Raw genomic sequence first — 88,127 nt, forward strand, 5'->3', positions numbered from 1 at the left:
CCAGACTGAACAGCCGCTGCCATAGGCTGGCCTTGCGCACGCCGTTCCCCGATCACTTGGTTGCTGACCTTCGACAAGCCAGAAACTAAGCCGGACAACGGCGTGCGCCTTCATGCCACGCTCAACCACCCACACATCGGTACGAAGAGCCACTTAAGAGCCATGAAGGTGCCCCTCATGGCATTCGGCAGCCCTGCCGGAGTTGTCTAGACCACCCGTTCGTAGGTAGTCAGCGCTTTCCCCCGGTCCCTATCGTGGACGGACACGCCGCGTTCGCCCTCAACGACGATGGGAGCCGGTATGTCCGGTCGTAGAACCCGCTTCTTCGGAACCCTCCTGGCGGCGGTGCTGGCCGTCCCGCTGCTCGTGCCGGCCCCCGCGCAGGGGGCGGTGTCGGCCGGCACGTGCGCGGTGAAATCGCGGCCCGCGGGCAAGGTCCTCCAGGGGTACTGGGAAAACTGGGACGGCGCCGCGAACGGCGTCCACCCCGGCATGGGCTGGGTGCCCATCACCGACAGCCGCATGGCACAGCACGGCTACAACGTCATCAACGCCGCCTTCCCGGTGATCCGGTCCGACGGGACCGTGTTGTGGGAGAACGGGATGGACGCCGGCGTCAAGGTGTCGACGCCCACCGAGATGTGCGCGGCGAAGGCCGCGGGCGCCACGCTCCTGATGTCGATCGGCGGCGCGGCGGCCGGCATAGACCTGTCTTCGTCGGCGGTGGCCGACAAGTTCGTCGCGACGATCGTGCCGATCCTCAAGGCGTACAACTTCGACGGGATCGACATCGACATCGAGACCGGCCTGACCGGCAGCGGCAACATCAAGACGCTCTCGGCGTCGCAGTCGAACCTGATCCGGATCATCGACGGCGTCCTCGCGCAGATGCCGTCGAACTTCGGGCTGACGATGGCGCCGGAAACCGCGTACGTCACCGGCGGCAGCATCACGTACGGCTCGATCTGGGGCGCGTACCTGCCGATCGTCAAGAAGTACGCGGACAACGGCCGGCTGTGGTGGCTGAACATGCAGTACTACAACGGGTCCATGTACGGCTGCTCCGGCGATTCGTACCAGGCCGGGACCGTGCAGGGCTTCACCGTGCAGACGCAGTGCCTGAACCAGGGGCTCGTCATCCAGGGCACGACGATCCGGGTGCCGTACGACAAGCAGGTCCCGGGTCTGCCGGCCCAGCCCGGCGCGGGTGGTGGATACCTGTCGCCGAGCCTGGTTTCCCAGGCGTGGCGGTCGGTTCCGGGGATCAAGGGCCTGATGGACTGGTCGATCAACTGGGACGGCTCGAAGGGCTGGACCTTCGGCGACAACGTCAAGTCGTTGCAGGGCCGCTGAGACGTCGTGAGCGGTAGGGCGGTTTCCGAGCCGCCCCTACCACTCACGAGTCGCCAGCTCGGAACGGACGACTTCCAGGAGCCGCCCCAGCCAGTTGGCGCCGCTCGAGCTCCAGTACTTCGAAGCCCAGTCGTCGTAGAGCAGGCGGGCGTCACCCGTGCCCAGCAACGTCGCCGCCATCGCCGGGTGGCGCTCGAACTTCTCCCGCAGCAGCGCGGCCATCACCCCCAGCCGGGCCGCCGGCCAGCCCGGCCGCCGGGGCGCCTCTTCGCCGAGGGTCCGGGCGTCGAGGCCACGGGAGGCGGCGGCGATCCGATCGTGCCGGCCGGCGTCGGCGGCGGACAGCGCCCAGTAGGCGTGCATGACGCTCGCGTACTCCCGCCCGCCGTGTGTCACCGCCGCCGGGTAGTCGGTCTGCAGGACCTCGAGACCCGCCGGATCGGGCCAGCCGCTCGGGTAAACGGTGCCGCCCACGACCAGCGGGACGGTCGTCTCCGGTCCGTCCGCCACCCGCCGCGCCTGCTCCCTGGCGACACCGGCCTCGCTCCGGCGGAAGTAGTCGAGCGCCCGCTCCCGGACCTCCGGGGTCACCGTGAGCGTCGCGCCTTCGCTCCGGGCCGGGATCGTCTCGCCCACCTCGGCGAGCAGGATCCGCACCGGGACGTCGTTCTGGTCCATGTCGCCGAGCATGAAGATCCGCCGGTGTTCGGGCACCGCGTGGTACCGCTGGCGGACGATCTCCAGGTTGGCCGGGCTCGGCTCGGCGGCATACGCGGCCAGTGCGTCCCGGCAGCGCCCGGAGGAATCCGGGCGGTCGTTGAGCCGATCCACCTCGTCGGAGAGGTCCGCGATGAGGAGTTCGGGTGTCAACCAGGACTCCAGCCGCGCGGTGCCGGCGGCGGTGCCGTTCACGATGACCCTCGCGTCCTCGGGTGGGGTCAGGGTCAGGGTGCCGTCGGCGAATGCGGTGCGGAGGCCGTCGAAGTCGGTCGTCTCCCACGGCCACTCGACGACGCCGTCGGCGTAGACGGCGAGAGTGGTCAGGCTGCAGCTGTCGTGTTCGTTGACGAAGATCAGGCGTTGCCGCCCCTGGACGACGTCGTCCTCGACGGGGCGCCAGGTCGGAGTGGTGTCCGGCATGCGGCAAGCCTAGGAGTCGCCGGCCGGGATGGGGTCGTCGTACTCGCCCGACGGGCCGGCGTACGCACGGCCGTTCGGGAACGGCCACGGGTTCGGGACGCAGCCGTGCAGCCCGAGCGTCTGCTGCTCCATCACCGGCGCCGGCCGGCCCGGGCCCGGGCACAGCTCGTGGCCGTGGCCGAGCCGGTGCCCGGTCTCGTGGGTGACCATGTACTGGCGGTAGACGTCCAGCGGGGCGCCGTAGTTCGGGACGGCGTTGGCCCAGCGGGCGACGTTGAGCACGACGTTGCTGCCGTTGCGGCAGGACGTGTAGCCGTCCGGGGAGCCGCCGCACAGCTTGTCGCGGCTGGCCGGGGTGGCCAGGTAAATGGTGAAGTCGGCGTCGTCTTCGGGCCCGACCTGCTGCAGCCGCCACTCGCCACCGCCGGTCCAGCCACGCGGGTCGCCGAGGATGCCGCGGATGGCCTTGGCGAACGCGGCCGGCCCGACGCCGTCGATGTCGGTCTCGAGCGCGATCCGGTAGCGCATGAGCTTGCCCTGCGTGCCCGCCACCTCGTCGCTGCCCGGGGTGAACATCCACTGGCCGGAGCCGGTCCGCGGGAAGGTGACGGCGACCTCGGCGTTCTGCTGCACCGGCTGCTGCGGTTGTTCGGCGGGCGGCGGCGGCAGCGCGGTGGCATCCCCGATGGCGGTGACGATCGGGCCGGCCGCGGGCGCGGCGACGGGCTGCTGCTCACAGGCGGTGAGAGCACCGACGACCGCCAGCGCGAGCACGGCGACGGCCGCCGCCCGTCTCGCGGTTTTGGACATGATCCCTCCCGGATTCACCCTCACCGGGAGATACGGCCGGCAACGCGGAAAAGTTGCGGTGACGTCCGGCGCCGGAGCGTCACCGCAGCTCAGCACACCCTAGTGTGACGACGACCACTCAGGACAGGAACTTGCGCAGGACTTCGGTCACCTGGCGGATCTCCGCCGTCCGGACGTTCTCCTGCTTGGTGTGGGCCAAGGTCGGGTTGCCCGGGCCGAAGTTCACCGCCGGCATCCCCAGCGCCGCGAAGCGGGCCACGTCCGTCCATCCCAGCTTCGCCGCCGCGCGGCCGCCCGCCGCGGCCACCAGTTCCGCCGCCGCCGGGGCCGACAGCCCCGGCAGCGCACCCGGCGAAAGGTCCACAACGGACAGTTCGTAGCCGTCGAACACCTCGCGCACGTGACGCTCCGCCGCCGCCGGGTCGCGGTCCGGGGCGAAGCGGTGGTTCACCGTCAGCACCGCCGAATCCGGGACCACGTTGCCCGCCACGCCGCCGCCGATCGACGTCGCCTGCAGGCCTTCGCGGTACGTCAGCCCGTCGATGTCCACGACCCGCGGCGTGTACTCCGCCAGCCGCCGCAGGGGCTCGGCCAGCGCGTGGATCGCGTTCTCCCCCATCCACGCCCGCGCGGTGTGCGCGCGCTTGCCCGCGAGCCGCAGCTCGACGCGCATCGTGCCCTGGCAGCCCGCCTCGATCACGCCGTTCGACGGCTCGCCGACGATCGCCAGGTCGCCGGCCAGCCACTCCGGCAGCTCGCGCTCGATCCGGCCGAGGCCGTTCTTGACCGCTTCGATCTCTTCGTTGTCGTAGAAGACAAAGGTGACGTCGTGCTTCGGCTCCGGCAGCGTCGCCGCGAGGTGCAGGAACACCGCGTCGCCGCCCTTCATGTCGACCGTGCCGAGGCCGTGCAGGATCTCGTCGTCGCCGGTGCCTTCGCGCCGCGAAGGCAGATTGCCGTTTTCCGGCACGGTGTCCAGGTGCCCGGCGAGCACGACCCGCGACGCGCGGCCGAGGTTCGTGCGCGCGAGGACCGCGTCGCCGTTGCGGGTCACTTCGAGGTGCTGCGCCTGCTTCTCGAGCGCTTCCTGCACGAGCGTCGCCAGCTCGGCCTCGCTGCCCGAGACGCTGAAGACGTCCACGAGCGCGGCGGTCAGGTCGACGGGGTCGGCGTGCAGGTCGAGGCTCATGCCCGGCACGCTACCGTGAGGGTGTGCGTAGGTTCCCGGTCGCCGTGGGCGGCGCGTTGCTGGTCCTGGTCCTGTCCGGCTGCGGAAACGAAGCCGGCCCGACCCCCAAGCAGGGCGGCGAACCCGGCCCGGACGCGCTCCCGACGAAGCTGGACGCGCTGACCGCGGACCAGTGCTTCGCGAGCCCGCGCACCCAGCTGCCGAAGGGCTGTGAGAAGTACGTCACGGAGGTCGCCAACGTCCCGGGCACGGCCCGCAAGCGCGCGGACGACCGCGACCCGCAACTGGTCGCCGAAGCCGACAAGCTGGACACGGCAGTCAAGGCGTTCCGCAGCGCCGGGTGCACGACCGTGCCCGACGCGGGCGGCCCCTGCACGCAGGCGCTGGTCGACGTCGCCGCTGCTCTGTCCGGTCTGAAGAAGCAGGTCGACGCCCGGCCCACGACTGGTTGATCCGCGTCACTCGACTACCGTGTGGGCCGTGAGCGAGCAGAGCCCGAACCCCGAAACGACCGGCGCCAGCGGCGTCGGGCTGGCCACCGTCGCGACCGACGGGACGGTCCTCGACACCTGGTACCCGCAGCCGAAGTTGACCGACGGCGGCACCGCGGGCACGGAACGGCTGAGCAAGGAAGAGGCCACCGAGGTGCTCGGCGAGGCCGCCGCGGCGCTGCTCGGCCCGGACACCGACCGCGGGGTCGAGGTCGTCGCCGTCCGGACCACGATCGGCAAGCTCGCCGACGCCCCGGCCGACACGCACGACATGTACCTGCGGCTGCACCTGCTCTCGCACCGGCTGGTCCGCCCGCACGGCCAGAACATCGACGGCATCTTCGGCCTGCTGGCGAACGTCGTGTGGACCAACCACGGCCCGTGCCCGGTCGAAGGCTTCGAGACGACGCGGCTGCGGCTGCGCTCGCGTGGCGCGGTGACCGTCTACAGCGTCGACAAGTTCCCGCGGATGGTCGACTACGTCGTGCCGGCCGGCGTCCGGATCGGCGACGCGGACCGCGTCCGGCTCGGCGCGCACCTGGCGTCCGGCACGACCGTGATGCACGAGGGCTTCGTGAACTTCAACGCCGGCACGCTCGGCGCGTCGATGGTCGAGGGCCGGATCTCGGCCGGCGTGGTGGTCGGCGACGGCTCGGACGTCGGCGGCGGCGCGTCGATCATGGGCACGCTCTCGGGCGGTGGCAAGGAGACGATCTCGCTGGGCGAGCGCTGCCTGATCGGCGCGAACGGCGGCGTCGGGATCTCCCTGGGCGACGACACGGTCGTCGAGGCCGGGCTGTACGTGACGGCGGGGACGAAGGTCGTCGTCGACGGCAAGGTCGTCAAGGCCCGCGAGCTCAACAACGTCTCGGGCGTGGTCTTCCGCCGCAATTCGGGCACCGGCGCGGTCGAGGTCGTGCCGCGCACGGGGTCCGGCGTCGAGCTGAACTCGATCCTGCACGCGAACGACTGAGCGGCGGAATTCACTTAGTATTCATGGGGTGACCACCGATTCGTTGCCTCGTACCCCGGCCGAGCTGGGCCTGCCGGAGCTTCCGGTCGAGGCGGGCCCGGCGGATCCGGCGGTTCACCACGTGCGGGCCAAGCTCGACCGGGAAATCCGCGCGCTGCTCGCGTACGAACCGGGTACGCGCTCGGGCGCCGACCCCGAGGACCTGCACCAGATGCGCGTGGCCCTGCGGCGGATGCGCAGCGTGCTCAAGCTGTCCGGGCGGCTGGTCGGGGACGGCGCCGAGCCGGTGCGCGCGGAGCTGGGCTGGCTCGGGCAGTCGCTCGGCGAGGTGCGGGACCACGACGTCCTGATCGGGCACGTGCGCGAGGTCATCGCCGACTTCGAGGTCCGCGACCAGCCCGCCGGGCGCCGGCTGGTGTCCCTGTTCGTCACCGAGCGCGCCGCGGCGAAACGGCGGCTGACCCGGGCGCTGTCGAGCGCGCGCTACTCGACGTTGCTGCAGGAGGTCAGCCTGCTGACCCGGGGCACGCCGGCCTCGACGGCGGCGGAAGAGCGGCACGACCTGGTCGCCGGGCTGGCGAAGCCGCACCGCAAGCTCTCGAAGGCCGTCCGCGCGCTGCCCGCCGACCCGCCGGACGACGACCTGCACGCCCTGCGCATCCACGGCAAGAAGCTGCGCTACGCCGCCGAGCTGGCCCAGACGTCGGCGAAGAAGAAGCGGGCCAAGCGGATCAAGAAGCTGATCAAGGCGACGCGGGACTTCCAGACGGTGCTCGGCGACCACCAGGACGCGGTGATCGCGGCCGAGCGGATGCGCACGGTGCTGGAGACGGCGGACGGCGAGGTCGGCTTCGTCGCCGGCCGGATCGCCGAGCGCGAGCTGGCCCGCCGCGCCGAGGCCCGGGCGACCTGGCGCGCCTCCTGGGCCGCGGTCGACGACGCCGCGAAGGCCCTGCACGCCTGACCGGGTGCGCCTGCCGAAAGGTCTTGAATGAGTCATTCAGGACCTCCGAAGACCTGAATGACTCATTCAAGACGTGCGGAGCCGGGCATTTCGGCCGCCCTGGACCCGGTGCCGAGAGCCGTAGGCTCGGCTGATGGCGACGGCACTGACCCTGGGCATCGGCGGCGTGGTCCTGCTCTTCCTGGTCATCCTCACGGTCGGCGTCCTGCTGGGCCGCCGGGTGCGGCGCGGGCGGAAGCTCGGGCGCTACCCGTACCGCGCCAAGCCGAACGGCACCTACGACAACTCCACGCACGGCGGGATGTCGTGATCAGTCGATCGTCCAGACGTACCCGTCCGGCCGGATGAGCACCCGCCGGCCGCCCTCGGCCTCGTACGCCGCGTACGCGTGGCCACCCTCGTCGACCAGGTCGGTGCCCGTCGCGACGCTGCCGGCCGGCAGGATCCGGTACCCCTCCGAAGGCCCGTCGCCGAAGACCAGCTCCGTCGCGTGCGGGCCGCGGAACAGCTCGAACAGCCGCACGCGCTTGCCGTTCGCGTCGACCAGCGGCGCGTCCGGGGCGCGGTCACCGGGCCGCAGCGCGCCGGTGCCGGCCGGGGACAGCGGGCCGCCGCGGTAGCTGATGTCCAGCTGCTGGGTGTCCTCGCCGCGCTTGTGCGCGTCCTCGTCGCCGTCGACGTACTTCTGCATCAGCTCCGTCGAAATCCCCAGCACCCGCGCCGCGTTCGCGCGGCGCTCGGCCTCGTAGCTGTCGATCAGCTCGGGTGAGCCGTCGGCGAGCTTCCAGCCCAGGTTGTAGCCGTCTCCGACGCCGGTGTTCAGGCCCTGGCCGCCGGTCGGCGGGTGGACGTGCGCCGCGTCGCCGGCCAGGAAGACCCGGCCGTCGCGGAAGCGCGCCGCGAGCCGGACGTTCGGCCGCCACACCGTCGACCAGGCCAGGTCGGACAGCTTGACGGTGCCGCCGCTCAACGCGTCGAGCCGGGCCTGGACCGCGGGCAGGGCCGTCTCGACGTCCAGCTCGCCGTCACCGAGCGGCGCGCCGAACTGGAACCACGGCGTGCCCGGCAGCGGGCTGAACATCATGCCGCTCATCGGGTCCTCCGGCGCCGCGAACCAGTGCCCGTACGCGCGGTCCAGCCCCTCGGCGTGGACGTCGCCGAGCAGCATCCGGATCGACTCGTCGGTGCTGCCCTCGAACGCGATCCCCAGCGTCTTGCGGACGAAGCTCTTGCCGCCGTCGGCCCCGACCAGGTACTCGGCGCGGACGGTCTCGCCCGTGCTCAGCGTGGCCGTGACACCGTCGGCGTCCTGCTCGAAGCCGGCCAGCGCGGTGTTCAGCTCGACGCGCACGCCGAACTCGGCCAGCCGGTCGCGCAGGATGCCCTCGGTCTGCGACTGGCCGAGGAACCAGCCGGTCGGGTACGGCTTCGCCGGCGTCGGCTCGACCGGGTCGAACATCATCCGCTCGCCGACGACCTCGCCGCCGAGGTGGATCTTCATCGGCACCGGCGCGGCCCCCGCCGCGAGCACCGCGTCGAGGACGCCGAGGTCCTCGAAGACCTCCAGCGTGCGCGGCTGGAGCCCGTCGCCGCGCGAGCCCACGAAGTACGTCTCGGCCTTGTCGATGATCCGCACGGCGACGTCGCGCCGCGCCAGCTCGATGGCCAGCGTCAGCCCGGTCGGCCCCGCCCCCGCGATCAGCACCCGAGTGTCCATCTCGTCCTCCCAGTGAATTGAAATTCAGTGAATCTGGATTCAGAATGGCACTGCTAGCGTCCGGCGTCAAGGAGGTGGCGGTGAACCGCAAGGAGAAGGCAGCCGAGACCGAGACCGCGCTGAAGGCGGCGGCCCGGCGCGTGTTCGCGCGGAAGGGCTACCTGAACACGAAGATCACGGACATCACCGCCGAGGCGGGCCGCGCCGCGGGGTCGTTCTACAACCACTTCGCGGGCAAGGAGGAGCTGCTCGAGTCACTCCTCGCCGACATCGCGGCCTCAGGCGACGAAAGCGCGCTGACCGAGGGGCACCTGTCGGACTTCAGCGACCCGGCGGCGGTGCGCTGGCACGTGGCCCAGTACTGGGACTTCTACAAGGAGCACGCGTCGACGATGCAGGCGCTGCGCCAGGCGTCGATGGTCAACGACGCGTTCGCCCGCACGCTGGCAAGCTTCGGCGCGACCCAGGCATCGGACCTCAACGGCCACCTGGCACACGTCACGGCGGCCGGGATGCGGCTGCCGGCGAGCACGGAGCTGTCGATCGCGATGATGTACCAGCTGGTCGACAGCTTCGCGCAGATGTGGCTGCTCGACCCGGCCCCGGCCGGGTGGGCACCGCCGACCGACGAAGAGGCGATCGAGGCACTCACCCGGTTCGTCTACCGCGGGTTCACGGGCCGGGACTACTAGGCGGCGCGCTCATCGCCGCCGCCAGGAACGTGATCGCCCAGCGCCGGGCCGGTTCGCCCGCCGCCGGGGACCGGCAGTCCGGCGACGTCTCGTTGTAGCCGTCGACGCGGTCCACCGCCGCCACGGCGAGGATCCCCCGGATCCGGAACCACAGCTCCCCCGCGGAAAGGCCGGGCAGCGCCTGCCCGAAGGCCGCCAGGTAGCGATCGCGGATCGTCGCCTCGGCCGAGCCGGTCCAGGCACGCATCTCCTCGGCCGGGTCGCCGAAGATCCGCATGATCAGCCGGGACGTCCGGGCGCCGCCCTCGTCGCCCGCCAGCATCGCGTCGAACAACGGTCCCGCGAAGGCCTCGACCAGTTCGGCGACCGGCGGGTCCGGGGTCCGGGCCAGCAGCCGGTCGAGCCCGGCGGCCTGGGCGACGTTGATGGGTTCGACCACCCGGCGCACGACCGCGGCCAAGAGCTCCGCCTTCGAACCGAAGTGGTACCCGATCGCGGCCAGGTTCGCTCCGGCGAGATCGGTGATCGCGCGGACCGAGGCGCCGCGGAAACCGTGCTCGGCGAAGAGGCGTTCGGCCGCGTCGAGGAGCTGGGAGCGGGTGTCGGGTGGCGCCACGTGTGGCTACTATACGGACGTATGAATCAAACGAACGTATGAATGAATGAGGTCGTCATGAAGCTGCTCGTTTACGGCGCCGGGGTCACCGGCAGCGTGGCCGCCGCCCGCATGCACGAGGCCGGGCACGACGTCTCGCTCCTCGCCCGGGGAGAACGCCTGGCCGCCCTGCGCCGGCACGGCGTGCTGCTCGCCGAGGAGGACAGCCCGGACGTCAAGCGGGTCGGGGTGCCGGTGGTCGAGCACCCGGCCGGCGGGTACGACCTGATCGCCGTCTTCGTCCGCGCCCATCAGGTCGACGCGGTGCTGGAGTCACTCGCCGACGTCGAAGGCGACGTGCTGTTCCTGCTCAACTGGGCCGCCGGCGCGGAGCCGCTGGGCGCGGTGCTCGGTCACGAGCGGGTACTGCTCGGCTTTCCCTCGGACGGCGGCACGATGGACGGCGATGTGGTCCGCCACCGCGCGGCCGGCCCGCTGACCCGCCTGGTCCCGATACCGATCGGCGAACCCGACGGCCGGCTCACCCCGCGCGTGGACCGGATCGTGCGGACGTTCCGCCGCGCCGGGATCAACGCCAAGGCCCAGCCGCGGATGGACGCCTGGCTCAAGACGCACGCCGCGTTCGAAGTGCCGCTCGGACAGGCGGTGGAGGCGGCCGGCGGTCCGGTGGCGCTGGCCGGCGATCCGGCCGCGGTCCGCGGCATGCTCCGCCTCATGCGGCGGAACCTGGGCGCCCTGCCGATGCCGCTGGTCCCGCGCGGGTTCGTCGCGTTGCGGGCCCTGCCGGAAGGACTGCTCGTGGCCGTGCTGCGGCGCTTCTTGCGGAGCTCGACGGCCGTGCACAGCGGGCTCAGCAGCACCGCGCCCGCGGCGACGGCCGAGCTCGATCGGCTGGCCGAACAGCTCCGTGCGTTGACCGCGACCGCCGGGCCTCAGGCGGGGTCCGGCCAGGCGTCGACGACTTCGACGTGACGCAGCCCCGAAGACGCGCTGATGTGCCGAAACCAGGCGGCACACTCGGGCACCGTGTCGATCGACCGGGCCGCTTCCTCAGCCTCGGCGCGACTGCGCCACAGGACGACGTCCAGCCAGCGGCCGTCGTCCTCGCGGGTCAGGTACGCGGCGAGGCAGCCGGGGAACCGCCGGCGCATCGCCTCGACCATCGCCGGGCGCTCGGCCACCAGCCGGTCCACCGCGGCGTCTTCGACCCGGAACCGGGCCAGCTCGATCGTCGTCACAACCGCAACCTAGCCGGGAGCACCGACAGTTTCGGTCTTAAGCGGTGAGGCGCTCCACGGCGGAGTCGACGCGCTCGTCCGTCGCGGTCAGCGCGACGCGGACGTGCTTGCCGCCCTTGGGGCCGTAGAACGTTCCCGGGGCCACCAGGATCCCGCGGTCGGCCAGCCACTCGACCGTCGCCGAAGAGGACTCGTCCCTGGTCGCCCACAGGTACAGCCCGGCCTCGGAGTGGTCGATCCGGAAACCGTTGTCCTGCAACGCCTTCCGCAGCGCCAGCCGGCGCCGGGCGTACCGCTCGCGCTGGGCGGCGAGGGCCTCGTCGTCGGTCAGGGCGGCGACCATCGCCTCCTGGACCGGGCGCGGCACGATCATGCCCGCGTGCTTGCGGATCTCCAGCAGCTGCGCGATCAGCTTCGGGTCGCCGGTCAGGAACCCGGCGCGATAGCTGGCCAGGTTCGCGGACTTGGACAGCGAATGCACCGCGATCAGGCCGTCCATCCGGCCGTCGCATACGTCCGGATGCAGCACCGACAGCGGCGAGGTCTCCCAGCCCAGAGCCAGGTAGCACTCGTCGGACACCACGACGACGTCGCGCTCGCGGGCCCACTCGACGACCTTGCGCAGGTGCTCCACCGGGAGCACCTTGCCGGTCGGGTTGGACGGCGAGTTCAGCCAGATCATCGCGGGCTTCTGCGGGCCGAGCGCGGTCAGGCCGTCGGAGCGCAGGATCGACGCGCCCGCCAGCAGCACCCCGACCTCGTACGTCGGGTAGGCCAGCTCCGGGATGACCACGACGTCGCCGGGACCGAAGCCGAGCAGCCGCGGCAGCCAGGCCACGGCCTCCTTCGACCCGATCGTCGGGAGCACCGCGTCCGCCTCGATGCCGGTGATGCCGTGCCGACGGCCCAACGCGGCGATGGCCGCCGCGCGCAGGGCCGGGATGCCGTGCGTCGTCGGGTAGCCCGGGATGTCCGACACGGACGCGAGCGCGTCGCGGATGCCGGCCGGGACCGGGTCGACCGGCGTGCCGATGGAGAGGTCGACCACCCCGCCGGGGTGCGCGCTCGCCTTGGCCTTGACCTCGGCGAGCGAATCCCAGGGGAAGTCGGGCAGCGCGACCCGGCTCATTCGCCCTGCGGGGGCAGCGCCTTGATGAACGCCGGGTCGTGCGCGGTCTTGCCCACCTTGGACGCGCCGCCGGGCGAGCCCAGCTCGTCGAAGAAGTCGACGTTGGCCTTGGTGTAGTCCGACCAGTTGTCGGGGACGTCGTCCTCGTAGTAGATCGCCTCGACCGGGCAGACCGGCTCGCAGGCGCCGCAGTCGACGCACTCGTCGGGGTGGATGTACAGCATCCGCTCGCCCTCGTAGATGCAGTCCACGGGGCACTCGTCGATACACGCCTTGTCGAGCACGTCGACGCAGGGCTCGGCGATCACGTAGGTCACTGCGCACTCCTGCTTTTCTCTGCAAACAGCCAGTCGTGGCCGACACTACGCGGTTCGGCCACCCGTTCGGTTGGTGAGGCAAGCCTTAGCCATACCCCGGGTATGGCGCGTGCTCACCTCTCCCGGCGGCGCGAGGGCGGGGTGGCCCGGGCGTCGCCGGTGATGACGAAGCGCGGCTTGGGCGCCTCGTCCGCGTCATTTTCGGGCTTCTTCTCCCCCACGGCGCGGTTGAACCCCTCGGAGATCTCGTCGACGAGCTTCTCGTTGTGCCGCTCGTCCTTGCGCTGGATGCCCACGGCCCACCTCCTCGGAAAATCCGCTCCGCGTCGTTCGCGGCCTTGGGGACAATCTAGCCGTGAACGCACCCGAGACGCTCGAAATCGCCTGCAGCAGAGCATGGCCGCCACTGCTCGAAGAACCCTTGGGGAACTGGCGGCTGCGCTGGGCGGACGGGTTCACCGGCCGCGCGAACAGCGCACTCGCCGTCGGCGACCCCGGCCGGCCCGTCCCCGAGGCGCTGCGCGCGGTGTGTGACTTCGCCCACGATCGGGGGATTCAGCCGATGGTGCAGGTGATCCGCGACAGCCCGAACGAGCACGCGATCGTCGCCGAGGGCTGGTCCCAGGCGACCCGGCACCACCGCGGTCACGAGGTCGTCGTGCTCACCGCCCCGCTCACCGGCACATCCGCGCTCGACGGCGTCGAAGTGCACGACGAGCCGACGCCCGCCTGGTGGGAGCTCACGCTCGGCCCCGGCGAGGACACCGAGGCCGCCCGGAGCGTCCTGACCGGCGGGAAGGTCGGCTACGGCGTCGCGACGCTCGACGGCGCCACCGCCGGCGTCGTGCGCGGGGCCCTGGTCGACGGCTGGCTGCACGTCGGCCGCCTCGAGGTCGACCCCGCCTTCCGGCGCCGCGGGCTCGCGTCGGCGCTGATGGGCGCCCTGCACGCGTGGGGTGCGGAACACGGAGCGGACCAGGCGGTGTTGCAGGTGGCGGAGGGGAACTCGGGCGCGCTCGCGCTCTACGCGGGGCTCGGCTACGCCCCGCACCACAGATACCGGTACTGGGTGCCCGCACCCGGCTCGTGCGAGGATTCGACGTCGTGAAGATCGTGGTAGTGGTCGGCGGAGTGGGCGGGGCCCGCTTCCTGCTGGGTGTCAAGGCGGCTTTGGGCATGCCCGCCGAAGGAAGTTCCAGCTCGGAGCACGAGGTGACGGCGCTGGTCAACACCGGCGACGACGTCTGGATGCACGGGCTGCGGATCTGTCCCGACCTGGACACCTGCATGTACACGCTGGGCGGCGGGATCGACAAGGACCGCGGCTGGGGGCACTCGGGCGAGACCTGGGTCGTCAAGGAGGAGCTGGCCGCCTACGGCGCCGAGCCGAGCTGGTTCGGCCTCGGCGACAAGGACATCGCCACCCACCTGATCCGGTCGCGGATGCTGCGCGCGGGCTACCCGCTCTCGGCGGTGACCGAGGCCCTGTGCGACCGCTGGCAGCCCGGCGTCCGGCTGCTGCCGATGTCGGACGACCGCGTCGAGACGCACGTCGTCATCGACGACCCGGAGCAGGACGGCCAGCAGAAGGCCGTGCACTTCCAGGAGTGGTGGGTGCGCTACCGCGCCGAGCCGAAGGCGCACTCGATCGTCGCCGTCGGCGCCGACGAGGCCAAGCCCGCGCCCGGCGTGCTCGACGCGCTCAAGAACGCGGACGCCGTGCTGTTCGCGCCGTCGAACCCGGTCGTGTCGGTGGGCACCGTGCTGGGCGTGCCCGGGGTCCGGGACGCGCTGCGCAAGACGTCAGCGGGTGTCGTCGGGGTGTCGCCGATCATCGGCGGCAAGGCGCTGCGCGGGATGGCCGACGCGTGCCTGACCGCGATCGGCGTCGAGACGTCGGCGGAAGCGGTGGGCCGGCACTACGGCTCGCGCAAGGCCGACGGCGTCCTCGACGGCTGGCTGATCGCGGAAGGCGAGACGGCGGACGTGCCGGGTGTGACCGTCCGCGACGTCCCGCTGCTGATGTCCGATGTGGACGCGACCGCGGCGATGGCCCGCGCCGCCCTCGAACTGGCCGGAGCCCCTGTTGACTGACCACGCCTCCCCCAAGCTCGAAATCCTGCCCGTCAGCGGGCTGCCGGAGTTCCGCCCCGGCGACGACCTGACCGGCGCGATCGTCAAGGCCGCGCCCTGGCTGCGCTCCGGTGACGTCCTCGTCGTGACCAGCAAGATCGTCTCGAAGGCCGAAGGCAGGCTCGTCAAGGTGCCCGCCGACCCCGAGGTCCGCGACGCCGAGCGCCGGAAGCTCGTCGAGCGCGAAGCCATCCGGGTGGTCGCGCGGATCGCGCGCACGGTGATCACCCAGAACCACCTGGGGATCGTGCAGGCGGCGTCGGGCATCGACGCGTCGAACGTCGAGGGCGACGAGGTCGCGCTGCTGCCGGCCGACCCGGACGCGTCGGCCCTGGCCCTGCGCAACGGGTTGCGCGAGCGGATCGGCGTCGAGGTCGCGGTGGTCGTCACGGACACGATGGGCCGCGCGTGGCGGGTCGGGCAGACCGACGCCGCGATCGGCTCGTCCGGGCTGCGCGTGCTGCACGCCTACCGCGGCGAGGTCGACGGGCAGGGCAACGAGCTGGCCGTCACCGAGGTCGCGGTCGCCGACGAGCTCGCCGCGGCCGCCGACCTGGTCAAGGGCAAGCTCGGCGGCACGCCGGTCGCGGTCGTGCGCGGCCTGGACATCTTCGACGACGGCTCGACGGCGCGGAACCTGGTCCGCCCGCTCGAGGAGGACCTCTTCCGGCTGGGCACGAACGAGGCCATCGAGCAGGGGCGGCGGGCTGCGGTGCCGGCCCGGCGTTCGGTGCGGCAGTTCGCCGACGAGCCGGTGGACCCCGCCGCGATGCGCCGCGCGGTGGCCTCCGCACTGACCGCGCCCGCACCGCACCACACGCACCCGGTGCGGTTCGTGTGGCTGCGCGACGGCGGGAAGCGCAAGCAGCTGCTCGACGCGATGCGCGAATCGTGGCAAGCCGACCTGAACGGCGACGAATTCACGCCGGAGCAGGTCGCGAAACGGCTCAACCGCGGCGACATCCTTTACCGGGCCCCGGAAATCGTCATCCCGTTCCTCGTGCCGGACGGCGCGCACACCTACCGCGACGCCCGCCGCAACGACTGCGAGAAGACGATGTTCACCGTCGCCGGCGGCGCCGCGGTGCAGGGCCTGCTGGTCGCGCTGGCGGCCGAAGGGCTCGGTTCGTGCTGGATCGGGTCGACGATCTTCGCCGCGGACATCGTCCGGGACGTCCTCGGCCTCGGCGAGCGCTGGCAGCCGCTCGGCTCGGTCGCGATCGGCGTCCCCGCGTCGGACCCGGGCCCGCGCGGGCCGATCACCCCCGGGGAAGGACTGCTGGAGCTGTGAGCCTGCACGAAGACGCTGTCACGACGCTGGATTCGTGGCGGCCCGCCCTCGCTTCCCAGGAGTCGCTGCGGCAGGCGTTCCTCGGGTTCCTCGCGGCACGCGAGGATTCCTGCCGCCGCTCGTGCGAGGCCGGGCACCTCACGGCGTCGGCGGTGGTCCTGGACCACACCGGAACGCGGGTGCTGCTCACGCTGCACCCGCGGGTCGGCCGCTGGCTGCAGCTCGGCGGGCACTGCGAACCTTCCGACGTCTCGCTGGCCGGGGCCGCCCTGCGGGAGGCCACCGAGGAGTCCGGCATGGCCGGGCTGCGGATCTCCGCCGAGCCGGTGCACCTGGACGTCCACCCGATCACGTGCTCCCTCGGCGTGCCGACGCGGCACTTCGACGTCCGGTACGCGGTGCACGCCCCGGCGGGGGCTTCGCCGGTGCGCAGCGACGAGTCCGACGACCTGCGGTGGTGGCCGGCCGACGCGCTCCCGGCGGGGTCGGAAGATCTCGCCGATCTGGTGAAAGCGGCCGTTCCTGTCGGTGCCGGGCACTAGCCTGGGGCCCGGAGGGAGGACCACATGGCTACGCAGTTCCTCGAGCGGGTGCACTACCACTCAGGCAGCGGTGGGGACAGCGGGGTGTTCGGCTACATCGTCGTCGGCCTGCTGATCCTGGCGATCATCGTGTTCGTGATCGTGGTGGCGGTCCGGGTGTCGAAGATGCGCCGCGAAGAGGCGATGAAGAACGGCGGGCAGTTCCCGCCCGCGGCGAACTTCCCGCCGCAGCAAGGGTTCGCGCCGCCGCCGGGATCCGCGGGGTTCCCCGCGCCGCAGCAGCCGTATCCGCCGCGGCAGGGTTTCGCGCCGCAGCAGCAGGGGTTCCCGCCTTCGCAGCCGGTTCCGCAGCAGCCCGGGTACCCGCCGTCACAGCCGATGCCCCAGCAGCAGTACGCGCCGCAGGGGCCGTACGGGCAGCGGCCGCCGGGCCCGGGAGCGGGTCCGCAGAGCTGGTGATCATCCCCTTCGACAGCGGTTCGCCCGTCCCGCCGTTCGAGCAGGTCCGGTCCGGGCTCGCGACGCGGATCAACGACCGTTCGCTGGCGGTCGGCACGAAGCTGCCCACGGTCCGGCAGCTCGCGGCCGACCTGGGGATCGCCCCGAACACGGTGGCCCGCGCGTACCGCGAGCTGGAGGAAGCCGGGCTGATCGAAACGCGCGGCCGGGCGGGCAGCTTCGTCGCGGCTTCGGGCGACCAGAGCCGCCGCCGCGCCCAGCAGGCCGCGGCCGAATACGCTGCGCTCACCCGCAAGCTGGGCCTGGCCGACGCGGAAGCGCTCGCGATCGCCCGCGCCGCACTCGACGAAGGGAAGAGCTGATCACCGAATGAGCGTGCTGTTGCTCCTGATCATCCTGGTGCCGATCGCTCTGGTCGCGACGGTGGTGGTCGTCCTGATCACCGTGAACAACAAGCCGAAGCCGCCGCCGTACCCGCCGCAGCAGGGGTACCCGGGTTACCCGCCGCCTTATCCGCCCCAGCCGGGCTATCCGAGCCAGCAGCCGCCGGGATACCCGCCGCAGCAGGGATATCCGGGCCAGCAGCCGTACCCGCCCCACCCGGGTCAGCAGCCGCCCTACCCGCCGCAGCAGTAGCCGGGTGCCATGAAGGGCACCCTCATGGACGTAAAAGCCATGAGGGTGCCCTTCATGGCATTCCGGGTCGTCACATCGCGCGGTAGTCGCGCAGCTCGATCCGCGGCCCGAACCGTGGCCGCCGGTGCCCGGCCGCCTCCAGGTACCGCACCGCCCGCTGCCGCTGTGGGGCGTACGGCGCCAGCACCTCCGCCATCCCCGCGTCGTCGAGTTTCAAGCCCAGCACGGCGTTCCCGACCATCGACGGGATGTTGTAGTCGCCGAAGCTGACCGCGTCCGGGTCGCCCCACGCGCGCTGGGCGACCTCCGCCGCCGTCCACACGCCGATCCCCGGCACGTGCCGCAGCAGGTGACGCCCCGCCAGGCCGCCCAGCTCCACCGCCCGCTCCAGGTGACCGGCGACGCGCGCGGCGTTGAGCAACGCCGTGCGGCGCTTGATGTCGACGCCCGCGCGGTGCCAGTGCCAGTCCGGCAGCGACCGCAGCGCCACCGGCGTCGGCGGCACGCGCAGCCGTTCCGGCCCCGGGCCGGGCGCCGGCTCACCGAATCGGCGGCACAGCTCGGCCCACGACCGGATCGCCTCCTTGCCGGTCACCTTCTGCTCCAGCACCGCGAGCACCAGCCAGTCCCACACCACGCCGGTCGCGCCGAGCCGCAGCCCCGGGTTCTCCCGCCGGGCGCGCGCGACGACGTCGTGGTGCGCGACGAACTCGGAGTCGTCGTCGTTCGCGCCGAGCAGCGCGGGGACGCCGGTGAGCAGCCGGTCCGCACCGTCACCCCAGGCCGCGGCCTCGATCCGGCCGTCGGTCAGCTTGCGCAGGGCCAGCGTGCCCGGGCCGTCCGGCGTGTTCGACGCGAGCCACGTGATGCCGCGCTCGTCGGTGAGGATGTTGAGCGATCCGCGCCCGCGCTTCAGCGGACCCAGGACGCCGCCCAGGTCGACCTCGAACGCGGGACGCCAGTACATCGCTAGGCGTCGCTCGAGAAGCGGACGGAACCGTCCGGCAGCACGACGTCCGGCCAGATCCGCGCGCCGTCGAGCAGCTCGCAGCCGGCGCCGACGGACGCGCCGTCGCCCAGCACGACCCCGCGCAGGACGGCACCGGCGCCGACGCGCGCGCCGTGCCCGAGCACCGAGCGCTCGACGATCGCGCCTTCGGACACCGCGGCGCCGTCGAACAGCACCGAGCCGTCGATCTTCGCGCCGGAGCCGACCACGGCCGCGACGCCGATGGTCGAACCACCGGACAGCTGGGCGTCTTCCGCCACGGAAGCGCCGTCGAGCACCAGGAAGTCGCCGGACCGGCCGGGCAGCGCCGACGTCGGCGCCACGCCCCGCACCAGGTCGGCCGACCCGCGCACGAACGCCTCCGGCGTGCCGACGTCCAGCCAGTAGGACGCGTCGACGAAGCCCTGGATGTGCGCGCCCTGCTCCAGCAGCTGCGGGAACGTCTCGCGTTCGACCGACACCCGGCGGCCGGTCGGGATGGACTCGATCACCGGACGGCGGAAGACGTAGCAGCCGGCGTTGATCTGGTCGGTCGGCGGGTTCGGCGTCTTCTCGAGGAACGCCTGGACGCGACCGGTCTCGTCGGTCGGCACCGAGCCGAACCGGCTCGGGTCGGGCACGCGCTGCAGGTGCAGCGTGACGTCGGCCTCGGACTCGCGGTGCACCCGCAGCTGCTCGCCGAGGTCCGAGCCGGAGATGATGTCGCCGTTGAAGACGATCACGTGGTCGGCCCGCAGCTTGTCGTAGACGTTGCGGATGGCGCCCGCCGTGTCGAGCGGCTCCTCCTCGACGACGTACTCGAGGTCCAGACCGATCGACTTGCCGTCGCCGAAGTACTCCTCGAACACCTCCGCCCGGTAGCTCGTGCCCAGCACGACGTGCCGGATCCCGGCCTCGCGGATGCGCGAGAACAGGTGGCTGAGGTAGGGCGTCCCGGCTGTCGGGAGCATCGGCTTCGGTGCCGAAAGGGTCAGTGGCCGCAGGCGCGTGCCCTTGCCCCCGACCAGCACGACGGCGTCGATCTCGACCTCGGACGTCACGGAAATCTCCTCTTGTATCACGCACCGCTGAGCGACAAGCCGCGGGAAACCCTGACGGAGGTCGCCCGGAGGGCCTACCCTAGACAGGAAACAGGCGGGCCTTTCCCCAGAGGGCCCCGGGTCAGTCGGGAGGCCGAGGGGATGGACCCCCGCGATCGGGCGGACGCCCTGCTCGCACGAGCCCAGGCGCGCGGTGTGTTCGTGGTGACGCCGGACAGCGCCATCTCGCCGATGGACGCCTCGAACACGCAGCAGATACCGCGGGCGCAGATCGACGGCCTCGACAGAAGCCAGGACCCGGACACGACCACGCAGCTCCCGGCGTCGCTGATCGAGGAGAACGACCACCCGCTCGCGGGCGCGTCGCCCACCCGGCGGCTGGAGGCTTCCGGCGGCTCGCGGCGTCCGCAGGCGACCACCCCGCTGAGCACGCCGCCGTCGCCGACGACACCGATGAAGACCCCGGTGACGACGCCGCTGGCCCGCCGGCCCCAGGCCGAGCCGATCACGAGCCCGCTGAAGGAGCCGGACCCGGAGGACACCGGCCTGGTGCCGACGGTGACGCAGAACAACGGCAGGTCCGACCTTTCGCGCCGGCTCGACGGGATCTAGCGGGTCTCCAGCTTCAGCCGGAGCTTGAGACCGAGCTTGGCCGCGGCCAGGACCGGCTTCCAGGCGAGGCCCTGGTGGCGGTCGGCGAGGTAGCGGTAAGCGCTGTCGTGGTGGGCCTTGAGCATCTTCTCCGACGCCTGCGACGTCGAGTGCCCGCCCTCGTGGGTGACGCTCGCGGACGGCGCGTAGACGTTCAGCCAGCCGGCCTTCGCCAGCCGGTCCCCGAGGTCGACGTCCTCGAAGTACATGAAGTAGCGCGTGTCGAAGCCGCCGACGGAGTCGAACGCCTCCCGGCGGATCAGCTGGCACGAGCCGGACAGCCAGCCCGACGTGCGCTCGACCGGCGTGCCGGTCTCCTGGCGGTACTGCTTCGTCCAGGGGTTGCCCGGCCAGACCTTCGCGAAGGCGGCATGCCCGATGCCGCGCCCGAAGGAGGGCAGCAGCCGCGCCGAGGGGTAGACGGTGCCGTCGAGATCGTGGATGAGCGGCCCGAAGGCACCCCCGCGCGGCCACCGGCTCGCGACGTCGAGGAGCGCGTCGAGCGAACCGGGCTCCCATTCGAGGTCCGGGTTGACGACGACGACCCAGCCGTAGCGGTCGTCCAGCTCGGCGACCCCGCGGTTGGCGGCGGTCCCGTAGCCGACGTTCTCCCCGATGCTGAGCAGCTGCACGTTCTTCCGGTTGGCGGTGGCCCGTTCGAGGGCACCCTCGACGGAAGCGTTGTCCGCGACGACCACCTTGACCTCGCGCTCGGTGGCCTTCTCGAGGGTGTCGAGGAACCGCCCGATGGTGTCCTCGGAGAAGTAGGTCACGGTCACGACGCCGACTTCGTCGCCATAGCGGGAGTGCTCAGTCACCCGGCCATTGTCCACCGGTCACCCAACGCGACCCCGCCACCCCGCGCCGGGTGACGGAAGGGTCGACACGCGTGATCAGGAAGCCGACACGCGTGATTGGGGAGTCGACACACCGCAGGCAGCCGAGTCCCGCCGTGTCGACCCCTCAATCACGCGAGTCGACCCTTCAATCACGCGTGTCGGCTCTCGGATCACGTTCAGCGGGTGCGGAGGTGGCGGGACCAGGCCTTCGCGTAGGCCTCCCGGTGCCGCTCCGCGGTAGTCGCCCACGAAAACTCCTTCGCGCGCTGCTGAGCCGCCGTCGCCAGCTCGGACCGGCGGCCCGGGTCCGCCAGCAGCTCCGCGAGACCCGCCGCCACGTCGCCCGCGCCGACGCCGCAGTAAGCCACCGCGTCGCCACCGACCTCGGGCAGCGACAGCCGCCGTGTCGTCAACACACAGGCCCCGCACGCCATCGCTTCCAGCACCGGCAGCCCGAAACCCTCGCCCAGCGACGGGTAAGCCACCAGCGAAGCCCCGCCGAGAAAGCCGGCCAGGGTACTGAAGGGCAGATATCCTGCCCGGATCACGCGCAGCCGGTGCGGGACCGCGTCCAGCGCCCGCTCCACCTGCGTGTCCCACCCCGGCTGCCCGGCCAGCACCAACGCCGGCGCGTCCCGCTGCCCCGACACCGCCCGGGCGAACCCGCGGATCAGCGCCGGCACGTTCTTGCGCGGCTCCAGCGCCCCGAGGAACGCCACGTACGGCGTGCGGCCCAGACCGACCGCCGATCGGGCGGCCGCCACCTCGGACGGTGACGGTGGGTGAAAACGCTCGGTGTCGACGCCGTGGTGAATGACTTCCAGTGAAGCGTGCCGCACCGGGCCGACGCGGGTCAGCTCCGCCGCCGTCGCCGCCGAGGGGACCACGCACAGCGTCGCGCGCCGGAGGGCCGTCGCCGTCCACGCGCGGAAGAAACGAGCCTTCACCGACGAATGCAGCACGGCGTCGGTGAAGAACGTCGCGTCGTGCAGCGTGACGACCGATGCCGCCGACGTGGCCAGCGGCATCGTGTAGTGCGGCGAGTGGACGACGTCCGCGCCGAGGCGGCGCACCAACCGGGGCAGGGTCGCCTGCTCCCAGGTCAGCCGCGCCGTGCGGGTGGTCGTCGACGGCGAAGCGGAGACGACGCGGGAGCGCGGCGCCAGCCGATCGTAAAGCTGCAGGTCCCGGGGCTGGCAGACGACGGTGATCCGCGCCCCGTCCGCGTCGAGCGCGGCGACGAGCGAGTCCACGTACCGCCCGACCCCGCCGCGGTCCGCGGGAACCGCGGTCGCGTCGATCAGGACCCGGGGATCATCGCTCACCCCTGCAGGGTACGGCGGCAACCCTGCGTCATGGTGGGGAACTGGCAAACCGGTCAGCCCGGCGGCCGCCGGTGGATCGCCCAGACGGCTTCCGCCGCGCGACGCCAGGTGAACGCCTTCGCCCGCTCCCGACCCGAACGAGTGAGCTCGGCCGCCACGGAGGGTGAACTCAGCACCTCCCGCAGCGCGGCCGCCAACGCCGCCGAGTCGCCGCGCGGCACCGTGATCCCCGCGCCGCCCGCCACCTCGGCCAGGGCCGGAGCGTCCGTGTGCACCACCGGGATCCCCGCCGCCATCGCCTCCAGCAGGCCCAGCCCGAACCCCTCGGCCAGGCTCGGCACGGCCAGCACGCTCGCGTGCCGCAACGCCGTCGCGAGCTCGGCGTCCGACACCTTCCCCAGCACCCGCAGCCGATCCGCCGGCAGCCCGCGCTCGGCCGCCAGCGCGACCGGGTCGACGCCGCCCCAGCCCGGCTGCCCGGCGAGCACCAGCACCACGCCGTCGAGCGCCGCGACCGCGTCGACCAGCACGTCGATCCCCTTGCGCGGCTCGATCGTGCCCACCGCCAGGACATACCGCGCAGGCAGGTCCAGCTCGGCCGACCCCGATGGCACCCGCACCCCGTGCGGCACCACGCGCACCGGGACGTCGACGTCGATCAGCACCGCCAGCTCGTCGGCGACCGCCCGCGTCGGCACGACCAGCCCGGACGCGCGCCGCGCCGCCCGCGCGATCATCGACCGGTGCCAGCTGACCCCGCGCGCGGTGAGCGTCTCGGGGTGGGTCCACGGCACCGTGTCGTGCACGGTCACGCTCAACGTCCGCCCGGCCGGCGCGCGCGGCGGTGCGAACGGCGTCGGCGCGTGCACCGCGTCGCCGCCCGGCCACCAGGGGATCCCCAGCTGCCAGCCGCCGATCAGCGCCCGCGGCGGGATCCGCAGCACCCGCGGGCCTTCGACGCCCTCGAGCCGCGCCGCGGCCACGTCCGCGTGCCGCGCGACCACGCTGGACACCGTCCAGCCCGGCGGCGCGCTCTTCGCGAGCGCGGGCAGCAGCTCGGCCGTGTAGCGCCCGGTGCCGCCGGGCACGGGCGCGAGGAGCTGCTCGGCGAGCACGACCAGTTCGGGCACGCGGCTATTGTGCGGGACGTGACCGCGAATCCCGCCACCACGGTGGTCGTCGTGACCTGGCGGGGTGCCGGGCACGTGACCGCCTGCCTCGACGCGCTCGCCGCGCAGACGCGTCCACATCGGACGCTCGTGGTGGACAACGCCTCCGACGACGGCACCGCCGCCCTGCTCGCGGCCCATCCTTCGCGTCCGCAAGTAATTCGCCTTCCCCACAACGCGGGCTACGCGGGCGCGCTCGCCGTCGCGGTGAAGCGCGTCGGCTCCCCGATGATGGCCTGGCTGAACGACGACGCCGAGCCGGCGCCGGACTGGCTCGCGACGCTGGAAGACACCCTGGAAAAGGCGCCACTGGCCGCCGCGGCGACGGCACGGCTCGTGCGGCCCGACGGCACCACGCAGTCCGCCGGCGTCCGGCTGACCGCCGACGGCCACGGCGCCGACCTCACCGAACCCGCCGGCGAGGTGTTCGCCTTCTGCGGCGGCGCCGCACTGCTGCGCACCGACGCGCTCAAGAGCGTGCACGGCGTCCCGGCCGGGTTCTTCTGCTACTACGAGGACACCGACACGGCGTGGCGGCTGCGGCTGGCCGGCTGGGACGTCGTCGCGGTGCCCGACGCCCGCGTCCGGCACGCCCACGGCGTCAGCAGCGACCTGGGTTCGCCGCTGTTCCACCGCTGGAACGAGCGCAACCGGCTGCTCATGCTGCTGCGCTGCGCACCCCGCGGGGTCGCGGTGAACCAGCTGCTCCGGTTCGCCGTGTTGACAGCGGTGCTGCCGCTGCGACCCGGGCGGCCCCCGGCGCCGAACTTCCGGTTCGGCCTGCGCTGCCGCGTCCTGGCCGAGGTCGTGGCGAAGCTGCCCGCGACGCTCGTGGCCCGCCGCGGGATCGGCCGTCGAGCGGCACTCGGCCGAGGCGCGGTCTGGGAGGCTTGGGCAGGCCTTTAAGCTGGCGCTCATTCCGACGAAGGAGCAGCTTTGGCGCAGGGGGAACCGCAACCGCTCGTCTCGGTGATCGTGGTGAACTACCACGGGGCCGACGACACGATCACCTGCCTGCGCGCGCTCGCCGAGCACGACTACCCCGAGCTCGAGCTGATCTGCGTCGACAACTCCGCCGGCGACGACGAAGCCGCGCGCATCCGCGAAGCCGTCCCCCAGGCCCGCGTGATCGACGCCGGCCGCAACACCGGGTTCGCCGGCGGCTGCAACCTCGGCGCGAAGCACGCGAAGGGCACCGTCCTCGGCTTCCTCAACAACGACGCCCGCCCGGCACCCGGCTGGGTCTCCGCCGCGGTCGCCGAACTGCGCGCGCAACCCCGCGTCGCCGCCGTCGCCAGCAAGGTCCTCGACTGGGACGGCACCGGCACCGACTTCGTCGACGGCGGCCTGACCTGGTTCGGCATGGGCTACAAGCGCCACGCCGGCTCGCCCCTGGCCGACGTCCCGGCCGCCGAGCACGAGGTCGCGAAGGACGTCCTGTTCGGCACCGGCTCCGCGATGTTCGTCCGCACGGCCGTGTTCGCCGAGCTCGACGGCTTCGACGAGCGGTTCTTCATGTTCTACGAGGACGTCGACCTCGGCTGGCGCCTCAACCTGCGCGGCTGGCGCGTCCGGTACGTGCCCGAGTCGCTCACCTACCACCGCCACCACGGCACGATGGCCGCGGTCGACGCGCCGGAAACCGGCCGCGAGACCTTCCTCCTGGAGCGCAACGCCCTGGCCGCGCTCTACAAGAACCTCTCCGACGAGACCCTGGCCCGGGCTCTCCCGGCGGCCCTCGCGCTCGCCGTGCGCCGGGCCACCGCCCGCGGTGAGCTGGACGCGACCCAGCTCGACCTCGAAAAGGGCGTCGGGCCGATCGAGTCCGGCGACGTCGCGATCCCGCGCACCACGCTCGCCGGGATCCTCGCCATCGACCAGTTCGTCGAGCAGCTCCCGTCGCTGGCGGAGTCCCGCGCGATCGAGCAGGCCGCCCGCGTCCGCACCGACGCCGACCTGCTTCCCTTGCTGCGCAAGGCGTTGGAGCCCGCGTACCCGCTGCCGCGCTACCTCGCCGCGCACGACATCCTCGTCGAGGCGTTCGGCATCGAGAAGGCATTCGGACAGCGCCGGAAGATCCTCGTGATCACCGGCGACGCGCTCACCGAGCGGATGGCCGGCCCGGCGATCCGCGCCTGGAACATCGCGCTGGCGCTGGCCGCCGAGCACGACGTCCACCTGGTCACCACCAACCCCCTCGCGACGCCGCCGCCCGCGCCGTTCCACGTCAGCGCCGGCAAGCACCGCGAGCTCGAGGCGCCGATCGCCTGGGCCGACGTCATCGTCCTGCAGGGGCACGTGCTCGAACTAGCGCCGTCGCTGAAGAAGGAGCACAGCGGCAAGATCGTCGTCGCCGACCTCTACGACCCGATGCACCTCGAACTGCTGGAGCAGGGCAAGGGCGTCGCCGACGACAAGCGCGCGGCCGACCTCGCCGGCGTCACCCGGGTCCTGGACGCCCAGATCGAGCGCGGCGACTTCTTCCTCTGCGCGTCCGAGCGGCAGCGGCACCTGTGGCTCGGCCACCTGGCCGCGCTGGGCCGGCTTTCCCCGCGGCTCTACGACGCCGACCCGACGACGCAGTCGCTGCTCGCGGTCGTCCCCTTCGGACTGTCGACGCAGGCGCCGGTCCGCACCGGGCCGGGGCTGCGCTCGACGCTCGGCCTCGGCGGCACCGACCACGTCGTGCTCTGGGCCGGCGGGGTGTACAGCTGGTTCGACCCGCTGACACTGGTCCGCGCGATCGACACGCTGCGCCGTCGCCGCGGCGACGTCCGGCTGGTGTTCCTCGGCATGAAGCACCCGAACCCCGAGGTCGCCGAGATGGACATCGGCACGCGGACGATGCGGCTGGCGGACTCGCTGGGGCTGACGGACAAGCACGTCTACTTCAACGAGCAGTGGGTGCCCTACCACGAGCGCCAGAACTGGCTGCTCGACGCGAACTGCGGCGTCACCACCCACTACGAGCACGTCGAGACGACGTTCGCGTTCCGCACCCGGGTGCTCGACTACCTCTGGGCCGGCCTGCCGATCGTGACGACCGACGGCGACTCGTTCGCCGACCTGGTGCGGGCGGAACGGCTGGGCGTCGTCGTCCCGGCCGAGGACGCCGACGCGCTGGCCGCGGCGCTCGAAAAGTGCTTGTACGACGAGGAGTTCGCCGCGGGCTGCGTCGAGCGGATCGCCGTCGTCGCGCAGCGCTACACCTGGCCGGAGGCGCTGAAGCCGCTGGTGGAGTTCTGCCGCGACCCGCGCCCGGCGGCCGACCGGCTGCCCGGGTCCGCGGACCTGGTGACGACGCCGGCGGTGCGCGGCCGCGAGATGGTGCGCCGCGACGTCGACCTGGTCCGCGAGTACCTCGCCGCGGGCGGGGCGGGCGAGCTGGCGCGGCGTGTCGGCGGCCGGGTGCTCAAGGTCGCGAAGCAACGGCTCCGTCGTGGCTAGGTCCCTCAGCGTCCTCCTCGACGGCACTCCGCTGCTCGGCTCGCGCACCGGGATCGGCCGGTACACGTCCGCGCTGATCGAAGAGCTGGTGTCGATCCCCGAGGTGGACACGCGCGCGGTGGCGTTCACGCTGCGCGGCTGGCGGCGGCTGCGGCACGTGCTCCCCTACGGCGCGCGAGCCCGCGGGATGCCGGTGGCGGCGCGGCTGCTGCGAGCGGCGTGGATGCGGTCGGACTTCCCGCCGGTGGAGGTGTTCGCCGGGCCGACGGACGTCGTGCACGGCACGAACTTCGTGCTGCCGGGCCGGTTCCGCGCGGCGGGCGTGGTGACGATCCACGATCTGGCCTTTTTGGACAATCCCGCGGAGCTGGCCCCGAGCGACCGCGGCCTGCCGGAGCTGGTCCGCCGCGGTGCCCGCCGCGCGAACGTGATCTGCACCCCGACGGCGGCGGTGGCCGACTCGGTGGCGGAGCGCCTGGACGTCTCCCGCGACAAGATCGTGGTGACGCCGCTGGGCGTCAACCCGGCGTGGTTCACGGCACGCCCGCCCGACGACGAGCGGCGCGCGCGGCTGGGTTTGCCGGCCCGGTACCTGCTGTTCGCCGGAGCGGCGGGGCCCCGCAAGGGCCTGGACTGGCTGACCCGCACCCACGACGCGGCGCCGGACCTGCCGGACCTGGTCTTCGCCGGGCCGGGCCCGTTCCCCCGCGGTGCGCGGACTTCGCAGACCGGCTATCTGTCCGATGTGGACCTGCGCACGGTGGTGGCGGGCGCGTCGGCGCTGGTGCTGCCCTCGCGTGACGAGGGGTTCGGCCTGCCGGTGCTGGAGGCGATGGCCTCGGACGTCCCGGTGGTGTGCACGGACATCCCGGCCCTGCGCGAGGTGGCGGGCGACTGCGCGAGCCTGGTCCCGTACGGCGACGTGGACGGTTTGGCGGAGGCGCTCCGCACGGCGGTGACGGACCCGCACGCGGTGGCGACGTCGGCAGCGCGCCGCACGCACGCGGCGGGCTTCACGTGGCGCACGTGCGCCGAGCTGACGGTCGGCGCCTACCGGCTGGCCTCAGGCCGCCACTGACCGGGCCGCCCGCGGATCCGGCCCGGGCACCGGCCGAGCCGGATCACCGTTCACCAGCAGCAGGGTGGCGACGAACGTCGCCAGCACGACCGCGACCACGATCTTCGTCAAGGTGCTCAACCGCATCGTCACCAGCATCGCGACTCCGTTCTCCGGGACCTGCGAGAACCACGTTCCGCTCCCGGCCCGTGCCCGGTCCAAGCCGACCCGGCGCAACGGACCGGTCTCGGGTCACCCGATCCGGTAACGAAGGCCGGGTGCCCCGAGACGTAGTCCCCGGAGCGGGTGCCCCAGCTCCGGTTGCGCCGACCGGGTGACCGCCGAGGAGGAGACGTGCCGGACACCGCCACCGACGATCTCGGGCCCGTCCTGAGGGACCTTGCCTACGGCAGGCTGGCCCAGACCCGGGCGAAGCTCGCCAACAGCCCGGAAACCCGCGAGTTCCTGGAGCTCGGGCTGCAGCTCCTGCGCGACGACCTGATCGGGCACACCGGACCCGACTTCGAGACCGGGATCCGGTCGAAGCTCTTCGAATCGGTCTCGCGCGAGCGAATCCTGCAGCGCGCCGAAGAGGCGGACCGGGACCGGCCGAACCCGAAGGTGCTCACCGTCAACATGTTCCGGTACCGCTGGGAACGGAAGGACCGCTACACCGAAGATCTCATCTCGTACCTGTTCCGGCCGGCGCCCCAGGGCCGCCACTTCGCCGAGATGGCCGCCACCACCCACCGGCTGATCCCGCGGGCCAGCTTCGCCGAGCTGGTGCGCACGCTCGCCGACGCCGAAGTGCGGACGGTGCTGGAGGATCCACTGGTCAGCTTGCAGAGCACCGTGCAGAGCGCGATGCCCAACCACCCGCGCGTCCGTGAGTTCTGCCAGGCACACCTGGACCACTTGATGCCGCGCTGGGCGGATCTGTACGTGCGGATCACCGACGCCTACGGTCTCCGGTTGAAGGCCGGGTTCACCTGGCTGGACGTCGCGCTCATGTTCAACGCCGTCGTCGAAGGCGAGCTGACGTGGTCGCGCGTGGCCGCCCGGTCGGTCCTGTCCGGCGGCGGCACCGTGGTTTCCACCGCGATCCTGGCCATCCTGAGCAGTGTCCTGGACGACGCGCGGGACTTCGCGGACTGCTACGCCGTCGCGAAGTAGGCGTCCAGCGCCTCTTCCCACGACCGCATCGGGGTCAGCCAGGCTTCCTGCCACGAAGCCGGTGACAGCACCGAGTACCCCGGTCGCGTCGCCGCCTGCGGGTACTCCGCCGACGTGCACGGCCGGACCCGCGAAGGATCCGCGCCCAGACGCTTGAAGATCGCCTGGGCGAAGCCGCACCAGCTCACCGAACCCGCGTTCGTGCAGTGCAGGATCCGCCGCTCCGGCCCATCACCGGCGGCAACCCGGGAAGCCAGCTCCAGCAGCCCCGAAGCCAGATCGGCCGTCCACGTAGGACCGCCGATCTGATCGTCCACAACGGACAACTCCGGACGGGAAGACTCCAGCCGCACCATGGTCTTCACGAAGTTCGACCCCGTGCGCCCGTACAGCCACCCGGTCCGCACCACCCACGACGATGCCCCCGACCCGAGCACCGCGTCCTCGCCGGCCGCCTTCGTCCGGCCGTACGCCGAACGCGGCCCCAGCTCGTCCGAAGGCTCATAAGGCGAAGAAGCCTCGCCGGAAAAGACGTAGTCCGTCGACACGTGGATCAGCGGCACCCGCCGGGAAGCGCACGCCGCCGCCAGGACCCGGGGGCCGTCCGCGTTGATCGCGAACGCGCGGTCCTCGTCCTGCTCCGCCGCGTCGACCGCCGTGTAGGCCGCCGCGTTGATCACGACCGGGGCCGAGCCCGTTTCGCGCGCCCGGTCGGCCAATGCGCCGACCGCCGCCAGCACCTGGCCGGCCTGGGTCACGTCCAGTTCGGCCGAGCCCGGGGCGACGACGTCGACGTCGGGGGAAGCCGACGCGGCCAGGTCGCGGCCGAGCTGTCCGGAACCGCCGGGCACGAGCACCGTCAGCCGCACGAGCACATCCTCTACTTCTTGAGCGCGGCCCGCTCCGCCAGGGGCTCCCACCACGCGCGATTGTCCGTGTACCAGGCCACCGTCGCGGCCAGACCGTCCTCGAAGGACACGCGCGGAGCGTACCCCAGCTCCGAACCGATCTTCGTGATGTCCACCGAGTACCGGCGGTCGTGACCCTTGCGGTCCTCCACCGGCTCGACGCTGTCCCAGCCCGCACCCACGGCGGACAGCAGCTTCTCCGTCAGCGACCGGTTCGTCAGCTCGGTACCGCCGCCGATGTTGTAGATCTCGCCGGGCCTGCCACCGTCGGCGACGAGCTGGATGCCGTGGCAGTGGTCGTCCACGTGCAGCCAGTCGCGGACGTTGAGGCCGTCACCGTAGAGCGGCACCTTCCGCCCGTCGAGGAGGTTGGTGACGAACAGCGGGATGACCTTTTCCGGGAACTGGTACGGACCGTAGTTGTTGGAGCACCGCGTGACGCACACCGGCAGCCCGTGGGTCCGGAAGAAGGACCGCGCCACCAGATCGGAGGACGCCTTGGACGCCGAATAGGGCGAGTTCGGCTCCAGCACGTGGTCTTCGGTCCAGGAGCCGGTCTCGATCGAGCCGTACACCTCGTCCGTGGACACGTGGACGAACTTCGAGACACCCGCTTCCAGGGCCGCCTGCAGCAGGTTCTGCGTGCCGAGCACGTTCGTCAGGACGAAGTCGGCGGAGCCGAGGATCGAGCGGTCCACATGCGACTCGGCGGCGAAGTGCACGACCAGGTCGATCCCGCGCATGACGTCGGCGACCTTCCGCGCGTCGCAGATGTCGCCGCGGACGAACCGAAGCCGCGGATCGGCGGCGACCGGGGCCAGGTTGGCCTCGTTGCCGGCGTAGGTGAGCTTGTCCAGCACCACCACTTCGGCGTCACGCAGCGCCGGGTAGGCGCCACTCAGCGTCTGCCGGACGTAGTGCGACCCGATGAAGCCGGCACCACCGGTGACCAGGACCCGCATCTTCCCGCCTTTCCCTCGGCCCCCGTCCGGGGCAATCGGCCCCCAGCCTACGGAGGTCCAACAACACCCTCAGTAGAGTCATGGTCGGAGGCACAGGGGTGCCCTGGGGGAAGCACGGGGTTTCACAGGGGAGGAAGCGCGTGACCGAATGGCCTGCGCCGCCCATCCCGGCGCGCCGGAGCTACGGCATCGCGGTCTTCGCACGGCGTGGCGGCAAGGTCGTCGTGTCGTTGCTGTCCGTCGCGATCCTGGCCCTGACCTGGTACGGCTGGCACTTCATCGGTGACCCGAACAGCGGCCTGACCACCACGAACGTCTTCGCCGACACCGAAGCGCACGCGAAGCCGCTCGACGGCGCCATCGACATCCTCCTGGTCGGCCAGGACAGCCGCACCGACGCACAGGGCAACCCGCTGCCCCGCGAGGTGCTGGACATGCTGCACGCCGGCGTCTCCGACGGCGAGCTGAACACCGACACGATGATCCTCGTGCACATCCCCCAGAACGGGAAGCACGCGATCGCGATCTCGTTCCCCCGCGACTCCTGGGTGGAGCTGGCCGGCGGCTACGGCAAGCACAAGCTCAACAGCGCCTTTGTCTACGCGTACACGGACACTTACAAAACGTTGCAGCGCCAGGGCATGACCGACCTCAAGCAGGCCGACGCGCAGGCGAAGGTCGCCGGGCGGAAGAACCTGATCGCCACGATCGAGAAGTTCATCGGCAAGCCGGGCATGATCGACCGCTACGCCGAGGTCAACCTGGCGAGCTTCTACGAGATCACCAAGTCGATCGGCGGCGTCGAGGTCTGTCTCAACGGGCCGGTCAAGGAAACCAAGTCCGGCGTGGACCTGCCGGGCGGGCGCCAGACGATCGAGGGCGTGCAGGCGCTCGCGTTCGTCCGGCAGCGCTACGGGCTGCCCAACTACGACCTCGACCGGATCGCGCGCCAGCAGGCGTTCCTGTCCGGGCTGGCCCGCAAGGTGATCTCGACCGACGTGCTGACCAGCCCGGGGAAGATCGCCGACCTCGTGTCCGCGGTGAAGAAGTCCGTGGTGGTGTCGCAGGGCTGGGACCTGACCGAGTTCGCCGAGCAGATGCGCGGGCTGACCGGCGGCAACATCGAGTTCCACACCATCCCCACCCTGGGCAACGCGGTGATCGGCGGCGCCGACGTGCTGCGCGTCGACCAGGCCGCCGTCCAGGCCGAGGTGGCGCGGATGACCTCGGACGGCGACACCCCGGCGACCCAGGCGCCGGCCCAGCTGCCGGGCGCGAAGGCCGTGACGGTCGAGCTGTTCGACGGCTCGGGCGCGGCGGCGCTGGCCGGCCAGACGCACACGATGCTGGCAAGCAAGGGCTTCACGGTCGCCGCCGACCAGAAGCTGAGCACCCGCAACACCACCGTCGTCCGGTACAACCCGGCCGACAGCGCCGCGCTCGACCTGGTCAAGCAGGCGCTGGGCACCAGCGTCCAGGCCGAGCCGGACCGGGACGTCACCGCCGGGCACGTGCGCGTGCTGCTGGGCAAGGACTTCCGCAGCTCGGCCGCAGGTTCGGGTGGCGCGCCGAGCTCGACCCCGAAGGCGCCGTCGACCCCGGTGTCTTCCACCCCCGCCGCGCCGCCGATCACCGCGGGCGACGTTCCCTGCGTCAACTAGACTGAGTACGCAGGGTGGTCGGGGGAGGTAAACCAGGATGGAAGACGAGCAGGAACAGCCGGAACCGGCCACCGAGCCGGTGACGGAGCGCGACGATCCCGAGTGGAAGCCGTCGCCGTTCCCGCGTGAGATCGCACCCGCTCCGGTGGCCGCGAGGCCGTCGCGGGTGCGGCGGGCCGGGCGGGTCACCCGCCGGGTCGCGCTCGGGCTCGTCTCGGTGCTCGCGCTCGGCGCCAGCGGCTACGCCTACGTCACGAAGGACCAGCTGCAGCGCACCGTCCCGACGACCGACGCGCTCACCCCGCGCGCCGGCGAGCCCGCGCCGCCGCCCGCTGACGACGGCGCGGACGACATCCTGCTCGTCGGCAGCGACGCGCGGACGGACGCGCAGGGCAACCAGCTTCCGCTGCGGGTGCTGAAGGAGCTGCGGACCGAGGCCAACAGCGGCGCGGTGAACACCGACACGGTGATCCTGCTGCGGGTGCCGAAGGACGGTTCGAAGCCGTCGGCGGTGTCGGTGCCGCGGGACACGTGGACCGACATCCCGGGCCGCGGCAAGGCGAAGATCAACTCGGCGTACGGCATCGCGAAGGCGCACTTCGCGCAGGAGCTGCGCGCCCAGGGCGAGCGCGACCAGGCGAAGATCGAACGCGACTCCGACACCGAGGGCCGTCGGGTGCTGGTGCAGGCGGTGCAGGACCTCACGCAGGTCCGGATCGACCACTACGCCGAGATCAACCTGCTGGGCTTCTACCTGCTCACCGAGGCGCTCGGCGGCGTGAAGGTGTGCCTGAACCACTCGACCGAGGACAAGGACTCGGGCGCGAACTTCCGCCGCGGCGAGCAGACGGTGTCCGGTGGCGAAGCGCTGTCGTTCGTCCGGCAGCGCAAGAACCTGCCGCGCGGCGACCTCGACCGGATCGTGCGGCAGCAGGCGTTCCTCTCGTCGGCGCTGCGCCAGGTGCTGTCGGCGGGCACCCTGACCAGCCCGGGCACGCTGAACAACCTGATGGACGCGGTGCACCGGTCGCTGACCCTGGACCCGGGGCTCGACCTGCTGCAGTTCGCGCAGCAGGCGAAGGGCATCGCGTCCGGCGACCTGACGTTCGCGACGATCCCGGTGATCACGGCGAACGGCCGGAGTCCGGACGGCCAGAGCATCGTGGAGATCGACCCGAAGGCGGTCCGCGAGTTCGTGGCGGGCCTGGCCGGGCGCTCCGCCGCTCAGGTCCCGGCCGAGGCCCCCGGTGGCGGCGGCTCGGGCAGCGGCGCCGCCCCCGTCGCGGCGCCGCTGCTCGAGGCCTCCGACGGAGTCCCCTGCGTCAACTGAAGTCGGCGCGGTGGTCCTCCGCCCACTGCCGGAACGTGCGCGGCGCGTTTCCGGTCACCGCACGCACCACGTCCGTGACCACGGACGGCTCCCGCGTCGTCCGCTCCATCGCCCGGAGGATCTCCGGCGGGACCTCGGGCGGCCAGCCCAGCGCGGTCATCCGCTCGGCGGCCTGCTCCGGCGTCAGCTCCTCGACCCGCAGCGGCCGGCCGAGGACGTCCGCGAGCACCTCGGCCTGCTCGCGGAAGCTGATCGGTGACGGCCCGCTCAGCTGCAGCGCCTGCCCGGCGTGCGAACCGGACGCCAGGATCTTCGCCGCGACGTCACCGATGTCCCGCTCGTGGATCGCGCCGACGCGCGAGTCCGGGTACGGCGTGCGGACGACACCCTCCGCGACGTCCGTGCGCCAGCCGAGGGCGTTCGTCGAGAACGAGCCCGGGTTGAGCAGGGTCTCCGCGAACGGCGCCGCGATCAGCGCCTCCTCCACGGCCCGGTGCAGCCGCGCGACGCGGCTCTGCGCGGATCGCGGCTCGAGCGTCGCCCCGGACGACAGCAGCACGACGTGCCGCACGCCGGCCGCTTCGGCCGCCTTCACGAAACCTTCGATCCCCGACGGCCGCGTGTACAGGAACACCGCGTCGACGCCGTCGAGCGCGCGGTCCAGTGTGGACGGATCTTCCAGGTCGGCGGCGACCTTCGCGGTCGGGACGTCGAGCGTGGCGACCTCGCGGCTCGACGCGCGGACGTCCTGACCTGCGGCGACGAGCGCGTCGAGGACCGCGCGGCCGACGTGCCCGCGGGCCCCGGTGACGAGAACGGACATGGCTGTCCCCCAGCTTCCGAGATGTATTTGCTTGCAAAGCAAACGCACTGAGCCGGAAGTCGTGGTGTCAACCGGCGAAGCGCGTGGTCCGCGCTTTAGCCTGTCCGCATGAGCCTGACCGACGAGCTGCTGCGCCCGCTGCTGGCCTCGCCCGCGAAACCGTTGATCACCCATTACGACGACCAGCTGGGCAGCCGCGTCGAGCTGTCCGTGGCGACGACCGCCAACTGGGCGGCCAAAACGGCCAACTGGCTGACCGAAGAGTTCGACGTCGAGCCGGGCGACGCGGTGGCCGTGCAGCTCCCGGCGCACTGGCAGACCGTGGGCGTGCTGCTCGGCGCGTGGTGGTGCGGGGCGCGCGTCGTGACCGAAGGCACCGGCGCACGGGTGGCGTTCGTCGGGCCGGACGACCCGGAGCCGACCGGCGCGACCGCGACCGCCGTCGTGACGCTGGACCCGATGGGACGCGGGCTGTCCGAGCCGCCGGGCGGCGGCGCGTTCGACTACCTGAGCGAGTCCCGGCTGGCGGGCGACCAGTACAGCCCGCTCTTCGCGATCCCCGGCGACACGCCCGCCCTGTTCGAGTCCACTGTGGACGAGGTGCTGGCGGAAGCCCGCGCCCGCGCGGCGAAACTCGGCCTCGGCGCGGACGACCGCGTGCTGTCCACCCGGGACTGGAGCGGTTCGGAGGGCATCCTCGACGGCCTGCTCGTCCCCCTGGCCGCGGGCGCCCACCTGGTCCACGTGAGCAACGCGGACCCGGCCAAGCTTTCCGCCCGCCGCGACGCGGAACGCACCACGGCCGACCTCCCCGCGTAAAGCCATGAAGGGCACCCTCATGGGCTTAAGAGCCATGAGGGTGCCCTTCATGACATCGGGCGTCAGGCGTTCTGCAGCTCGCCGGCCTCGGCGTCGCGGCGGGCTCGCTTGCGGCCCCACAGCAGGTGATCGAGCGAAAGCCGGCCGCCGTTGAAGCCGAGGGCGAGCCCGGCGAGCGCGAGCACCAGGACCAGCTCGTAGCCGCCCTGGCCGGTCAGTCCGTTGTCGATGTGCACCGAGAGCAGCGCACCCACGGAGATCACGACGTACCCGATGCCGACCAGCGGCATCAGGAACCCGACGATGAACGCGATCGAACCGAGGATTTCGACGGTCATCGCGAAGACCGCGGCGATCGTGGGCATCGGGATGCCCGTCATCGAGAAGAACTTCGCGGTGCCGTCGATGCCGTTGTTCCACTTCTGGAGCCCGTGCGCGAGGAAGACGACCGCGACGCCGATCCTCCCCAGCAGCAGGGCCACGTCCTTGAATCGTCCGAACATCCGGTTTCAGCTCCCCGGTGGGTGAATTTTCAACTGACCCGGCCCAAGTTAGGGCCCCGGGACCCCCGATCGAAGCTCCGGAGGGTGATCGACAGGGAACCGACAGGGACGGAAATTCGGTTTCGCGCGCCCCGGCCGCGGGGCTATCTTCGCCCTGACCTGCGTCCACGACCGTGAGGAGACCCCGATGCGCCGACAGTCCGTCCTACCCGGCCTGTCACCCGCATCACAAAGGACCTCCCACGACCGTGAAAACCCTGAACATCGGCATCCTGGCGCACGTCGACGCCGGTAAGACCAGCCTGACCGAGCGCCTGCTCTTCGAGGCGGGCGCCATCACGCACCTCGGCAGCGTCGACCGCGGCGACACCCAGACCGACTCCCTCGAGCTCGAACGCCGTCGCGGCATCACCATCCGCTCCGCCGTGGTCTCGTTCATGACCGGCGACACCCGGATCACCCTGATCGACACCCCGGGCCACTCCGACTTCATCGCGGAGGTCGAGCGTGCGCTGCGCGTGCTCGACGGGGCCGTCCTAGTGGTGTCGGCCGTCGAAGGCGTCCAAGCCCAGACCCGCGTGCTGATGCGCACCCTGCGCCGGCTCGGCATCCCGGCCCTGATCTTCGTCAACAAGATCGACCGGATGGGCGCGCGCGACCTCCTCGACGACATCCGCGCGAAGCTGGCTCCGCGCGCGATCGCGCTGAGCGCCTCGCCCGACGAGCTGGCCGAGTTCCTGGCCGACGGCGACGACGCGTTCCTGGAGTCCTATGTGGATGACCGCGTCGACGAGGCTGACTGCCGTACCGAGCTGGCCCGGCAGGTCGCACGCGGCACGCTGCACCCGGTGCTGTCCGGGTCCGCGATCACCGGCGCCGGCGTCGCGGACCTCGTCGCGGCGATGGCCGAGCTGCTCCCGGCCGCCGAGCGCACCGGCGACGGCCCCCTGCACGCGACGGTGTTCAAGATCGACCGCGGCCGCGCCGGGGAGAAGATCGCCTACGCCCGGCTGCACTCCGGGTCGCTGGCCGTGCGGCAGCGGATTTCCTTCTACCGCGGCGAAACCGAGCTCACCGGCCGGGTCTCCGCGCTCGAAGTCGCCGGCGACGAGGTGGCGCTCGCCGGCGACGTCGCCCGGGTGCGCGGGCTGCGGGAGGTCCGGATCGGCGACCGGCTCGGCTCACCGGGCACCGCTCGCGACGGCGTGTTCGCGCCGCCGAGCCTCGAGACCGTGGTGCGGCCGGTCCACCCCGAGCAGGCCGCGGCGTTGTTCACGGCACTGACCCGGCTGTCCGAAGAGGACCCGCTGATCGACGTCCGCCGCCACGGGCACGACATTTCGGTGCGGCTCTACGGCGAAGTGCAGAAGGAAGTGCTGCGCTCGATGCTGGCCGACGGCGCCGGCATCGACGTCACGTTCGAGCGGACGCGCACCCTGTACGTCGAGAAGCCGGTCGGCCGCGGGGAAGCCGTCGAGGGGCTGGATCCGGAGCAGCGGCTGTACTTCTTCGCGACGGTCGGGCTGCGGGTGGAGCCCGGCCCCGGCGTCACGTTCGGGCTTTCGGTCGAGCTGGGTTCGCTGCCGCTCGCGTTCCACAAGGCCATCGACGAGACCGTCCACACCACGCTCGAGCAGGGGCTGTACGGCTGGGAGGTGCTGGACGTCGCGGTCACGCTGACGCACACGGCGTTCTTCAGCCCGCTCAGCGCCGCCGGCGACTTCCGCAAGATGACGCCGCTGGTGCTGATGGCGGCGCTGAAGCAGGCCGGCACGCGGGTGCACGAGCCCGTGCACCGCTTCGAGCTGGAGATCCCGGCGAACGCCGTCAGCGCGGTGCTGCTCAAGCTCGCGGACCTGCGCGCGGTGCCCGGCGAGCCGGTCATCGGGCCGTCGTCGTGCACGCTGCACGGCACGATCCCCGCCGAGCACGTCCACGCGTTCGAGCAGGCTCTCCCCGCGCTCAGCCAGGGCGAAGGCGTCTTCCTCAGTGAGTTCGACGACTACCGGCCCTACCCCGGGCCGCCGCCGGTGCGGCCGCGGACCGGCGGGAACCCGTTGGACCGCAAGGAATACCTCGCGCAGGTGGCCCGGCGCTAGCGCTTGTGTGCCCAGGCCGCGCCGAAGCAGTAGGCGCCGAACGCGGCGAGGCCGAGGGCCACGACGCTCAGCAGAACGGTGCCGAAGGGCTGGGCGGCGAGCGTCTTCAGCGCGGCGTCCAGCCCGCCGGCCTGCTTCGGGTCGGCGTTGAACCCCGCGATGGCGAGAAGGATCGCGACGATCGTGAAGACGACACCCTTGGCGAGGTACCCGGCGGTGCCGAGCCAGCCGACCCAGCGCTTGGTCTTCCCCGGCAGGTCGCTCATGTCGAGGTCTTCGAGGAACTTCTTCTTCACGCCCTTGACCCCGGCGGCGATCGCGACCCCGAGCACGGCCGCGGCGGCGATGACCACCAGCGCCGGCCCGAACGGCAGCTCGAGCAGCTTGGCGGTGAACTCCTGCTGGGTCTGGTTGCTCGACCCGCCGCCCCCGCTGCCGATGGCGATCTTGAAGGCGGAGAAGCCGAGCGCGATCACGACGACCCCGCGCGCGGCGGCGCCGATCCGCTTGCGCGTCCGCTTCCCGCCGCTGACCCAGGTGTAGCCCGTGGCGGCCATCAGGAACTGCCAGAGCCCGAACAGGACCAGGCCGAGGGCGAGCACCCACAGCAGGACCTGCCCGAACGCCGTCGAGCCGATCTCCTGCAGCGCGCCCTTCTGGTCGGCCTGCTCACCGCCGCTGCCGAAGGCGACCTGCAGCGCCAGGTAGGCGAGGACGAGGTGGACCAGGCCGTAGCAGGCCATCCCGACCCGCCCGAGGAGCTGGGCGGTGTCGGTCTTTTCGCCGCGTTGAGCCGTGGCCGCTGTCCGATTCATGCCCGGTGGGTACCCAGTGCGGCCCGCCGCCGGTTGGGCCATGCGGCGCAATCGCCCACCGTGATGGGACGATTCCGGCATGGATGCGCGGCTGGTCGGCTACTGGTCGGAGGCGGAGGTGCACCCCGGCTCGACCGAGTACACCGAACTGGGCTTCCGGGCCGACGGTTCGGGCTGGCAGTACTGGTCGAGCTGGAGCACGGCGTTCTGCGTCCACCGCTTCGCGTGGCACGCCCCGGAGCCGGGCCGGCTCACCCTGCGGCTGCGGATGGCGATCGACGGCAGGTGGTCCCTCGACGGCCCGGACATCGCGCACCGGATCGAACGCCGTCAGCACGTCGACGAGGCCGTCGACCTGGGGTGGGAGCTCGGGCCGGACCGACAGCTGACGCTGGACCAGCCACTGATCGACGTCCTGGGCGGCACGCAGTTCCTGCCGGTCGAGGACGGCGGCACCGACCCGACGCTGGCCTAAGCGGGCCGACGCCGGATCGCGTCGAGCCCGGTCCAGCCGCCGTTGACGGCGAGCAGCGTCAGCACCCGTTCCGCCTGCTCGGCGAACCGCGCGAGGTCCTCGTGGAGCAGCGCCGCGCGTTCGCCGTCGAGCTGGTCGAAGTCGTCCCACCAGAGGCTGATCGCCGCGCCCGCCGTGACGACGAGGCCCTGCACCAGCCGCCGGAACCCGGGCGACGGCGTCTCCGCCGTCTCGCGGTAGGCCGTCTCGATGTCGTCACACGCGGCCAGGAGGTCCCGCAGCTGGGCGGCGGCCCCGGCGGGCGTGCCGTCCCAGGCGGCCGTCGGCCAGGCGCGGTCGGACAGTTCGAGCCACAGCCGCCAGCCGGCGACCAGCTCGGCTTCGTCGTGGGGCGTCCAGGACGCCGGAACCGGCCAGTACATGCTTCGAGAGTGACACCGCCGGAGCGGAAATCCGCCCCGGCGGTGGGTTATGTCTCATGTGGCGAAACTCAGCTGATCACGGGCGGCACCGGCACGCAGGGCGGCGTCTTGGCGTGGGCCGGGTCGAGCGCGTTGAGCACCAGCCCCTGCGCGACGGGGTCGTAGGTGATGCCGAGGTGGTCGGTGAAGTCGAGCCCGCAGACGTTCTGCAGCAGGATGTTCTTGACGTTCGGCTTCGGCGCGAGGAAGGCGCTGGTGTACGGCGTCACGACGTCGTCGTAGCGGGTCTGGATGACGGTGTACTGGATGCCGTCGACGGTTTCGCCGCCGGCGTTGAGATCGGTGAGGAAGGCCGAGCCGACGGCCTGTTCGTTGCACGACTGGCAGACGGTCCCGAGCGCGGCCGGCACACCGGGGATCATTTCGAGGGTGCTGAGCAGGCCGAAGAGATCGGTCCCGTGATTGGACGGCGACAGCCCGACGAGCCGCGAGATCTTGTCCGCGCCGCCGAGATACTTGATCCAGTACCGGATGTTCATCCCGCCCTGCGAGTGCCCGACGACGTCGAGCTTCCGGGCACCGGTGGCCTGGAGGATCTTGTCCCCGAAGGCGGCAAGCGCTTTCGAGGTGTCGGCGATGGGCCCGACGGTCTGCAGGAAGCTCCCGGGCGCCCCGCCGAAGTTCCCGGCGAAGACGCAGTAGCCGGCGTTGGCGAGCTTCTGGGAGAGGTTGGCCCAGTTTTCGTAGGCGTTGGCGGTGGTCCCGTTGGAGAGCAGCACGGGGTTCGGGTGTTTGTCGGAGGGTTTGCAGTTCCAGTCGTTCGCCCCAGGCGGCGCGATGGTGGGGGCGCCGAGCGAGTAGAGCGCGGCTGTGAGGATGTTGGGCTGCACGGGCCCGGTGGGTTCCTTCTCGGCCGCTTGCCCGGTACCGGCCCCCAGTGCCAGCACCGCCACCATGGCAACAGCCGCCGTGAGCCACCTGCGCGTCATTGCGCCCATCCGTTTCACCTCTCTGTGAACCGACGGTGATCCGCATCACCACTGAGTTAACGCGCGGGTAACTTGTCCGGACACTCCCCCTGGTGAGTGATTTTCTTTCGGCCCTTGACCTGCTACGAGTGACACGCCCCAGCCCAAGTGCCACTTACAAAGATGACAAAAAAGCCCCGGCACCGAAGGTGCCAGGGGCTTCACACACGCAAGGGTCAGCGGAAAGCAGGCCGACGAGTACCCAGACCTCCCCGCACCCCGATCCGAAGCCAAAACACGGCCGGCGGCACCGGGTCAAGGCATCTTTCCCGCCTTGACGCGGTACCGCCGGCCGTAGTCACAATCAGGGCTTCGGGGTGCCGGACTAGCCCTTCAGCAGCGCCCGAGCCATCACAACCTTCTGAATCTGGTTCGTACCCTCATAAATCTGGGTGATCTTGGCATCCCGCATCATCCGCTCCACGGGGAAGTCCCGGGTATACCCAGCACCACCGAACAGCTGCACAGCGTCCGTAGTCACCTCCATGGCGATATCCGACGCGTAAGTCTTCGCCGCCGAAGCCATGAACCCGGCCCGCTTGTCCCCCCGCTCCGAAGCCGCCGCAGAGGCGTACACCAGATGACGAGCCGCTTCGATCTTCGTCCCCATGTCGGCCAGCATGAACTGAACACCCTGGAACTCAGCGATCGACTTGCCGAACTGCCGACGGTCCTTCACGTACGCGATCGCCGCATCGAGCGCACCCTGAGCGATGCCCAACGCCTGCGCCCCGATCGTCGGCCGGGTGTGGTCGAGCGTCCGCAGCGCCGTCTTCAGACCGGTACCGGGCTCGCCGATGATCCGGTCCTCAGGAATCGTGCAGTTCTCGAAGTAGATCTCGCGCGTCGGGGAGCCCTTGATGCCGAGCTTCTTCTCCTTCGGGCCCACCGAGAAGCCCGGGTCGTCCTTGTGCACGACGAACGCCGAGATGCCGTTGGCCTTCTTCTCCGCGTCCGGGTCGGTCACGACCATCACGGTGTACCAGGTCGATTCACCCGCGTTCGTGATCCAGCACTTCGTGCCGTTGAGCACCCAGTGGTCACCGTCGAGCCGGGCGCGCGCCCGCATCGACGCCGTGTCCGAGCCCGCTTCGCGCTCCGAAAGCGCGTACGAAGCCGAGGCCTCACCCGACGCGATCGAGGGCAGCACGAGCTTCTTCACGCTCTCCGAGCCGGACAGGATGATCGGCTGCGTGCCGAGCTTGTTCACCGCCGGGATTAGGGACGCCGACGCGTCGACCCGCGCGACCTCTTCGATCACGATGCAGGCGCCCACGGCGTCCGCGCCCTGGCCGTCGTACTCCTCGCCGATGTGGACGGCGTTGAACCCGGACTTGACCAGCGCGTTGTACGCCTCGATCGGGTAGCGCTCGTTCTCGTCGACCTCGGCCGCGTACGGCGCGATCTCCTTCTCGGCCAGAGCCCGGACCGCGGCCCGCAGCTCCTCGTGCTCCTCGGCAAGCTGGTACAGGCCGTCGGTCACTCCGGTCACCTTCTCTACGACGTCGGGAGGGTTCCGTCGATGTTAGCGCTCGTTCACTGCACGCGTCCGCCCTCGTCCTTGTGTCGTTGACCGCAGAACTCGTACCGTCGAGTGATGCCGCTCACCGCGCCGACGACGCCGCCCGGTTTGCCCGCCTCCCTCGACTACCCCGAAGCCCCGGTCGGTTCCCTCATCGCCGCGGGCGCCGCCCGCTGGGGTGACCGGACCGCCTTCGCCCACGACGGCCACAGCCTCACCTTCGCCGAGACCTACCGCGCGGCCTGCCGCTTCGCCCACGCGCTGCGGGCGCAGGGCATCGGCCGCGGTGACGTCGTGGCGCTGCACCTGCCGAACTGCCTGGCCTTCCCGGTCGCCTACTACGGCACGCTGCTGGCCGGGGCGACGTTCAGCCCGGCCAACCCGCTGCTCCCGCCGGACGACCTCGCCTTCCAGCTCGCCGACTGCGAGGCCGCGGCGGTCGTGACGTTCGGGCCGGTCGCCGGGGTGCTCGCGAGCGTCGCCGACCGGATCCCGGCGCGGCTCACCGTCGTCGTCGGCCCCACCGGCGACCTGCCCGAGGGCGCCGTCGAGTTCGAGGCGTTCCAGGCCGGGCAGCCGGACGAGCGGCCCGGCGTCGACATCGCGATCCACGACGACCTCGCGCACCTCGCCTACACCGGCGGCACCACCGGCCGGTCGAAGGGCGTGCGGCTGACGCACCGCAACGTCGTGGTCAACACGCTGCAGCACTCGTGCTGGGGCAGCGGCTCGGTGCCGGCGCTCGACGCCCACGGCGACGTCACGATCGACCAGGTCGGCAGCGAGGACGAGTGGCCGACGCGCCTGGGCACCGGCATCGCGATCAACCTGACGCCGTGGTTCCACGCGATGGGCATCATCGGCGGGATGAACGCGGCGGTGATCGCCGGCACGACGATCGTGCTGCACTCGCGCTTCGACCCGCCGGCCTACGTCGCCGACGCCGAACGGCTGCGCATCACCGGCATCGGCGGCGCGCCCGCGCTGTTCGCCGCCCTGCTCGCGACGCCGTCGTTCCACACCGCGGACCTCTCGTCGGTGCGCGCGATCGGCTCAGGGGCCGCGCCGATGAACCACGCGATGATCAACGCGCTGCGCGAGCGGTTCCCGGGCGTGGTGGTCAGCGAGGGCTACGGCCTCACCGAAGCGACCATGGGCGCGATCATTTCCCCGACGTACCGCTCGGGCACGCGCAAGGTCGGCTCGGTCGGTGTGCCGATCTTCGACACCGAGGTCAAGGTCGTCCCGGCCGAGGGCGGCGAAGACCCGCTCCCCGCGGGCGAGAAGGGCGAGGTCTGCCTGCGCGGGCCGCAGATCATGCTGGGCTACCGCAACCGCCCGGAGGAGACGGCGGCCGCACTGGTCGACGGCTGGCTCCACACCGGCGACGTCGGCATCCTCGACGCCGACGGCTACCTCTCCATCGTGGACCGCAAGAAGGACATGCTGCTGTACAAGGGGTACAACGTCTTCCCGCGCGAGCTGGAGGAGCTGCTGATCACGATGCCCGGCGTCGCGGCGGCGGCCGTGGTGGGCCGACCCGACACCGAGGTCGGCGAGCTGCCGGTGGCGTTCGTGGTACCCCGCGGCGCGCTGGACGCCGACGAGCTGATGGCCGCGGTCAACGAGAAGGTGCTGCCCTACAAGCGGTTGCGGGAGATCCACGTGGTCGAGCAGATCCCGGTGTCGGCCGCCGGGAAGGTGCTCAAGCGGGAGCTACGGCAACAGCTGATCGGCGAGCTGCCCGGCTAGCCGGTCGCCGGACAGGAGCGTGCCGGCCTGCTTGACGTGCTTGAGCAGCGGCGAGACCTCCATGCTCTGCAGCCCGGGCAGCGAGCCGATCCGGTCCGAGGTGAACTCGAACAGCTCGTCGAGGTCCCGGCAGTGCGCGACGGCGTGGACGTTGTACGGCCCGGAAACCGCCGCGGCGAAGGCGATTTCGGGCTTCTGCGCGAGCGTGCGCCCGACGTCCTTGACCGCCGACGGGTGCACGCGCAACCAGAGATTCGCCCGGGCGTGGTAGCCGAGCGCCGCGGCCGCGATCTCGACGTCGATGTGGACGACGCGCAGCCGGATCAGCGTCTCCAGGCGGCGTGCGGCACGGCCGGGCGTGAGGTCCGCCGCCGCAGCGAGGTCGACCAGGGCGGCCCGGCCGTCCTCGGCCAGGACGTCAAGCAGCTTTTCGTCCTCGGCGGTCAGCTGCACGGGCTCGCGGGCCACGACCGGGGCTTCGGTGAACGGCGACTCGCCGGTCCCGAGCAGCGCTTCCTGCTCGGGGGTCAGCGTGCCCCGCAGCGCGGCCCAGTAGTGCCCGCGGCCGCCGACGAACTGGCGGAGCATCGCGGCCGCGTGGATGTCGAGGACGGCCGCGGTCCGCGGCAGCTGCTGGCCGAGCAGGTCGTCCCGCTGTTCCCGCGTCCGCGACCGCACCGCGAACCCGATCTCGGAACCCCCGGAGCAGAGCCCCACCCAGCTGACGTCGTCGCGCTTCGCGAGGGCGTCGGCGATCGCCGCGACGCTGCCGGGACGGCACCGCAGCCGCACCAGCCACTTGCTCTGGCCCAGCGCCCCCGGGTCAACGATGCCCGCGACGCGGAGGACGCCCTCGGCCCGCAGCCGCCGGTAGCGCCGGCCGACCGCGTTCTCGGTGACGCCGAGCGCGGCCGCGATCGAGGCGAACGAGGCTCGCGGGGCGATCTGGAGCGCGCGAATGAGACGCACATCTTCGGACTGCACACCGACGGATTCGGCCATCAGGGCTCCTCTCGTCGAGGCAATCCTACAAATCCGCCGCCGGGACGGGCGCGGCCGGCGGCCGGGCGGACAGACTCGGAAGCGCAACCGACCGAAGGGAACAGCCATGGAGACCGCCCTCATCATCGGAGCGTCGCGCGGCCTCGGGCACGCGATCGCCGCCGAGCTCTCCGCCCGCGGGTGGCACGTGATCGGCACGGTCCGCGACCCGGCCGCCCGGACACCCCTGCACGACCTCGCGGACGCGTCGGACGGGCGCGTCGAGGTCGAGCACCTCGACATCACCGAGCCCGACCAGCTGCCGCCCCTGCGTGAACGGCTCGCCGGCCGCCGGCTCGACCTGCTCTTCGTCAACGCGGGCACCACGAACAACCCGGCAACTCCGATCGGCGAAGTGCCGACCGCCGACTTCGTCGACGTCATGGTCACCAACGCGCTCAGCCCGATGCGCGTCATCGAAGCGCTCCAGGACCTCGTGCCCGCGGACGGGCTCATCGGCGCGATGTCCTCTGGCCAGGGCAGCATCACGAACAACACAGCCGGCTCGCGCGAGGTCTACCGCGGCAGCAAGGCGGCCCTGAACATGTTGATGCGCAGCTTCGCCGCCCGGCAGGCCGAGACCGGGCGCGCCCTGGTCCTCGTGGCCCCCGGCTGGATCCGCACGGCCCTGGGCGGGCCGGACGCGCCGTTCACATTGGAGGAAACCGTCCCGAAGGTGGTCGACGTCCTGCTCGCGAAGCGGGACCGGCCCGGCCTCGAGTTCCTGGACCGCGAGGGCAAGACCGTGCCGTGGTGACCCGCTAGTGGCCGGTCTTCGCGCGCAGGGCCGCGTCCTTGTCCAGGACCAGCTTCTCCAGGTCCTGCTGGAACTTCGCCATCTTCGAGCGCAGGCCCTCGTCCGACGCCGCCAGGATGCGGACCGCCAGCAGGCCCGCGTTGCGCGCGCCGCCCACCGACACCGTCGCCACCGGGACACCCGCCGGCATCTGCACGATCGACAGCAGCGAGTCCAGGCCGTCCAGGTACTTCAGCGGGACCGGAACGCCGATCACCGGCAGCACCGTCGCCGAGGCGACCATGCCCGGCAGGTGGGCCGCGCCGCCCGCGCCCGCGATGATCACGCGGACGCCGCGGGCCACCGCCGACGTCGCGTAGTCCAGCATGCGCTGCGGGGTGCGGTGCGCCGAGTAGACGCCGACCTCGTACTCGACGCCGAACTCGTCCAGCGCCGCACCGGCCGCCTCCAGGGTCGGCCAGTCCGAGTCGCTGCCCATGATCACGCCCACCTGCGGCGCCATACCTGATCTCCTAGTGGATTTCGTAGCCGTCGAGCCAGACGGCGTGGGACAGCCAGTGCGCCGACAGCAGCGCGCGGTTGCGCAGGTCGTCCATGCGGTCGCCGGTGAAGTTGACGTGCCCGAGCTTGCGCCCCGGCCGCTCCTGCTTGCCGTAGAGGTGCACCCGCGCCTCGGGGTACCGCGCGAACAGGTGGTGCAGCCGCTCGTCGGGCCCCATCTCGGGCAGCTCCGGCGCGCCCAGGACGTTGGCCATCACGCACGCCGGCGCGACCAGGTCCGTCCGGCCCAGCGGGTAGTCGAGCACCGCCCGCAGGTGCTGCTCGAACTGCGACGTGCGCGCGCCGTCCATGGTCCAGTGCCCGGAGTTGTGCGGGCGCATGGCCAGCTCGTTCACCAGCAGCCCGGTGTCGGTCTCGAACAGCTCGACCGCGAGCAGCCCGGTGACGTCCAGCGTCGACGCGACCCGCAGCGCCAGGTCCTGCGCCTCGTGCACGCGCTCCGGCGCGAGCCCCGGCGCCGGGGCCAGCACCTCGGTGTTGATCCCGCCGGTCTGCACCGTCTCGACCACGGGGTAGGCCGCACCCTGGCCGAAGGGCGAGCGGGCGACGAGCGCGGCCAGCTCCCGCCGCATCGCCACCTTCTCCTCGACCAGCAGCGGAGTGCCCGCTTCCAGCAGCTCCGGCACGGTCTCGCGGGCATGCCGCGCGGTGTCCAGCATCCAGACGCCGCGGCCGTCGTACCCGCCGCTCGACGCCTTGAGCACGACCGGCCAGCCGTGCTCGCCGCCGAACTTGACCACGTCGTCCACAGTGGACACCTCGGCGAAGGCCGGGCCCGGCACGCCGAGGCCCGCCATCATCTCGCGCATCACCAGCTTGTTCTGCGCGAAACCGAGCGCCGACGGCGCCGGCCGGATGAGGTAGCCCTCCATCGCCAGCGTCAGCAGGTGCTCGCCCGGCACGTGCTCGTGGTCGAACGTGACCACGTCGACCGACGCCGCGAACTTCCGCAGCGCGTCGAGGTCGGTGTGGTGCCCCAGCACGACGTCGCCCGCGACGAGCCCCGCGGCTTCGTTCTCCCCCGCGGCGAGCACGCGCAGGGACTGGCCGAGGGAGATCGCCGCCTGGTGGGTCATCCGGGCCAGCTGGCCGCCGCCCACCATGCCCACAATGGGCAGACCGGTGTGTTTGTCCATAGCGCGGCCCAGCCTACTGCGCCGACTTTTGACAAATCCGACCGGCAGTCACGGCGGAAGGTGCAGTTGAGCGGTCCGGATCCGGACCGTTCCGCCTGCTTTCGGCCGGATTTGTCAAACTGTGACGACCTGCGGTGACCGCCGGACCAGACGTAGCTCACGCGCCGCGAGCCCGAGGATCCCGGCCGCCGCCGCGAGCACGTAGACGTTGCCGAGGACCGACCAGCCCAGGCCCCAGCCGAACTCCGTGTCGCCGCCGTTGGGCACGAGCATCACGATCTGCGAGACGAACAGCAGCGCGACCGCCGCCGCGGCCCACCACCGCGCCTTGACCACCAGCAGCGTGAGCAAGGGCACGCACCAGACCCAGTGGTGTGACCACGAGACCGGCGACAGCAGCAGCCCGTAGAACGCCGTCACGAGCAGGGCGGCGACTGTCTCATTGCGCCGGTGCAGCCGCACGACCAGCCACACCGCCGGCACGGCGAGCACCGCCGCCACCCCGGCCGCCACCGCCAGCGACCAGGGCGCGAGGTGGGTGGCCCGGTTGACCAGCCCGTTGAGCGACTGGTTGAAGATCCAGTGCACCGACCCGACCCGGCTCGGGTCGGTCGCCGAATCCCGCCAGAACCGCGCCGCGTCGACCGGGATGACCGCGAACATCACCGCTTCGAGCGCCACGAACGTGCCCAGAGCCCGCAGCCCGTCCTTCCACTTCCCCGTGAAGAACAGGTGCGGCACGAAGATCAGCGGGGTCAGCTTGATCGCCGCCGCCACGCCGATCAGCACGCCCGCCCAGCGCGACCCTCGCGCGGACAGCACCAGGACGTCCAGCACCACGAACGCCATCAATATCAAGTTGATCTGGCCCAGGAAAAGCGTCTTCCACACCGGTTCCAGCGCCAGCGCGATGGCCGTTCCCGCCGGCAGCGCCCACCAGCTTCTTCCCAGAAGCGATGGGCCCCCCGGCGACGACGAAACCACCGTGATCACGACCATAAGGGCGACCACCGACAAAAACGCGATCACGCCCCAGACCAGGCCCGACGGCACCAGCGCGAGCGGCAGGAACAGCGGCGCGGCGGCCGGCGTGTAAGTGAACGGCAGCCGCACCCAGTCGGGCAGCGCGACCAGCACGTCCCGCGTGTAGAGCGGGTCGCCGTGCAGCAGCGTCAGCGCCCCGGCGCGGTACACGGCGCTGTCCGCGCCCAGGTGCCACCCGGCCAGCCAGACGACGAAACCGAAACCGAGAACGAGAAGCGCGATCCCCCCGGCGAAGAACCAGCCGGTGCGCGCCTCAGACGCCGGTCGCGACGTCGACATGCTCGTCCGGCGCGGCCTTCTTCCTGGCCCGCCGCTGCAGGCCCCAGCGCAGGATCAGCGCCGCGGCCAGCACGAACGGCATCAGGATGTAGGCGTCCCCCAGGATGTTCTGCCACACCTTCCAGTGCAGCTCGACGTTGCGGCCGTTCGGCAGGATCAGCAGCACGCAGCTGACGAACACGAACGCCACCAGGCCGGTCCCGACCCAGCGCTTCCACGCCGTCTTCGGGGTGGTCTTCGGCAGCCGCGACACCAGCAGCACGATCAGCGGGATCACCCACACCCAGTGGTGCGTCCACGAGATCGGCGAGATCAGCAGCGTCCAGAACGCGGTGACCAGCACCGCGGCCAGCGCCTGGCCCTTGCGGTGGAACCGCATGAGCAGCCACAGCGCCGGGATCGCGAGCAGGAGCCCGATGCCCATCGCCGCCTTCGACGCCCACGGCGCGAGGTCGGTGGCCCGGTTCATCAGCGCGTTCAGCGACTGGTTGCCCGCCCAGTGCACCGGCCCGATCCGGCCGGTGTCCGGCAGCGTGACGGTCCAGTACTTGGCCGCGTCGTGCGCGTTGATCAGGAACATCAGGCCCTGGAGGACGATGAACGTCGCGAGCCCGCGCAGCGCGTCCTTGCGGCGGCCGGTGATGAACAGGTGCCCGAGGAAGACCAGCGGCGTCAGCTTGATCGCCGCCGCGACGCCGACCAGCACACCGCCCCAGCGGCTCCCCCGCGCGCCGATGACCAGCATGTCCAGCAGGATCATGGCCATCAGGACCAGGTTGATCTGGCCGAGGAAGATCGTCCGCCACACCGGCTCGAGGCCGAGGAAGACCAGGAAGAACACGATGGTCGAGCGGGCGGGCGAGGCCCACCAGCGCGGGCCGTCGGCGGACGGGCGGGGCAGGGCGCCGATCGCGATCCGGATCGACAGCGCCATCGCCGCCAGCGAGATCGCGGTGATCAGGCCCCAGGAAATCTGCGTCGGGAACGCCGCGAGCGGCACGAAGATCAGCGCGGCCGTCGGCGGGTAGGTGAACGGCAGCAGCGCCCACCACGGCTCGGGGGCCAGCGTGTTCGAGTCGTAGAGGGAGTCGCCGTGCAGCAGCGTGAGCGCGCCGGCCCGGTAGACCGCGCTGTCGACGCCGAGCACCCAGTCGTGCTGCCAGCCCCAGATGCCGTACCCGATCGCGACCAGCGGAATGACCGCGAGAATCAGGATCGACCGCGGGCGGACGGACAGGCGGGCGAGTGACTTCCGCAGGGCCAGGCGGTGCTGCGATCTGGCCGCGACTGCGCCGTCGACGTCGGTGGTTACAGTCCGGGTCACCTCACCAGGAAATCATGACCCGTCCGATCCGGGTCAGAAGGGTCCGTGCGGAACCGGACTTTTCACGCGTTTCACACCCGGGCGAGGTGGGCCAGCAGGTCGCAAGCCATTTCGTGGGTGGCCGGCAGGCGCACGGCCGACACCCTCGGCCGGCCGGCGTCCGCGAGCTGCGAATCGACGGAAAGCCGCTCGTGCAACGCCCTTCGCAACGCGACACCGTGGGAAGCGACGCGCTCGTCCTTCGGAACCAGCGCGGCGACGACGGACGTCCCGAGCGTGGCGACGCTCTGCCCGCTGTCGAACACCGCCCGCAGCGCGTCCGCGACCAGGATCATCCCGGTCAGCCGCGGGAACCCGGTGACCGTGCTGAGGTCGAGCGAGACGACCAGCAGCACGTGGTCCTCGGCGGCCGGCCGCTCGCGCGCGGCGGCGGCCCGGTAGACCTCGTAGAGCCGGGTGCGCAGGTAGGCGGCCGACGGCAGGCCGGTCAGCGGGTCGGTGACCTCGGTGTGCACGAGCTGGTCGGTGGCGACGTCGGCCCAGGCCAGCGCGGTGGTCCGGAGCAGCCGCGCCGGCGTGGCGTCGACGTCCGGCGAGACGAACCCGTCGCCGCCGTGGTCGAGCACCGCGTGCAGCGCGGCCAGGTCGGCGAGGGTTTCCGCGAGTCCCGCGCCGGCCGCCGCCCGCGCCCGGGCCAGCCCCGCCAGCGCGGTTTCGGCGGCTTCGGCGCCGCCTTTGGCCATCACGGCCGCGCAGACGGCGTCGACCTCGGGCAGCGCCCAGTCGCTCGGGAACCGCCAGCCGGCGGCCAGGCTGGCCGTGCGCCAGCGGGCACGCAGCGTGCGCAGGGCCCGGTCGGCGAACGGGGCGTCACCGGGACCGGAGCGCGTAGCCGGAACGTCCACTGGCGGCCTGCCCCTTTCGTCCGGTCCGTGTCGATCTTGCTCGGTGCTTCACGGTGAGGACGTGCCCCACCGGACCTCGTGACGCGTACTCGCGAGTTTTGTCAGGAAGCTTTTCCACGACGCGACCCGGGGATGGGTGATTTCGCTCCGCCGACGGAGTCAACACCCCCACCACGACGTGACGGCCTCGGGTGGGTCAGTCACACTTGTCTCGCGTCGCGGACCCGCCTGTAATGGCAGGTCCTGGCCTTAACCGACCGAGGAGTGCCGTGTCCACCGTTCCCGCCGATCTCAGCGGAAAGAGTGACGCCGAGCTGATCGCCGAGGTCCGCTCCGGGAAGATCGAGTCGTACGGGCCGCTTTACGAGCGCCACACCGGCGCGGCGCACAACCTCGCTCGTCAGCTGGCCCGTTCGAGCTCGGAAGCCGACGACCTGGTGTCCGAGGCGTTCGCCAAGGTGCTGGACACGCTGCGTGGCGGCAAGGGGCCGGACACAGCCTTCCGGGCGTACCTGCTGACCGCGCTGCGTCACACCGCGTACGACCGCACGCGCAAGGAACGCCGGGTCGACCTCAACGAGGACATGACCGACGTGTCGGCCGAGGCGCTGACCGTGCCGTTCTCCGACACCGCCGTCGCCGGGCTCGAGCGGACGATGGCCGCCAAGGCGTTCGCGCGGCTGCCCGAACGCTGGCAGGCGGTGCTCTGGCACACCGAGATCGAGCAGCAGAGCCCGGCCGAGGTCGCGCCGCTGCTGGGGCTGACCGCGAACGGCGTCTCCGCGCTCGCCTACCGCGCCCGCGAGGGGCTGCGCCAGGCGTACCTGCAGGTCCACCTGCAGGAGAACGCCGAGGAACGCTGCCGCGCCTGCGCCGAGCGGCTCGGCGCGTGGACCCGCGACGGGCTGTCCAAGCGTGAACGCTCCCAGGTCGAGAACCACCTCGACGAGTGCGAGAACTGCCGGGCGCTGGCCGCGGAGCTCGCCGACGTCAACGGCGGGCTGCGCGCGATCATCGCCCCGATCGTCCTCGGTGGCGCGGCGCTCGGCTACCTCGCCACGATCGGCGCGGCCAAGGCGAGCGCGGCCACCGCCGCGGCTGCCGGCGCGGCCGCAGCCGGTGCGGCAGCGGCCGGGGGCAAGGCGGGTGCGGCCGCGGGCGCCGCCGCCGCGGGACCCCGTCAGTTCGCCGGGGTCGCCGCCTCGGGCACAGCGGTCGTCGCGGCCGTCGTCATCGCGCTCACCGCCGGCGGCGGGGCGCAGGAGATCCCGGTCGCGGCCCAGGTGCCGCCGCCGGTGGTCCAGCCGGTCAACCCGCCGGCACCGAAGCCCGCGCCACCGGCCCCGCCCGCCCCGGCGCAGCCGCCGGCACCTCCCGCACCTCCCGCACCTCCCGCCGCGCCGCCCGTCGAGCCGGCGCCCCCGGCTGTCGAGCCGCCCGCTCCCGCACCGCCGGCGCCGCCCGCACCGGCACCGCCGTCGGTGTCCGCGACCACGCCGCCGGGCGGGCTGGAGCTGAGTCCCGGCACCGCGATGAACCTGCCGCTCACCGTCCGCAACGACGGCGGCAGCCCGTCCGAACCGGTGGCCGCCGCGCTGAAGCTGCCGCCCGGCGTGCGCGCGGTCGACGCCGGCGGTGGCGGCGCGCCGATGGCCTTCGCACAGGACGGCGCCCCGATCTCGGTGAACTGCCCGGGTGGCGAGGGCACGGTCGTCTGCAAGACCGGCGCGGGCCTGCAGCCCGGCCAGAGCGCGACGTTGAACTTCCGGCTCCAGGCCGACGAGGACGCCCAGGGCGGCACGGTCACCGGATCCGTCACCGCCGGCGTGCAGATCAACGTCGCGGTGAGCGTCAAGGTCACCGTGAAGCAGCCGCCGGAAGCGGTGGTGCTGGAGGCGCAGGGCGACGGGCTCTCGGCGTTCCCGTGGACCCGCAACCCGCTGGTCTACGTGCGGGTCCGCAACACCGGCGAGACGACGAAGCCGGTCACGGTCACCTTCGACCACCCGCTGTGGCAGTGGTGGAGCCTGCGCGGCTTCCCGTGCACGCCGTCCGGCGAGGGCGCGACCTGCACGACGAAGAGCGCGCTGGCGCCCGGCCAGCACGTCAACCTGTGGGTGCGGCTGAAGGGCCGTCCCGACGACGGGCGCGTCACGATCAACGCCAAGCTCGGCAAGGCCTCGGCGGCGCCGGTGACCGTGGACTTCGGCTGCTACCACCACTGGTGCGGCAAGGACCCACTCCCGACCACGACACCGTCGACCACGCCGTCCAAGCCGACGCCGACAACGCCCACGAAACCGACGTCCACCCCGCCGGCGACAACCACGAAGACCGAGCCGACGACCGAGCCCCCGACGTCGGCGACCACGACGAGCGCACCGCCGCAGCCGGGCACGAAGCCGGGCGACCAGCGGCCGACCGTCACCCCCGAGAGGGGATTCGGCTGGCTGACCGGGTAGCGTCCGCGCAGTGCGCGAGCTGCTGAAAAAGCATCGCGAGCTCCTCCGCTTCGCCGTCGTCGGCGGGATCAGCTTCGTGATCACGATGTCCGTCAACTACGGCCTGAAGTTCACCGTGCTGCGGACCCATCCGGTGACGGCGCTGATCGTCGGCGTCCTGGTCGCGACGATCTTTTCCTACGTCGCCAACCGCGAGTGGTCGTTCCGCACCCGCGGCGGCCGGGAGCGGTCGCACGAAGCCGCGTTGTTCTTCCTGATCAGCGGCATCGCGCTGGGCCTGAACGCGCTGCCGCAGTGGTTCTCGCGGTACGTGCTGGACATGCAGGCGCCCCGGCTGTCGCCGTTCGGCGTCGAGGTGGCCGACTTCGTCAGCGGCATCATCATCGGGACCCTGCTCGGCACGGTGTTCCGCTGGTGGGCGTTCAAGAAGTGGGTGTTCCCCGAAGAGGACGCCCGCGTCGTCCAGGTCGCGGATGATCCGGACATTCAGGACCGCAAGGCCGCCTGAACCACAGGTCAACGCGGTGTGCTCCTAGACTGCGTGGTGTGACCGTTGTGGAAACCGTGCTCAAGCGCACGCCGGAACCACTGCGTTCGGTGCTGATCAAGCACCGGGAGCTGCTGAAGTTCGCGATCGTGGGCGGCACGACGTTCCTGGTCGACAACGGCGTCTGGTACTTCCTGAAGCTGTCGGTCCTGGAGTCGAAACCGACCACGGCGAAGGCGATCGCGATCATCGTCGCGACGATCGTGTCGTACATCCTGAACCGCGAGTGGTCGTTCCGCACCCGCGGCGGCCGGGAACGTCACCACGAGGCCGCGCTGTTCTTCGTGATCAGCGGCGTCGCGGTCGTGGTGAACCTGATCCCGCTGTACGTGTCGAGGTATGTGCTGGACCTGGAGGTCCCCCACGTGACGCGGCTGGTGCAGGAGGTCGCGGACTTCGCGAGCGGGTCGATCATCGGCATGCTGCTGGCGATGTTCTTCCGCTTTTGGGGTTTCAAGAAGTGGGTCTTCCCGGACGAGCTCGGCGAGCGGCGCCGCGACAACGGCGACGTGACCCGCCTGCACTGAGCCCTTCCCAGCCGATCACGCAAGCTGGTCGGCGGATCTCGCGTGCTCCGGGCCGCGACTCGCGTGCTGGAAGACGTAACTGGCGTGATCGAAGCCGGAACTCGCGAGTCACGGCCCTGATCACGCGAGTCACGTGCCCCATCACGCCAGTTCTGCCCTGGATCCCAAACTACTTGCCTTCTGACATGTAGTTGTCTACAGTCATCCTCGTCAGTGTTCCTTCGTGAGGACGCCGTCCGGGTTCGGCCGGGCGAGCGGGACGATTCGAGGTGGTTTCCGAGCGCGAAGAGGTCGCACCCGTTCGCGGGTGACGATGGAGCCTTTTCCCGACTCGACGGGACGCGTGCCCCAAGCCGCGTCCGCATCTCTCGTCCCTTCTGACGAAACAAGGACCCCTCTTGAGCACCACCGCGCTGAAACGCGCCCAAAATCCCGCCCTCGCGGGCCTGTTCCTGTCCGTCTTCCTCGCGATGCTCGACGCCCAGGTCGTCGCCACCGCGCTCCCCCGGATCGCCGCCGAGTTCGGCGGGGCCGGGTCCTACGCCTGGGTCACCACCGCCTACCTGCTCGCCGGCAGCGTCACCGCTCCCCTCTACGGCAAGCTCGGCGACGTCTTCGGCCGCAAACGCGTGCTCCTCGGCGCGCTCGCCCTGTTCCTGCTCGGCTCGCTCGCCTGCGGACTCGCGCCGTCGGCCACCGTGCTCATCGTGGGCCGGGTTCTGCAGGGCGCCGGCTCCGGTGGCCTCTTCGTCTCCGTCGGCGCTTCGCTCGGCGAGATGTTCACGCCTCGCGAAGGCGCCAAGTACTTCGGGTGGTTCTCGATCTGCTTCGCCGTCGCATCGCTCGCCGGCCCGGTCGTCGGCGGGGTGCTCACCGGGTTCGCCGGGTGGCGATCGATCTTCCTGGTCAACCTGCCGCTCGGACTCGTCGCCGTCGCTCTCCTCAGGACCCTCGATCTGCCGCGACGACGTCGTGAAGCGCCCTTCGACTTCGCGGGCGTCGTCCTACTCGGCGGGGCGATCACCGGGTTCACCCTGCTCACGCCGTGGTCGATCGGCCTCGGTGCGGTGGCCGCCGTCGCGTTCGTCTTCATCGAGCGAAAAGCCGAAGCACCCGTGCTGCCACTACGTCTCTTCAGAGACCGCACCTTCACCGTGTCCGTCGTGCTCAGCGTGCTCGCCGGCTTCGCGTTCCTCGGCTCGATCAACTACATCGCCGTCCTCTTGCAGGCCGACGCCGGCCCGGCGGAAGGCGGGCTGCGGCTGGTGCCGATGACGCTCGCCGTCTCGCTGTCCTCCGTCGTCGCGAGCAAGATCATCGCCCGCACCGGCGCCTACTGCTGGGCACCGCGCCTCAGCATGGCGCTCGGCCTGCTCGCCGTCCTCGGCCTGACCACGCTGGACGCGCTGCCCCTCGTCCTGGCCTGCCTGGTCGTCTTCGGCCTCGCCGCCGGGCTGAACCTGCAAGTCCTCGCCCTGGCGACGCAGAACACCGCACCACCGGCGGACCGCGGCGCCGTCGCCGCCGGCATCAACCTCGCCCGCGCGCTCGGCTCGAGCCTCGGCCCGGTCGCGCTCGGCTTCGCCTACAACGCCGGCACCCACGGCGTCTTCCTCGCCCTGCTGCCAGTCCTCGCGCTCGCCCTCGTCACGGCGTTCGCGCTCCCGCACGTCCCGCTCAAAACAGGAGAATCCCGATGATCTTCGTCCTCGGCGCCACCGGCAAGGTCGGCCGCGCCCTCGTCCCGGCCCTGCTCGACGCCGGCGCCGCCGTCCGCGCCCTGACCCGCGACCCGGCCAAGGCCCGCATCGATCCGCGGGCCGAAGTCGTCCAAGCGGACCTCGACACCGCGGACCTGCCCGCGCTCCTCGACGGCGCGGACCGCGTTTTCGTACTGACGCAGGGCCACAGCGCCGGCCGCGAACAAGCGGTCGCGCAAGCCGCCGCCCGGGCCGGTGCCACCCACCTCGTCAAGCTGTCCACCACCGGTGTCCACTTCGGACAGATGGACCCGATCACCCGCGCCCACGCCGAAGCCGAGCAGGCGGTCCGCGAAGCCGGGCCGGCGTGGACGATCCTGCGGCCCGGCGCGTTCATGGACAACCGGTTCGCCTGGCGCGAAAGCATTCGCGACGAAAACACCGTGTACGTCCCCGAAGGCGATCCGGCGTCCGCGCTGATCCACGTCCGGGACATCGCCGCGGTCGCGACGCTCGCCCTCACGACGTCCGGCCACGAAGGCGCGACCTACGAACTCACCGGCGGCGAAGCCCTCACGACCGAACAACAGGTCGCGACGCTCGCCGACGCCCTCGGCCGACCGGTGAAGTACGTCGAAGAGCCCCTGAGCGCCGCACGCGAACGCATGATGCGGAAGTACGGCTGGCCCGCCGAAGCCGTCGACGGTTTCTTCGCGCTGAAGCGGGAGTCCGCCGAGCGCGAACACGTCGTGTTCGACACCGTCGAGCGCGTGCTCGGCCGGCCGCCGCTGACGTTCGCCGATTGGGCACGTGAGAATGCGGCCGCGTTCCCCTACCATTACCGGGGGTGACGGGGGAGGTGACCGGATGGGCAAGAGCCTGCGCGTCCTCGTCGTGGACGACCACCCGCTGTTCCGGTTCGGCGTGTGCACGCTGCTGGCCGCCGAACCCGGGATCGAAATCGTCGGCGAAGCCGCCAGTGGTGGCGCCGCGATCGACGCCGCCGGCGCGTTGCTCCCCGACGTCGTGGTCATGGACCTGCACCTGCCCGACCTGTCCGGGATCCAGGCGACCCGGCACATCGCGGCCGTGAGCCCGGACACCGGCGTGCTGATGCTGACGATGGCCGACGAAAGCGAGTCGGTCTTCGCGGCGATGCGCGCCGGTGCCCGCGGCTACCTGCTCAAGGACGCCCAGCCGGACGAGATCATCCGCGCGGTGCAGGCGGTCGCGCGGCGCGAGGCCATCTTCGGCCCCGACATCGCGAACCGCGTGCTCGGCTTCTTCAACCAGCCGCCACCCACGAGCGAACCGGTGTTCCCGGAGCTGACCGCGCGTGAGCGCGAGGTCCTGTCCCTGATCGCGGCCGGGCACAGCAACGGCGTCATCGCGAACACCCTGTGCCTGAGCCCCAAAACCGTGCGTAACCACATTTCGAACGTCTTCGCCAAGCTGCACGTCGCCGATCGCGCCGAAGCGATCGTCCGAGCCCGGGACGCGGGCCTCGGCCGGTCCTGACGGGCAGCCTGCCCGGGCAACATCGGGACGCCGGTCCCATGCGCCCGGGACACCACAACGGGCATTCTGGTCAGGGTGAGGGGTGGAACTCTCGCACCGTTCGAGGGGAATGGGTGACGATGTTCGAATCCGACAGGACGCCGGTGGTGGTCCGCGCCACCGATCCGATCCTGCACAACGGCGTCTGCATGGCGCTGCGTTCGCGGGACGAGGTCCGCGTGGTGGACGGCGAGGCGGGTGACCCGGCGACGGTCGCGTTGCTGGTCGCCGACCGGCTCGACGAGACCATGACGCAGCTGCTGTCCGCGCTGCACCACCAGGGCTTCACCCGCATCGTGCTGATCGCGGGGGAAGTCGACGACAACGAGATCCTCAACGCCGTCGAGCACGGGGTCTGCGCGGTCGCCCGCCGCGCCGACGCCGGGCCGGAGGTGCTCGTCCGGCTGATCAAGGCGGCCGCGGCCGGGGAGGGCGCGCTGCCGCCCGACCTGCTCGGCCGGCTGCTGCACCGGGTTTCCCGGCTGCAGCGCCAGGTGCTCGAACCGCGCGGCCTGCAGCTGGGCGGGATGAGCAACCGGGAAACGGAAGTGCTCCGGCTCGTCGCGGCGGGGTATTCGACGCAGGAAATCGCCGATCAGCTGTGTTATTCGCAGCGGACGGTGAAGAGCATCCTGCACGACGTGACCAACCGGTTCCAGCTGCGCAACCGTTCGCATGCGGTGGCCTACGCACTGCGTGAAGGGCTGATCTGATCGACCGGGTGGGAGGGCGCGCCCTCCCACCCGGTCACCGCCGAAAGCGCTTCCCCGGCACGGATTGCCGTAGCCGCAACGGATCCGACGGCTAACGCGGGACGCGCTCAGCAGGCCAACGCACTTCGGGGACATCGCTCGGCCGCGGCACCTTCAGGAAGAGGCTGAACACCGCCGGCCGCCGGTTCGACAGCTCCAGGCGGCCGCCGTCGGCCTCCACGAGCGCCCGAGCCAACGCCAGCCCGACTCCCGTCGAGCCGCCGCCGGAGAACCCGCGCTCGAAGATGTGCGGGGCCAGCTCGTCCGGCACACCCGAGCCCGTGTCGCTGACCTCGATCACCACCGTGCCCTCGGCGTCGCCGCGGCGCGCGACCACCGTGACCGTGCCCGAGCCGTGGCGCAGGGCGTTGTCCAGCAGCACCCCGACCACCTCGCGCAGCCGCCCCGGTGTCGCGCGCGCCATCAGGCCGTCGGCCACGCGCATCCGCAGGTTGCGCCCCTCGGAGCGGAGCAGTTCACGCCATTCCTGCGCCATCTGCGGCAGCTGCGTCGGCAGGTCGACCGGTTCCGCGCCGACCTCGCGGGCCGCGCGCGCCGCCGCCAGCAGCTCGTCGAGGGCCTCCGCGAGCCGGTCGGCCTGTTCCTGGGCCGCCTTCGACTCGTCGGCCACCTCTTCGTCCGGGTGCACGGTGAGCGGTTCCAGCCGCAGCTGCAACGCCGTCAGCCGGCTGCGCAACTGGTGCGAGACGTCGCCGACGAGCTGGCGTTCCCGCTGCACGAGCTGCGCGAGCGCGGTGCCGGACGCGTCGAGCGCCTCGGCGACCATGTCGAGCTCGCCGACGCCGTAGCGGCTCGGGTCGGGCCGGAAGTCGCCGCCGCCGAGGCGGGACGCGCGTTCGGCGACGTGCCGCAGGGGCTTCGCCAGCCGTCGCGCCGTCACCAGCGCCACCACCGCACCCGTGCCGATCGACAGCAGCACCAGCAGCACGACGACCAGCGTCACGGTCGTCTGCCGTTCGTGCATCGGGCCGGCCGGGACGGCGATCGCGACCTTGCCGTCGCGGGCGAGGTCGGCCGTCTCCGTCACGGTGTCGGGGCCCGGGTCGTTGCCGTAGCGCTTTTCCTGCTGCTCGGGGACCTGCACGGTGAGCAGCCCGTTCGCCGGGACGGCCGCGCGCACCTGGTCGAGGTCGATCTCCTGCCCGTTCGCGATCTCGGTGTCGAGGATCGCCGCCGCCGCGCGGGCGTTCTCGGCGAGCGTCTCGCGGTAGCTCGACTCGATCTGCCAGCTCGCCACGATGCCCAGCGGGATGCCGAGAACCGCCGCGGTGACGGCGACGGCCAGCAGGATGGCCAGCAGGATGCGACGGCGCACGGCTTATTCGGCGTTGAACCGGAAGCCGACGCCGCGGACGGTCGCGATCCGCCGCTCGCCGTCGTGGGTCTTGCTGGTGCGGCCGGCGGCCTCGTCGGCGGCGATGGCGAGCTTCCGCCGCAGCCACGACATGTGCATGTCGAGCGTCTTGGACGTCTTCGACTCGAGGTCGTTCCAGACCTCGGCGAGGATCTCGTCGCGGCTGACGACCTGCCCGGCGCGGCTCATCAGCACGCGCAGCAGCTCGAACTCCTTGTTCGCCAGCTGCACCTCGTGCAGGTCGACGGTGACCAGCCGCGCGCCCAGGTCCATCCGCACGCCGCCGGCCTCGAGCACCTCGGGCACCCGGCGGCGCAGCAGCGCGCGGATCCGGGCGAGGAGCTCGGCGAGCCGGAACGGTTTGGCGACGTAGTCATCGGCGCCCGCGTCGAGGCCGACGACGAAGTCGACCTCGTCGGTGCGCGCGGTGAGCATCAGGACGGGCAGCTCGGTGCCGTTGGCCCGGAGACGCCGGCAGACCTCGAGACCGTCCATGCCGGGCAGCCCGAGATCCAGCACGAGCAGGTCGACTTTCTGGGCGGCGGTGGCGTCGAGCACCGAAGGGCCGTCGGTGACGACGTGGATCTCGTATCCCTCACGTTCGAGGGCGCGGGAGAGCGGTTCGGCGATGGCCGGATCGTCTTCGGCAAGTAGGACCATGCTCACCTGGCCAACTCTACGGCGAGAAGGCGTGAAACCATCGTGACCGTGCCTGGCTACGGAGATGATCTGGCCCTCGCCACCCGGCTGGCTGATGCCGCCGACGCGATCACGACGGCGCGGTTCCGCGCCCTGGACCTGAGGATCGAGCGCAAGCCCGACCGCACCCCGGTGACGGACGCGGACACCGCGGTCGAGGACGCGATCCGGGCGCTTCTCGCGGCCGAACGCCCGGACGACGCGGTGCTCGGCGAGGAGCGCGGCGGATCCGCGGCGACCGGCCGGGCGTGGGTGCTCGACCCGATCGACGGCACCAAGAACTTCCTCCGGGGTGTACCCGTCTGGGCGACCCTGATCGCGCTCGTCGAGGACGGCGACCCGGTGGTCGGCATGATCAGCGCGCCCCTGCTGGGCCGCCGCTGGTGGGCGGCCACGGGCTCGGGCGCCTTCTCCAGCGATTCGGCCGGCACGCGGCAGCTGTCGGTTTCCGGGGTTTCGTCCCTTTCGGACGCTTATCTGTCCACTACGGACGTGAACTCGTGGCGCGAGCACCACTCGCGCGAAAAGTACCTGGACCTGGTCGACGCGTGCTGGGAGTCCCGCGCGTTCGGCGACTTCTGGCACCACGTGCTGGTGGCGGAGGGCGCACTGGACGTGGCGGCGGAGTGCATCGTGAACCCGTGGGACGTCGCGGCGGCGCAGGTGATCGTCACCGAGGCGGGCGGCCGGTTCAGCGACCTGGACGGCGCCGGGCGGTACGACAACGGCAGCGCGCTGTCGACGAACGGCCTTCTGCACGACGAAGCGCTGGCGATCCTCAAGCGTTGACGGGATAGGCCGCCTGGCGGGCACTTCTTGACCGGTCTGAACCACCGGTGGTTCACTCCCAGTGCTCGCCGGGTCACCCTGTCTTCTGACAACGTTGTCAGCTCCCGGGTGCCCCGCTCACCCCGGGAGGAAGAGCATGCGCAGAGTCGTCACCGCGGCTTTGGTCATTCCCCTGGTCACAGCCGTGGCCAGCCCCAGTCCCGCACTCGCCGAGCCCGACCACGCGAGGGACCTCGCCGCCTACGTCAACCCGTTCGTCGGCGCGAAGGCCGGCGACACCCCCGAGACCAACACCTACGCCGGCGACACCTTCCCCGGCGCCGACGTCCCCTTCGGCATGGTGCAGTGGAGCCCAGACACCCCGCTGCAGCCCAAACCGCCCGCCGGGCAGGGCCGGTACTACGCCCGCGACCGCGACGGCGGCTACGCCTGGGAGGAGAACAAGCTCCGCGGCTTCAGCCTCACCCACTTCAACGGCGCCGGCTGCGGTGGCGCGGCCGGCGACGTCCCGTTCCTGCCGTTCGCCGGGCAGATCTCCACGTCCCCCGCGGTCGACGCGACGAAGTACTTCCCTGCCTTCAGCCACGCGAACGAATCCGCGTCCCCCGGCTACTACAAGGTGACGACGGACTCCGGCATCACCACCGAGCTGACCGCGACCCAGCGTTCGGGCATGGGCCGGTTCACCTTCCCGAAGAACTCCCCCGCCACGCTGCTCGTCGACGTGGCGCAGTCCGCGATGGGCAGTGACGACGCCGCCGTGACGGTCGACCCGGCCAAACGGACCGTCGAAGGCTGGGTCTCCAGCGGCCACTTCTGCCGCGGCCCCAACACGTACAAGGTCTACTTCTCGGCGTCGTTCGACCAGCCGTTCACGACGTCCGGGACCTGGCAGAACGCCACCGTGACGCCCGGCGGCACCACCGCCCGCGGCGGCGACCTCAGCAAGGCGACGTGGGACAAGCAGGTCGTCACGGCCGACGGCGGCTCCGGTGCCTACCTGACCTTCGACCCCGCCAAGCCGGTCCAGGTGCGCGTCGGCCTGTCCTATGTGGACGCGACCGGCGCGAGGCTCAACGCCGCGGCCGAACAGCGCGGCGCTTCCTTCGACACCCTCAAGAACGACGCTCGCCGGACCTGGAACGACCGGCTGCGGCAGATCACCGTGGAAGGCGGCACGGACGCGGCGACCAGGACGTTCTACACCGCGCTCTACCACACGCTCCTGCAGCCGAACGTCTTCTCCGATGTGGACGGTCGTTACGCGGGCTTCGACAAGGCGATCCACCGCACGAAACCCGGCCACGCGCAGTACGCCAACTTCTCCGGCTGGGACACCTACCGCGACGAGGTCCAGCTGCTGTCGATGCTCGCCCCGCACGAGGCCGCCGACATGGCGCAGTCGATGCTCAACCAGGCGAACCAGGCCGGCGGGGTCTGGGACCGCTGGTCGCAGAACAACGACTTCATGGGCGTGATGGGCGGCGACCCCTACCACTCGATCATCGCCAGCACGTACGCCTTCGGCGCCACGGACTTCGACGCGTCCCAGGCGCTGAAGTCGATGGTCAACGGCGCCACCCGCGTCCAGCAGGCGGGCGAACGCGCGCTCGAACGGCCGGGCCTGTCCGACTACCAGACGCTGGGCTACCACCCCAACAACGTCTCGGACATGCTCGAGGACACGACCGCCGACTTCGGCATCGCCCAGCTGGCGCAACGCCTCGGCGATCCGAAGACGTACCAGCAGTTCATGACCCGCGCGCAGTACTGGGAGAACGTCTACAACCCGGCCACCGGCTACCTGCAGACCCGGATGCGCGACGGCCAGTTCCTCTCGCCGTTCGACCCCGCGAAGTACGAGGAAATGCGCTACCAGGAAGGGAACGCGGCGCAGTACACGTGGATGGTGCCGTACAACGTGCGCGGCCTCTTCGACGCGATGGGCGGTGACGACGCCGTGAAGAAGCGTCTCGACTTCTTCTTCACGAAGCTGAACAGCGACGCCAGTTCGCCGTACGCGTTCATGTCGAACGAGCCGTCGTTCGAGGTGCCGTGGGAGTACGCGTACGCGGGCGCGCCGTCGAAGACGCAGGACATCGTGCGCCGCTCGGCGGAGCTGCTGTTCAAGCCCACCGAAGACGGCCTGCCCGGCAACGACGACCTCGGCGCGACGTCGGCGTGGTACGTCTTCGCCGCGCTCGGCATGTACCCGGAGGCGCCCGGCCGCGCCGAAATGGTGCTGGCCAGCCCGATGTTCCCGAAGATCACGCTGACGCGGGCGACCGGCCAGCGGATCACGATCACCGCGCCCGGCGCGTCCAGTTCGGTGAAGTACGTGAACAGCCTGAAGGTGAACGGCCAGGCGAGCACGAAGCCGTGGCTGCCGGAGTCGTTCGCGGTGAACGGCGGCCGGCTCGACTTCACGCTCGGCGCTTCGCCGACGTCGTGGGGCTCCGGTGCTTCGGACGCGCCGCCGTCCTTCCGCGACGGCGAGGTTCCGGTGCGCGGCCGGATCGGCCCGGGCCGCGTCGTCGTCGCCCCCGGCGGCTCGACGACAGCGACGGTGACGGCCGAAGGCATCACCGGCCAGGGCAAGGTGACCTGGCAGGCGAAGCCGCCTGCGGGGATCACCGTGACGCCGTCGAGCGGCACGCTCACGGTGGGCGCGCACGGGACGTCTTCCCAGCAGGTTCGCGTCACAGCGGCCGCCGGGTCGCCCGACGCGTTCACGAGCGTGCCGGTGGAGTTCGGCGGGCAGCTGCCCGCGTACCTGCCGGTCACGGTCGGGAAGCCGGGGACGCTGCACGCGGCGGACACGAACGTCGGCGTCACGGACGACCGGCTCGTCCAGTACGGCGACTTCGGCGAGACCGACCTCTACCCCGGCCAGTTCGCCTACTCCGCGCAGGGCCTCGCCACGAGCGGGATCACGCCGGGCGCGAAGGTGCGCGAGTTCACCTGGCCGTCGAGCCCGGCGGGGTCGCCGGACAACGTGATCGCCTCAGGGCAAACGCTTGCGGTGGACGCCCCGGCGGGCGCGACGAAGCTGTCGTTCCTCGGCTCGGCGACCGGCGGCGACGCGCAGGGCACCGTCACGGTCACCTACACCGACGGCTCGACGCAGCAGGGTTCGCTGGGCCTGTCGGAGTGGCTGCTGCAAGGCGGTGAGGAGACACCGCAGTTCGGGAACACGGTCGTCGCGTCGGTGCCGTACGTGAACTCGGCGTTCCCGAGGTACATGTTCCGGTTGCAGCGGCCGTACACGTCGTACCTGTTCGCGACGGCCCCGATCGCCCTGGACCCGGCGAAGCAGGTTCGCAGCATCACCCTGCCGACGTCGACCGGCGCAGGAGCAGCACACGTCTTCACGTACGCAGTGAGCTGACCGGCCAAGTGCCGTTAAGGCCACCTTACGGGCGTCTGACGCCCGTAAGGTGGCCTTAACGGCACGTCAGGAACCGGGCAGCAGGCCGACGGCGCCGCGGGCGACCTGCGCCCAGGCCAGCCGGCCGAAGAGGTAGTGGCACGCGACCTGCTCGCTGGTGAACCGCGCCCAGTCGTAGCGGTTGCCCTGCTCCCGCCAGAAGACCTCCCACGCCTCGTCCTCGCCCTGCATCAGGCACCAGGCGTTGTCGACCTCGGCGCCGAGCGAGACGACCTCCGGCGGCACGCCCAGCACGCCGAGCCAGCGCTGGATCGACTGGGTGTTCATCAGTCCTCTTCCCCCTTGGCCTCGGCGAGGTAGCCGAGGGTCACGAGCTCGTCGGCCGCCAGCAGCGCACGGTACCGGGTGCCGCCGCCGACCTGGCCGAACCAGTTCGCCGTCTCCGAACGCCACATCGGCACCGCGCGCACCACGACGTACCGGCGGTACTCGGCGTCCAGCATCCCGGGCGGCAGCGAGCGTTCCGTGAACGGCGTCCCGTCGGCGAAGAACACCCGCCCGTACGCCGGCCCGAAGCGGTCGAGCACGGTGTTCATCGGGACCATCACCGGGTCGCCGTGATCGACGCACCCCTCCGGGTAGTGGTCGCCCGGCGGCCACGCGTACTCGGGCCCCAGCTCGCTGTGCCCGAGGACGAACCGGCGGATCCACACGGCCTGCGTCGCCCGCGCGTACGGGACGTAGCCGTCGGTCAGGTGCCGGGGCACCGGCCGCGGCGGCGCGGTCGGCGACCGGCGGAACCCGGCGGTGACGTTGGTGAGCGCCTGGTCGTCGAAGATCAGCCGGGCGTCCGGGTGGTCGTTCGGGCCGAAGCCGTCCGGGTCCTCGGGCAGCGGCAGCTGCAGCGCCGGCCGGTCCATGGCCACCGGCAGGTGCCCGATCGGGAACATGTGCACCAGGAACAGCGCGACAACGCTTTCCCGCTCGGTGCGGGGCGACCCGAGCGCCGGCAAGGGCGCGGGCGAGCCGGGGTTCGGTGGCGGGCCCGCCACCGGGGGCGGCGGCCCGGCCGGCGCGGGCGGCACCGGCGCGGGCGGAGCCGGGGGCAGCGGGAACGGCGGCAGCAGCGGCGACACCGCGTGCGGCCACGCCGCGGGCGTGCCCGAAGGTGGGGTCGGCGCCTCTTCGAAAGCGCCGGAATCCGTCAGGCCGTACCCGGGCAGCCGGATCGGCCCGGTGTCGAGGTCGGCCTCGACCGGTTCGGAGCCCGCCTCGGAAGGCTCGGTCACACCCATCCTCCGGCTCGGTCGGTGCCCGCGGGCACACTGTTCGACGCGGCCGCGGCCGGTCCCCCTTGATACCGCACGCTCCATGTGCGGGTGCGGGCGAGGTCAGCTCAGCGCGGCCACCACGCGGGACGGGCTCGGGCGGCCGAGCTGTCCCGCCATCCACGCGCTGGCCGCCACCAGCGTGTCCAGGTCGACGCCGGTGGCCACCCCGAGGCCGTCCAGCATCCACACCAGGTCCTCGGTGGCCAGGTTCCCCGTGGCCGACTCGGCGTACGGGCAGCCGCCGAGCCCGCCCGCCGAGGAGTCCACTGTCGACACTCCACATCGGAGCGCCGCCAGGGTGTTGGCCAGAGCCTGACCATAGGTGTCGTGGAAGTGCACGGCCAAAGTACCGACATCGCCGAACAGCCCGACCAGGTTCTCGACCTGGCCCGCGGTCGCGACGCCGATGGTGTCGCCGAGCGAAAGCTGCGAGCACCCCATGTCCAGCAGGCGGCGCCCGGCGGCGACGACCTGCTTCGCCGGCACGGCACCTTCCCACGGGTCGCCGAAGCACATCGAGAGGTAGCCACGCACGTCCAGGCCGGCTTCCCGCGCCCGCGTCACGACCGGCTCGAACATCGCGAACTGCTCGTCCAGCGACGAGTTGAGGTTCTTCCGCGCGAACGTCTCGGTCGCGCTGGCGAAGATCGCGATGTGCTCGACGCCCGCGTCGAGGGCCCGGTTCAGGCCCTTCTCGTTCGGCACCAGCACCGGGTAACGGACGCCTTCGCGGCGTTCGAGCCCGGCCAGCAGCTGCTCGGCGTCGGCCAGCTGTGGCACCCACTTGGGGTGCACGAAGCTCGTCGCCTCGAGCGTCGTCAGTCCGGCGCCCGCCAGCCGGTCGAGGAACTCCAGCTTGACCTCGACCGGGACGATCGTCTTCTCGTTCTGCAGCCCGTCCCGCGGGCCGACCTCCCAGATCGTGATCCGCTCCGGCAGCTCACCCGCCGAGGGGACCCGCTCCGGCAGGCCCAGTTCACGCGTGCCCATCAGCGGCGCCGGTCGCCGCCGCGGGGCGGGTGCCCGCCCTGGGGCGGCAGCGGCTCGGTCTGCTGCGGCTGCTGGGGGCCGCCCGCGCGGTAGTCGTCGTACGGGTTGTCGTTGACCTCGCGGTAGATCACCGTGTGCACCTTCTCGACGTGCGGGATGTCCTCGAACCGCAGCGGCTCGGCCGACGCCGACTCGATGATCAGCGTGCCGCAGCCGAAGACCCGGTCCAGCAGGTCGTGCTCGAACTGGACGCTGTTGATCCGGCCCATCGGGATGTCGATGCCGGTGCGCTTCAGGACGCCTTCGCGGGCGATGAGGCGGTCGGTGGTCACGATGAAGTGGGTGGTGCGCCAGCGCACGAGCGGCGCGAGGAACAACCACACGATCAGCACGAGGGCGACGACGGCGATGGCGATCAGCCCGACCGTGTTCCACGGCGAGCCGGCGTCCTTCGCGAGGATCGCCAGCCAGATGCCGGCGCCCAGGGTGACCAGGAACGCGAGCGTCGGGAAGATCAGCATCTTGAAATGCGGGTGACTGTGCACCACGACGTGCTCTTGCTCGCTGAGCAAATCGTCCGGATAAGCCACGGCGGACGCTCCCAAGGTCGGTGCGGCGATGTCGCTTCACCGTACCGGCGAGACGCCCGGCCGGTGAGTGCAACGCCCCGAAGAATCAGGCCGGGCGGACGTGGACCACGTCACCCGCGAACACGGTGTGCCGCTGGCCGCCGGTCATGTCGACCTGGAGCTGCCCGGCGGCGTCGATGTCGGCGGCGCGCCCGACGAGCGAAGTGCCGTCCGGCAGCTGCACCTCGACGTCCTGGCCGAGGGTCGCGCAGTGGGCGCGGTAGTCGCCCAGCAGACCGGCTTCGGTGAGGTCACCGCCCGCGAGCCGCCAGCGTTTCTCCAGGTCGTCGAGCTCGGTGAGCAGCGCGATCGCGACGTCGGTGCGGTCGGTGTTCGTGGCGCCCAGCTCGGCGAGCGACGTCGCGGGCAGGCCGCCCGGGCCCGGCTGGACGTCGCCGAGCGGCAGGACGTTGAGGCCGATGCCGAGCACGAGCGACGGCGGGTCCCCGGCGACGGCCTCGGCGAGGATCCCGGCGCACTTCGCGCCGCCCACGAGGACGTCGTTGGGCCACTTGAGCGTGGCGTCGACCCCGACGCCGGCCGCGGCCGCCCGGACGGCGAGCCCGGCGACGACGGAGAGTGAGCCCAGCGCCGTGAACGGGACGCCCGGCCGCAGCGCCACGCTGAGGTACAGCCCGGCGCCCTTCGGCGAACTCCACTGGCGCGCGCGCCTGCCGACCCCCGCGGTCTGCTCCTCGGCCAGCAGGACCGTCCGGTCCGCGGCACCTTCGTCGACGGCTTTCCGCAGGTCGGCGTTGGTGGAGCCGGTGCGCTCGACGACGTCGATCTTCGCGTACCGGTCCTTGAGCGCCGCGGTCAGCCGGGCTGCGTCGATCTCAGGCATGTGTCCACCATATGAGAGTCCCCCTAACGTGCAAGCTACTCAGTCGTTCACTAAGAGGTGCGCTCTTCTAAGTTGGACCCCGTGACGACGAAGCCGACCTCCTGGGCTCGCGGCGCGGCCCTGCGCGGCCTCGTCGCGCTGCCGCTCGTCGCGGGTCTGGTCGCCGCGGGCTGGCTGCTGGCCGACCGGTCGCCCGAACCCGCTCCCGCCGCTCCCCTGCCGGTGGCGCGTGACGCGGTGTCGGGTCCCTCAGTCCTCGAGGTCAGCGCACCCGTGAAGGCACAGGAACCGGGTCAGGGCGCGTCCGGACAGGGCGGCAAGAGCCCGCTGCAGCAGTGGGCCGACCAGCTGGCGGGGCCCCTCGACATCCCGGCGGCCGCGCTGATCGGCTACGCGAACGGCGAGCTGACCCTGCGGAGCGAAGACCCGTCGTGCCACCTCTCGTGGGTCACGCTGGCGGGCGTCGGCTCGGCGGCGTCGAACCACGGCCGCGGCGGCGAGAACCTGCTGGGGCTGACTGCGGCTCAGACCAAGAAGTACGGCACCGAGGCCCCGGTCGCGGCCGGACGGGCACTGTGCGCGGGCGGCACGGACCTCGGCGCCGGTCCGGGCTGGTGGAAGGCCATCGCGGCGTACCACCCGGGCAGTGACACGGAGCTGTTCCGGCAGCGCATCCTCGGCATGGCCCAGCTGTACGCGACGCTTTCCCTGGACCCGGCATCGGCCGACTCGGCGCGGGTCCGCGCGACCCGGTTCGCCCTGGGCCAGCTCGGCCTCCCGTACGTCTGGGGCGGCAACGGCCCCGACGCGGGCGCGGCGGGCTTCGACTGCTCGGGCCTGACGAAGGCGTCCTACGACAGCGCGGGCGTGTCCCTGCCGCGCACGGCGGACAGCCAGTTCCGGGCGCTCCCGCCGGTGCCGGCTTCGCAGGAGCCCCGCCTGGGCGACCTGGTGTTCTACGGCAGCCCGGCGACGCGCATCCACCACGTGGGGCTGTACCTGGGCAACGGCCTGATGATCAACGCGCCGACCGAGGGCCAGGCGATCCAGATCCACACGTACCACTCGAAGGGCGACGACTACGCGGGCGCGGGACGCCCGGCCTGAGCCCGCTGCCGGTGGGCGTTGATCCGCTCGTGGTTGGCCATCGCCCACTCGGCGAGCGCCATCACCAGCGGCACCAGGCTCCGGCCCAGCTCGGTCACCTCGTACTCGACCCGGGGCGGCACCTCGGCGTACGCGGTGCGCGTCACCAGACCGTCCTCGACCAAGCGGGTGAGCGTCAGCGTCAACATCCGCTGCGAGATCCCGGCGGCCCGCTCCAGCTCACCGAACCGCAGCGGCCCTGAACGCAGGGTGCCGATCACCAGCAGGCTCCACTTGTCGCCGATCCGGTCCAGCACCTCGCGGACCGCACCGCCCTCCCGGATCCGCGGCGGCCCCTCCCCGTCGCGTGTGACCTTCGTCATGGCCGGGCGCTCCTTCCTGGACACATACATCGTTGTGCCTTTTGTGGCTGCCCTCGTGCGCACCGACCATCAGGCGTGGACATCGCACTGTGGATCGCTCAGGGAATGCTCGCCATCGTCTACCTCGCCGCGGGCGGGCTCAAGGTCGTGCGGCGACGCGAGCAGCTGATCGCGTCGGGCAACTTGGACTGGATGAAGGACGCATCGGACGCCGGTGTGAAGGCGGTCGGCCTGGTGGAGATCCTCGGCGCGCTCGGCGTGGTTCTGCCGTGGCTGACCGGGATCGCGCCGGTCCTCACCCCGATCGCCGCGATCGGCCTGGTCGTGGTGCAGGTCGCCGCGTTCCGGGTGCACCTGGTCCGCGGCGAACGCCGGCCGTTGCCCGCCAACGTGCTCCTGGCGCTGCTCGCCGCCTTCGTCGCGGCCGGCCGGTTCCTCGGCTGACGGTCAGGCGCCCGTCAGCTCACCCATCGCGCGGCTCAGCAGCGCGGCTTCCTCGTCCGGCAGCGACTGTCCCAACCGCACCATCTGCACGGCGGTCAGCAACGCCGTCCGGTCGTCCGAGGTCCCGAGATCACCGAGGTACGGCGGCAACAGGACCCCGAGCGCCCGGAAGTCCTTGCGTTCGCACAACTTGCCGAGCAGCTCGGTCAGCGCGGCGCTGCCGCCGTCGGTCGTCCGCAACGCGGCGGCGACCGTGAACCGCATCCCGTCGCGGTACGGCCCGGCCGGAACGTCCGGGAGGCGCGTGGCCGCCTGGCGGTAGTGCTCCTGCGCGCGGTCGGCGTCACCGAGCTCCTCGTGCGCGCGAGCCAGGTTCAGGTGCAGCGACGGGTAGAACCCGCGGACCCGCTCGTCGCCGACGCGATCGGCCCGCTCCAGGCACTCCTGGTTCCAGCGCAGCACGTCCTCGGGAGTCGTCTGGTGCCGCGCGAGGTAATGCGCCGCGACGCAGGCGCCGTAGTCGTCGGTGGCCGCGTCCCACGCCTGCCGGAACAGCGCGTGCGCGTCCTCGTTGCGGCCCGCCGCTTCGGCTTGCATGCCCTCCGCGCACAGGCGCACGACCGCGTCGTCGAGATCCATGGCGCTCAGGCTAGCGTTTTTGTCGGTGGTCGCCGCTAGCTTCGGAAACATGTACGAAGTCGACTTCGCCGAGTTCCCGTCCACGTCGGCCACCGCGTCCGGCGAGTTCTTCGCGCGTGCCTTCGGCTGGGACGTGACGCCGTACGGGCCCACGTACACCGACGTCCGCGCGCCCGGTCTCACCTTCGGCTTCCAGGCCGATACGGCCGAGCAACCCCGCGCGCCCCTGGTCACGATCCGCACGGACGACCTGGCGGCGGCCCGAACCGCCGTGGTCGCGGCCGGTGGGGAGGTGACCAAGGAACCGTTCGCCTTCCCCGGCGGCCGGCGCTTCCACTTCCGCGAACCCGGCGGCAGCGAGCTGGCGGTGTGGTGCCCGGAATAGCCGTCAGGACACGGCGGCGGCACCGTAGTACGTCGCGGGGTCGGCGGTTTCCAGCGGCAAGCCGAGCGCGAACCGCGTCACGAGGTCCGGGTTGGCGACGAAGTGCCTGGAGTACGACACCGCGTCGGCGATCCCGGCCCGGATCACGGCGTCCCCGGAGTCGCGGTCGAAGCCGTTGTTCACGATGAGCGAGCCGCCGAACAGCTGTCGATACCGCGCGAAGCCGGCGAAGTCCGGTCCCGCGTCCGAACCACGGAGGTGCAGGTACGCGACGTCGAGTCCGGCGACCAGCTCGTCGTAATCGGCGCGCAGGGATTCGTCCACAGTGAACAGTCCGCCCGTCCACCACGGCGAAAGCCTTACCCCCACAGCGATCCCGGAGGCACTCACGGCATCGACGACTTCCAGCAGCAGCTTGCGCCGGCAGCGTCCGTACGCGTCGGTGCGGCGGTTCGACCGCGGGTGCAGGAACTGCGCGAGCAGGTACACGCCGTTGGCCGCCACCTCGACGCCGTCGAAGCCCGCTCGCCGCGCGTTCTCCGCCGCCGCACCGTAGTCCGAGACGACGGCCCGGATCTCGGCCACGCTCATCTCGCGCGGAGTCACCGTCGGCCGCCGTCCCGAAGCGGTGTGCACGGACTCTTCGGGATTCACCGCCGACGGCCCGGCCGGACGCGCGCCGAGGAAGTCCGGGTGCGACACCGCCCCGGTGTGCCACAGCTGCACCACGATTCGCCCGCCGAGCGCGTGCACGACGTCCGTGACTTGACGCCAGCCGGCGACCTGGTCCTCGGCGTACACGCCGGGAACGTCCAGGAACCCGACGGCCCGTTCACTCACCCAAGTGCCTTCAGTGACGATCAGCCCGGCGCCGGCGCGCTCCGCGTAGTAGGCGGCCTGCGGTTCACCGGGAACGCCGCCGGGAACGTGCGCGCGGGTCGTCGGCGCGAGCACCACGCGGTTGGGCAGGCGCCATCCGCCCAGGTCGGCAGGGGTCAGCAAGCTCATCGGTCACCTCTGGTCGCAGCGATTCGTCGGGAGTGCGACGGTGGGTGCGGGCGAAAGGTGACCGATGGACGAGCTGGCCCGGGAGTTCGAGGCCGAACGCGGCAGGCTGCGCGGGCTGGCCTTCCGGATGCTCGGCTCGGCGGCCGAGGCGGACGACGCCGTCCAGGAAGCTTGGCTGCGGCTCAACCGCGTGGACTCCGTCGACAACCTCGCGGCCTGGCTGACGACGGTCGTCTCCCGCGTCTGCCTCGACGTCCTGCGCTCGCGGAAGGCCCGGCGCGAGGACCCGTTCGACGTCGTGCCGGAGCCCACGGCCGATGCCGACCCGGCCGGTGAGGTCGAACTGGCCGATTCGGTGGGCCGCGCGCTGCTCGTGGTGCTGGACGCGCTGGGCCCGGCCGAGCGGATCGCGTTCGTGCTGCACGACCTGTTCGCCGTGCCGTTCGACCGGATCGCCCCGGTGCTCGACCGCACGCCGGTGGCGGCGAAGAAGCTCGCGAGCCGCGCGCGGCACCGGGTTCGCGGCACGTCTCCGCTGCCTCCGGCCGACCTGGCGCGGCACCGCCGGGTGGTCGACGCGTTCCTGGCGGCAGCCCGCGGCGGCGACCTCGACGAGCTTCTGGACGTCCTCGCCCCGGACGTCGTCCGTCACGCCGACGCGGCCGCGCTGCCGGTGGGAGCGGCCCTCGAGGCACGCGGGGCCCGTGCCGTGGCCGAGGAGACGCAGGTGTTCGGGAAACGGGCTCACTTCGCCGAAGCGGCCCTGGTGGACGGCGCGGTCGGCGTCGTCGTGGCCCCGCGTGGCCGGCTGCTGCTCGCCCTCGCGGTGATGGTCGAGGGCGAGCGAGTGGCGGCGTACGAGGTGATCGCCGACCCCGCCCGGCTCGCCGCGCTGCACGTCACGCTCCTCAGCGCTTGATCCGGTACGAGAGGTGCGTGACGCCGGTCCCTTCGACGACCTCGGGGCCGGTCAGGGTGGTCGTCGCGTCGAGGCCCTCGAAGAACCGGACGCCGGAGCCGAGCAGCACCGGGATGAGGTCGACCTGAACGCCGTCGAGCAGGCCGAGGTTGAGGCACTGCTGCGCGATCTTGGTGCTGGCGACGACGACGTTCTTGTCGCCGGCGACCTTCTTGGCCTGCTCGACGGCGCTTTCGACGCCGTCGGTGACGAAGGTGAACGGCGCGTCCGGGTGCGGCCAGTCCGCCGGCGCCTCGTGGGTGACGACGAAGACCGGCACCCCCATCGGGTGCGTGCCGCCCCAGCCCTGGGTGATGTCGAACAGGTGGCGGCCGGCGATCAGCGCACCGACGTTGTCCATGGCGTCGCGCAGCATCTTCGCGCTGGCCTCGGAGGTCTTGAAGGTCGCCCAGTCGACGGCGGTGGGCACCTCGACGTCGCCGTTGCCGAACCACCCGAACAGGTGGTCGATGCGGTCCTGCGGGTCGGCGACGAAGCCGTCGAGGGACATGGACATGTTGGCGATGACGTCGGCCATTTCTAGCTCCTCTGTGCTGGTCGGAGGCGGTTTGCCTCGCTGAGGAGAAGTCTTCCGCGATCGCCCGGCCGGAAGATCTGCCACCTGGCCGACATCCGGCGGCGGGTGGCCGATGCCTTGACAGCCGCGTCGATCTTCGCGACCATGAACAGACGTTCATGAACGCGTGTTCACAACAGAGGAGATGGGGATGACCGGGATCGTCAACACCGCACAGGCCGAGGCGTGGAACGGCTACGAAGGGGAGCATTGGGCGTCGCACGCCGACCGCTACGACGCCGTGAACAACGGGTTCAACGACTACGTGCTCGACCAGGTCGGCAGCGGCGACCGGGTGCTCGACATCGGCTGCGGCAACGGCCGGCTGACGCGGCTCGCGGCGGCGCGGGCCCGGTCCGCGACCGGGGTCGACCTGTCCGGGCCGATGCTCGCGACCGCGCGGGCGCGGGCGGCGGAGGTGCCGAACGTGACCTTCGAGCAGGGTGACGTCCAGGTGCACCCGTTCGCCGAAGGCGGGTTCGACTTGGCGATCAGCCGGTTCGGGGTGATGTTCTTCGCCGACCCGGTGGTGGCGTTCGCCAACGTCCGGCTGGCCCTGAGCCCCGGCGGGCGGCTCGCCTTCCTCTGCATGGCGGCCCTCTCCGGCACCGACCTGGGCCGGGTGTTCGGGGCGATGGCCGAGTACCTGCCCCAGCCCACGGGCCCGGACGGCAGCGGCCCGACGTCGTTCGCGGACCCGGACCGCACGACGGCGGTCTTGACCGGAGCCGGCTTCGAGGACGTGGTGTGCACCCGCGTCGAGGCCGACCAGGTCTGGGGCCGTGACGTCCCCGACGCGACGCGGTTCATCTCCGACTGGGGTCCGGTGCGCCACCACCTGGGGATGGTCGACGCCGAGACCGCGGCCAAGGCGACCGAAGCCCTGACGGCGGCGCTCGAGCCGTTCGCGGGCCCGGACGCGGTCCGCCTGCGCGGGGCGGCGTGGCTGGTCACGGGAAGGAGGTCCTAGGGCGCGGGTTCTACGATGGCGGTGATGTCACCGAGGAAAGCCGCGGCTCAGCGGGACGGCCAGTCCCTGCACGACCTGCTGGTCGAAACCGCCCAGAAGATGATCGCCACGCACGGGACGACCGGGATGACCGTGCGCGAGATCGCGCGCATGGCGGGCGTCGCCGACGGCGTGCTCTACAACCACTTCTCCGACAAGGAGGAGCTGGTGGCCAGGGCCCTCCTGGAGCACGTGCGCACGACGGAAGCGGAGCTGGGCGACCTGCCGGTGGCCGGCGAAGGGACCTTGGAGGGGAACCTCCGCCGCCACCTGGAGTTCGGCCTCGCCCTGCACGAGGTGATCGTCCCGGCGTTCAGCGGCCTGCTCGGGCAGCCGAGGGTCCTGGAGCGCTTCGCGGAGATCAGCGAGCGATCCGGCTACTGGCGCGACCGTCTCCTGACGTACCTGAGGGAGGAGCGCACTCTCGGCAGGCTGCGCCCGGAGTCCGAAGTGGACGCAACGGCGGCCATGCTGGTCGGCTACTGCCACGCCTCGGTACTGGCAGCGGTCTTCCCGCACACGAGCCAGCTCGACCCGCCCACGCTGGACTCGGTGGTACGAGCGGCCCTCGACGGCATCGCGCCGTAGGTCCGCACCGCCTTCGCTCAACGCCCACCGGGTCTCACTCCAGAGCCACTCCCGGCGCCGGACCGCACCACCGCCACCCAGCCGCGCCACCGCGCCCACCCCCAGCCGCGCCAACCGCCCTCCCACCACCAGCTCTCGCAGCGCCCGCACGCCACGCACTCTCGGTCCCGGCCCACAGCGTCACTTACCCCGAGCCACTTACCCCGACTCGCAACCCACACCCCTCCGCCTACCTCGCCTAAACCATCGGGTTCCCGCTGACTGTCGACTCCGGAATCTCCTGCACCACACGATCCGCCCGTCGCGCACCCGCATGACGTCCGCGATCGCGCTCCCCCGCGATCCGGGCGTCAGGCGCAGGAGGCTGTGCGTGCACACGAGATCGTCCTCGGCGTCCGCCGGGCGCTTCTCGGTGAAGGCCGTCCGAAGGAAACCGACGACCACTTCCTTGTTCCGCTGGATGTCCGTCATCACTGTCCGTCCTTTGTGGAACTCTCGACACCAAGCCCACCATTCGCACGACAGAAAGGGAAAGACCGATGGACTCTGCCGCGATACCCTCGCGGTATGGACGACGTCGAGGTCCGTGAGCTGCGGTACTTCCGCGCGGTCGCCGAAGAGCTGAACTTCTCCCGCGCCGCCGAGCGGCTCGGGATGGCGCAGCCACCGCTGTCACGCGCGATCCGGTTGCTGGAGCGGCGGCTGGGCGTCCGGCTGTTCGAACGCACCAGCCGGCACGTCGAGCTGACGCCGGCCGGGAACGTCCTGTTCACGGAGTCGGCGAAGGCACTGGACGCGGTCACGGCCGCGGTCCGGCGCACCCGCCGGGCGGCGCACGAGCCGCCGGCACTCGTCGTCACCGTGAAACCCAGTGTCGCCACCGAACTGCTGCGGCGGATCGCCGGCGGGCACCCGGACCCGGTCGAGATCCGGGTCGGCGGGTTCGGCGAGCAGGGGGCCCTGCTGCGTGACGGTCAGGCCGACGTGGCCCTGCTCGGCTGCTCGGGCGACCACGGCGACCTGGACGTCGAGGTGCTCTTCACCGAGCCTCGGGTCGCCGCGCTCCCGGTGCGGCACGAGCTGGCGCACCGGACCTCGCTGACCTGCGCGGACTTCACCGGGCGGGCGACGCCGTCCTGGCCGGACGCGTCGGTCGCCGATCGGGCCTACTGGTCGGGCCGGGACGTGACCGGCGGCCCGGTCACGCCGGGGCCGGTGGTGCACGACATCGCGCAGCTGCTGGAGACGGTCGCGCTCGGGCAGGCAATCGCGCTGCTGCCGGCGTCGTTCGCGGAGGGGCACCCGCGGGCCGACGTCGTGTACCGGCCCGTCGCCGACGCGACGCCGTACTCGCTCGCGCTCGCCTGGCCGGCGGGCGCGCGGGACCCGCGGATCGCGCGGTTCGTGCGGACCGCCGTCGAGGTCAGCGAAGCACTACCTCGACCGGGAGCCGTCCCGGCGGGGTGACCGAGCGGACCACCGGCGGCACCCGCACGTCCTCGGCCTCGAACAGCACCCGCAGCTGCTCGAGGTCGGCGCCGGCCATCGCTTCGGCCAGCTCGTCGGCGCGGGCGACGGTGTCCGGAGCGAGCACCGCAGTGTCGTCGAGGTCGCCCCAGAGGTCCCACAGGATCATCTCGTGCTTGTTGAGCGCGGCGAGGTCGAGCACGAGGTTGTGCCGCGCGTACGGCAGGCCGCGCAGGAACGGGACATCCAGATCCGGCGAGACCACGAGCCGGCTCGGGTCGAGGTCGCCCGAGCGGGCCGCGGTCCAGGCGTCCGCGCCGACCAGGAACCGGTCGCGGGGCACGTCGAGGACGTCGACCTCGGGGAAGCCGTCCGGTAGCTGGGGTTCGACCAGGCGCCAGCCGTCGGGCGACCACACCTCCGCGACCACGTGGTCGAGGTACCAGCCCGGCACCAGGTAGCTCGCGAAGCCGACCCGGGCGCGCGCCGGGATGCCGTGGTGGCGGGCCATCGAGACGAACAGCACCGTGAAGTCGCGGCAGCAGCCGACGATCCGGTGCACCGGCGAACGCGGGGAGCCGGGCGGCGCCGGGTCGAGTTCGCGCAGGCGCGCGAACATGTCCGACGCGTACCGCAGGTCGATCTCTTCACCGCGCGAAGCCGGGAAGCCGTGCCGGGTGATGTCGCCCTGGGCCCAGTAGTGGAACACCAGCTCGGACGCCGCCCGGCGCAACGCCGCGAGGTCGCGCGGAACGCCGTCGAGCCAGGACGACTGCGCGCCCGGGTCGGTGAAGCGGCTCTGGCCGAGGTACCAGTCCATGGGCCCAGCCTACGAAAATTCAGCCCGCCTGCGCGGTCAGTTCGCCGCGGAACGTCGTGCGGTACGCGCTCGGTGACACCCCGAGTGCGGCCTGGAAGTGCTGGCGCAGCGAGGCCGCCGTGCCGAAGCCGGCCTCCGTCGCGACGCGGTCGACCGGCAGGTCCGACTCCTCCAGCAGCTGGCGGGCGCGCTCGATCCGTTGCTGCGTCAGCCATTGCAGGGCCGAGATGCCGACCTCGTCGCGGAAGCGGCGGGTGAACGTCCGGGTGCTCATCGCCTCGCGGGCGGCGAGTTCGCGCAGCGTCAGCGGGCGGTGCAGGTTCTCCAGCGCCCACGCGCGCGCCGCCTTCGTCGACGACGTGCGCGGCTCGGGCACCGGCCGCCGGACGAACTGGGCCTGGCCGCCTTCGCGGTGCGGGGAGACCACTGTGCCGCGGGCGACTTCGTTGGCGACGGCCGCGCCGTGGTCGCGGCGGATCATGTGCAGCACCAGGTCGATCCCGGACGCGACGCCCGCGGACGTCAGGACGTTGCCGTCGTCGGTGTAGAGCACGCACGGGTCGACCTCGACCTCGGGGAACCGGTGCTGCAGTTCGTCGGCGGAGCGCCAGTGGGTCGTCGCGCGGCGGCCGTCGAGGAGGCCGGCCGCGGCGAGGACGAACGCGCCCGTGCAGATCGACGCGATGCGCGCGTCCCCCGGGATCCGGTCCAGCGCCGCCGCGAGGGGCGGGGTCAGCACGCGCGCCATGGGCTCGTACTCGGCCAGCGACGCCGGGACGATCACGGTGTCGGCCTCCGCCAGCACCTCGGGACCGCGGTCGATCGGGATCGTGAAGTCGGCGTCGGTGCGGACCGGGCCGGGTTCGAGGGTGCAGGTCACGACCTCGTACAGCGGCTCGCCCGACGCCGAGCGCGCCTGCCCGAAGAGCCGGTGGACGATGCCCAGCTCCATCACGAGCATGCCGTGCCTGACCAGCACGGCGACGTGGTGACGGTCCGGGTGCACAAAGGCGGCCATGGCTCGATTCTTGCACATGTTGGCTATCAGGCCACTCGATCGAGCCGCCGGCCCGCGTGACCATCGAGGTCATGAACGTTTTGTGGGTTTTCGCGCATCCCGAGCCGCGCTCGCTGAGCGGGGCCCTCCGTGACGACGGGCTCCGGACGCTGCACGAGCTCGGTCACGACGTCCGGGAGTCGGACCTGTACGCGATGAAGTGGAACCCGGTCGTCGACGCGGCCGACTTCGGCACCGAGGCCGGCGACGAGCGCCTGGTCGTCGGGGCGACGTCGGCCCGGGCGCACGCGCGGGGCGAGCTGAGCCCGGACATCGTGGCCGAGCAGGAGAAGCTCGACTGGGCGGACGCGGTCGTCGTGCAGTTCCCGTTGTGGTGGTACGGAATGCCGGCGATCCTCAAGGGCTGGTTCGACCGCGTGTTCGTGAAGGGCTTCGGCTACGGCATCCGGGCGGAGGACGGCCGCACGCTGCGCTACGGCGAGGGCAGGCTCGCGGGCAAGCGCGCGATGGTGGTGCTCACCGCGGGCGCCCGCGAGCCGGCCATGGGCCCGCGCGGGGTGAACGGCGAGCTGAACGAGGTCCTGTGGCCGGTGCACCACGGAACGCTGTTCTACGCGGGAATGTCGGTCCTGCAGCCGCTCCCGATCTACGGCGCCGACAGGCTCTCGGAAGAGCAGTTCGCCGAGGCCTGCGAGCGGCTGCGAGAGCGCCTGCGGACGCTGGAGACAGCGGAGCCGATCCCGTTCCGCACGCAGAACGGCGGCGACTACGACGAAGACCTGGTCCTCCGCCCCGACCGCGCCCCCGGCGCGACAGGCCTGGCCATCCACCTCACCTGAAAGCCATGAAGGGCACCCTCATGGCGCTTATGACCATGAGGGTGCCCCTCATGGTCTGCGCGGCGGTGGAGGCAACGCGCAAGCCGGCCGCTCAGCTCACGCCGGCAACGTCAGCCCACAGGAGGCCGGCGCCGAGGCACTGGGCCGCTCAGCTCACGCCGGCAACGTGAGCCGCTGGCCCAAGCCGCCGTCCACCGGGAGGTCCGCTCCCGTTGTGAACGTCGCCTCGAACGCCAAGAACAACACCGCCGCCGCGACCTCTTCGACCCTTGCGTGCCGCTTCAGCGGCGTCACCTCGTCGCCCGTTGCCTTGAACGCCGCCATTACCGAGGCCGGCACGCCCGTCACCCCCATCGTCGGGGTGTCCGTGTAGCCCGGGCTGACCACGTTCACCCGGATCCCGCGCGGCGCCAGCTCGGCCGCGTACGTCAGCGCGAACGACCGGACCGCCGCCTTCGCCGCCGAATACGGCCCCATCCCCGCGATGCCCGCCCCGGCCGCCACCGACGTCGTGAACACGAACGACCCGCCCGGCCGCACCAGCCCGGCCAGCCGCTGGGCCGTGAAGTACGCGCCCTTCGCGTTGACGTCGAACGTCCGGTCGTAGATCTCCGGGGTCGCCTCCGAATACGGCGTCAAAGTCGCGAAACCGACGTTGATGAACACCAGGTCCAATGAGCCGAGAGTGTCCGCGGCGACGGAAGCCAGCGAGTCGATGTCGGCCAGCGACGAAGCGTCCGACGACAGCAGGTGCGCCGGCAGGTCCAGACCCGACACGTCACGGCCGGTCGCGAGCACCTCCGCGCCGCCGTCCAGCAGCGCGCGCACCACCGCCAGGCCCATGCCGTGCGTGCCGCCCGTGACGACGGCCTTCTTCCCCGAATACTTCACCGGATCTCCTCGATGACACTCGCGATCGCGTGCGCACCGTGGCCCGCCGCCACCGCGCGGTCGAACAACTCCCGCACCGCCGCCGGCACCGAAAATCCGATCCCCTGCGCGCGGCTCGTCTCCACCAGCAGGCCGAGCCCGGCCGCGTTGATGTCCAAAGCGGACACGTCGGTCGCGTAGTCACCACTGGCCACCTGCGCCCCGATGCCCGGCAGGAACCCGCCGACCGCCGAGAGCCACGACAACGCCATCGGCGTGAACGTCGCAGGCTCGACGCCCTCGGTCCCCACCAACGCCAGCGCGTGCAGGTACCCCGCCATCGTCGACCACATGATGCCCAGCAGCGCCAGGTCGTACAGCGCCGCCAGACCCGCGTCCTCGCCGAGGAAAACCGGCTCCCCCAGCACCGTCAACACCTCGCGCTGCGCCGAAAACACCGGCGCCGAACCGCTGTACAGGATCCGCGACTGCGCGGTCCCGATGCCCTGCGGCACCGCCATGATCACGCCGTCCACGTAGTCGACACCCGCGGACGACGCCCACGCGGCCGCGTCACGAGCCTGCGCGGGCGTCCCGGAAGTGAGGTTGACCAGCACCTTCGGCGAAGCGGCTTCCAGCACCGCTTGCTGACTGTCGTATGTGGACAGACAACTGATCACGACGTCCGCTGTGGCCGCTTCCGCCGGCGTGGCCGCGAGCCGCGCGCCGCGGTCGAGCAGCGGGCCCGCCTTGAGCGGCGACCGGTTCCACACCACGACGTCGTGGCCCGCCCCCAGAAGCGCGCCGGCGAGGGCCGCACCCATCCGCCCCAGGCCGAGCACGCTCACCTGTTTCTTGCTTTCTCCCATGCCGATCATGCTGCGGGCGCGCTTTACTATGGACAAGTACCGACTAATAAGTCAGGTACCCACCAAAAGGTAAGGATCCTGCATGCTGGCGAGAACCTACCGCTGCGGGCTCGACGCCGCGATCGACGTCGTCGGCGGCCGCTGGAAGGCCCTGATCCTCTGGGCGCTGCACGCCGAACCGCTGCGGTTCGGGGAGCTGAAGCGGAAAGTGAACGGGATCAGCGAGAAGATGCTTATCCAGGCGCTGCGGGAACTGGAGGCGGACGAGGTCGTGCACCGCGAGGTGTTCCACGAGATCCCGCCGAAGGTCGAATACTCGCTGACCGGCCTGGGTCAGCGGCTGAACACCGCGTTGCTGCCGCTGGGCGACTGGGGCGAGGAGAACATGGCCGGCATCGCGAAGCGCCGCGGCGTCACACCCGCGCCGCCGCATACTCCTTGAGCGTGATCGCGTTGCCCGCCTTGAGCGGCAGCTCCTCGATCACCTTGCGCCACGGCAGGTACGGCAGCAGCTTGTAGTTCAGGTTGCGCAGCCGGATCCACCCGCGGGTCGGCGGCACGAACCACTTCCCGTTGCCCTGGGCCAGTTTCTGGCAGGCATCGACGAAGCCACGCATCTCGGATTCGTACGCCCCGAACGCCTTGACGTGGTCGTCAGCCGCCGCGAGTTCGCCCGCCAGCACGTACGCGCCGACGATCGCGAGGCTCGTCCCCATGCCCGAGAGCGGCGCGGCGCAGTACGCGGCGTCGCCGACCAGCGCGACGCGGCCGCGTGAATACGAGTCGAGCACGATCTGGCTCGCCGAGTCGAAGTAGAAGTCCGGCGCCTCCCGCATCGCCTCGAGCAGCGCCGGCGTCTCCCAGCCGGCACCGCCGAACGTCTCCTCGACGATCCGCCGCTGCTGCTCGACGTCGCGGTGGTCGTAGTCGATCGGCGGCGAGCCGAACCAGAACAGCGCCTTCGCCTCCGCGTTGTCCCGCGCGCTGTAGACGCCGATGGTGCGGTTCGGCTCGTTGTAGAACCGGCCGACGTGGTCGAGGCCGAGATGGTTCGGCACGGTGAAGATCGAGACGTAGTAACCGAGGTCGCGGCGGTACCGGGACTCGTCGCCGAAGACCAGCGAGCGCACGTTCGAGTGCAGCCCGTCGGCGCCGATGACCAGGTCGAACTCGCGCGGCTCGCCGTGTTCGAAGGTGACCTTGACGCCGTCGCCGCGTTCGAGGACGCCGGTGATCGAGTCGCCGAAGACGTACTCGACGTCGTCCTTCGTGGCGTCATAGAGGATCCGCGACAGGTCGCCGCGCAGGATTTCCAGCTCACCACTCTGGATGGACGCGGGCGTGACGACCAGCGGCCGGTCCTCACCGTCCACATAGGTCACTCCGCCCATCCGGGTCGCGGCTGCTTCGACCTGCGCCAGCAGGCCCATCCGCTCGAGGACCCGCAGGGAGGCGCCGCGGAAGTCGACCGCGTAGCCGCCGTCGCGCAGCTGAGGGGCGCGTTCGACGACCGTCGGCGTGAAGCCGTGGCGGTGGAGCCAGAACGCGAGGGCGGGGCCGGCGACGCTGGCGCCGGAGATGAGGACTCGTCGGTTCGTCATGCCGAGAACCATAACCGCGATTTGGGCGATCGCACAAGGCGTTCGCCTAAGGCGTCCGTGCTAGGCTCTGGACATGGGCAACAAGGACGCACTGCTGGCCGGCGCGAAGCGCTGCTTGAACGAGAAGGGCTACGCCCACACGACCGTCCGGGACCTGGCCTCGGCGGCGAACGTGAGCATGGCCGCCATCGGCTACCACTTCGGCTCACGGGAAGCCCTGCTCAACACCGCGCTGATCGAGGCGAACGAGGAGTGGGGCGAGACACTGGCCAAGGTGCTGCAGGTCGAGACGCCGGCGGGCGCGTCACCGGCCGAGCGGTTCGAGCTGATCTGGCGCCGGGTCATCGAGTCGTTCGACGAGCACCGCCGGATGTGGGCGGTGAGCATGGAGGCCTACTCGCAGCCGGACCTCGACCCCGAAGTGCGCGCGCAGCTGGCGAACGCCCTGGAGCTGGCCCGGTTCGGGCTGGCGAACCTCTTCCAAGGCCTCGATGACGGCAGCGACGAGGCCCGGGCCGTCGGCACGGTGCACCAGGCCCTGCTCTCGGGCGTGATGCTGCAGTGGCTGATCGACCCGGACCACGCGCCGTCGGGCGCCGACCTCGTGCGCGGCCTGCGCCTGATCGCGACGGACGTCCTCGCCTAAGCGGTCACCAGGTCCGCGCCGGTGAAGAACGTCGAAGCCGCGGACATCGCGTCGGCGTCCAGGAGCACGTCGCCGGGGCGGCTGCCGTTCCCCAGGAGCACGCCGCCCCAGTTCATGCTCAGGTACTCCGCGCACAGCTCGAGCGTGCCGATCAGCGGCTGGGCCTCGCGCGCCGTCTCGCTCAGGACGCTCACACCCCACAGTGACTTGCCGCGCATCTTCGGCTTGAACTCGACCGGCAGCCGCATCCAGCCCGACCAGTAGTCGAGGTAGAGCTTCACGCTTGCCGCGACCGAGTACCAGTACACCGGCGACACCACGACGATGTCCGTCGCTTCGAACGTCGCGTCCATCAGCAGCTGCTCGTTCTCGCCCGGCGCCGGGTGCTCACCGGCGCCGTGGCGGCGGTCTTCGAACGGCGGCAGCGGCAGCTCGGGCAACCGGAGCCACCGCTGTTCGGCGTCGCGAGGCAGCTCCCTCGCCGCCCGCCGGGCCAGCATTTCCGTGTTCCCGCCGGCCCGCGCCGCGCCGACCAGGAAGAGGAAGTTCCGCGTCATCTCAGGTCCCCTCAGTTACTTGCATGTACATATAAAGACTGTCCCTGGACTATGCTGATGTCAAGAGGAAGGCGGGAACATGACCGTCGACGAACAGTCCTGGGGACGCATGCTCGTGCTGCACGCCCGCATCGAGCAGGACCTGGGGAAGGCACTGCAACGGAGGCACGGGCTCGGCCTGTCCGAGTACCGCGCGCTCGGCAAGCTGGTCGCGGGCCCGCGCGGCGGCCTGCGGATGCAGGAGCTCGCCGAGGCGATCGGGCTCAACCAGAGCTCGGTCAGCCGGATGTGTGCGCGTCTCGAAGACGCCGGCCTGACGATCCGCGACCTGTGCGAGGACGACCGCCGCGGCGTCTACTCGGTGATCACCGACGCCGGCCGCAAGCGCTACGCCGAGACCGAGCCGACGTACTGCTCCGTGCTGCGGACCTCGCTCGACAAGGCCGCGGGCGACCCGGAGCTGGCCGGCGCGGTCGTCGCCGTCCGCGGCGCTTGACCCGTATATGCCTCGGTGGTTATATACAAGCATGCCCGCGAAGCTGCTGACCGCCGATGACCGCCCTGCCCTGCGGCTGGAACGCCGCCTGAAACACGCGCCCGAGAAGGTCTGGCGCGCCATCACGGACCCGGGCGAGCTGGAGCACTGGTTCCCGGCGAAGGTGGACGTCGAGCTGCGTGACGGCGGCGCGATCCGGTTCACCTTCCCCGGCGACGACAAGGCGACGACCGGGAAGGTCGTCACCGTCGACCCGCCGCGCGAGTTCACCTTCGTCTGGAACGACGACACCCTGCGCTGGCTGATCACCCCCGACGGCGACGGCAGCCTCCTGGAGTTCACGCACACGTTCGGCCGCGGCGACCCGGCGATCGCGAGGCTCGCCGCGGGGCGCACCGCGAGTGGCTGGGACGTCTGCCTCGACGCCCTCGACGCACGCCTGTCCGGCCGGAACTTCGAGCAGCCGAAGGACTGGCACGCCCGCATGGCGTCCTATGTGGAGGAGTTCGGCCTCGGCTTCGGCGAGGTCCTTCCCGATGGCACGATCCGCTTCCGCCGCGACCTCGTCTGGAAGCCGGTGGACGAGGTCCGCGCGCTGCTCCCGGACGAGCCGGGCTGGCACGTGCTCCAGGACCCGCTCGAAGGCACCCGCGTCGAGTTCACCGAGCCCGCGCCCGACGACGTCGTCGCCGAGCTGGCCAGGCGCCACGAGCAGCTCGACAAGCTGTTCGCCGCCACGCACGGCGTCGACCTGCCGGACTGGACGCACGAGCGCGTCGAGGCCGCGAAGAAGCATTACGCGGAGCGTCCGACTCAGGGTTGACGCGCGGCGCGGGCGTCCGCATTACGTTCGGTGCATGCGAATTCGCGTGGTACTGGACGCGCTCGCGGTCCTGGTGCTGGCGATCGGGGCCGGCGGGAACCTCGCCGCCGGGGCGTGGTCGCTGCCGCTGTGGCTCCCCGCCTGGCTCGGCTGGACGATCATGCTGACGAGCGTCACCCCGATCGTGCTGCGGCGCTGGTGGCCGCGGCCCGCCTACATCCTGGCCCTCGTGCTGACGGCCGCGGCCGTGCCGATCGGCGGGCCGGTGCTGGCGGTCGCCGTCGTGGCGGCCGGGTGCGCGCTCTACACGTTCGTCGTGCACCGGGGCAGCCGGGCGTCGCGGGTCGGGTTCGCGGCCGGGCTGCTCGGGATCGGCCTGCTCGGGATCGTGCTGCCGAACCCGAGCACCGCCACCACCGTCAACTTCGGGGCGTCGGCGCTCATCGTCGGGTTCGCGCTCGGCATCGCCGTCCACGGCCGCCGCGAGTACGCCGCGGCCGAGCGGGAAAACCACGCGCGGGAAGCGGTTTCCGCGGAACGGCTGCGGATCGCGCGCGAGATGCACGACGTCGTCGCGCACAGCATGAGCCTGATCGCGGTGAAGGCGGCGGTCGGCAACCACGTCGCTCTGGAGCAGCCCGCGGAGGCGAGGGAAGCGTTGCGCGTCATCGAAGACACCAGCCGCGAGACGCTGGCCGAGCTGCGCCGGATGCTGGGCGTGCTGCGCGACGGCACCGGCGTCCCAGCGCTGGCCCCCGCCCCGACGCTTGCCGACCTGCGCGCGCTCGCCGAACGCGCGGAGCAGGCGGGCCCGTCGGTGGATCTGGCGGTCGACGGTCTCGACGAGCTGCCGGGCGGCGTCGGCCAGTCGGTGTACCGGATCGTGCAGGAGGCGCTGACCAACGTGGTCAAGCACGCGAGCGCGACGACGTGCCGCATCCGCGTCACGGGCGGCGAGGGGGAAGTGAGCATCGAGGTCCGCGACGACGGCCGCGGCGGCTCGGCAACCCCGGGCCACGGCTTGATCGGCATGCGCGAGCGCGTGGCGGTCTACGGCGGCGACTTCTCGGCGGGCGCTTGCGATCCTGGCTTCCGCGTGTTCGCGCGCCTGCCCTACGAGACGGCGGTGGTCCGATGACCCGCGTCCTGATCGCCGACGACCAGGCGCTGCTGCGCGGCAGTTTCCGGGTGCTGGTGGACAGTGCCCCGGGCCTGGAGGTGGTCGGCGAAGCCTCGGACGGTGTCGAGGCGGTGGCGGTGGCGCGGCGCGAGAAGCCGGACGTCGTGCTGATGGACGTCCGGATGCCGTCGATGGACGGCATCGAGGCGACGCGCCTGATCTGCGCTTCGTCGGAGGTCCGGGTGCTGATGTTGACGACGTTCGACCTGGACGAGTACGTGTACGCGGCTTTGCGCGCGGGCGCGAGCGGGTTTCTCCTGAAGGACACGCGACCGGCGGACCTGCTGGCGGCGATCGAGATCGTGGCTTCGGGGGATGCGTTGTTGGCGCCATCGGTGACGCGTCGGCTGGTGTCGGAGTTCGCGCGGCTGCCGACTGGCCCGGTGAAGCAACTGGAAGGTGTGACGGCGCGCGAGCAGGAGGTGCTGGCGCTGATCGCGCGGGGGTTGTCGAACGACGAGATAGCCGCGCGGCTGCATTTGGGGATCGCGACGGTGAAGACCCATATCGGGAGGCTGCTGCACAAGCTGGCGGCCCGTGATCGAGCACAGTTGGTGATCGCGGCTTACGAGTCCGGCCTGGTGCGCCCTACCGCCGGTCGTGAGTGAGAAACAGGGTTAGAACCCTGTGCCATGTTTCAGGACATCGTGAACAGGTATGTCTCACGACATCGTGGACAGTTTCGGGTTGATGAGACGTTGGTAGCGT

Annotated in this window: 95 protein-coding genes; 49 read left to right on the forward strand and 46 right to left on the reverse strand. The window is 71.6% G+C overall.

Annotated elements, in window-relative coordinates:
* Nucleotides 1-300 precede the first annotated feature (300 nt).
* Nucleotides 301-1,353, forward strand: a complete 1,053-nt coding sequence (locus QQ657_RS44485) for a chitinase (protein WP_284748425.1) — start codon at nucleotides 301-303, stop codon at nucleotides 1,351-1,353.
* Nucleotides 1,354-1,389: 36 nt separating this feature from the next.
* Here QQ657_RS44485 and QQ657_RS44490 read toward each other — a convergent pair whose 3' ends face one another.
* The 3 genes from QQ657_RS44490 to dapE form a co-directional block, all read right to left on the reverse strand.
* On the reverse strand, nucleotides 1,390-2,493 hold the full coding sequence (locus QQ657_RS44490) for an NADAR family protein (RefSeq protein WP_284748426.1): 1,104 nt from the start codon (nucleotides 2,491-2,493) through the stop codon (nucleotides 1,390-1,392).
* Nucleotides 2,494-2,502: 9 nt separating this feature from the next.
* Nucleotides 2,503-3,303, reverse strand: coding sequence for a DUF3152 domain-containing protein (locus QQ657_RS44495; protein ID WP_284748427.1), 801 nt, complete (start codon nucleotides 3,301-3,303; stop codon nucleotides 2,503-2,505).
* A gap of 118 nt (nucleotides 3,304-3,421) precedes the next feature.
* Nucleotides 3,422-4,492: a succinyl-diaminopimelate desuccinylase gene (gene dapE / locus QQ657_RS44500; RefSeq protein ID WP_284748428.1), complete on the reverse strand. Its 1,071-nt coding sequence runs from the start codon at nucleotides 4,490-4,492 to the stop codon at nucleotides 3,422-3,424.
* A gap of 44 nt (nucleotides 4,493-4,536) precedes the next feature.
* On the opposite strand from dapE, the gene QQ657_RS44505 reads away from it, so the two are divergent.
* From QQ657_RS44505 to QQ657_RS44520, 4 genes are all read left to right on the forward strand, one after another.
* Nucleotides 4,537-4,944: a hypothetical protein gene (locus tag QQ657_RS44505; protein WP_284748515.1), complete on the forward strand. Its 408-nt coding sequence runs from the start codon at nucleotides 4,537-4,539 to the stop codon at nucleotides 4,942-4,944.
* A gap of 28 nt (nucleotides 4,945-4,972) precedes the next feature.
* Nucleotides 4,973-5,956 carry a 2,3,4,5-tetrahydropyridine-2,6-dicarboxylate N-succinyltransferase gene (gene dapD, locus QQ657_RS44510; RefSeq protein WP_284748429.1) on the forward strand — a complete coding sequence of 328 codons (984 nt, stop codon included), beginning with the start codon at nucleotides 4,973-4,975 and terminating at the stop codon, nucleotides 5,954-5,956.
* A 28-nt stretch (nucleotides 5,957-5,984) separates the two neighbouring features.
* A complete protein-coding gene (locus QQ657_RS44515) occupies nucleotides 5,985-6,920 on the forward strand; it encodes a CHAD domain-containing protein (RefSeq protein WP_284748430.1) in 936 nt (311 codons plus the stop codon).
* A gap of 133 nt (nucleotides 6,921-7,053) precedes the next feature.
* Nucleotides 7,054-7,230 (forward strand): hypothetical protein, encoded by a 177-nt coding sequence (locus QQ657_RS44520; protein ID WP_284748431.1) that lies wholly within the window; start codon nucleotides 7,054-7,056, stop codon nucleotides 7,228-7,230.
* On the opposite strand, the gene QQ657_RS44525 is transcribed toward QQ657_RS44520, so the two are convergent.
* Nucleotides 7,231-8,637, reverse strand: a complete 1,407-nt coding sequence (locus QQ657_RS44525) for an FAD-dependent monooxygenase (RefSeq protein ID WP_284748432.1) — start codon at nucleotides 8,635-8,637, stop codon at nucleotides 7,231-7,233. It abuts the gene before it with no gap.
* A gap of 44 nt (nucleotides 8,638-8,681) precedes the next feature.
* Here QQ657_RS44525 and QQ657_RS44530 point away from each other — a divergent pair, with 44 nt between their 5' ends.
* Nucleotides 8,682-9,329 (forward strand): TetR/AcrR family transcriptional regulator, encoded by a 648-nt coding sequence (locus QQ657_RS44530; protein WP_284748433.1) that lies wholly within the window; start codon nucleotides 8,682-8,684, stop codon nucleotides 9,327-9,329.
* Here QQ657_RS44530 and QQ657_RS44535 read toward each other — a convergent pair.
* On the reverse strand, nucleotides 9,310-9,945 hold the full coding sequence (locus QQ657_RS44535; RefSeq protein WP_284748434.1) for a TetR/AcrR family transcriptional regulator: 636 nt from the start codon (nucleotides 9,943-9,945) through the stop codon (nucleotides 9,310-9,312). The two genes, QQ657_RS44530 and QQ657_RS44535, sit on opposite strands and share 20 nt — an antisense overlap.
* A gap of 57 nt (nucleotides 9,946-10,002) precedes the next feature.
* Between QQ657_RS44535 and QQ657_RS44540 the strand changes: the two genes are divergently transcribed.
* Entirely contained in the window at nucleotides 10,003-10,917 is a 915-nt protein-coding gene (locus QQ657_RS44540; RefSeq protein ID WP_284748435.1) for a ketopantoate reductase family protein, read from the forward strand.
* Here the strand turns inward: QQ657_RS44540 and QQ657_RS44545 are convergent.
* The 4 genes from QQ657_RS44545 to QQ657_RS44560 all read right to left on the reverse strand — a co-directional run bounded on the left by QQ657_RS44545 (nucleotide 10,878) and on the right by QQ657_RS44560 (nucleotide 12,925).
* Nucleotides 10,878-11,183, reverse strand: a complete 306-nt coding sequence (locus QQ657_RS44545) for an antibiotic biosynthesis monooxygenase (RefSeq protein WP_284748436.1) — start codon at nucleotides 11,181-11,183, stop codon at nucleotides 10,878-10,880. The genes QQ657_RS44540 and QQ657_RS44545 overlap by 40 nt on opposite strands.
* Nucleotides 11,184-11,220: 37 nt before the next feature.
* The gene (dapC, locus tag QQ657_RS44550; RefSeq protein ID WP_284748437.1) at nucleotides 11,221-12,312 is read right to left on the reverse strand and encodes a succinyldiaminopimelate transaminase; all 1,092 of its coding nucleotides are present in this window, start codon (nucleotides 12,310-12,312) and stop codon (nucleotides 11,221-11,223) included.
* The gene (gene fdxA / locus QQ657_RS44555) at nucleotides 12,309-12,629 is read right to left on the reverse strand and encodes a ferredoxin (RefSeq protein ID WP_003083029.1); all 321 of its coding nucleotides are present in this window, start codon (nucleotides 12,627-12,629) and stop codon (nucleotides 12,309-12,311) included. The genes dapC and fdxA overlap by 4 nt, the downstream gene beginning before the upstream one ends.
* Nucleotides 12,630-12,742: 113 nt before the next feature.
* Nucleotides 12,743-12,925, reverse strand: a complete 183-nt coding sequence (locus QQ657_RS44560; protein WP_284748438.1) for a hypothetical protein — start codon at nucleotides 12,923-12,925, stop codon at nucleotides 12,743-12,745.
* Between the two features lie 59 nt (nucleotides 12,926-12,984).
* Here QQ657_RS44560 and QQ657_RS44565 point away from each other — a divergent pair, with 59 nt between their 5' ends.
* From QQ657_RS44565 to QQ657_RS44595, 7 genes are read left to right on the forward strand one after another with little or no spacing between them, the layout of a single operon-like run.
* A complete protein-coding gene (locus tag QQ657_RS44565; protein WP_284748439.1) occupies nucleotides 12,985-13,737 on the forward strand; it encodes a GNAT family N-acetyltransferase in 753 nt (250 codons plus the stop codon).
* Nucleotides 13,734-14,723 carry a 2-phospho-L-lactate transferase gene (gene cofD, locus QQ657_RS44570; RefSeq protein ID WP_284748440.1) on the forward strand — a complete coding sequence of 330 codons (990 nt, stop codon included), beginning with the start codon at nucleotides 13,734-13,736 and terminating at the stop codon, nucleotides 14,721-14,723. Before QQ657_RS44565 ends, cofD begins: the two co-directional genes overlap by 4 nt.
* Entirely contained in the window at nucleotides 14,659-16,053 is a 1,395-nt protein-coding gene (locus QQ657_RS44575) for a coenzyme F420-0:L-glutamate ligase (RefSeq protein WP_284748441.1), read from the forward strand. The genes cofD and QQ657_RS44575 overlap by 65 nt, the downstream gene beginning before the upstream one ends.
* Nucleotides 16,050-16,595, forward strand: coding sequence for an NUDIX hydrolase (locus QQ657_RS44580; RefSeq protein WP_284748442.1), 546 nt, complete (start codon nucleotides 16,050-16,052; stop codon nucleotides 16,593-16,595). The genes QQ657_RS44575 and QQ657_RS44580 overlap by 4 nt, the downstream gene beginning before the upstream one ends.
* Before the next feature lie 24 nt (nucleotides 16,596-16,619).
* Entirely contained in the window at nucleotides 16,620-17,054 is a 435-nt protein-coding gene (locus tag QQ657_RS44585) for a hypothetical protein (protein ID WP_284748443.1), read from the forward strand.
* A complete protein-coding gene (locus tag QQ657_RS44590; protein ID WP_284748444.1) occupies nucleotides 17,051-17,416 on the forward strand; it encodes a GntR family transcriptional regulator in 366 nt (121 codons plus the stop codon). The genes QQ657_RS44585 and QQ657_RS44590 overlap by 4 nt, the downstream gene beginning before the upstream one ends.
* A 7-nt stretch (nucleotides 17,417-17,423) precedes the next feature.
* Nucleotides 17,424-17,690 (forward strand): hypothetical protein, encoded by a 267-nt coding sequence (locus QQ657_RS44595; protein WP_284748445.1) that lies wholly within the window; start codon nucleotides 17,424-17,426, stop codon nucleotides 17,688-17,690.
* A gap of 70 nt (nucleotides 17,691-17,760) precedes the next feature.
* Here QQ657_RS44595 and QQ657_RS44600 read toward each other — a convergent pair whose 3' ends face one another.
* Together QQ657_RS44600 and manB are read right to left on the reverse strand one after the other, a co-directional pair.
* Entirely contained in the window at nucleotides 17,761-18,657 is an 897-nt protein-coding gene (locus tag QQ657_RS44600) for a DNA-3-methyladenine glycosylase family protein (protein WP_284748446.1), read from the reverse strand.
* Nucleotides 18,658-18,659: 2 nt separating this feature from the next.
* Nucleotides 18,660-19,739, reverse strand: coding sequence for a mannose-1-phosphate guanylyltransferase (gene manB, locus QQ657_RS44605; protein WP_284748447.1), 1,080 nt, complete (start codon nucleotides 19,737-19,739; stop codon nucleotides 18,660-18,662).
* A 141-nt stretch (nucleotides 19,740-19,880) separates the two neighbouring features.
* Between manB and QQ657_RS44610 the strand changes: the two genes are divergently transcribed.
* On the forward strand, nucleotides 19,881-20,351 hold the full coding sequence (locus QQ657_RS44610; RefSeq protein ID WP_284748448.1) for a hypothetical protein: 471 nt from the start codon (nucleotides 19,881-19,883) through the stop codon (nucleotides 20,349-20,351).
* Here QQ657_RS44610 and QQ657_RS44615 read toward each other — a convergent pair.
* From QQ657_RS44615 to QQ657_RS44625, 3 genes are all read right to left on the reverse strand, one after another.
* Complete coding sequence (locus tag QQ657_RS44615; protein ID WP_284748449.1) at nucleotides 20,348-21,208, reverse strand: glycosyltransferase family 2 protein; 861 nt, start codon at nucleotides 21,206-21,208, stop codon at nucleotides 20,348-20,350. The two genes, QQ657_RS44610 and QQ657_RS44615, sit on opposite strands and share 4 nt — an antisense overlap.
* A 197-nt stretch (nucleotides 21,209-21,405) precedes the next feature.
* A complete protein-coding gene (locus QQ657_RS44620) occupies nucleotides 21,406-22,554 on the reverse strand; it encodes a glycosyltransferase family 4 protein (RefSeq protein ID WP_284748450.1) in 1,149 nt (382 codons plus the stop codon).
* A 53-nt stretch (nucleotides 22,555-22,607) separates the two neighbouring features.
* A complete protein-coding gene (locus QQ657_RS44625; RefSeq protein ID WP_284748451.1) occupies nucleotides 22,608-23,684 on the reverse strand; it encodes a glycosyltransferase family 4 protein in 1,077 nt (358 codons plus the stop codon).
* A gap of 9 nt (nucleotides 23,685-23,693) precedes the next feature.
* Here QQ657_RS44625 and QQ657_RS44630 point away from each other — a divergent pair, with 9 nt between their 5' ends.
* The 3 genes from QQ657_RS44630 to QQ657_RS44640 are packed head-to-tail and all read left to right on the forward strand — an operon-like array spanning nucleotide 23,694 to nucleotide 28,248.
* Nucleotides 23,694-24,629 carry a glycosyltransferase family 2 protein gene (locus tag QQ657_RS44630; RefSeq protein ID WP_284748452.1) on the forward strand — a complete coding sequence of 312 codons (936 nt, stop codon included), beginning with the start codon at nucleotides 23,694-23,696 and terminating at the stop codon, nucleotides 24,627-24,629.
* Between the two features lie 30 nt (nucleotides 24,630-24,659).
* The gene (locus QQ657_RS44635) at nucleotides 24,660-27,170 is read left to right on the forward strand and encodes a glycosyltransferase (RefSeq protein ID WP_284748453.1); all 2,511 of its coding nucleotides are present in this window, start codon (nucleotides 24,660-24,662) and stop codon (nucleotides 27,168-27,170) included.
* Nucleotides 27,163-28,248, forward strand: coding sequence for a glycosyltransferase family 4 protein (locus tag QQ657_RS44640; RefSeq protein ID WP_284748454.1), 1,086 nt, complete (start codon nucleotides 27,163-27,165; stop codon nucleotides 28,246-28,248). The genes QQ657_RS44635 and QQ657_RS44640 overlap by 8 nt, the downstream gene beginning before the upstream one ends.
* Here QQ657_RS44640 and QQ657_RS44645 read toward each other — a convergent pair.
* On the reverse strand, nucleotides 28,234-28,386 hold the full coding sequence (locus QQ657_RS44645) for a hypothetical protein (RefSeq protein ID WP_284748455.1): 153 nt from the start codon (nucleotides 28,384-28,386) through the stop codon (nucleotides 28,234-28,236). The two genes, QQ657_RS44640 and QQ657_RS44645, sit on opposite strands and share 15 nt — an antisense overlap.
* Before the next feature lie 195 nt (nucleotides 28,387-28,581).
* Here QQ657_RS44645 and QQ657_RS44650 point away from each other — a divergent pair, with 195 nt between their 5' ends.
* Nucleotides 28,582-29,400: a hypothetical protein gene (locus QQ657_RS44650; RefSeq protein WP_284748456.1), complete on the forward strand. Its 819-nt coding sequence runs from the start codon at nucleotides 28,582-28,584 to the stop codon at nucleotides 29,398-29,400.
* Here QQ657_RS44650 and rfbD read toward each other — a convergent pair.
* Both rfbD and rfbB read right to left on the reverse strand, forming a co-directional pair.
* Nucleotides 29,382-30,275 (reverse strand): dTDP-4-dehydrorhamnose reductase, encoded by an 894-nt coding sequence (gene rfbD, locus QQ657_RS44655; protein WP_284748457.1) that lies wholly within the window; start codon nucleotides 30,273-30,275, stop codon nucleotides 29,382-29,384. The genes QQ657_RS44650 and rfbD overlap by 19 nt on opposite strands.
* A gap of 5 nt (nucleotides 30,276-30,280) precedes the next feature.
* Nucleotides 30,281-31,270: a dTDP-glucose 4,6-dehydratase gene (gene rfbB / locus QQ657_RS44660; RefSeq protein ID WP_284748458.1), complete on the reverse strand. Its 990-nt coding sequence runs from the start codon at nucleotides 31,268-31,270 to the stop codon at nucleotides 30,281-30,283.
* Between the two features lie 140 nt (nucleotides 31,271-31,410).
* Between rfbB and QQ657_RS44665 the strand changes: the two genes are divergently transcribed.
* Entirely contained in the window at nucleotides 31,411-32,931 is a 1,521-nt protein-coding gene (locus QQ657_RS44665) for an LCP family protein (protein ID WP_284748459.1), read from the forward strand.
* Between the two features lie 37 nt (nucleotides 32,932-32,968).
* Nucleotides 32,969-34,261 carry an LCP family protein gene (locus QQ657_RS44670; RefSeq protein ID WP_284748460.1) on the forward strand — a complete coding sequence of 431 codons (1,293 nt, stop codon included), beginning with the start codon at nucleotides 32,969-32,971 and terminating at the stop codon, nucleotides 34,259-34,261.
* Here QQ657_RS44670 and QQ657_RS44675 read toward each other — a convergent pair.
* Nucleotides 34,254-35,084 carry an NAD(P)H-binding protein gene (locus QQ657_RS44675; protein WP_284748461.1) on the reverse strand — a complete coding sequence of 277 codons (831 nt, stop codon included), beginning with the start codon at nucleotides 35,082-35,084 and terminating at the stop codon, nucleotides 34,254-34,256. The two genes, QQ657_RS44670 and QQ657_RS44675, sit on opposite strands and share 8 nt — an antisense overlap.
* 108 nt (nucleotides 35,085-35,192) lie before the next feature.
* Between QQ657_RS44675 and QQ657_RS44680 the strand changes: the two genes are divergently transcribed.
* A complete protein-coding gene (locus tag QQ657_RS44680; protein ID WP_284748462.1) occupies nucleotides 35,193-35,903 on the forward strand; it encodes a TIGR03089 family protein in 711 nt (236 codons plus the stop codon).
* 62 nt (nucleotides 35,904-35,965) lie between these two features.
* Here QQ657_RS44680 and QQ657_RS44685 read toward each other — a convergent pair whose 3' ends face one another.
* Entirely contained in the window at nucleotides 35,966-36,406 is a 441-nt protein-coding gene (locus QQ657_RS44685; protein ID WP_284748463.1) for a DoxX family protein, read from the reverse strand.
* 248 nt (nucleotides 36,407-36,654) lie between these two features.
* On the opposite strand from QQ657_RS44685, the gene QQ657_RS44690 reads away from it, so the two are divergent.
* Nucleotides 36,655-38,505 carry an elongation factor G gene (locus tag QQ657_RS44690; RefSeq protein WP_284748464.1) on the forward strand — a complete coding sequence of 617 codons (1,851 nt, stop codon included), beginning with the start codon at nucleotides 36,655-36,657 and terminating at the stop codon, nucleotides 38,503-38,505.
* Here the strand turns inward: QQ657_RS44690 and QQ657_RS44695 are convergent.
* The gene (locus QQ657_RS44695; RefSeq protein ID WP_284748465.1) at nucleotides 38,502-39,320 is read right to left on the reverse strand and encodes a DUF1206 domain-containing protein; all 819 of its coding nucleotides are present in this window, start codon (nucleotides 39,318-39,320) and stop codon (nucleotides 38,502-38,504) included. The genes QQ657_RS44690 and QQ657_RS44695 overlap by 4 nt on opposite strands.
* Before the next feature lie 79 nt (nucleotides 39,321-39,399).
* Between QQ657_RS44695 and QQ657_RS44700 the strand changes: the two genes are divergently transcribed.
* A complete protein-coding gene (locus QQ657_RS44700; RefSeq protein WP_284748466.1) occupies nucleotides 39,400-39,795 on the forward strand; it encodes a hypothetical protein in 396 nt (131 codons plus the stop codon).
* On the opposite strand, the gene QQ657_RS44705 is transcribed toward QQ657_RS44700, so the two are convergent.
* The 3 genes from QQ657_RS44705 to QQ657_RS44715 all read right to left on the reverse strand — a co-directional run bounded on the left by QQ657_RS44705 (nucleotide 39,792) and on the right by QQ657_RS44715 (nucleotide 42,728).
* Nucleotides 39,792-40,217, reverse strand: coding sequence for a hypothetical protein (locus QQ657_RS44705; RefSeq protein ID WP_284748467.1), 426 nt, complete (start codon nucleotides 40,215-40,217; stop codon nucleotides 39,792-39,794). The genes QQ657_RS44700 and QQ657_RS44705 overlap by 4 nt on opposite strands.
* Nucleotides 40,218-40,285: 68 nt before the next feature.
* Nucleotides 40,286-41,215, reverse strand: a complete 930-nt coding sequence (locus tag QQ657_RS44710) for an esterase/lipase family protein (RefSeq protein WP_350310755.1) — start codon at nucleotides 41,213-41,215, stop codon at nucleotides 40,286-40,288.
* Between the two features lie 355 nt (nucleotides 41,216-41,570).
* Nucleotides 41,571-42,728: an acyl-CoA dehydrogenase family protein gene (locus QQ657_RS44715; RefSeq protein WP_284748469.1), complete on the reverse strand. Its 1,158-nt coding sequence runs from the start codon at nucleotides 42,726-42,728 to the stop codon at nucleotides 41,571-41,573.
* Between the two features lie 114 nt (nucleotides 42,729-42,842).
* Here QQ657_RS44715 and QQ657_RS44720 point away from each other — a divergent pair, with 114 nt between their 5' ends.
* Nucleotides 42,843-44,519 (forward strand): class I adenylate-forming enzyme family protein, encoded by a 1,677-nt coding sequence (locus tag QQ657_RS44720; RefSeq protein WP_284748470.1) that lies wholly within the window; start codon nucleotides 42,843-42,845, stop codon nucleotides 44,517-44,519.
* Here QQ657_RS44720 and QQ657_RS44725 read toward each other — a convergent pair.
* Nucleotides 44,484-45,521 carry an Lrp/AsnC family transcriptional regulator gene (locus QQ657_RS44725; RefSeq protein WP_284748471.1) on the reverse strand — a complete coding sequence of 346 codons (1,038 nt, stop codon included), beginning with the start codon at nucleotides 45,519-45,521 and terminating at the stop codon, nucleotides 44,484-44,486. The two genes, QQ657_RS44720 and QQ657_RS44725, sit on opposite strands and share 36 nt — an antisense overlap.
* Nucleotides 45,522-45,627: 106 nt before the next feature.
* Here QQ657_RS44725 and QQ657_RS44730 point away from each other — a divergent pair, with 106 nt between their 5' ends.
* On the forward strand, nucleotides 45,628-46,317 hold the full coding sequence (locus QQ657_RS44730) for an SDR family oxidoreductase (RefSeq protein WP_284748472.1): 690 nt from the start codon (nucleotides 45,628-45,630) through the stop codon (nucleotides 46,315-46,317).
* A 4-nt stretch (nucleotides 46,318-46,321) separates the two neighbouring features.
* Here the strand turns inward: QQ657_RS44730 and purE are convergent, their stop codons facing one another.
* From purE to QQ657_RS44755, 5 genes are all read right to left on the reverse strand, one after another.
* Nucleotides 46,322-46,819 carry a 5-(carboxyamino)imidazole ribonucleotide mutase gene (gene purE / locus QQ657_RS44735; RefSeq protein WP_284748473.1) on the reverse strand — a complete coding sequence of 166 codons (498 nt, stop codon included), beginning with the start codon at nucleotides 46,817-46,819 and terminating at the stop codon, nucleotides 46,322-46,324.
* 10 nt (nucleotides 46,820-46,829) lie between these two features.
* On the reverse strand, nucleotides 46,830-48,014 hold the full coding sequence (locus QQ657_RS44740; RefSeq protein WP_284748474.1) for a 5-(carboxyamino)imidazole ribonucleotide synthase: 1,185 nt from the start codon (nucleotides 48,012-48,014) through the stop codon (nucleotides 46,830-46,832).
* Between the two features lie 114 nt (nucleotides 48,015-48,128).
* A complete protein-coding gene (locus QQ657_RS44745; protein ID WP_284748475.1) occupies nucleotides 48,129-49,337 on the reverse strand; it encodes a glycosyltransferase 87 family protein in 1,209 nt (402 codons plus the stop codon).
* Nucleotides 49,312-50,661: a glycosyltransferase 87 family protein gene (locus tag QQ657_RS44750; protein ID WP_284748476.1), complete on the reverse strand. Its 1,350-nt coding sequence runs from the start codon at nucleotides 50,659-50,661 to the stop codon at nucleotides 49,312-49,314. Before QQ657_RS44750 ends, QQ657_RS44745 begins: the two co-directional genes overlap by 26 nt.
* 71 nt (nucleotides 50,662-50,732) lie before the next feature.
* On the reverse strand, nucleotides 50,733-51,566 hold the full coding sequence (locus QQ657_RS44755; RefSeq protein ID WP_284748477.1) for a GGDEF domain-containing protein: 834 nt from the start codon (nucleotides 51,564-51,566) through the stop codon (nucleotides 50,733-50,735).
* A gap of 269 nt (nucleotides 51,567-51,835) precedes the next feature.
* Between QQ657_RS44755 and QQ657_RS44760 the strand changes: the two genes are divergently transcribed.
* From QQ657_RS44760 to QQ657_RS44790, 7 genes are all read left to right on the forward strand, one after another.
* A complete protein-coding gene (locus tag QQ657_RS44760; protein WP_284748478.1) occupies nucleotides 51,836-54,028 on the forward strand; it encodes a sigma-70 family RNA polymerase sigma factor in 2,193 nt (730 codons plus the stop codon).
* 10 nt (nucleotides 54,029-54,038) lie between these two features.
* Nucleotides 54,039-54,536 (forward strand): GtrA family protein, encoded by a 498-nt coding sequence (locus tag QQ657_RS44765; RefSeq protein WP_284748479.1) that lies wholly within the window; start codon nucleotides 54,039-54,041, stop codon nucleotides 54,534-54,536.
* 38 nt (nucleotides 54,537-54,574) lie between these two features.
* The gene (locus tag QQ657_RS44770; RefSeq protein WP_284748480.1) at nucleotides 54,575-55,102 is read left to right on the forward strand and encodes a GtrA family protein; all 528 of its coding nucleotides are present in this window, start codon (nucleotides 54,575-54,577) and stop codon (nucleotides 55,100-55,102) included.
* 398 nt (nucleotides 55,103-55,500) lie between these two features.
* Complete coding sequence (locus QQ657_RS44775; protein WP_284748481.1) at nucleotides 55,501-56,802, forward strand: MFS transporter; 1,302 nt, start codon at nucleotides 55,501-55,503, stop codon at nucleotides 56,800-56,802.
* Entirely contained in the window at nucleotides 56,799-57,653 is an 855-nt protein-coding gene (locus QQ657_RS44780; RefSeq protein WP_284748482.1) for an NAD(P)H-binding protein, read from the forward strand. Before QQ657_RS44775 ends, QQ657_RS44780 begins: the two co-directional genes overlap by 4 nt.
* 16 nt (nucleotides 57,654-57,669) lie before the next feature.
* Nucleotides 57,670-58,320, forward strand: coding sequence for a response regulator (locus tag QQ657_RS44785; RefSeq protein WP_284748483.1), 651 nt, complete (start codon nucleotides 57,670-57,672; stop codon nucleotides 58,318-58,320).
* A 119-nt stretch (nucleotides 58,321-58,439) separates the two neighbouring features.
* Nucleotides 58,440-59,072: a response regulator transcription factor gene (locus QQ657_RS44790; RefSeq protein WP_284748516.1), complete on the forward strand. Its 633-nt coding sequence runs from the start codon at nucleotides 58,440-58,442 to the stop codon at nucleotides 59,070-59,072.
* 91 nt (nucleotides 59,073-59,163) lie between these two features.
* Here the strand turns inward: QQ657_RS44790 and QQ657_RS44795 are convergent, their stop codons facing one another.
* Nucleotides 59,164-60,447 (reverse strand): ATP-binding protein, encoded by a 1,284-nt coding sequence (locus QQ657_RS44795; protein ID WP_284748484.1) that lies wholly within the window; start codon nucleotides 60,445-60,447, stop codon nucleotides 59,164-59,166.
* A 3-nt stretch (nucleotides 60,448-60,450) separates the two neighbouring features.
* A complete protein-coding gene (locus QQ657_RS44800) occupies nucleotides 60,451-61,146 on the reverse strand; it encodes a response regulator transcription factor (RefSeq protein WP_284748517.1) in 696 nt (231 codons plus the stop codon).
* 42 nt (nucleotides 61,147-61,188) lie between these two features.
* Between QQ657_RS44800 and hisN the strand changes: the two genes are divergently transcribed.
* Together hisN and QQ657_RS44810 are read left to right on the forward strand one after the other, a co-directional pair.
* A complete protein-coding gene (gene hisN, locus QQ657_RS44805; RefSeq protein WP_284748485.1) occupies nucleotides 61,189-61,974 on the forward strand; it encodes a histidinol-phosphatase in 786 nt (261 codons plus the stop codon).
* Nucleotides 61,975-62,110: 136 nt separating this feature from the next.
* Nucleotides 62,111-65,362, forward strand: coding sequence for a GH92 family glycosyl hydrolase (locus QQ657_RS44810; protein ID WP_284748486.1), 3,252 nt, complete (start codon nucleotides 62,111-62,113; stop codon nucleotides 65,360-65,362).
* Nucleotides 65,363-65,428: 66 nt separating this feature from the next.
* Here the strand turns inward: QQ657_RS44810 and QQ657_RS44815 are convergent, their stop codons facing one another.
* The 5 genes from QQ657_RS44815 to QQ657_RS44835 all read right to left on the reverse strand — a co-directional run bounded on the left by QQ657_RS44815 (nucleotide 65,429) and on the right by QQ657_RS44835 (nucleotide 69,156).
* Nucleotides 65,429-65,689, reverse strand: a complete 261-nt coding sequence (locus QQ657_RS44815) for a hypothetical protein (protein WP_003105220.1) — start codon at nucleotides 65,687-65,689, stop codon at nucleotides 65,429-65,431.
* A complete protein-coding gene (locus QQ657_RS44820) occupies nucleotides 65,689-66,651 on the reverse strand; it encodes a TNT domain-containing protein (protein ID WP_284748487.1) in 963 nt (320 codons plus the stop codon). The genes QQ657_RS44815 and QQ657_RS44820 overlap by 1 nt, the downstream gene beginning before the upstream one ends.
* Nucleotides 66,652-66,753: 102 nt before the next feature.
* On the reverse strand, nucleotides 66,754-67,683 hold the full coding sequence (locus tag QQ657_RS44825; protein ID WP_284748488.1) for a hydroxymethylglutaryl-CoA lyase: 930 nt from the start codon (nucleotides 67,681-67,683) through the stop codon (nucleotides 66,754-66,756).
* Nucleotides 67,683-68,273, reverse strand: a complete 591-nt coding sequence (locus QQ657_RS44830) for a PH domain-containing protein (RefSeq protein ID WP_284748489.1) — start codon at nucleotides 68,271-68,273, stop codon at nucleotides 67,683-67,685. Before QQ657_RS44830 ends, QQ657_RS44825 begins: the two co-directional genes overlap by 1 nt.
* Nucleotides 68,274-68,358: 85 nt before the next feature.
* Entirely contained in the window at nucleotides 68,359-69,156 is a 798-nt protein-coding gene (locus tag QQ657_RS44835) for a biotin--[acetyl-CoA-carboxylase] ligase (RefSeq protein WP_284748490.1), read from the reverse strand.
* Nucleotides 69,157-69,237: 81 nt separating this feature from the next.
* Between QQ657_RS44835 and QQ657_RS44840 the strand changes: the two genes are divergently transcribed.
* Nucleotides 69,238-70,263, forward strand: coding sequence for a C40 family peptidase (locus QQ657_RS44840; RefSeq protein WP_284748491.1), 1,026 nt, complete (start codon nucleotides 69,238-69,240; stop codon nucleotides 70,261-70,263).
* Here QQ657_RS44840 and QQ657_RS44845 read toward each other — a convergent pair.
* Entirely contained in the window at nucleotides 70,236-70,625 is a 390-nt protein-coding gene (locus tag QQ657_RS44845) for a winged helix-turn-helix transcriptional regulator (protein ID WP_284748492.1), read from the reverse strand. The two genes, QQ657_RS44840 and QQ657_RS44845, sit on opposite strands and share 28 nt — an antisense overlap.
* A gap of 75 nt (nucleotides 70,626-70,700) precedes the next feature.
* On the opposite strand from QQ657_RS44845, the gene QQ657_RS44850 reads away from it, so the two are divergent.
* Nucleotides 70,701-71,069, forward strand: a complete 369-nt coding sequence (locus tag QQ657_RS44850) for a DoxX family protein (protein ID WP_284748493.1) — start codon at nucleotides 70,701-70,703, stop codon at nucleotides 71,067-71,069.
* Between the two features lie 3 nt (nucleotides 71,070-71,072).
* Here the strand turns inward: QQ657_RS44850 and QQ657_RS44855 are convergent, their stop codons facing one another.
* Entirely contained in the window at nucleotides 71,073-71,708 is a 636-nt protein-coding gene (locus QQ657_RS44855; protein WP_284748494.1) for a hypothetical protein, read from the reverse strand.
* A gap of 49 nt (nucleotides 71,709-71,757) precedes the next feature.
* Between QQ657_RS44855 and QQ657_RS44860 the strand changes: the two genes are divergently transcribed.
* A complete protein-coding gene (locus QQ657_RS44860; RefSeq protein ID WP_284748495.1) occupies nucleotides 71,758-72,093 on the forward strand; it encodes a VOC family protein in 336 nt (111 codons plus the stop codon).
* Nucleotides 72,094-72,096: 3 nt separating this feature from the next.
* On the opposite strand, the gene QQ657_RS44865 is transcribed toward QQ657_RS44860, so the two are convergent.
* On the reverse strand, nucleotides 72,097-73,101 hold the full coding sequence (locus tag QQ657_RS44865) for an alkene reductase (RefSeq protein ID WP_284748496.1): 1,005 nt from the start codon (nucleotides 73,099-73,101) through the stop codon (nucleotides 72,097-72,099).
* 64 nt (nucleotides 73,102-73,165) lie between these two features.
* On the opposite strand from QQ657_RS44865, the gene QQ657_RS44870 reads away from it, so the two are divergent.
* The gene (locus QQ657_RS44870; protein WP_284748497.1) at nucleotides 73,166-74,020 is read left to right on the forward strand and encodes a sigma-70 family RNA polymerase sigma factor; all 855 of its coding nucleotides are present in this window, start codon (nucleotides 73,166-73,168) and stop codon (nucleotides 74,018-74,020) included.
* Here the strand turns inward: QQ657_RS44870 and QQ657_RS44875 are convergent.
* On the reverse strand, nucleotides 74,010-74,597 hold the full coding sequence (locus tag QQ657_RS44875; RefSeq protein ID WP_284748498.1) for a dihydrofolate reductase family protein: 588 nt from the start codon (nucleotides 74,595-74,597) through the stop codon (nucleotides 74,010-74,012). The two genes, QQ657_RS44870 and QQ657_RS44875, sit on opposite strands and share 11 nt — an antisense overlap.
* Nucleotides 74,598-74,787: 190 nt before the next feature.
* Between QQ657_RS44875 and QQ657_RS44880 the strand changes: the two genes are divergently transcribed.
* The 3 genes from QQ657_RS44880 to QQ657_RS44890 all read left to right on the forward strand — a co-directional run bounded on the left by QQ657_RS44880 (nucleotide 74,788) and on the right by QQ657_RS44890 (nucleotide 77,700).
* Nucleotides 74,788-75,606 (forward strand): class I SAM-dependent methyltransferase, encoded by an 819-nt coding sequence (locus tag QQ657_RS44880; RefSeq protein WP_284748499.1) that lies wholly within the window; start codon nucleotides 74,788-74,790, stop codon nucleotides 75,604-75,606.
* 15 nt (nucleotides 75,607-75,621) lie between these two features.
* Complete coding sequence (locus QQ657_RS44885) at nucleotides 75,622-76,233, forward strand: TetR/AcrR family transcriptional regulator (protein ID WP_350310756.1); 612 nt, start codon at nucleotides 75,622-75,624, stop codon at nucleotides 76,231-76,233.
* A 567-nt stretch (nucleotides 76,234-76,800) separates the two neighbouring features.
* A complete protein-coding gene (locus QQ657_RS44890; protein ID WP_284748501.1) occupies nucleotides 76,801-77,700 on the forward strand; it encodes a LysR family transcriptional regulator in 900 nt (299 codons plus the stop codon).
* On the opposite strand, the gene QQ657_RS44895 is transcribed toward QQ657_RS44890, so the two are convergent.
* Both QQ657_RS44895 and QQ657_RS44900 read right to left on the reverse strand, forming a co-directional pair.
* Nucleotides 77,657-78,520: a transglutaminase-like domain-containing protein gene (locus QQ657_RS44895; RefSeq protein ID WP_284748502.1), complete on the reverse strand. Its 864-nt coding sequence runs from the start codon at nucleotides 78,518-78,520 to the stop codon at nucleotides 77,657-77,659. The two genes, QQ657_RS44890 and QQ657_RS44895, sit on opposite strands and share 44 nt — an antisense overlap.
* A 19-nt stretch (nucleotides 78,521-78,539) precedes the next feature.
* The gene (locus tag QQ657_RS44900; RefSeq protein ID WP_284748503.1) at nucleotides 78,540-79,538 is read right to left on the reverse strand and encodes a GlxA family transcriptional regulator; all 999 of its coding nucleotides are present in this window, start codon (nucleotides 79,536-79,538) and stop codon (nucleotides 78,540-78,542) included.
* Between the two features lie 71 nt (nucleotides 79,539-79,609).
* Here QQ657_RS44900 and QQ657_RS44905 point away from each other — a divergent pair, with 71 nt between their 5' ends.
* A complete protein-coding gene (locus QQ657_RS44905) occupies nucleotides 79,610-80,377 on the forward strand; it encodes an NAD(P)H-dependent oxidoreductase (protein ID WP_284748504.1) in 768 nt (255 codons plus the stop codon).
* 153 nt (nucleotides 80,378-80,530) lie between these two features.
* On the opposite strand, the gene QQ657_RS44910 is transcribed toward QQ657_RS44905, so the two are convergent.
* Nucleotides 80,531-81,268, reverse strand: coding sequence for an SDR family NAD(P)-dependent oxidoreductase (locus QQ657_RS44910; RefSeq protein WP_284748505.1), 738 nt, complete (start codon nucleotides 81,266-81,268; stop codon nucleotides 80,531-80,533).
* Nucleotides 81,265-82,116, reverse strand: a complete 852-nt coding sequence (locus QQ657_RS44915) for an imine reductase family protein (protein WP_284748506.1) — start codon at nucleotides 82,114-82,116, stop codon at nucleotides 81,265-81,267. The genes QQ657_RS44910 and QQ657_RS44915 overlap by 4 nt, the downstream gene beginning before the upstream one ends.
* Nucleotides 82,117-82,198: 82 nt before the next feature.
* Here QQ657_RS44915 and QQ657_RS44920 point away from each other — a divergent pair, with 82 nt between their 5' ends.
* The gene (locus tag QQ657_RS44920; protein ID WP_284748507.1) at nucleotides 82,199-82,558 is read left to right on the forward strand and encodes a winged helix-turn-helix transcriptional regulator; all 360 of its coding nucleotides are present in this window, start codon (nucleotides 82,199-82,201) and stop codon (nucleotides 82,556-82,558) included.
* Here QQ657_RS44920 and QQ657_RS44925 read toward each other — a convergent pair.
* On the reverse strand, nucleotides 82,530-83,717 hold the full coding sequence (locus QQ657_RS44925) for an FAD-dependent monooxygenase (RefSeq protein ID WP_284748508.1): 1,188 nt from the start codon (nucleotides 83,715-83,717) through the stop codon (nucleotides 82,530-82,532). The two genes, QQ657_RS44920 and QQ657_RS44925, sit on opposite strands and share 29 nt — an antisense overlap.
* A 73-nt stretch (nucleotides 83,718-83,790) precedes the next feature.
* Here QQ657_RS44925 and QQ657_RS44930 point away from each other — a divergent pair, with 73 nt between their 5' ends.
* Nucleotides 83,791-84,363 carry a TetR/AcrR family transcriptional regulator gene (locus QQ657_RS44930; RefSeq protein WP_284748509.1) on the forward strand — a complete coding sequence of 191 codons (573 nt, stop codon included), beginning with the start codon at nucleotides 83,791-83,793 and terminating at the stop codon, nucleotides 84,361-84,363.
* On the opposite strand, the gene QQ657_RS44935 is transcribed toward QQ657_RS44930, so the two are convergent.
* The gene (locus QQ657_RS44935) at nucleotides 84,360-84,920 is read right to left on the reverse strand and encodes a flavodoxin family protein (protein ID WP_284748510.1); all 561 of its coding nucleotides are present in this window, start codon (nucleotides 84,918-84,920) and stop codon (nucleotides 84,360-84,362) included. The genes QQ657_RS44930 and QQ657_RS44935 overlap by 4 nt on opposite strands.
* Nucleotides 84,921-84,999: 79 nt before the next feature.
* Here QQ657_RS44935 and QQ657_RS44940 point away from each other — a divergent pair, with 79 nt between their 5' ends.
* Genes QQ657_RS44940 through QQ657_RS44955 form a run of 4 tightly spaced genes read left to right on the forward strand, consistent with a single transcriptional unit; the run spans nucleotide 85,000 to nucleotide 88,027 of the window.
* Nucleotides 85,000-85,416, forward strand: a complete 417-nt coding sequence (locus QQ657_RS44940; protein WP_284748511.1) for a MarR family winged helix-turn-helix transcriptional regulator — start codon at nucleotides 85,000-85,002, stop codon at nucleotides 85,414-85,416.
* Nucleotides 85,417-85,447: 31 nt separating this feature from the next.
* Nucleotides 85,448-86,239, forward strand: a complete 792-nt coding sequence (locus tag QQ657_RS44945; protein ID WP_284748512.1) for an SRPBCC family protein — start codon at nucleotides 85,448-85,450, stop codon at nucleotides 86,237-86,239.
* 34 nt (nucleotides 86,240-86,273) lie between these two features.
* The gene (locus tag QQ657_RS44950) at nucleotides 86,274-87,377 is read left to right on the forward strand and encodes a sensor histidine kinase (protein ID WP_284748513.1); all 1,104 of its coding nucleotides are present in this window, start codon (nucleotides 86,274-86,276) and stop codon (nucleotides 87,375-87,377) included.
* Nucleotides 87,374-88,027: a response regulator gene (locus QQ657_RS44955; RefSeq protein ID WP_284748514.1), complete on the forward strand. Its 654-nt coding sequence runs from the start codon at nucleotides 87,374-87,376 to the stop codon at nucleotides 88,025-88,027. Before QQ657_RS44950 ends, QQ657_RS44955 begins: the two co-directional genes overlap by 4 nt.
* Nucleotides 88,028-88,127: the final 100 nt, after the last annotated feature.

Origin of the sequence: Amycolatopsis ponsaeliensis (assembly GCF_030182635.1) — a bacterium.
Lineage (GTDB): Bacteria > Actinomycetota > Actinomycetes > Mycobacteriales > Pseudonocardiaceae > Amycolatopsis > Amycolatopsis ponsaeliensis.

What these genes read in the sequence shown, in the direction of transcription:
- QQ657_RS44845 (WP_284748492.1), bottom strand. Translation starts at nt 70,625, where the DNA reads ATGACGAAGGTCACACGCGACGGGGAGGGGCCGCCGCGGATCCGGGAG.
- QQ657_RS44890 (WP_284748501.1), top strand. Translation starts at nt 76,801, where the DNA reads ATGGACGACGTCGAGGTCCGTGAGCTGCGGTACTTCCGCGCGGTCGCC.
- QQ657_RS44695 (WP_284748465.1), bottom strand. Translation starts at nt 39,320, where the DNA reads ATGAATCGGACAGCGGCCACGGCTCAACGCGGCGAAAAGACCGACACC.
- QQ657_RS44930 (WP_284748509.1), top strand. Translation starts at nt 83,791, where the DNA reads ATGGGCAACAAGGACGCACTGCTGGCCGGCGCGAAGCGCTGCTTGAAC.
- QQ657_RS44745 (WP_284748475.1), bottom strand. Translation starts at nt 49,337, where the DNA reads ATGTCGACGTCGCGACCGGCGTCTGAGGCGCGCACCGGCTGGTTCTTC.
- QQ657_RS44925 (WP_284748508.1), bottom strand. Translation starts at nt 83,717, where the DNA reads ATGACGAACCGACGAGTCCTCATCTCCGGCGCCAGCGTCGCCGGCCCC.
- rfbB (WP_284748458.1), bottom strand. Translation starts at nt 31,270, where the DNA reads ATGCGGGTCCTGGTCACCGGTGGTGCCGGCTTCATCGGGTCGCACTAC.
- QQ657_RS44825 (WP_284748488.1), bottom strand. Translation starts at nt 67,683, where the DNA reads ATGGGCACGCGTGAACTGGGCCTGCCGGAGCGGGTCCCCTCGGCGGGT.
- QQ657_RS44685 (WP_284748463.1), bottom strand. Translation starts at nt 36,406, where the DNA reads ATGTTCGGACGATTCAAGGACGTGGCCCTGCTGCTGGGGAGGATCGGC.
- dapE (WP_284748428.1), bottom strand. Translation starts at nt 4,492, where the DNA reads ATGAGCCTCGACCTGCACGCCGACCCCGTCGACCTGACCGCCGCGCTC.
- QQ657_RS44575 (WP_284748441.1), top strand. Translation starts at nt 14,659, where the DNA reads ATGTGGACGCGACCGCGGCGATGGCCCGCGCCGCCCTCGAACTGGCCG.
- QQ657_RS44585 (WP_284748443.1), top strand. Translation starts at nt 16,620, where the DNA reads ATGGCTACGCAGTTCCTCGAGCGGGTGCACTACCACTCAGGCAGCGGT.
- dapC (WP_284748437.1), bottom strand. Translation starts at nt 12,312, where the DNA reads ATGAGCCGGGTCGCGCTGCCCGACTTCCCCTGGGATTCGCTCGCCGAG.
- QQ657_RS44885 (WP_350310756.1), top strand. Translation starts at nt 75,622, where the DNA reads ATGGCGGTGATGTCACCGAGGAAAGCCGCGGCTCAGCGGGACGGCCAG.
- QQ657_RS44705 (WP_284748467.1), bottom strand. Translation starts at nt 40,217, where the DNA reads ATGTACTGGCCGGTTCCGGCGTCCTGGACGCCCCACGACGAAGCCGAG.
- QQ657_RS44855 (WP_284748494.1), bottom strand. Translation starts at nt 71,708, where the DNA reads ATGGATCTCGACGACGCGGTCGTGCGCCTGTGCGCGGAGGGCATGCAA.
- QQ657_RS44495 (WP_284748427.1), bottom strand. Translation starts at nt 3,303, where the DNA reads ATGTCCAAAACCGCGAGACGGGCGGCGGCCGTCGCCGTGCTCGCGCTG.
- QQ657_RS44895 (WP_284748502.1), bottom strand. Translation starts at nt 78,520, where the DNA reads ATGGACTGGTACCTCGGCCAGAGCCGCTTCACCGACCCGGGCGCGCAG.
- QQ657_RS44600 (WP_284748446.1), bottom strand. Translation starts at nt 18,657, where the DNA reads ATGTACTGGCGTCCCGCGTTCGAGGTCGACCTGGGCGGCGTCCTGGGT.
- QQ657_RS44720 (WP_284748470.1), top strand. Translation starts at nt 42,843, where the DNA reads ATGCCGCTCACCGCGCCGACGACGCCGCCCGGTTTGCCCGCCTCCCTC.
- QQ657_RS44700 (WP_284748466.1), top strand. Translation starts at nt 39,400, where the DNA reads ATGGATGCGCGGCTGGTCGGCTACTGGTCGGAGGCGGAGGTGCACCCC.
- QQ657_RS44680 (WP_284748462.1), top strand. Translation starts at nt 35,193, where the DNA reads ATGAGCCTGACCGACGAGCTGCTGCGCCCGCTGCTGGCCTCGCCCGCG.
- QQ657_RS44880 (WP_284748499.1), top strand. Translation starts at nt 74,788, where the DNA reads ATGACCGGGATCGTCAACACCGCACAGGCCGAGGCGTGGAACGGCTAC.
- QQ657_RS44645 (WP_284748455.1), bottom strand. Translation starts at nt 28,386, where the DNA reads ATGCTGGTGACGATGCGGTTGAGCACCTTGACGAAGATCGTGGTCGCG.
- QQ657_RS44865 (WP_284748496.1), bottom strand. Translation starts at nt 73,101, where the DNA reads ATGAGCTTGCTGACCCCTGCCGACCTGGGCGGATGGCGCCTGCCCAAC.
- QQ657_RS44875 (WP_284748498.1), bottom strand. Translation starts at nt 74,597, where the DNA reads ATGGCCGACGTCATCGCCAACATGTCCATGTCCCTCGACGGCTTCGTC.
- QQ657_RS44540 (WP_284748435.1), top strand. Translation starts at nt 10,003, where the DNA reads ATGAAGCTGCTCGTTTACGGCGCCGGGGTCACCGGCAGCGTGGCCGCC.
- QQ657_RS44810 (WP_284748486.1), top strand. Translation starts at nt 62,111, where the DNA reads ATGCGCAGAGTCGTCACCGCGGCTTTGGTCATTCCCCTGGTCACAGCC.
- QQ657_RS44800 (WP_284748517.1), bottom strand. Translation starts at nt 61,146, where the DNA reads ATGGTCCTACTTGCCGAAGACGATCCGGCCATCGCCGAACCGCTCTCC.
- QQ657_RS44870 (WP_284748497.1), top strand. Translation starts at nt 73,166, where the DNA reads ATGGACGAGCTGGCCCGGGAGTTCGAGGCCGAACGCGGCAGGCTGCGC.
- QQ657_RS44935 (WP_284748510.1), bottom strand. Translation starts at nt 84,920, where the DNA reads ATGACGCGGAACTTCCTCTTCCTGGTCGGCGCGGCGCGGGCCGGCGGG.
- QQ657_RS44675 (WP_284748461.1), bottom strand. Translation starts at nt 35,084, where the DNA reads ATGTCCGTTCTCGTCACCGGGGCCCGCGGGCACGTCGGCCGCGCGGTC.
- QQ657_RS44725 (WP_284748471.1), bottom strand. Translation starts at nt 45,521, where the DNA reads ATGGCCGAATCCGTCGGTGTGCAGTCCGAAGATGTGCGTCTCATTCGC.
- QQ657_RS44610 (WP_284748448.1), top strand. Translation starts at nt 19,881, where the DNA reads ATGGACCCCCGCGATCGGGCGGACGCCCTGCTCGCACGAGCCCAGGCG.
- QQ657_RS44790 (WP_284748516.1), top strand. Translation starts at nt 58,440, where the DNA reads ATGTTCGAATCCGACAGGACGCCGGTGGTGGTCCGCGCCACCGATCCG.
- QQ657_RS44945 (WP_284748512.1), top strand. Translation starts at nt 85,448, where the DNA reads ATGCCCGCGAAGCTGCTGACCGCCGATGACCGCCCTGCCCTGCGGCTG.
- QQ657_RS44955 (WP_284748514.1), top strand. Translation starts at nt 87,374, where the DNA reads ATGACCCGCGTCCTGATCGCCGACGACCAGGCGCTGCTGCGCGGCAGT.
- QQ657_RS44670 (WP_284748460.1), top strand. Translation starts at nt 32,969, where the DNA reads ATGGAAGACGAGCAGGAACAGCCGGAACCGGCCACCGAGCCGGTGACG.
- QQ657_RS44905 (WP_284748504.1), top strand. Translation starts at nt 79,610, where the DNA reads ATGAACGTTTTGTGGGTTTTCGCGCATCCCGAGCCGCGCTCGCTGAGC.
- QQ657_RS44520 (WP_284748431.1), top strand. Translation starts at nt 7,054, where the DNA reads ATGGCGACGGCACTGACCCTGGGCATCGGCGGCGTGGTCCTGCTCTTC.
- QQ657_RS44940 (WP_284748511.1), top strand. Translation starts at nt 85,000, where the DNA reads ATGACCGTCGACGAACAGTCCTGGGGACGCATGCTCGTGCTGCACGCC.
- QQ657_RS44835 (WP_284748490.1), bottom strand. Translation starts at nt 69,156, where the DNA reads ATGCCTGAGATCGACGCAGCCCGGCTGACCGCGGCGCTCAAGGACCGG.
- QQ657_RS44525 (WP_284748432.1), bottom strand. Translation starts at nt 8,637, where the DNA reads ATGGACACTCGGGTGCTGATCGCGGGGGCGGGGCCGACCGGGCTGACG.
- purE (WP_284748473.1), bottom strand. Translation starts at nt 46,819, where the DNA reads ATGGCGCCGCAGGTGGGCGTGATCATGGGCAGCGACTCGGACTGGCCG.
- QQ657_RS44900 (WP_284748503.1), bottom strand. Translation starts at nt 79,538, where the DNA reads ATGGCCGCCTTTGTGCACCCGGACCGTCACCACGTCGCCGTGCTGGTC.
- QQ657_RS44785 (WP_284748483.1), top strand. Translation starts at nt 57,670, where the DNA reads ATGGGCAAGAGCCTGCGCGTCCTCGTCGTGGACGACCACCCGCTGTTC.
- QQ657_RS44815 (WP_003105220.1), bottom strand. Translation starts at nt 65,689, where the DNA reads ATGAACACCCAGTCGATCCAGCGCTGGCTCGGCGTGCTGGGCGTGCCG.
- QQ657_RS44490 (WP_284748426.1), bottom strand. Translation starts at nt 2,493, where the DNA reads ATGCCGGACACCACTCCGACCTGGCGCCCCGTCGAGGACGACGTCGTC.
- QQ657_RS44920 (WP_284748507.1), top strand. Translation starts at nt 82,199, where the DNA reads ATGCTGGCGAGAACCTACCGCTGCGGGCTCGACGCCGCGATCGACGTC.
- QQ657_RS44485 (WP_284748425.1), top strand. Translation starts at nt 301, where the DNA reads ATGTCCGGTCGTAGAACCCGCTTCTTCGGAACCCTCCTGGCGGCGGTG.
- QQ657_RS44530 (WP_284748433.1), top strand. Translation starts at nt 8,682, where the DNA reads ATGGCACTGCTAGCGTCCGGCGTCAAGGAGGTGGCGGTGAACCGCAAG.
- QQ657_RS44860 (WP_284748495.1), top strand. Translation starts at nt 71,758, where the DNA reads ATGTACGAAGTCGACTTCGCCGAGTTCCCGTCCACGTCGGCCACCGCG.
- QQ657_RS44730 (WP_284748472.1), top strand. Translation starts at nt 45,628, where the DNA reads ATGGAGACCGCCCTCATCATCGGAGCGTCGCGCGGCCTCGGGCACGCG.
- QQ657_RS44595 (WP_284748445.1), top strand. Translation starts at nt 17,424, where the DNA reads ATGAGCGTGCTGTTGCTCCTGATCATCCTGGTGCCGATCGCTCTGGTC.
- QQ657_RS44740 (WP_284748474.1), bottom strand. Translation starts at nt 48,014, where the DNA reads ATGGACAAACACACCGGTCTGCCCATTGTGGGCATGGTGGGCGGCGGC.
- QQ657_RS44915 (WP_284748506.1), bottom strand. Translation starts at nt 82,116, where the DNA reads ATGGGAGAAAGCAAGAAACAGGTGAGCGTGCTCGGCCTGGGGCGGATG.
- QQ657_RS44710 (WP_350310755.1), bottom strand. Translation starts at nt 41,215, where the DNA reads ATGGGCGCAATGACGCGCAGGTGGCTCACGGCGGCTGTTGCCATGGTG.
- QQ657_RS44780 (WP_284748482.1), top strand. Translation starts at nt 56,799, where the DNA reads ATGATCTTCGTCCTCGGCGCCACCGGCAAGGTCGGCCGCGCCCTCGTC.
- QQ657_RS44950 (WP_284748513.1), top strand. Translation starts at nt 86,274, where the DNA reads ATGCGAATTCGCGTGGTACTGGACGCGCTCGCGGTCCTGGTGCTGGCG.